At 66.3% G+C, this 107,818-nt stretch carries 125 protein-coding genes and 2 tRNA genes (2 of these 127 running past the window's edge); 42 read left to right on the forward strand and 85 right to left on the reverse strand.

All coding sequences use genetic code 11. The features are described from left to right. From AC1KVE_RS12695 to AC1KVE_RS12845, 31 genes are all read right to left on the reverse strand, one after another. A protein-coding gene (locus AC1KVE_RS12695) for a phage portal protein (protein ID WP_481092295.1) crosses the window boundary here: on the reverse strand, positions 1-1,293 show its 5' portion. Its footprint begins 144 nt before the window's first position; only the first 1,293 of its 1,437 coding nucleotides appear in the window; its start codon is at positions 1,291-1,293; its stop codon lies beyond the left edge, outside the window. Continuing rightward, positions 1,290-1,574, reverse strand: a complete 285-nt coding sequence (locus AC1KVE_RS12700; protein ID WP_481092294.1) for a hypothetical protein — start codon at positions 1,572-1,574, stop codon at positions 1,290-1,292. The genes AC1KVE_RS12695 and AC1KVE_RS12700 overlap by 4 nt, the downstream gene beginning before the upstream one ends. A 57-nt stretch (positions 1,575-1,631) precedes the next feature. Then, positions 1,632-3,032, reverse strand: coding sequence for a phage major capsid protein (locus AC1KVE_RS12705; RefSeq protein ID WP_126965807.1), 1,401 nt, complete (start codon positions 3,030-3,032; stop codon positions 1,632-1,634). A 111-nt stretch (positions 3,033-3,143) separates the two neighbouring features. After that, the gene (locus AC1KVE_RS12710; protein WP_126965806.1) at positions 3,144-3,716 is read right to left on the reverse strand and encodes an HK97 family phage prohead protease; all 573 of its coding nucleotides are present in this window, start codon (positions 3,714-3,716) and stop codon (positions 3,144-3,146) included. 2 nt (positions 3,717-3,718) lie between these two features. Further along, positions 3,719-5,410 carry a terminase large subunit gene (locus tag AC1KVE_RS12715; RefSeq protein WP_481092293.1) on the reverse strand — a complete coding sequence of 564 codons (1,692 nt, stop codon included), beginning with the start codon at positions 5,408-5,410 and terminating at the stop codon, positions 3,719-3,721. Between the two features lie 85 nt (positions 5,411-5,495). Beyond that, complete coding sequence (locus AC1KVE_RS12720) at positions 5,496-5,912, reverse strand: P27 family phage terminase small subunit (protein ID WP_184385321.1); 417 nt, start codon at positions 5,910-5,912, stop codon at positions 5,496-5,498. A gap of 189 nt (positions 5,913-6,101) precedes the next feature. Further along, entirely contained in the window at positions 6,102-6,449 is a 348-nt protein-coding gene (locus AC1KVE_RS12725; protein WP_481092292.1) for an HNH endonuclease, read from the reverse strand. Beyond that, the gene (locus AC1KVE_RS12730) at positions 6,449-6,775 is read right to left on the reverse strand and encodes a hypothetical protein (RefSeq protein ID WP_481092291.1); all 327 of its coding nucleotides are present in this window, start codon (positions 6,773-6,775) and stop codon (positions 6,449-6,451) included. Before AC1KVE_RS12730 ends, AC1KVE_RS12725 begins: the two co-directional genes overlap by 1 nt. Continuing rightward, positions 6,772-7,248, reverse strand: coding sequence for a lysis system spanin subunit (locus AC1KVE_RS12735; RefSeq protein WP_481092290.1), 477 nt, complete (start codon positions 7,246-7,248; stop codon positions 6,772-6,774). Before AC1KVE_RS12735 ends, AC1KVE_RS12730 begins: the two co-directional genes overlap by 4 nt. Positions 7,249-7,251: 3 nt before the next feature. Continuing rightward, a complete protein-coding gene (locus tag AC1KVE_RS12740) occupies positions 7,252-7,596 on the reverse strand; it encodes a Gp49 family protein (RefSeq protein ID WP_481092289.1) in 345 nt (114 codons plus the stop codon). Between the two features lies 1 nt (position 7,597). After that, complete coding sequence (locus AC1KVE_RS12745; RefSeq protein ID WP_481092288.1) at positions 7,598-7,726, reverse strand: hypothetical protein; 129 nt, start codon at positions 7,724-7,726, stop codon at positions 7,598-7,600. A 1-nt stretch (position 7,727) separates the two neighbouring features. Beyond that, a complete protein-coding gene (locus tag AC1KVE_RS12750; RefSeq protein WP_481092287.1) occupies positions 7,728-7,943 on the reverse strand; it encodes a hypothetical protein in 216 nt (71 codons plus the stop codon). Continuing rightward, on the reverse strand, positions 7,940-8,443 hold the full coding sequence (locus AC1KVE_RS12755; RefSeq protein ID WP_481092286.1) for a hypothetical protein: 504 nt from the start codon (positions 8,441-8,443) through the stop codon (positions 7,940-7,942). Before AC1KVE_RS12755 ends, AC1KVE_RS12750 begins: the two co-directional genes overlap by 4 nt. Next, positions 8,440-9,096: a glycoside hydrolase family 19 protein gene (locus AC1KVE_RS12760; protein WP_481092285.1), complete on the reverse strand. Its 657-nt coding sequence runs from the start codon at positions 9,094-9,096 to the stop codon at positions 8,440-8,442. Before AC1KVE_RS12760 ends, AC1KVE_RS12755 begins: the two co-directional genes overlap by 4 nt. A gap of 49 nt (positions 9,097-9,145) precedes the next feature. Next, positions 9,146-9,233 (reverse strand) — tRNA-Ser (locus AC1KVE_RS12765). Between the two features lie 235 nt (positions 9,234-9,468). After that, positions 9,469-9,843 (reverse strand): hypothetical protein, encoded by a 375-nt coding sequence (locus tag AC1KVE_RS12770; protein ID WP_481092284.1) that lies wholly within the window; start codon positions 9,841-9,843, stop codon positions 9,469-9,471. A 157-nt stretch (positions 9,844-10,000) separates the two neighbouring features. Then, on the reverse strand, positions 10,001-10,480 hold the full coding sequence (locus tag AC1KVE_RS12775) for a hypothetical protein (protein ID WP_481092283.1): 480 nt from the start codon (positions 10,478-10,480) through the stop codon (positions 10,001-10,003). Next, the gene (locus AC1KVE_RS12780) at positions 10,477-10,866 is read right to left on the reverse strand and encodes a hypothetical protein (protein ID WP_481092282.1); all 390 of its coding nucleotides are present in this window, start codon (positions 10,864-10,866) and stop codon (positions 10,477-10,479) included. The genes AC1KVE_RS12775 and AC1KVE_RS12780 overlap by 4 nt, the downstream gene beginning before the upstream one ends. Beyond that, positions 10,863-11,186 carry a nuclease domain-containing protein gene (locus AC1KVE_RS12785; RefSeq protein WP_184387097.1) on the reverse strand — a complete coding sequence of 108 codons (324 nt, stop codon included), beginning with the start codon at positions 11,184-11,186 and terminating at the stop codon, positions 10,863-10,865. Before AC1KVE_RS12785 ends, AC1KVE_RS12780 begins: the two co-directional genes overlap by 4 nt. Beyond that, a complete protein-coding gene (locus AC1KVE_RS12790) occupies positions 11,183-11,632 on the reverse strand; it encodes a hypothetical protein (protein WP_481092281.1) in 450 nt (149 codons plus the stop codon). Before AC1KVE_RS12790 ends, AC1KVE_RS12785 begins: the two co-directional genes overlap by 4 nt. A gap of 2 nt (positions 11,633-11,634) precedes the next feature. After that, the gene (locus AC1KVE_RS12795) at positions 11,635-11,814 is read right to left on the reverse strand and encodes a hypothetical protein (protein ID WP_104567163.1); all 180 of its coding nucleotides are present in this window, start codon (positions 11,812-11,814) and stop codon (positions 11,635-11,637) included. After that, positions 11,814-12,011, reverse strand: a complete 198-nt coding sequence (locus AC1KVE_RS12800) for a hypothetical protein (RefSeq protein WP_481092280.1) — start codon at positions 12,009-12,011, stop codon at positions 11,814-11,816. The genes AC1KVE_RS12795 and AC1KVE_RS12800 overlap by 1 nt, the downstream gene beginning before the upstream one ends. Beyond that, positions 12,008-12,229 carry a hypothetical protein gene (locus AC1KVE_RS12805; protein ID WP_481092279.1) on the reverse strand — a complete coding sequence of 74 codons (222 nt, stop codon included), beginning with the start codon at positions 12,227-12,229 and terminating at the stop codon, positions 12,008-12,010. Before AC1KVE_RS12805 ends, AC1KVE_RS12800 begins: the two co-directional genes overlap by 4 nt. A 7-nt stretch (positions 12,230-12,236) precedes the next feature. Next, on the reverse strand, positions 12,237-12,950 hold the full coding sequence (locus tag AC1KVE_RS12810; RefSeq protein WP_481092278.1) for a phage antirepressor KilAC domain-containing protein: 714 nt from the start codon (positions 12,948-12,950) through the stop codon (positions 12,237-12,239). Then, complete coding sequence (locus AC1KVE_RS12815; RefSeq protein ID WP_478204109.1) at positions 12,947-13,321, reverse strand: RusA family crossover junction endodeoxyribonuclease; 375 nt, start codon at positions 13,319-13,321, stop codon at positions 12,947-12,949. Before AC1KVE_RS12815 ends, AC1KVE_RS12810 begins: the two co-directional genes overlap by 4 nt. After that, positions 13,318-13,929 carry a hypothetical protein gene (locus AC1KVE_RS12820; RefSeq protein WP_481092277.1) on the reverse strand — a complete coding sequence of 204 codons (612 nt, stop codon included), beginning with the start codon at positions 13,927-13,929 and terminating at the stop codon, positions 13,318-13,320. Before AC1KVE_RS12820 ends, AC1KVE_RS12815 begins: the two co-directional genes overlap by 4 nt. Continuing rightward, positions 13,926-14,432, reverse strand: a complete 507-nt coding sequence (locus tag AC1KVE_RS12825) for a hypothetical protein (protein WP_440584230.1) — start codon at positions 14,430-14,432, stop codon at positions 13,926-13,928. The genes AC1KVE_RS12820 and AC1KVE_RS12825 overlap by 4 nt, the downstream gene beginning before the upstream one ends. Beyond that, positions 14,425-15,351, reverse strand: coding sequence for a helix-turn-helix domain-containing protein (locus tag AC1KVE_RS12830; protein ID WP_481092276.1), 927 nt, complete (start codon positions 15,349-15,351; stop codon positions 14,425-14,427). Before AC1KVE_RS12830 ends, AC1KVE_RS12825 begins: the two co-directional genes overlap by 8 nt. Beyond that, the gene (locus tag AC1KVE_RS12835; RefSeq protein ID WP_126962499.1) at positions 15,348-15,557 is read right to left on the reverse strand and encodes a hypothetical protein; all 210 of its coding nucleotides are present in this window, start codon (positions 15,555-15,557) and stop codon (positions 15,348-15,350) included. Before AC1KVE_RS12835 ends, AC1KVE_RS12830 begins: the two co-directional genes overlap by 4 nt. Before the next feature lie 89 nt (positions 15,558-15,646). Beyond that, a complete protein-coding gene (locus AC1KVE_RS12840) occupies positions 15,647-15,940 on the reverse strand; it encodes a hypothetical protein (protein WP_126962497.1) in 294 nt (97 codons plus the stop codon). Beyond that, positions 15,940-16,413, reverse strand: coding sequence for a phage regulatory CII family protein (locus AC1KVE_RS12845; RefSeq protein ID WP_481092275.1), 474 nt, complete (start codon positions 16,411-16,413; stop codon positions 15,940-15,942). Before AC1KVE_RS12845 ends, AC1KVE_RS12840 begins: the two co-directional genes overlap by 1 nt. A 175-nt stretch (positions 16,414-16,588) precedes the next feature. On the opposite strand from AC1KVE_RS12845, the gene AC1KVE_RS12850 reads away from it, so the two are divergent. Next, a complete protein-coding gene (locus AC1KVE_RS12850) occupies positions 16,589-16,921 on the forward strand; it encodes a hypothetical protein (protein ID WP_481092274.1) in 333 nt (110 codons plus the stop codon). A 92-nt stretch (positions 16,922-17,013) separates the two neighbouring features. Here the strand turns inward: AC1KVE_RS12850 and AC1KVE_RS12855 are convergent, their stop codons facing one another. After that, positions 17,014-17,457, reverse strand: a complete 444-nt coding sequence (locus tag AC1KVE_RS12855; RefSeq protein ID WP_481092273.1) for a hypothetical protein — start codon at positions 17,455-17,457, stop codon at positions 17,014-17,016. Positions 17,458-17,543: 86 nt separating this feature from the next. Between AC1KVE_RS12855 and AC1KVE_RS12860 the strand changes: the two genes are divergently transcribed. Further along, complete coding sequence (locus tag AC1KVE_RS12860) at positions 17,544-18,095, forward strand: helix-turn-helix domain-containing protein (protein ID WP_481093063.1); 552 nt, start codon at positions 17,544-17,546, stop codon at positions 18,093-18,095. A gap of 271 nt (positions 18,096-18,366) precedes the next feature. Here AC1KVE_RS12860 and AC1KVE_RS12865 read toward each other — a convergent pair whose 3' ends face one another. Next, entirely contained in the window at positions 18,367-18,858 is a 492-nt protein-coding gene (locus AC1KVE_RS12865; protein WP_481092271.1) for a hypothetical protein, read from the reverse strand. 193 nt (positions 18,859-19,051) lie between these two features. Between AC1KVE_RS12865 and AC1KVE_RS12870 the strand changes: the two genes are divergently transcribed. From AC1KVE_RS12870 to AC1KVE_RS12930, 13 genes are all read left to right on the forward strand, one after another. Then, on the forward strand, positions 19,052-19,537 hold the full coding sequence (locus AC1KVE_RS12870; RefSeq protein ID WP_481092270.1) for a hypothetical protein: 486 nt from the start codon (positions 19,052-19,054) through the stop codon (positions 19,535-19,537). After that, a complete protein-coding gene (locus AC1KVE_RS12875; RefSeq protein ID WP_481092269.1) occupies positions 19,534-19,836 on the forward strand; it encodes a hypothetical protein in 303 nt (100 codons plus the stop codon). Before AC1KVE_RS12870 ends, AC1KVE_RS12875 begins: the two co-directional genes overlap by 4 nt. After that, positions 19,833-20,345 (forward strand): hypothetical protein, encoded by a 513-nt coding sequence (locus AC1KVE_RS12880; RefSeq protein WP_481092268.1) that lies wholly within the window; start codon positions 19,833-19,835, stop codon positions 20,343-20,345. Before AC1KVE_RS12875 ends, AC1KVE_RS12880 begins: the two co-directional genes overlap by 4 nt. Continuing rightward, entirely contained in the window at positions 20,342-20,710 is a 369-nt protein-coding gene (locus AC1KVE_RS12885; RefSeq protein ID WP_481092267.1) for a hypothetical protein, read from the forward strand. The genes AC1KVE_RS12880 and AC1KVE_RS12885 overlap by 4 nt, the downstream gene beginning before the upstream one ends. 195 nt (positions 20,711-20,905) lie before the next feature. Further along, complete coding sequence (locus tag AC1KVE_RS12890; protein WP_481092266.1) at positions 20,906-22,864, forward strand: DNA cytosine methyltransferase; 1,959 nt, start codon at positions 20,906-20,908, stop codon at positions 22,862-22,864. Beyond that, entirely contained in the window at positions 22,861-23,079 is a 219-nt protein-coding gene (locus AC1KVE_RS12895; protein WP_481092265.1) for a DUF7220 family protein, read from the forward strand. The genes AC1KVE_RS12890 and AC1KVE_RS12895 overlap by 4 nt, the downstream gene beginning before the upstream one ends. Then, entirely contained in the window at positions 23,076-24,278 is a 1,203-nt protein-coding gene (locus tag AC1KVE_RS12900; RefSeq protein ID WP_481092264.1) for a DNA-methyltransferase, read from the forward strand. Before AC1KVE_RS12895 ends, AC1KVE_RS12900 begins: the two co-directional genes overlap by 4 nt. Next, positions 24,275-24,547 carry a hypothetical protein gene (locus tag AC1KVE_RS12905; RefSeq protein WP_481092263.1) on the forward strand — a complete coding sequence of 91 codons (273 nt, stop codon included), beginning with the start codon at positions 24,275-24,277 and terminating at the stop codon, positions 24,545-24,547. The genes AC1KVE_RS12900 and AC1KVE_RS12905 overlap by 4 nt, the downstream gene beginning before the upstream one ends. Before the next feature lie 2 nt (positions 24,548-24,549). Further along, positions 24,550-25,458: a recombination-associated protein RdgC gene (locus tag AC1KVE_RS12910; protein ID WP_481092262.1), complete on the forward strand. Its 909-nt coding sequence runs from the start codon at positions 24,550-24,552 to the stop codon at positions 25,456-25,458. Between the two features lie 3 nt (positions 25,459-25,461). Then, positions 25,462-26,529, forward strand: coding sequence for a hypothetical protein (locus tag AC1KVE_RS12915; protein WP_481092261.1), 1,068 nt, complete (start codon positions 25,462-25,464; stop codon positions 26,527-26,529). After that, entirely contained in the window at positions 26,526-27,167 is a 642-nt protein-coding gene (locus AC1KVE_RS12920; RefSeq protein WP_481093059.1) for a J domain-containing protein, read from the forward strand. The genes AC1KVE_RS12915 and AC1KVE_RS12920 overlap by 4 nt, the downstream gene beginning before the upstream one ends. Beyond that, complete coding sequence (locus tag AC1KVE_RS12925) at positions 27,160-27,516, forward strand: hypothetical protein (protein WP_481092259.1); 357 nt, start codon at positions 27,160-27,162, stop codon at positions 27,514-27,516. The genes AC1KVE_RS12920 and AC1KVE_RS12925 overlap by 8 nt, the downstream gene beginning before the upstream one ends. After that, complete coding sequence (locus AC1KVE_RS12930) at positions 27,509-27,733, forward strand: helix-turn-helix transcriptional regulator (RefSeq protein ID WP_115530211.1); 225 nt, start codon at positions 27,509-27,511, stop codon at positions 27,731-27,733. The genes AC1KVE_RS12925 and AC1KVE_RS12930 overlap by 8 nt, the downstream gene beginning before the upstream one ends. A gap of 44 nt (positions 27,734-27,777) precedes the next feature. Here AC1KVE_RS12930 and AC1KVE_RS12935 read toward each other — a convergent pair. The 15 genes from AC1KVE_RS12935 to rlmE form a co-directional block, all read right to left on the reverse strand. Beyond that, a tRNA-Ser gene (locus AC1KVE_RS12935) sits at positions 27,778-27,870 on the reverse strand. Positions 27,871-27,953: 83 nt separating this feature from the next. Continuing rightward, positions 27,954-28,166: a carbon storage regulator CsrA gene (csrA, locus tag AC1KVE_RS12940; protein ID WP_024939585.1), complete on the reverse strand. Its 213-nt coding sequence runs from the start codon at positions 28,164-28,166 to the stop codon at positions 27,954-27,956. 138 nt (positions 28,167-28,304) lie between these two features. Then, a complete protein-coding gene (alaS, locus tag AC1KVE_RS12945; protein WP_481092258.1) occupies positions 28,305-30,953 on the reverse strand; it encodes an alanine--tRNA ligase in 2,649 nt (882 codons plus the stop codon). 101 nt (positions 30,954-31,054) lie between these two features. Then, positions 31,055-31,543: a recombination regulator RecX gene (recX, locus tag AC1KVE_RS12950; RefSeq protein WP_046342362.1), complete on the reverse strand. Its 489-nt coding sequence runs from the start codon at positions 31,541-31,543 to the stop codon at positions 31,055-31,057. 275 nt (positions 31,544-31,818) lie between these two features. After that, the gene (gene recA, locus AC1KVE_RS12955; protein ID WP_016904265.1) at positions 31,819-32,853 is read right to left on the reverse strand and encodes a recombinase RecA; all 1,035 of its coding nucleotides are present in this window, start codon (positions 32,851-32,853) and stop codon (positions 31,819-31,821) included. Positions 32,854-33,025: 172 nt separating this feature from the next. Beyond that, positions 33,026-33,673 carry a transcriptional repressor LexA gene (gene lexA / locus AC1KVE_RS12960; protein ID WP_047128572.1) on the reverse strand — a complete coding sequence of 216 codons (648 nt, stop codon included), beginning with the start codon at positions 33,671-33,673 and terminating at the stop codon, positions 33,026-33,028. Between the two features lie 92 nt (positions 33,674-33,765). Continuing rightward, a complete protein-coding gene (ubiB, locus tag AC1KVE_RS12965; RefSeq protein ID WP_024939581.1) occupies positions 33,766-35,442 on the reverse strand; it encodes a 2-polyprenylphenol 6-hydroxylase in 1,677 nt (558 codons plus the stop codon). A gap of 370 nt (positions 35,443-35,812) precedes the next feature. Then, on the reverse strand, positions 35,813-36,061 hold the full coding sequence (locus tag AC1KVE_RS12970) for a hypothetical protein (RefSeq protein WP_481092257.1): 249 nt from the start codon (positions 36,059-36,061) through the stop codon (positions 35,813-35,815). Positions 36,062-36,199: 138 nt separating this feature from the next. Beyond that, positions 36,200-36,694, reverse strand: coding sequence for a CinA family protein (locus tag AC1KVE_RS12975; protein ID WP_039515969.1), 495 nt, complete (start codon positions 36,692-36,694; stop codon positions 36,200-36,202). A 336-nt stretch (positions 36,695-37,030) separates the two neighbouring features. After that, complete coding sequence (gene hflX / locus AC1KVE_RS12980) at positions 37,031-38,350, reverse strand: ribosome rescue GTPase HflX (RefSeq protein WP_024939578.1); 1,320 nt, start codon at positions 38,348-38,350, stop codon at positions 37,031-37,033. Between the two features lie 11 nt (positions 38,351-38,361). Next, positions 38,362-38,640 carry an RNA chaperone Hfq gene (hfq, locus tag AC1KVE_RS12985; RefSeq protein ID WP_005915027.1) on the reverse strand — a complete coding sequence of 93 codons (279 nt, stop codon included), beginning with the start codon at positions 38,638-38,640 and terminating at the stop codon, positions 38,362-38,364. Positions 38,641-38,717: 77 nt separating this feature from the next. Continuing rightward, positions 38,718-39,701 (reverse strand): tRNA (adenosine(37)-N6)-dimethylallyltransferase MiaA, encoded by a 984-nt coding sequence (gene miaA, locus AC1KVE_RS12990; RefSeq protein ID WP_024939577.1) that lies wholly within the window; start codon positions 39,699-39,701, stop codon positions 38,718-38,720. Further along, on the reverse strand, positions 39,701-40,603 hold the full coding sequence (gene folP / locus AC1KVE_RS12995; RefSeq protein WP_481092256.1) for a dihydropteroate synthase: 903 nt from the start codon (positions 40,601-40,603) through the stop codon (positions 39,701-39,703). Before folP ends, miaA begins: the two co-directional genes overlap by 1 nt. A 123-nt stretch (positions 40,604-40,726) precedes the next feature. Continuing rightward, positions 40,727-42,667 (reverse strand): ATP-dependent zinc metalloprotease FtsH, encoded by a 1,941-nt coding sequence (gene ftsH / locus AC1KVE_RS13000; RefSeq protein ID WP_024939575.1) that lies wholly within the window; start codon positions 42,665-42,667, stop codon positions 40,727-40,729. A 61-nt stretch (positions 42,668-42,728) separates the two neighbouring features. Beyond that, positions 42,729-43,361 (reverse strand): 23S rRNA (uridine(2552)-2'-O)-methyltransferase RlmE, encoded by a 633-nt coding sequence (gene rlmE / locus AC1KVE_RS13005; RefSeq protein ID WP_016904005.1) that lies wholly within the window; start codon positions 43,359-43,361, stop codon positions 42,729-42,731. A 65-nt stretch (positions 43,362-43,426) separates the two neighbouring features. Between rlmE and yhbY the strand changes: the two genes are divergently transcribed. Next, entirely contained in the window at positions 43,427-43,732 is a 306-nt protein-coding gene (gene yhbY, locus AC1KVE_RS13010; RefSeq protein WP_024939574.1) for a ribosome assembly RNA-binding protein YhbY, read from the forward strand. A 15-nt stretch (positions 43,733-43,747) separates the two neighbouring features. Continuing rightward, positions 43,748-44,128, forward strand: coding sequence for an Mth938-like domain-containing protein (locus AC1KVE_RS13015; protein WP_016904007.1), 381 nt, complete (start codon positions 43,748-43,750; stop codon positions 44,126-44,128). Between the two features lie 168 nt (positions 44,129-44,296). On the opposite strand, the gene AC1KVE_RS13020 is transcribed toward AC1KVE_RS13015, so the two are convergent. The 4 genes from AC1KVE_RS13020 to surE are packed head-to-tail and all read right to left on the reverse strand — an operon-like array spanning position 44,297 to position 47,156. Further along, complete coding sequence (locus AC1KVE_RS13020; RefSeq protein ID WP_166771215.1) at positions 44,297-45,073, reverse strand: peptidoglycan DD-metalloendopeptidase family protein; 777 nt, start codon at positions 45,071-45,073, stop codon at positions 44,297-44,299. Beyond that, positions 45,070-45,684 (reverse strand): YqaA family protein, encoded by a 615-nt coding sequence (locus AC1KVE_RS13025; protein WP_016904009.1) that lies wholly within the window; start codon positions 45,682-45,684, stop codon positions 45,070-45,072. Before AC1KVE_RS13025 ends, AC1KVE_RS13020 begins: the two co-directional genes overlap by 4 nt. Positions 45,685-45,702: 18 nt before the next feature. Continuing rightward, positions 45,703-46,380, reverse strand: coding sequence for a protein-L-isoaspartate(D-aspartate) O-methyltransferase (locus AC1KVE_RS13030; protein ID WP_481092255.1), 678 nt, complete (start codon positions 46,378-46,380; stop codon positions 45,703-45,705). Beyond that, a complete protein-coding gene (surE, locus tag AC1KVE_RS13035; RefSeq protein ID WP_054592807.1) occupies positions 46,377-47,156 on the reverse strand; it encodes a 5'/3'-nucleotidase SurE in 780 nt (259 codons plus the stop codon). The genes AC1KVE_RS13030 and surE overlap by 4 nt, the downstream gene beginning before the upstream one ends. A 99-nt stretch (positions 47,157-47,255) precedes the next feature. Between surE and AC1KVE_RS13040 the strand changes: the two genes are divergently transcribed. Further along, positions 47,256-47,795: a Smr/MutS family protein gene (locus tag AC1KVE_RS13040; protein ID WP_435014642.1), complete on the forward strand. Its 540-nt coding sequence runs from the start codon at positions 47,256-47,258 to the stop codon at positions 47,793-47,795. 136 nt (positions 47,796-47,931) lie between these two features. On the opposite strand, the gene truD is transcribed toward AC1KVE_RS13040, so the two are convergent. From truD to AC1KVE_RS13085, 9 genes are all read right to left on the reverse strand, one after another. Continuing rightward, a complete protein-coding gene (truD, locus tag AC1KVE_RS13045; RefSeq protein ID WP_481092254.1) occupies positions 47,932-49,041 on the reverse strand; it encodes a tRNA pseudouridine(13) synthase TruD in 1,110 nt (369 codons plus the stop codon). Between the two features lie 247 nt (positions 49,042-49,288). Next, complete coding sequence (gene ispF, locus AC1KVE_RS13050; protein WP_039515953.1) at positions 49,289-49,780, reverse strand: 2-C-methyl-D-erythritol 2,4-cyclodiphosphate synthase; 492 nt, start codon at positions 49,778-49,780, stop codon at positions 49,289-49,291. 15 nt (positions 49,781-49,795) lie between these two features. Beyond that, positions 49,796-50,596, reverse strand: coding sequence for a 2-C-methyl-D-erythritol 4-phosphate cytidylyltransferase (gene ispD / locus AC1KVE_RS13055; protein ID WP_481092253.1), 801 nt, complete (start codon positions 50,594-50,596; stop codon positions 49,796-49,798). After that, positions 50,593-50,949 (reverse strand): cell division protein FtsB, encoded by a 357-nt coding sequence (gene ftsB, locus AC1KVE_RS13060; protein ID WP_016904016.1) that lies wholly within the window; start codon positions 50,947-50,949, stop codon positions 50,593-50,595. Before ftsB ends, ispD begins: the two co-directional genes overlap by 4 nt. Positions 50,950-50,952: 3 nt before the next feature. Continuing rightward, the gene (eno, locus tag AC1KVE_RS13065; protein ID WP_481092252.1) at positions 50,953-52,245 is read right to left on the reverse strand and encodes a phosphopyruvate hydratase; all 1,293 of its coding nucleotides are present in this window, start codon (positions 52,243-52,245) and stop codon (positions 50,953-50,955) included. A 123-nt stretch (positions 52,246-52,368) separates the two neighbouring features. Next, positions 52,369-52,611 carry a hypothetical protein gene (locus AC1KVE_RS13070; RefSeq protein WP_024939566.1) on the reverse strand — a complete coding sequence of 81 codons (243 nt, stop codon included), beginning with the start codon at positions 52,609-52,611 and terminating at the stop codon, positions 52,369-52,371. 116 nt (positions 52,612-52,727) lie between these two features. Further along, a complete protein-coding gene (gene kdsA, locus AC1KVE_RS13075) occupies positions 52,728-53,558 on the reverse strand; it encodes a 3-deoxy-8-phosphooctulonate synthase (protein ID WP_006453321.1) in 831 nt (276 codons plus the stop codon). A 203-nt stretch (positions 53,559-53,761) separates the two neighbouring features. After that, complete coding sequence (locus tag AC1KVE_RS13080) at positions 53,762-55,426, reverse strand: CTP synthase (RefSeq protein WP_024939564.1); 1,665 nt, start codon at positions 55,424-55,426, stop codon at positions 53,762-53,764. A 176-nt stretch (positions 55,427-55,602) separates the two neighbouring features. Next, entirely contained in the window at positions 55,603-55,851 is a 249-nt protein-coding gene (locus AC1KVE_RS13085; RefSeq protein ID WP_024939563.1) for a hypothetical protein, read from the reverse strand. 162 nt (positions 55,852-56,013) lie between these two features. Here AC1KVE_RS13085 and parE point away from each other — a divergent pair, with 162 nt between their 5' ends. Together parE and AC1KVE_RS13095 are read left to right on the forward strand one after the other, a co-directional pair. Beyond that, entirely contained in the window at positions 56,014-57,903 is a 1,890-nt protein-coding gene (parE, locus tag AC1KVE_RS13090; RefSeq protein WP_046342354.1) for a DNA topoisomerase IV subunit B, read from the forward strand. A 302-nt stretch (positions 57,904-58,205) separates the two neighbouring features. Then, positions 58,206-59,708, forward strand: coding sequence for a S10 family peptidase (locus AC1KVE_RS13095; protein WP_184455715.1), 1,503 nt, complete (start codon positions 58,206-58,208; stop codon positions 59,706-59,708). Between the two features lie 260 nt (positions 59,709-59,968). Here AC1KVE_RS13095 and AC1KVE_RS13100 read toward each other — a convergent pair whose 3' ends face one another. The 3 genes from AC1KVE_RS13100 to AC1KVE_RS13110 form a co-directional block, all read right to left on the reverse strand. Then, positions 59,969-60,730, reverse strand: a complete 762-nt coding sequence (locus AC1KVE_RS13100; RefSeq protein ID WP_016902064.1) for a YdcF family protein — start codon at positions 60,728-60,730, stop codon at positions 59,969-59,971. 118 nt (positions 60,731-60,848) lie between these two features. Then, the gene (locus tag AC1KVE_RS13105; protein ID WP_024939559.1) at positions 60,849-61,976 is read right to left on the reverse strand and encodes an inorganic phosphate transporter; all 1,128 of its coding nucleotides are present in this window, start codon (positions 61,974-61,976) and stop codon (positions 60,849-60,851) included. Between the two features lie 9 nt (positions 61,977-61,985). Then, a complete protein-coding gene (locus tag AC1KVE_RS13110) occupies positions 61,986-62,612 on the reverse strand; it encodes a DUF47 domain-containing protein (protein WP_016902066.1) in 627 nt (208 codons plus the stop codon). A gap of 274 nt (positions 62,613-62,886) precedes the next feature. Here AC1KVE_RS13110 and AC1KVE_RS13115 point away from each other — a divergent pair, with 274 nt between their 5' ends. Both AC1KVE_RS13115 and AC1KVE_RS13120 read left to right on the forward strand, forming a co-directional pair. After that, complete coding sequence (locus AC1KVE_RS13115) at positions 62,887-64,227, forward strand: hemolysin family protein (RefSeq protein ID WP_016902067.1); 1,341 nt, start codon at positions 62,887-62,889, stop codon at positions 64,225-64,227. Next, positions 64,211-64,882, forward strand: a complete 672-nt coding sequence (locus tag AC1KVE_RS13120; RefSeq protein ID WP_184434267.1) for an exopolysaccharide biosynthesis protein — start codon at positions 64,211-64,213, stop codon at positions 64,880-64,882. Before AC1KVE_RS13115 ends, AC1KVE_RS13120 begins: the two co-directional genes overlap by 17 nt. A 60-nt stretch (positions 64,883-64,942) precedes the next feature. On the opposite strand, the gene AC1KVE_RS13125 is transcribed toward AC1KVE_RS13120, so the two are convergent. Then, positions 64,943-65,443 (reverse strand): pyridoxamine 5'-phosphate oxidase family protein, encoded by a 501-nt coding sequence (locus tag AC1KVE_RS13125; RefSeq protein WP_047128559.1) that lies wholly within the window; start codon positions 65,441-65,443, stop codon positions 64,943-64,945. Positions 65,444-65,503: 60 nt separating this feature from the next. Beyond that, positions 65,504-66,505, reverse strand: coding sequence for an LLM class flavin-dependent oxidoreductase (locus AC1KVE_RS13130; protein ID WP_039527837.1), 1,002 nt, complete (start codon positions 66,503-66,505; stop codon positions 65,504-65,506). A 367-nt stretch (positions 66,506-66,872) separates the two neighbouring features. On the opposite strand from AC1KVE_RS13130, the gene AC1KVE_RS13135 reads away from it, so the two are divergent. Next, positions 66,873-68,282 carry an MFS transporter gene (locus AC1KVE_RS13135; RefSeq protein ID WP_184455714.1) on the forward strand — a complete coding sequence of 470 codons (1,410 nt, stop codon included), beginning with the start codon at positions 66,873-66,875 and terminating at the stop codon, positions 68,280-68,282. Between the two features lie 32 nt (positions 68,283-68,314). Here AC1KVE_RS13135 and AC1KVE_RS13140 read toward each other — a convergent pair whose 3' ends face one another. Together AC1KVE_RS13140 and AC1KVE_RS13145 are read right to left on the reverse strand one after the other, a co-directional pair. Continuing rightward, the gene (locus tag AC1KVE_RS13140; protein ID WP_481092251.1) at positions 68,315-70,012 is read right to left on the reverse strand and encodes an ATP-binding cassette domain-containing protein; all 1,698 of its coding nucleotides are present in this window, start codon (positions 70,010-70,012) and stop codon (positions 68,315-68,317) included. A gap of 111 nt (positions 70,013-70,123) precedes the next feature. Continuing rightward, entirely contained in the window at positions 70,124-71,185 is a 1,062-nt protein-coding gene (locus tag AC1KVE_RS13145) for a phosphoenolpyruvate carboxykinase (ATP) (protein ID WP_184455710.1), read from the reverse strand. 156 nt (positions 71,186-71,341) lie between these two features. On the opposite strand from AC1KVE_RS13145, the gene AC1KVE_RS13150 reads away from it, so the two are divergent. Then, positions 71,342-72,895 carry a B12-binding domain-containing radical SAM protein gene (locus tag AC1KVE_RS13150; RefSeq protein WP_184455707.1) on the forward strand — a complete coding sequence of 518 codons (1,554 nt, stop codon included), beginning with the start codon at positions 71,342-71,344 and terminating at the stop codon, positions 72,893-72,895. Between the two features lie 60 nt (positions 72,896-72,955). Beyond that, positions 72,956-74,170, forward strand: coding sequence for a nucleotidyltransferase family protein (locus AC1KVE_RS13155; RefSeq protein ID WP_184455705.1), 1,215 nt, complete (start codon positions 72,956-72,958; stop codon positions 74,168-74,170). A gap of 287 nt (positions 74,171-74,457) precedes the next feature. On the opposite strand, the gene AC1KVE_RS13160 is transcribed toward AC1KVE_RS13155, so the two are convergent. From AC1KVE_RS13160 to AC1KVE_RS13225, 14 genes are all read right to left on the reverse strand, one after another. Further along, positions 74,458-75,570: a glycosyltransferase family 4 protein gene (locus AC1KVE_RS13160; RefSeq protein ID WP_184455703.1), complete on the reverse strand. Its 1,113-nt coding sequence runs from the start codon at positions 75,568-75,570 to the stop codon at positions 74,458-74,460. Continuing rightward, positions 75,567-76,694, reverse strand: coding sequence for a glycosyltransferase family 4 protein (locus tag AC1KVE_RS13165; RefSeq protein ID WP_481093060.1), 1,128 nt, complete (start codon positions 76,692-76,694; stop codon positions 75,567-75,569). Before AC1KVE_RS13165 ends, AC1KVE_RS13160 begins: the two co-directional genes overlap by 4 nt. A 136-nt stretch (positions 76,695-76,830) precedes the next feature. After that, positions 76,831-77,529, reverse strand: a complete 699-nt coding sequence (locus tag AC1KVE_RS13170; RefSeq protein WP_167704080.1) for a class I SAM-dependent methyltransferase — start codon at positions 77,527-77,529, stop codon at positions 76,831-76,833. Beyond that, positions 77,526-78,746, reverse strand: a complete 1,221-nt coding sequence (locus AC1KVE_RS13175) for an amidohydrolase family protein (RefSeq protein ID WP_184455699.1) — start codon at positions 78,744-78,746, stop codon at positions 77,526-77,528. The genes AC1KVE_RS13170 and AC1KVE_RS13175 overlap by 4 nt, the downstream gene beginning before the upstream one ends. 12 nt (positions 78,747-78,758) lie before the next feature. Beyond that, the gene (locus AC1KVE_RS13180; protein ID WP_184455697.1) at positions 78,759-79,601 is read right to left on the reverse strand and encodes a class I SAM-dependent methyltransferase; all 843 of its coding nucleotides are present in this window, start codon (positions 79,599-79,601) and stop codon (positions 78,759-78,761) included. 157 nt (positions 79,602-79,758) lie between these two features. Next, positions 79,759-80,610 carry a Wzz/FepE/Etk N-terminal domain-containing protein gene (locus AC1KVE_RS13185; protein WP_184455695.1) on the reverse strand — a complete coding sequence of 284 codons (852 nt, stop codon included), beginning with the start codon at positions 80,608-80,610 and terminating at the stop codon, positions 79,759-79,761. A 43-nt stretch (positions 80,611-80,653) separates the two neighbouring features. Continuing rightward, positions 80,654-81,787, reverse strand: a complete 1,134-nt coding sequence (locus tag AC1KVE_RS13190; protein ID WP_184455693.1) for a hypothetical protein — start codon at positions 81,785-81,787, stop codon at positions 80,654-80,656. After that, positions 81,784-82,734 (reverse strand): glycosyltransferase, encoded by a 951-nt coding sequence (locus AC1KVE_RS13195; RefSeq protein ID WP_184455691.1) that lies wholly within the window; start codon positions 82,732-82,734, stop codon positions 81,784-81,786. Before AC1KVE_RS13195 ends, AC1KVE_RS13190 begins: the two co-directional genes overlap by 4 nt. Next, positions 82,731-83,984 carry an O-antigen translocase gene (locus tag AC1KVE_RS13200; protein WP_024940354.1) on the reverse strand — a complete coding sequence of 418 codons (1,254 nt, stop codon included), beginning with the start codon at positions 83,982-83,984 and terminating at the stop codon, positions 82,731-82,733. The genes AC1KVE_RS13195 and AC1KVE_RS13200 overlap by 4 nt, the downstream gene beginning before the upstream one ends. After that, a complete protein-coding gene (locus tag AC1KVE_RS13205) occupies positions 83,981-85,093 on the reverse strand; it encodes a DegT/DnrJ/EryC1/StrS family aminotransferase (protein WP_184455689.1) in 1,113 nt (370 codons plus the stop codon). Before AC1KVE_RS13205 ends, AC1KVE_RS13200 begins: the two co-directional genes overlap by 4 nt. Further along, positions 85,093-86,004, reverse strand: coding sequence for a GNAT family N-acetyltransferase (locus AC1KVE_RS13210; protein ID WP_184456481.1), 912 nt, complete (start codon positions 86,002-86,004; stop codon positions 85,093-85,095). The genes AC1KVE_RS13205 and AC1KVE_RS13210 overlap by 1 nt, the downstream gene beginning before the upstream one ends. Before the next feature lie 7 nt (positions 86,005-86,011). Continuing rightward, a complete protein-coding gene (locus AC1KVE_RS13215) occupies positions 86,012-86,965 on the reverse strand; it encodes a hypothetical protein (protein ID WP_024940351.1) in 954 nt (317 codons plus the stop codon). A 2-nt stretch (positions 86,966-86,967) separates the two neighbouring features. Beyond that, on the reverse strand, positions 86,968-87,639 hold the full coding sequence (locus tag AC1KVE_RS13220) for an acetyltransferase (RefSeq protein ID WP_016902086.1): 672 nt from the start codon (positions 87,637-87,639) through the stop codon (positions 86,968-86,970). Beyond that, positions 87,636-88,073: a sugar 3,4-ketoisomerase gene (locus AC1KVE_RS13225; protein ID WP_016902088.1), complete on the reverse strand. Its 438-nt coding sequence runs from the start codon at positions 88,071-88,073 to the stop codon at positions 87,636-87,638. Before AC1KVE_RS13225 ends, AC1KVE_RS13220 begins: the two co-directional genes overlap by 4 nt. Positions 88,074-88,370: 297 nt before the next feature. On the opposite strand from AC1KVE_RS13225, the gene AC1KVE_RS13230 reads away from it, so the two are divergent. From AC1KVE_RS13230 to AC1KVE_RS13295, 14 genes are all read left to right on the forward strand, one after another. Beyond that, positions 88,371-88,985, forward strand: a complete 615-nt coding sequence (locus AC1KVE_RS13230) for a cytochrome b (RefSeq protein ID WP_024940350.1) — start codon at positions 88,371-88,373, stop codon at positions 88,983-88,985. A 71-nt stretch (positions 88,986-89,056) separates the two neighbouring features. After that, positions 89,057-90,409: a cytochrome C gene (locus AC1KVE_RS13235; protein ID WP_481092250.1), complete on the forward strand. Its 1,353-nt coding sequence runs from the start codon at positions 89,057-89,059 to the stop codon at positions 90,407-90,409. A gap of 24 nt (positions 90,410-90,433) precedes the next feature. Next, positions 90,434-90,823: a c-type cytochrome gene (locus AC1KVE_RS13240; RefSeq protein ID WP_016902092.1), complete on the forward strand. Its 390-nt coding sequence runs from the start codon at positions 90,434-90,436 to the stop codon at positions 90,821-90,823. Positions 90,824-91,130: 307 nt separating this feature from the next. Beyond that, on the forward strand, positions 91,131-91,865 hold the full coding sequence (locus AC1KVE_RS13245; RefSeq protein WP_102252261.1) for a TorF family putative porin: 735 nt from the start codon (positions 91,131-91,133) through the stop codon (positions 91,863-91,865). 63 nt (positions 91,866-91,928) lie between these two features. Further along, the gene (locus AC1KVE_RS13250; RefSeq protein ID WP_046342333.1) at positions 91,929-92,510 is read left to right on the forward strand and encodes a sigma-70 family RNA polymerase sigma factor; all 582 of its coding nucleotides are present in this window, start codon (positions 91,929-91,931) and stop codon (positions 92,508-92,510) included. Then, the gene (locus AC1KVE_RS13255; RefSeq protein ID WP_054592783.1) at positions 92,507-93,160 is read left to right on the forward strand and encodes a zf-HC2 domain-containing protein; all 654 of its coding nucleotides are present in this window, start codon (positions 92,507-92,509) and stop codon (positions 93,158-93,160) included. The genes AC1KVE_RS13250 and AC1KVE_RS13255 overlap by 4 nt, the downstream gene beginning before the upstream one ends. Continuing rightward, complete coding sequence (locus AC1KVE_RS13260) at positions 93,157-94,467, forward strand: S8 family serine peptidase (protein ID WP_481092249.1); 1,311 nt, start codon at positions 93,157-93,159, stop codon at positions 94,465-94,467. The genes AC1KVE_RS13255 and AC1KVE_RS13260 overlap by 4 nt, the downstream gene beginning before the upstream one ends. A 10-nt stretch (positions 94,468-94,477) precedes the next feature. Continuing rightward, a complete protein-coding gene (gene ccmC / locus AC1KVE_RS13265; RefSeq protein ID WP_184455688.1) occupies positions 94,478-95,236 on the forward strand; it encodes a heme ABC transporter permease CcmC in 759 nt (252 codons plus the stop codon). Further along, complete coding sequence (gene ccmD, locus AC1KVE_RS13270; RefSeq protein ID WP_184455686.1) at positions 95,233-95,442, forward strand: heme exporter protein CcmD; 210 nt, start codon at positions 95,233-95,235, stop codon at positions 95,440-95,442. Before ccmC ends, ccmD begins: the two co-directional genes overlap by 4 nt. Further along, positions 95,439-95,909: a cytochrome c maturation protein CcmE gene (gene ccmE / locus AC1KVE_RS13275; RefSeq protein WP_102252257.1), complete on the forward strand. Its 471-nt coding sequence runs from the start codon at positions 95,439-95,441 to the stop codon at positions 95,907-95,909. The genes ccmD and ccmE overlap by 4 nt, the downstream gene beginning before the upstream one ends. Before the next feature lie 62 nt (positions 95,910-95,971). Continuing rightward, a complete protein-coding gene (locus AC1KVE_RS13280; RefSeq protein WP_184455684.1) occupies positions 95,972-97,960 on the forward strand; it encodes a heme lyase CcmF/NrfE family subunit in 1,989 nt (662 codons plus the stop codon). Further along, positions 97,957-98,499, forward strand: coding sequence for a DsbE family thiol:disulfide interchange protein (locus AC1KVE_RS13285; protein WP_024940340.1), 543 nt, complete (start codon positions 97,957-97,959; stop codon positions 98,497-98,499). Before AC1KVE_RS13280 ends, AC1KVE_RS13285 begins: the two co-directional genes overlap by 4 nt. Further along, positions 98,499-98,981, forward strand: a complete 483-nt coding sequence (locus AC1KVE_RS13290; protein ID WP_184455682.1) for a cytochrome c-type biogenesis protein — start codon at positions 98,499-98,501, stop codon at positions 98,979-98,981. The genes AC1KVE_RS13285 and AC1KVE_RS13290 overlap by 1 nt, the downstream gene beginning before the upstream one ends. Further along, positions 98,975-99,679 carry a tetratricopeptide repeat protein gene (locus AC1KVE_RS13295; protein ID WP_184455680.1) on the forward strand — a complete coding sequence of 235 codons (705 nt, stop codon included), beginning with the start codon at positions 98,975-98,977 and terminating at the stop codon, positions 99,677-99,679. The genes AC1KVE_RS13290 and AC1KVE_RS13295 overlap by 7 nt, the downstream gene beginning before the upstream one ends. A gap of 96 nt (positions 99,680-99,775) precedes the next feature. On the opposite strand, the gene AC1KVE_RS13300 is transcribed toward AC1KVE_RS13295, so the two are convergent. Both AC1KVE_RS13300 and AC1KVE_RS13305 read right to left on the reverse strand, forming a co-directional pair. Further along, the gene (locus AC1KVE_RS13300; protein ID WP_228911019.1) at positions 99,776-101,848 is read right to left on the reverse strand and encodes a PAS domain-containing sensor histidine kinase; all 2,073 of its coding nucleotides are present in this window, start codon (positions 101,846-101,848) and stop codon (positions 99,776-99,778) included. Continuing rightward, entirely contained in the window at positions 101,835-103,349 is a 1,515-nt protein-coding gene (locus tag AC1KVE_RS13305; protein WP_024940164.1) for an ATPase domain-containing protein, read from the reverse strand. The genes AC1KVE_RS13300 and AC1KVE_RS13305 overlap by 14 nt, the downstream gene beginning before the upstream one ends. A 237-nt stretch (positions 103,350-103,586) precedes the next feature. On the opposite strand from AC1KVE_RS13305, the gene AC1KVE_RS13310 reads away from it, so the two are divergent. Next, the gene (locus AC1KVE_RS13310) at positions 103,587-103,931 is read left to right on the forward strand and encodes a response regulator (RefSeq protein WP_102252252.1); all 345 of its coding nucleotides are present in this window, start codon (positions 103,587-103,589) and stop codon (positions 103,929-103,931) included. A gap of 40 nt (positions 103,932-103,971) precedes the next feature. Here the strand turns inward: AC1KVE_RS13310 and AC1KVE_RS13315 are convergent, their stop codons facing one another. After that, the gene (locus AC1KVE_RS13315; RefSeq protein ID WP_481092248.1) at positions 103,972-106,830 is read right to left on the reverse strand and encodes a hybrid sensor histidine kinase/response regulator; all 2,859 of its coding nucleotides are present in this window, start codon (positions 106,828-106,830) and stop codon (positions 103,972-103,974) included. 429 nt (positions 106,831-107,259) lie between these two features. Here AC1KVE_RS13315 and AC1KVE_RS13320 point away from each other — a divergent pair, with 429 nt between their 5' ends. Both AC1KVE_RS13320 and AC1KVE_RS13325 read left to right on the forward strand, forming a co-directional pair. Then, positions 107,260-107,724 carry a MarR family winged helix-turn-helix transcriptional regulator gene (locus tag AC1KVE_RS13320; RefSeq protein ID WP_102252291.1) on the forward strand — a complete coding sequence of 155 codons (465 nt, stop codon included), beginning with the start codon at positions 107,260-107,262 and terminating at the stop codon, positions 107,722-107,724. A 37-nt stretch (positions 107,725-107,761) separates the two neighbouring features. After that, on the forward strand, positions 107,762-107,818 hold the 5' end (the start) of the coding sequence (locus AC1KVE_RS13325; protein ID WP_104552738.1) for an FAD-dependent monooxygenase. Its footprint extends 1,128 nt past the window's final position; 57 of the gene's 1,185 nt are visible here — the first part of the coding sequence; it begins with the start codon at positions 107,762-107,764; the stop codon falls past the right edge of the window.

Consider the following 107,818-nt stretch of genomic DNA (forward strand, 5'->3'; position numbering starts at 1 on the left):
TACTGGCGGCAGCTTGTTGTTGCGGATCTCAGAAATCGGGTAGTCCTGCTGCTGTTTGTAGATGGTGTCTCCACCATCGATTGGTGCCAGGTTGAAGACCTTCCGGGCTTCGTTGCTGGTCTTAATTTCGCCTTCCACCAGCTTGCTCTCGACCTCGGCCTGCTTGCCCACGTCCATACGCAGCAGGGGCTCCAGATCGAGCTCCACGCCGCGCGGCCGCTTGATGCCGAGGCCATCATCCAGCAGCGCCTCCATCGCCTCGATGTGAGCTTGCAGGGCGTCGGAGTAGTACAACTGGTTGAGGTCATCGACGGCCAACCCGGCAGGGATCGATCCAATGCCGATTTTGAACGGCGGAATGCCGAAGGGCTGGCACACCTGCTCGTCTGAGTAACGCATCTGCTCCACCAGCTGCGAGTCGGCAGCCTTGAAGGCGAACGGGGTGAATTTCATGTCCGCGCCGATGACCGCAACCTTGCCTGCGTTGGAGCCCTGGAAGCTGGTGTTCCAGTAATTTTTGACCTCAGTTGCATCGGTTTCGGACATGCCGGCCGGTGCCGTGAGGATGCCGCCGGGGTTGGCGCCATTGGAAAAGAACGTGGTCGAATCCTTGAGGATCTTGAGGTTCTTCACGGCCGCCCAATTCGCCGCGCAAAGAGGCGGAACGCCGATCAGCTGGTGGTGGAAGCAGTTCATCCTGTCATGGATGATTTCTGTCGCAGGAACGACAAGTTGGTCGCCCGGATAGCCTTCGGGAAGCAGGTTGTTCGATGACGAATAGTTCAGCTGGTAAAAGACGTCCCCTGACTCGGAAACCATAGGCTGGACCCTGGTTGGGTCGAGAACCCACAAGCGGTTAACCACACCGCGCTCGTCACGCCCCTTCAGCACATATGTGTTGCCTTGCACCAGCTTCGACAAGACCCACGTCTCACGGAACTGCTGCGCGGTCTGGTAAGCGTTAGGCTTTCGCAAGACAGGCCAATATGCTGTATTCGCAGCGTCCACCCGCCAAATTCCGTCGTCGCCTTCAAGCTTGAGCACGAACGGCAACTTGCCGATATCGCTGTTGATGCGATTGAAGCAGGCATAGAGCGTTGGATACGAAAGAACGGTGTCGTGCCGCTCCTCCATGTTCTTCTGCCAAGCCCCTGTGAATGGCTCCCGCACCAGCGGCTGCCATCCATTCCGCCCCGCGCCCGCGTCAACCGGCGCCAGCGACTTCAAATAGTCGGACCCGTACGTACGCAGACCGGCCTCGGTGGCCAGATCACGGGGCGAGAACACAGTCATTCGGAGGCGTCCTTTTCAGCCGCGGACGGAGTTTCCTTAGCCTTTGCTACCGCCTTTTTGGCGGACTTCTTGGCGACCTTGGGCACCGCCTTTGCTGCTGCCGCATCGCGCCTAGCCTGTGCTGCGGCGCGCTGCGCTTCGATCTCATGACTGTCCGGCTGTGCCGGCAGCTGTGCCTGCATATCACGGCGTAGATAGCCACCGTGGCGCTCCAGCAGCGGTGCCAGACGTGCGTCGACGTTCATCACGCGATTGCGCCTGATCATCTGGATCTTCGACATTTCAATGCTCCCGGGAAAAGAGACGGGGGCCGGGGCCCCCGTCAGAACCGTCGTGCGTTAAGCGCCGCCGCCAGCGTCCGGAACGACCGCGTTGGTCCAGTCAACACCGGTCAGGTAGGCAACCGCCTGCGGACGGCGCTTTTTCCAGTTGACGTAACGCTCGGCGCGAATCGCCAGCTGGTTCGTCTGGAACATGCTCTGGATCTGCGCAATCGTCGGCGTGGCAGTCGCATCGTCATCCATGATGATCGTGGCTTCGCGGCTGATATCGATCGTGACTACGCCGTCATCGGCCAGGTAGATCTCGCTGGTGAAGGCCAGAATGAACATGCCGGCGGGCACGTAGTTCGAGACGATCAGGGGCACGCCGTCGATGTCTCCACCGGTCATGCTGACGTTCGGGAACTCGCGCGCCATCAGCGGATTTCGCAGGCCGGCCAGCTGACGCGCAGTGGCGCTGTTGGTGATGTAAACCGCACTGCCCACCGGCAGGTTGGTCAAGTCAGCGGTTGCCCAGAGCGACTGGATGTCCGCGTAAACATCACCCGTGGCTTCGATCGGAGTGACGCCATTCGTGATAGAAGCGGGCGACAGCCCGGCACCAGTAGCTGCGGCCTTGTCGGGATCGACAAAGTCTTCATCCATGCGCTCGATCACCGCATCCGACAGATCATCGCGCACGAGGATCTGAATCGAAGGGTCGGCAAAGCGCGCCAGCTCTTCGGTAATCACCGAGATGCCAGCGATCTTGGCCCACTTCAGCTCGGCCGTGTCGTAACCCGACTTGGTGACCGGCTTGCGGAAACCTTCACCGACCCACTGGGCGCGGCCCTTCGCAGTCTTGCCCGGGATGCGGACGTTGAACGGGACGCGGCGCAAGCCCGGCACGTTGCCCTGGCCGAGCTGACCGATGATCGTGCGCGGACGCAGAAAGTCGACGAACTCGCTCGACAGGTTCTGGTACTGCACCAGGTTGCCGGCCCACGAGGGATCGGTGGTGTTGCCCGCGGCAACCGCAGCTTTCATGATCTCGTTCAGCCGCAAGTCGTCACGGAACACGTTGTCGGAGAAGGCCTTGGCGCTCGACACGTCGCCCTTGCCCGCATACATCGCCATGGCGAAACGGGCGAAGCCGATGCCCTGCTCTTCGTTCTTGCGGCTATGGATCAGGGCGGGGCCCTTGCCGGCTGCACGCTTCGGATCAGACGCCGAGCCGTTTTCCTGGACGATCTGCGCGGCCGGCACGGCCGACTTGGCCTGCACCGCCTGCAGCCGGGTCAGGCGATCGATGTCGCCATCCAGAGCCTTGATCTGGCCCTCGATGTCGTCGAATTCCTCCTGCTCGGCGGTGTTGAAGGAGCGGCTCTCCTCCATGGACTTCTGGGCGATATCGCCCAGCTTCTTCTGCAGGGCCTCGCGCGTCGCGCGCAGCTTTTCCAGCTGTTCCTGAATGGTCATTTTATTTCTCTCTCTGAGATAGGCGCAGCCTTACGGCCCGGCTTCCACACCGGGCGATGCCTGCAAAAAAGGAAGCGGGTTCCACCCCGCAGGGCTCAACAGCCCTTTGAATCAATGCAGCAGCTTCACCGCGCCGCCGGCCGGCCGTTCGACCGGCGTCGGTTCCCGCTGGATGAGCGGGACGCCATAGCTCGAAGAGCGCCGCGCGCCACCGGTATCCATCGCTTTGATGGTCTGGATCGTGGCGGCCGCGTTCGCCGGGATGGTCACCAGCGAAAGCTCGTAGATCTCCGTCTCCGTGAAGCGGACTCCGCCACCGTCCATGTAGCTGTATTCGAGCGCCCGGAAGCCGATGGACACACCGCGCACCAGTTTCTCTTTGACCGACTGCCATGCGAGGTCGCACATGTCTTTCAGAGCGCCCGGAGTCTCGATCTTGGCGACACTTGCCGAGAACGGGATGCCCTGCTTCGTCGGCTTGCCGAACTTGACGATGCCGACCGGGCTGTCATGGCGATGCTGCCAAAGCAGTGGAAGCTCTGCTGCGAACTTGGCACCCAACGGCTCAACGATGTCGCCATAACGGTCCGGCTCCGGGGTGGTGGCCCAGCCGGTGATGATGCGCTGGTCGTCGTCGTAGCTCTTGACTTCCAGCACGCTGTAGGCGCGTTCTTCGGTCTTCATTTTTATCCCAAAGTCATGAGGACGAGCTTCTTTGGCGCCTCCTCAGCTACGGGAATGCTGATCCCGACGGCCATCAGGAGCGCGGTCATGTCGTCAATTTTTTCCGCCGAACGCTTCTTGTCCGGCGCCATGTTCAAGTTCTGATCCGTGCGAGCCACCAGATTCGAAGCGCACCAGGTGAGCACTGGATCGCCGTCGTGCACCAGCTTTCCGCCGATGTAGGCACGTTCTAATTCCTGCATCGCTGGGTGATACGACTTGGTGCCCTGGATGAACTCAACCAGCGGTACCTCAGCGGTCACCAGCCGACTGACCATCTCAGTCGCGTTCCATCTATCGAAAGCGATGGACTGAACGTTGAAGCGCTCCACCACTTCCAGCACCGCGCGCTCGATGGCAGCGTAGTCGGTGACTTCGCCCTCTGTCTGTTCCATCAGCCCACCAGAAACCCAGCCGGCGTATGGCACCGTTCCGCGCTCCGTCCGCTGCGCTACTGCCGCAGCCGGAACCCACCGCCTCCCCCAGGTGATGATGCGATCATCCACTCGCCACACCAGCCGCAGGGACGTCAGATCTCGCGTACTCGCCAAGTCGAGCCCGCCCCAACACGGCACATCCCGCAGGGCCTCCAAGTCCACAACGCCAGCACACGCGTTCCACTTCGGCAGCGCCACCCAGCTGTTGGCCGAAGCCGCTGGCCGGTTGACGCGCTTGATCTCGAACTCGGCCAGCTTCGACGGCATCCGCTTGGCCTCCACCGCTTCCTTCCGGATGGCGGCCAGCAGGTGCGGATTGGAGTCGATGAGCGGATTCGCTTTGATCCACTTCGACTCGTCGAACGTGTCGTCGGCCTTGGCGCCTGTTGCCTTGTCCTCCTCGTCGATCGCAAAGAACAGCGCGAGGTAGTGGTCGGCCTCGTGGCCGAAGACGCCGGCCAGCAGCTGCTTCACGAACTGCCTGATCTCCGCCCAGGGCCCGGGGTTGGTGTAGCCCTCGGTGGTGGTGAAGAGCCAGAGCGGGTTTTGCCGCGCGCCCGCAGCCGACTGCAGCACGTTGAGCAGGTCCGGCGTCTTGTGCGCGTGGATCTCATCCAGACCGACATGCGACGGGTTGAGCCCGTCTTGCGTGCTGGCCTTCGCGTGGATTGGCTTGAAGCTCGCGCCGATCTCCATCCTCGTGATCGACTTCGCCCAGGTCTCCAGACCATAGGCCTCGCGCAGGTCGGGCGTCTTCTCCACCATCCGCTTGGCGACGTTGAAGATGATCGACGCCTGCGGGAAGGTCGTCGCCGCCGAGATGACCTGCGCGCCCTCCTCGTTCTCGCAGCACTGGCAGTACAGCAGGATCGCCGACGCCAGCGTCGATTTCGCATTCTTGCGCGCCACCGCGAACAGCGCGGACGTGAAGCGCCTGGATCCGTCAGGCTTTCGAAACCCGAACAGCTGCACGACGAAGAACACGTGCGACCGGTGCATCCGGATCTCTGGCGTCTCCCACTTGCCTTCGACGTGTGGCAGCAGCTCGATGAACCCGCATGCATGGCACGCATGTTCCGGCGAGAACCGGAAGGGTGCGCCGCGCTTCTTCGCGCGCGCCAAGTCATCGATAAATCGCTTCGCGGCCTGCCGGATCAACTTGCCAAACCGCAGCCCCTTTTTGTCGGCGATCGCTTCCTGCGCGTAGGCAATGGCCACGCCGACATAGTCGGAAGGATCCGGCTTACGGGCGCGCGGCGCGGCCCTGCCCTGCTTCTTCGCTGGCGCCTTCTTGGCAGCCGGCTTACTTGCTCGGCGCGGCGAGCGCGGCGAACTTGTTGCCGGGCTTCTTGCTGTCACCACCCGAACTCACCTTGCGCCTGCTGGCGGGAGTCATGCCGAACTCGGACATCAGCGCCTTGAACGCTGTGTCCTCGGCGGCCGTTATGTCCATCCCCGCCTTCTGCTTCATCACCATGCGTTGCCAGGCGTAGCAGAGTTGCTGGAGTGCGTAGAGGTCGACGACCTGCAGCACCTTCGCCGCGACCAACTGCGGGCCGAGATCACGCCACATGGCGGCGCCATCGGCGTTCAGATGCTGAGGCGCGTCGGGAAAATCGTCGATCAGGTCGAACTCGGGAACGTCCGGCACCTCGCGGTCCGGCCGGGCCGTCCCGGCGATCACCTTGAGGGCCGGAGCTGTCGGCTTCCGTCCTCTCATTTTTCAAATCCTAATTTTGACCGTGCGAAAATTTGGCTGAGCGGCCGGTGTCCGATCTGGTCGGGCCCAAGTTTTGACCCTCCCCCCCCTGGTGTAGCGCCGACCCGTTCAGGTTCTCGTTCATGAATCTCGTTCAGCCTTTTCGTTCAGGTTCAAGGTCGGGTTTTCGTTCAGTTTTGCGCCCGCTGTTCAGTTTCGTGGCATTCCCCGGCGGGGATGCGAACGATTCGCACCACGAGCCGCTTCGGTCTTCGTCTTGGCTATGTGGCACTCGACGCAGATGGCCTGCAGGTTGTCGTCTGCGCCCGTGCCGCCTTCCGCCTGGGGTACGACATGGTCGACCTCCTCGGCGGGCGTGAGGCGTCCAGCAGCGCTGCATGGGACGCACAGGTACTTGTCGCGCTTCATGATCGCGTCGCGCTTGCGCCGCCACGGCCGGCCACCGCGGCCCTGGCCGTAGTTCTCAGGCTGCGCCTGCGCCACGTGCACTGGTGCGATCTGCCGCAGCGGCTTGTGCCGCGAGGGGAAACCAGGCATCAGTCCAGGCTCATGGATTGGTCACGCTCGGCACCAGACAGCTCGCCGTCGAGGGTGCGGGTAGGCTCTTCGACCTCCTCCACATCATCGGCCAGTGCCTCGAGCAACGCGTCCAGCTTCTGCTCGATTCGATCCAGCTGTGCTGGATTGGTGGCCATGCGCACGCCCGGCGGCAGAACGACAGCCGTGGCCGGGCTATCCAGGCCACGCTGCAGGCTGTCTCGCAGATTCTCGTACTGCTGGAGTGGCAGATGCTGGTCGATTTCGAAAATCACCTTGCCATCAGGCAGGCCACCCAGTCGGGTGATTGTCATCCGCTCGCTCATCGCGCCACCTCGATGCGTTCGGCCAGCACTACGGCTTGGCAGGCACCGACGTGGTCGTCGGCATCTCGGCCGACTTGAACAACAGCTCCCGCAACCTCGCTTCGTAGTTGGGCGTGCGCATCACGTTCGATGGCGCCGGTGACGGAGCGGGACAGGAGGTCAGTGCTGCAGGTGGCGAGGTCGTTGCGCAGCTGGAGCACACCACTGCGCAGGTCAGCCACAACAGCATCAGGGACGGCCTTGGCCGCCTCACGGTCTTGCTCATGGGCATCTCCGATAGCGGCCATTGCATTGGCCTGGTTCTGCTCTGCCGCGCGTGCGGCCTGCTCAACTTGTAAGGCTTGCTTACCAGTTGCGGCGCCGGCCTTTGCCTCTACGGTTTCCGCACGGTCGCCGCGCCACGCCCAGCCGGCGCCGACCATGGCGGCCGACCACAGCAGCGCGGCGGCGATGGCGATCAGGATGCGGTTCATGGCTCAACCGGCCAGCTTGTCGCGCAGGCGGAAGCCTAGCAGCGGCCAGATCTTCGCGACTGCGTTCTGGCGCGCGATCTTGCGGCCGATATCGGGGTCGAAGTTCTCCGGGCTGGCGCAGGCCGACTCACCGGTGACGGTGAAGCCATTACGCAGCACCAGCACGCAGAAAGTCAGCAGACCAAGTTCCAGAGGTGCATTGATCGCAGCGATGCTGAAGCCGTATGCACCGTCCTTGGCGGTAAAGAAGTGCTCGCTGGCGATTGATGCCTCGATGTCGGCCGGCGTTACGCGTGGTGCGGTCAGGCCCTTGGCCTGGATTTCCTGCTCGATGCTCTTGTCGTCCATCTCAAACCCTCGTGTTGGTGTAGGTGATCCAAATCCAGGCAAGCACGGCCAGCAGCACGCCGCATAGTGCGGTGATCAGCCAGCCGGGAGGATCACGTGGCGGCAAGCCGCGGTCCCAGCGGTCGGTCATGTCAGTTGCCAGGGCCTCGGCCCTTGCTTGTGAAGTAGTACTGCCCGATCGAGCCCATCAGCAGAATCAGCGCGCCCAGCAGCATCTGGAATGCATCCCTGTTCTGGTCCGGGATTGCCTCGGTCGTCAGCAGGAACATGCTGGCCCCGAACAGCGCGAAGGTGATCAACGCCAGGCCGAAGCGGGCTGCGCCGGTGTTGCGGGAATTGAATGTCACGTGGGCAGGCTCGCCGCGCCCATCGCAAGGCGCATCACCAGCCGCGACACGGCGCGCTTATCGCGCTCGGTAGCGTCGCTGAAGAGCTCCCATCGGAACTCCTGGATCACCGAGCCGAACTCGAGCCAGTCGCCGCGGCGTGCCGCAGCCCACAGGTCCGTGGCGTCGCGCACCAGCTCGGCGCCGATGATGTCGGCGATCGCGATGATGTACGGCAGCGAGGGGCGCATCTCCGGATGCACGGCGAGCAGTTCGAAAAATCGTCCGCGCAAGGTCTCCTGCGCTTCCATCACGTCTTCGGTGAGCTCCATGGTGGCCACGCGTTCGCTCTGCTCGCGCGTTTCGATGGCCCGACCGTAGCCGAGCCGCATCACGTTGCGCGCGTCGCGGCGCGGGCGGGACGTGCGGCCCCAGCATTCCTGCAGTAGCACCACGGCCTCATCGAGCGACTGACGTTCGGCGGCCAGCAGGGTCGCGTCGTCGAGGTCCGGCACCATCATGCTCCGAGCGCCTTCAGCGCTTTGGCGTAACGCGCCCGGCGGTCAGCGGCACCGTTCTGCCCGCCGTTGACCCGCTCGGTGATGTCGTCGAACCGCCCGGCGTCGGCCAGCGGGTTGAGGTTGCGCGTATCCCAGAAGGCTGCGGCCGCCAACGCGCCCCATTTGGGCTGTTCCAGCGTCTCGGGCTGCTTCTCGAAGTCCGGCACGTCCCGCACGCCCTTGGCGCGCAGCGTGTCGCGCATGCCAGCGTAGTTGGCGCGGCCCGTGTTCTGGATCGGGCCACGGCCGCGGTAGCGGTAGCCATCGCCGCTCGCTTCGTCGCCGTTGCCCAGGCGGTTGGCGTATGCAGCGTTGCCCAGGCCGACCGAGTTGCGCGCCAGCTCCTTGGCCCGCGGCAGCAATGAGCGCCACCGGCTGTTCGGCTTTGCACGTTTGCACGCGTCGATCAGGTTTTCGAGGCTGTAGTTCAGTCCTTCCACCACGGCCGCCAGGCCAGCCGACTCGTGGCCAACTTGCGCCAGGAACGCGGCCATCCGCCGCGGCGTGCTGATGCCGTACAGGCGGCACGCCTCGCTGATCGGCTCGATCCAGCGCTCTGCAGTTCGGTCGCTGCAACCCACCGCCTGCTTCAGTTGTTGGGCGGTCAGCTGCATTCGATACTCCAGAAACGCAAAAGCCCCACCGGTTGGCAGGGCTTGGAATTGGCGGAAGCGGTTGGATTCGAACCAACGGGCCCTCTCGGACCTACGGCTTAGCAAGCCGCTGCCTTCGGCCTCTCGGCCACGCTTCCTATGTGGTTGAGCCGGCACAGCAGTTGCGTCGCTGGGGCGCCGCCGTCACGGAGCGCCCCACCTATGCGACTCCATCGGGAAGCCTCACGGCTGGCCGGTTGCCTGGATTCGCACCCACTGTGACTACCGACTCGAACCCTGAAACGACGAAGCCCCCGAGAGCTTTCGCTTCGGAGGCTTCTGTCACCAATGCGCTCAATTTACTTATTAACCCCTGGGTGTCAAGCATCTTTTTCATCCGTCCAATCGAAACTCGCGCCAGTGCTTTCCGCCGGCTCCGTCAGGCCAGTCCGCATGCGCGCCGGCAGCCTCCATCGCGCGGCGCATGGCGCCCTTGTCGGCCTCCTGATCCGTGCGCATGTGCAGCCACGATCCGTGCTGCCAGTACTTGCCGAGATCGGACGCCATGCCGGCAACGGCCGCATGTGCAGCGCGTTCGCTGCAGGTGGGCATGGTCCAGACCTTCGCGATGCGTGCCGGACATGCTTCCTGCACCTGCTTCAGCGTGGCTGCCAGGTCCACAGCCCGACCAAGACGGAACGCGCTCTTCCCGTCCGCCAGCGGCACCGCCGCCAGGTACACCCACCACCGTTTCAGCGAGCGCTTCATTTGGCAGCCCTGCTTGTACGACCCTGCCGCAGGTAACAACCGATCGCTACAAGCCACGCAGCATACTCTGGCCGTCCCGACACACCAACAGCAAACCCGATAGAAAAGGCCAGGTGCTCAGCCACCGCCAGTACCAGATAGACGCGCTCAGTCGTATTCATGGCTGATGCTCCGGCTTGGCGGCGAGCATGGCCTGTGCTTCACGCACGACTGTCAACTTTTTTTCAATTCGGGCAGGACGGAATTCAGTGCTGCGAACGTATTCCTCCACATCCTCAGCAAGGTCGCGCAGTGTTTCCACCGGCACCAGCACGAAACCAGCCGGCGCTTTCGGTGCAGCAAAAGCTGGAACAACCCGGTCGCGAGTCTTGTACATCGGTTCGCCGTTCGGCCCGCTCCGACCCGCAATCAGGTCGGCAAGCATGTACCAAGTGTCGCCGTTGGCGTGCGGATATGACCCGGAGACGATAAGTGCTGGCTGTTGGGATAGGGCGTCCGCAGCATCTTCAAGCGCAGTTGCCGCCAGCTCCAGCTCACGCAAGAGCCACGCCGGATGCTGCGTCTTCATCTGCGCGGTGTCTCGCATGATCTGCGCGCGCCGCCGCAACTCCCGCGCCGTCTGCTCGATGTCGTTCATGCACCCTCCGCAGCGTGCTTGGCCCTTGCTTCTTCGTAGTGCGCATTGCAGCAAGCGCCATGACCCATCCAAAGGATGTGCGACGGCCGGCCGCACGCGCACTGCGGCATGGGGTCCGCACGATTGGCATCCATCCATGCCTGGGCCTCTTTCCCATATGGCGCGTCCTCGTCAGGGATCAGACCCGGGCCCCACAGGCCATTGTGGATCCAGCTCATAGCTTCCTCAGCTCCCCGCCCGTGCTGCCATTCAATCCACGCTGCCTGATTGGCAGTGGTCTGGTCGTGGACAATCTTGCCCATCTGCTGCAGAACCTTGTCGATGGCGAGAATCTCGGCGCGCAGCTGCTCGCTGCTCATCCCCTTGATGCGTTCTTCGATGTTCATGCTGCCCCCTTGATGTCTAGGAATCCGTGTTGGTGCCACCAGCGCAGCGTGCGAGCCATTCCGCGTAGGGCGTAGAACAGCCAGTCCTCGCTGCCTCGCTTGAGGCCATGCGTAGTGCCGTTGGAGTCGAATGCGCGATGGCATGCGCCGCAGCCGAAGGTGGCGCACACGTCGTCGGGCTTCTGCGCGCCGCCCACTTCGCCAGCGATGCGGATGTGGCAGAGCATGCAGCCCTGGCCGTCGCACACCCCTGCGATGTTGAGCATGCAGCGCGCGTCGTGGTGGCCGGCGCTCTTGCGTAGTGCATTCGAGATGATCATGCGACCACCTGCAGCAGCGGGCGGACCATGTGCGGGCGCAGACGGCGGCCGACCAGTTCGAAGCCGGCGGCGCGCAGTGTCAGGTAGGCGCCCTGGCGCAGCGGCGCGTGCCCGGCGTTGGCGATCAGGTTGTTCGCCGTCTCCATGCGTTCGAAATTCTTGCGCCCGCGCCCGCAGTAGTAGCCGCGCAGCACGCAGGCCATGACCACGTCTTCCTTGGCGATGCCGCCGATGACGTCCTCCACGCGCTGGGCCCGGGCGTCCACCTCGAGCGGCTTGAACCCCACATTGGGCGGCGGCATCTCGCCGCGGTGCTCGATCAGCACCTGCAGCATGTTCTTGCTGGCCAGGCCCAGGTAGTCGAAGTCGCGGTGCAGCGCAAACTCGAAGCCCCACCATTCCAGGTCGGAGCGCGTCGCCTCGGTGAAGCTGTCGAACTCGGCCATGGTCAGGCTCTCCCTTGCACCGGCTCTGCGCTTCCATCCCGGCCCAGGCACCACACCTGGCCGTCGACGTGCACGTTTGCCCACCGGGCGCCCTGCAGCAGCAGCCAGTGCGTCGCGTCGTCCAGCGACTCGAACTCGTGGCGCGCGGCGCGCGGGTCGGCTGCGTTGGTGTTCGTGTCCATCAATTCCCCCTCTTCTCTGCTGCTGCCGCGATGCGTTCGAACTTGCGGGCCTGGTACTCGTTGGCCTGGATCGCCGCGCTTTTGCTCTTACGCTCGCGCTCGCCAATGGCCGGCTTGCTATGGATGCCGTCCAGCCGCGCACGGATCTGGTTGGCTTGGCTGCGCGCCCAGGCCGAGCGCTTGGCCGGCGCGGTCATGCCCGGCCGTTCCCGCCGCGGCCGAACGCGGTGCGCAGGCGCTGCGTCCAGACGTAGAGTGGCCAACACCAGCTCGCGCGGAACCGCGCGTTCTCGCTGCTGACATCGATCAGCTTCTGCAGGTTGCTGCCCAGGTTGGCGCGCAGCACGTCCTTCGTCGGCTGCTTCATGCGGCGCGGCTGCGGCGCGGGCTGGTTGGAGATCAGGTCTTCGCTCATCGGGGCCTCAGTGGTGCGTAATGGTGGAAAGCGCGGCCGGCGCGCTCAGCGCCTTGGCCAGGTTGGTGAGGCCCTTCGCGGTGACGCGCACCTGCGTGCGCACCCACTCGCTGCCGTCCGGCTTGGCGCCGGTGGTGAGCTTGTGTTCCAGGCAGCCGCTGTGCAGCCGGCCGGCGTAGGCCAGCCAGGTCGAAGCCAGCGGGTGGCGATAGATCCACCGCTTCTGCTCGAGCAGGGCCAGGAACTTCCGCTCAGGGATCTGCATGGTCTTGGCCGCCTCGCGCAGGTTGAGCGAGCCGTCGGCGATGGCGATCCGATCCAGGGCCTCGGCTTTCGGCGTCAGCTCCTCGACGCGGCCCGCATAACTGGCCAGAAGCCCGCGTAGCGCGGCCGGATTCGACAGCAGCGCCAGAGGATCGGCCGGCGCTGCGACGCGGCGCTCCAGCTCTTGCCAGCGGTCGACCAGGCGCGCGGTGAATTCCGGCGACAGCTGTGCCACCACCACGATGCTGTCGCGCTTGCCCTGCTCGCCGGCGAATTGATAGGCGGTGCCGGTGTTGGTCGCAGAGCGAATTTCCACCGTTGGTGGAGATTCGATTACCCCCGACTCGGCCAAGCGCTCAATGGTCCTCTTCACGCTGTCGTGTCTGGAATTCACCAGCTCGGCAATTTCACGGCTGGTGATGGCCGGCGCGTCGCCGGCAATGGTGAGTTGGCTCATGGGTGCACGTCCTGGCTCGCGCCGGTGATGATGAAAACCACCTCGCCGCCCTTGCGCGGCTCTGCGCGCACCAGCGGGTGGGAGATGAAACGCTGGTCGTCGATGCCCAACACCTGGGCCAGGCCGTCGCGGTACGCCTTGCAGCGGCCGAGCATGTTGTCGTCGTCCGGCATCTGCTTCGTCGGTGGGTAGAAGTCGATCCACAGGTGCAGACGGCCCGCCGGCAACTGCATGCCCTTCCAGCCGGCCTGGAAGGCGGTGAGCACGGCGCGCTGCCGGGCGCTCTTGGTCGCCTTGGCTTTGCGCGACCAGTGCACGCGCGCGTTCGGCGAAAGATCCTTGCTCGGCCACGGGAGCGTCAGGGCGATCAAGCGCGGCACCGATCGGGGATGTACTGCTCGACACCAGGCAGACGGGTTACCTGCCCGCCGGCACGGATCCAGTCGTCGACGGTCTGCACCGGCGGTCGAGCGGCAACTGGCCGGCCGAGCACGGACGCGCGGATCGGGATCACCGTGTAGCCCTTCGGCGATCGCACCGGCTTCGTCTTGGCCGCGAGCCGGGCCTGCTGCTTGGCCTCTCTTGCCGCTTGGCGAACGGCCAGCCGCTCCGCCTTCTCCCGCGCCAGCCTTTCCGCGCGTGCCGCCTTCTGCAGCGCCTCGTCCTGGCGCCGCTCCGCCATCGTGCGGCCGCCGTTATCGAGGTGCCGCTGGCGCATGTAGGCGCGGTGCTTCTCGGCCCGGGACAGGCTCTCGCCCTCGTGCGGCGGCGGATCGCACACGAATGCGTATGCCGGGCGCGGGCCGTTGCCGACGCGCTTGAGGTAACCGCCGTCGGCGTTGTCCTTGATGGCGCTGTAGTACGGCCGGCGATTCTCGGCACCCTGGGCGATGCCCATGCCGTCCAAGATCACCCGCGGCGAATGCGCGCCCGGGTTGGCCTTGAGCCATTCGCGAACGCGGGCGGGATAGGCCTTCATGCCTGCACCGCCGTTGCGTCGCCAAGTTCTGCGGCAGCGCGCTCCAGCGCCGCGCGTGCTGCGTCGCGGTCGACCACTTCGGGCGCCTTCGCCGGCGGCGGCAGCGCCGTGGTTGCAGGCTCCGGTACCTCACCGCCGCGCATGACGTGCTCGCGCGCCAGCTCGTATGCCTCGCGCACCATGCGATCGGCATCGCTGGCGCTGGCGCCGCGGTAGCGATAGCCGTCCAGCTTCAGGCCCACCAGCACGGTGAAGCCGCTGCGGTCACCACCGCCGCGCATCTCGTTCGACACCTGTGCCAGGCTCGGCACGCCGAGACAGCGCGCGCGGAACTCGGGCAGCGTGGGCGGCCACGGGTCCGCTGCGGCGATGCACGCCGTCAGGCCTGCGCCGAGCTGCTGCGCCGTGACGCCGGCCAAGCCCTTCGCCCAGGTGCTGCCGGCGCCGGTTGACGGGTCTGCGCCGAAGCCGCTGGTCCACCGCGTGCCGTAGATCTCAGCCATGCGCGTCCACACCGTGGCAATCGCTGTGATCGAAATCGGCGACGGCGTGGCCGGCGGCGTCACGCTGGATGGCTTCACGGGCAAAACGTTGGGTGCGCTCGGCAGCGCTTTCGCGAGGGATTGCATGGGCGGATGCTCCGGAGGTGATGGTGTTGGCGCCCGTGGCGCGCTGACGGCGTGCCGCAGCGATCAGGTAGGCGGCGGGCTTGTCCGGGTAGACGTCGGACAGCTCGAGCAGGTGCTGGGCGGTGACGCCCTCGCCTGCTGCGGCGATCAGGTCGGGGTTCTGGCTGGTGATGCGAAGGCCGGGGCGGTTCAGCGTCAGGGCGCCGCGGTTCAACGCTGCTGCGATGGAACCTGCCTGTGTTCCACACACACCGTGCGCAGCGTCGGCGCCAGTGGTGTGTGGTGTATTGGTTCCCTGATGGTTATATGACGGTTCCGTGTCCCGTTTTTGGGACTGTTTCGGCGGAAAAACGGGACTGTTTGCAGGGAAAAACGGGACTGTTACCTCTTCGAAAGAGTCCCAATTTCGGGCCTGTTCCTCGCCAAAATGTTCCACGGAATAACGGTCCCGTTTTTGGGACTGTTCGATTTGATGTTCCACGGCCGGGTAAGAAGCCGGGGCATCGCCCTGCTGAGCAGCAGCACTCGGTGGATTGAGGCGGTAGACGATCACCTGGTTGGTGGTGCCGCGGCGATGGCCGGTGTCGCGAATGAGGCCGGCCGCCACCAGGCGCGCCATGTTCGTCAGCACGGTCTTGCGGTCCTGCCCTGTTGCCTCGGCCAGGTATGCGACGGACGGGTAAGCCTCCCAGTTGTCGCCGCCGGCGCAGTTGGCCAGCACCACCAGAACGAACTTGGCGGACGACTTGTCCACGGGCTGCTTCAGCGCCCAGGTGATGGCCTCGACGCTCATAGGCTAACCACCACACCGCCGAGCGCATGGCCCACGCGATGGTCGGCCAGCTGACGATCCTGCTCGCGCAGCGATTCTCCGCGCACGCGGCCGAGCGCCTCGTCGATCATTGACGAAGCAACCGCGTCACTCACATGCGCTGCAGCTGCAATCTCGGCCGCGTTGCAGCCTTGCTTCAACAAATCCCACACCTGGCGTCGCGACATGTTCCGAACCGGCTCTGGATGGCGGTGCGCAGCTTGCACAACCGCCCTTCCTGCACGTACGTCCGCCTGCTGGGGATAACCTGTGGACTTCATTCCCCACCGCCCTGAGCTGCTGCCTGCGCCGCTTCTTTCTCCGCTTCCTCGGCGACCGCTTCCCAATGGGCGACTCGCTTGTCGAGATCCTTGATGCGTGCGGTAAGCAGAGCGCGCAGGGACGGGTTCGTGGTTGCCCGGCGTGTGAAACCCGCGGTTTCCCTCATGAGCTGCGTGGAGTCGGCCATTGAGCGGGCACGCGCTGCCTTGTCCAGCGGTTCTGCTTTCAGACCGTCCGGTGTCGCCTGCAGCGACTTCAGCACCAGCGGATGCTTCGATCCCCAGGACATCAGTGCGCTCCCGCTACCGCTGCGGCGCGGGCATGCTGCGCAACTTCTGCCAGCATCGCCTGGGCATCGCCGCACGCTGCTGCAATCTCTGCCGCCTCGTTTGCGGTGATGCGGCCGTCAGCGATCGACTCGCCGATGATCTGGGCCAGCTTGCCCTTCGCCGACGACGCCAGCAGCAGCGCGGAAAGCATGTTGCCGCCGGTGGGCGTCTCGGTGCGCGTCAGCGTGTAGCCGTGCTCGGCAGCCAGCGCGTGCAGGATGCGGTCGTCACCGGTCACGCCCATGATCTGGCTCGCCTCGGCCAAGGTCAGGTGGTGCGTTGTGGTGTTCGGATTGACCTTGCTGCGCAGCACCGCGTCAGACATGGCGCGCTCGCGGCCATCGTCCTTCGTGGTGATCAAGCGCGTGGCAAGTGCAACGCTACCGCCCGGGTAGGAGTGAACGGTGTGGTATGCAGCGTCGGTGATGTTCATCGGGTTTCTGCCTGAACGTGGTTTCGAGTGACGGCGGCCGGCAACATCACGGCCATGGAGAACAACTGCTCTGGAACAGCACCGGCCTCAGCCGGAACGCATCAAAATGGCGTCGCCCTCAGCGCGGTACGCTGGTGCCCCCACGGCTCCAACGACTGCCCGCAAGGAGGGCGACATGGACGAAACGCAGGCGCTGCGCGCGGAACTGAAAGACCTGCGCGAGATGGTCGATATCCTCATGGGCCGCTTAAACGGCTTGCACCAGGTGGTCGCGCAGTTCGCGCTCGACAGGGAAAATCCGACCGAGGTGCTCATGCAGAACCTCGCCGCTGCAACAGAACGCTCAGCAGCAGACATGCTGCAATCACAGCTATCGGACGCAACGAGGGACGAGCACCTGCGCGTCTGTCGGGAGATTGTGGTTTTCCTGAACAACGCGCGGCTGGAACTGCAGAAGAACTCGGGGCTGCAGACACCACTCGAAAGCGGTCTGCCTGGAATGAGGTAGGCGCAAGCAACTTCACCCCGGTGCAAACGCCGTTGGTGTACGCCAGAGTCACGTGCGCTGGATTCGCGCTGTCGGTATGGAGGCTGACCATCTCAGGCCACCTCCACGGGAACGATTCGCTCTGCGTCCAGATCGGACGGAGCCTTTGGTTCCTCGGTCGGCTGCGTGGCGACCAGCGCCAGGACGGTGGGCAGCGCAGGCAGTTGCTCGTCCTCGCCCCACGCCTCGACCTGATCGCGCGGAAGCTTCAGCAGCACTGCCAGTCCGGCGTCGTTCAAAAGGCCGAGCTTTTCGCGCAGCTCGCGCTTGGTGATCTCCGCGGCAGCTGCAGGCGTGACACGGAATACCGCAGGACCGAAGACCTCGGTCCGCGTCACTCTTGTAAACGGAGGAATCCCCCGATACTTCCAGTTCTGGACTCGTTGGGTGCCGCGCGGCATCTGAAAACCAAGCGCACGCGCAACGGCAGCGGGGCCGCCGAGCTGATCGATCAACTCGGCATCTTCGTGAAGTTCAACGGCAGTGTGAGCGTTCATGGCTCCGACTCTACACGTTACGTGTATGTCGTTCAACACAATTCGTGTAGGACATGAACTACACGCCGCGTGTAACTTCCCAACCCATGGAACTAGGGTCACGGCTCAAGGCTGCCCGCAAGGCGGCTGGTTACTCCCAAAGCAAGCTAGCTGAGCTATGCGGCTGGGATGCCCCGTCGCGCCTAGCCAACTACGAGCAGGGGACCCGCGAGCCTACGCTTGCTGATCTTCGGCTGATTGCAAGCAAGATCAATCACCCCGAATACAGCTTCCCCTGGATCGCCTTAGGTGACGAGGCTCAACCCCAGTCTCAGGTTGAGCGACTGTCAGCACTCACCATCCTCTCAGCCGCCCGGCTCGCTTCGCAGTCATTGCAGGATCCACATCCTTTGGACCCTGCTGATCCAGACGATGCAGAGCTACTGGCTGCCGCGATTGACGCGGTGCTATCAGGCGGGCTTGGCGATAGCACAGAGGGCGAGTCGTTGCGATTCGCGCGCAGAGGCACTGCAGCAGGAGGGACTGATGAAGGGAATAGATCCGATCGAACGGATGGCCGAACTCATAGCACTAAGAGCGAAGCGAAAGCTGGGCGTTCCGGCTCGTCTACGAGTGGTGGGCGGAGAAAGTCAGCCTAGCCAGCTGCCAGAGACCCCTAGGCCTTCAGTCCAGAACGGAATGGATGACATCACTCGAGAGTCATATTTCCGTTTGATTCGAAGCTATAAAAGAAGTTGGGGCGCCCCGATGCAGCTTTTAGTTGAACAAGCTTGCGTCGGCGTCGGGAATCTTGAGCAATTATCCGACGCTGATCTGGTCAAGCTCATGAAAGACATGCACAAGGGACTAGACTGCATCCGCGACGACGTGTCATTCGAGGATGCCGGACTGATACGGAAGTGGATATAGTTAGCCCGCCCAAGGCCTAGACTGTGTTTGGCTGTAGAGGCTTTTTATACCAACAACATCCTCGGCCGAAACTTCATATTCGTCGTTGCAGATTTTATATTCCACTTTGCTGCCAGCAGCGATTTTGGAAAATTGCTCTTCTGTTAGCGGTTGATAAATCTGTTCAACAACTCCGCCTCGGACCGCTTTGCCGTTGTGAAGTGCTGGCTCAGTCGAAAGTGGAACGCCATCAACCAGCCAATGAACAGAATGGCATTGCAAATATTTCCACTCCTTGAATGAAAACATTATTGCAAGGCTTCGGCTGACGACGCCTTTGTCTTCCTTCACAGCGGCGGCAATAAAAGGCTTGGCGAGAGAAAGCTGGCCCTCATACTTGACTACTCGAACGCCTGTAAAGCGATCGGTGGAGTCCTTCAGTTGCTGAGCGATCGCCGTATTTAACGCAAACAGAAATAACGCAGCAAACGTCAACGCAACTTGTTTTTGCACGGTAGCCGCCCAGTGGTCTGTGTTGGATCAAGCCTACTTGCCTTAACTATTTTTTGCCAAATCAATAAGCTGAACAAGGAAAGAGTTGTTCACAATAATCTACACAAAACGTGTTGCTGATCTACACATATCGTGTAGGATTGCTCCGTCGCCCCAGTAACACGGCATTCCGCCGCGGGGCACGGAGACTCAGATGCGCGCCGTCACCGCTCGCCTCACCTGCCTGGCCCTCGCCGCCGCACTGGCCGCAGGCTGCGCCGTCACCGGCCAGCCCGCTGCAGAGCCCACCACCGCCACCGGTGAGAGCATCCCCGAACAGCTGTCGATCACCTCGCCGCGCTTCTGCGCCGCGCTGGCCGTCTACGAGCTGGCCACCGTCGACGACTGGAGCCTGCGCGCCGGCATCGCCCGCGCCGCCCTCAACGGCTTCGCCACCGCCGGCCATGTGCCGGACTGCGCCGAGGGTGTCGCCGCCGTCCTGATCCGCGACGAGTTCAGCGCCCGCCGCTGGCAGAACGCGCTCGACGCCGTGGACGCGGTCGACTCCGGCGACTACGCCCTGCCCGACTCCTGCGCCCGCGCCAACGCGGTGATGCCGGCCGATGCCGCTGCCTTCCCAGCCACCGCGCGCGCGCAGTGCGTCATGCATGGCCTGGCATTCGTTGAGGTGCAGCCGTGAGCGCGCCTGTCGAAGTGCTGGCAGCTATCGACGGATGCCTGGCCGGAACGCGTGAGGCTCTTCCCAGCATTCCCAAGAAGCATCGGGAGGAGTGCACGATGTTCATAGCCGAAATGGAACAAGCGCGCACAGCAGTCGCCGAGCTTTTCGAGAAAGGCCGCCAGCTCTCCGCCCACCTTGAGCACGCCATCGCGATCGCCAACGTCGGCAGCCCAGACACCGTGCACGTCCGTCACCCAATCCGCGTGGCGCTCGACCAGTTCGATGAGGCGCTGCGCGCCGCCGGCGGTGCCGCATGAGCTTCTACAAGACGAACGCTCCAGCAGTGCTGGCCGCATGGCACGAAGAAAGGCATGCCCGGGCGCAGCTGCAAGCCGAAATCGATGCATTCGCCGCGCGCTTCGGCGGTGAAGGCCTCATGTACGCCGAACCGGCCCGACTCGCCGGCATCAAGTTCACTCCGGCAAAGCCGCGCGATCTGTGGCGCGCACCGGATAGCAACGGACTGCAAATGCCTCGCAGCGCCCCGTTGAAGGGAGCGTCGCAGGAAACGAAGGCAGAACTGAAAGCCCTGACCGCTGAGTGGGCCTCGCACCTACCGAGCCGAAATATCGACAGCACGGCCGTTTACCGCGCCCTCGGGTTCAACAGCAGCATGGATTTCTTCATCGAAGGGCTGACGTTGTTCGTTCATGGCGGGTTTCTGTACGCCAGCACCCGCAAAGCCATGCCGTCGATGGTCGAGATCCTGGGCAGCGAATACGACGCAGCAGACACCGCCCACAGGGCGGCTGGCGGTGGCAAATGAGCCGCCAGTCCTACCGCCACACGGTGAAGGGCTTCCACAACGACGTGCAGCTCGCATGGTGCGATCGCTCCCGCAGCTGGCTGTTGCAGGTTCTGGTGCGCGGCGTGCCGGTGGCCTCGATCGTCGCAGGCCGCGTGCCGGGCATCGAGTTCGCCTCGCCTGAGCCTGACGTCGCCAAGGGCCACCACATCTACGTGCGCGGCGCCTTCATCGACCTGCCGGAAGACAGCTGGCGCGAGCTGAAGTGCTGGTACGAAGCGATCGCCGACGCCGTCGCGCCGGTGCCGCCCGTCGAAGACCTGCCCCGAAACCTGCCGCCCATCGCGCCGCCGCTGGCGCCCTACGCGCAGCGCGCGCACGCATGAGCACCAAGCAGACACCCGAACAGCGCGGCGCTGGCACGCGCCAAGAAGCCCGGTGCGCACCCGTGGCGCATCTGGCAAGGCACCGCGCACCAGGAACGCGCGGTCGCGCGCCGCACCGAAACCATCGTCCCCTACACCTCCAGGTTGATCACGAAGTGAGCGCACTCCACACCACCGCACAGGACGCACGCACCCATGGCTGACGGTTCGTTCGCTTTCAACTTCCCCCCTCCGCAGGTCTCGTGCCTGCGCCCGGGCGAGATCGTGGTGGACCTGTTCGCCGGCGGCGGCGGCGCCAGCGAGGCGCTGAAGCAGGCGCTGGGCATGGACCCGGCACTGGCCTACAACCACGACGAGTGGGCAATCGGCATGCACGCGGCTAACCATCCGCTGACCATCCACCACCGTGAGGACATCTGGCACGCCGACCCGCGGCGCGACGTCGCCGGCCGGCCAATCGGCTGGTTCCATGCCTCGCCGGACTGCACGCACTTCAGCCAGGCCAAGGGCGGCCAGCCGCGCAGCCACAAGACGCGGGCGCTCTCATGGGTCGCGCTGAAGTGGATCGGTCAGCTGCTACGTGCCGACTTGCGAGACGGCACGGACACCGCGCCGCGCATCCTGTCGCTGGAAAACGTGTGGCAGATCCTGACCTGGGGTCCTCTGGTGGCCAAGCGCTGCAAGGTGACCGGCCGCGTCCTGAAGATGGACGGCACGGTGGCGGCACGTGGCGAGCGCGTGCCGGTGGCGAATCAGCAGTTGGTGCCGGACAAGCGCCATAGTGGCCGCACCTGGCGTCAGTTCGTGGCTGCGCTGGAGTCGAAGGGCTACCGCGTCGAGTGGCGCAAGCTGACCGCCAGCGACTACGGCGCCGGCACCAGCCGCGAGCGACTGTTCCTGCTCGCGCGCCGCGATGGCGAGCCGATCGTGTGGCCGGCGCCGACGCACGGCACCGCACTGGGCCAGCAGCCGCGCGTGCGCGCCGCCGATTGCCTGGACTTCTCCCTGCCCTGCCCGTCGATCTTCACCCGCAGGCGGCCGCTCGCTGACGCCACGCTGCGCCGCATCGCCAAGGGTGTCATGCGCCACGTGCTGCAGTCGGCCGATCCTTTCATCGTGCCAGCCACGCACCAGGGCTCGGACCGGGTCAATGACGTGCAGGCGCCGCTGCCGACGATCACCGCCGCGAACCGCGGCGAGCTAATGCTGGTTGCACCGGAGCTGGCGCCGTTCATCACCGAGCACTCGAACGCCAGCAACCAGCGCACCATGCGCGCCGACGAACCGCTGCGCACGATCTGCGCCGGGGTGAAGGGCGGCCAGTTCTCGGCAGTGGCGCCGATCCTCGCAGGTGTCGGCGGCCGCGCCGGCCAGTCCGAGCCGCGCTCAGGTGCCGAACCGCTCTACACGATGACCACCAAGGCGGACACCGCGCTTGTGGCACCGGTGCTGGTGCAGACCGGCTACGGCGAACGCCAGGGGCAGGCACCACGCGCCCTAGACCTTCAGCAGCCGCTCGGCACTGTCGTTGCCGGCGGCGTAAAGCACGCGGCCGCATGCGCATTCCTCGAGCAGGCGAACGGCGGCTTCTACGAAGGCGGCGGCCGTGATGCACGCGACCCGATGAGCACCATCACCGCGACCGGCAGCCAGCAGCAGCTCGCGACCGCGCACGTGGTGACGCTGCGCAACAACACCCACGGGCAGGCAGCAGACGAGCCGCTGGGCACCGTGTGCGCCAGCACCGTGCACCACGGGATGATCGAGTGCACGCTGAGCGCCGAGCAGCAGGCCGGTGCGCTGCAGGTCGCCGCGTTCCTGGTGAAGTACTACGGCACCGGCATTGGCGTGGATCTGCGCGAGCCGCTGGATACCGCGACGACACGCGATCGCATGGCACTGGTCACGGTGGTGATCCAGGGCACGCCCTACGTCATCGTCGACATCGGCCTGCGCATGCTCAAGCCGCACGAGCTGTTCCGCGCGCAGGGCTTCCCCGCCACCTACCGGATCACGCACACCGCCGACGGGCGCGCCATCAGCACAAGCGCCGCGGTGCGCATGTGCGGCAACTCGGTCAGCCCGCCGCCGCTGGTCGCGCTGGCGCGAGCGAACCTCGACACGAAGCCGCTGCCTTTGCAGGTGGCCGCATGAGCCAGTCAAAGCTCCAGTCGTTCCTCGAGGCCAACGTCAGCACCGCGATCGGCTTTGCCATCTCGTGGGCCGTCACGCCTCCCTTCCTGGCCGCGTTCGGCTATTCGGTCGGCGCCGGCAAGGCCTTCGGGATCACCGCCGCCTATACGGTCATCTCAATCGTGCGCGGCTACCTGGTTCGCCGCGCGTTCAACCGCATGGAGGCACGCCGATGATCCACGTTGGCGACTGCCTCAGCATCCTGCCCACCCTGGCCGATGCCTCGGTCGACGCGATCGTCACTGACCCGCCCTACGGCCTGTCCTTCATGGGCAAGCGCTGGGACTACGACGTGCCCAGCACGGCCATATGGGCCGAGTGCCTGCGCGTCCTCAAGCCCGGCGGCCACCTACTGGCCTTTGCCGGCACCCGCACGCAGCACCGCATGGCCGTGCGCATTGAGGACGCAGGCTTCGAGATCCGCGACATGATCGCTTGGGTCTACGGCTCAGGATTCCCGAAGTCGCACAACGGCGAATGGGGCGGTACTGCACTGAAGCCGGCATTGGAGCCGATCACCATGGCGCGTAAGCCGCTGGTGGGCACCGTGGCAGCCAATGTCGCGATGCACGGCACCGGCGGCCTGAACATCGACGGATGCCGCATAGAGACGCTCGAGCACTTGGGTGGCGGAGCCTATGCGGTGAACGGCGGGCGCTCCGTGTCCCAAAGTCTCAGCCCCACCGGCATGAATCGGCAAGGTGCCACCGCGGGAGAGTTCCTACAGCCAGCCGGCCGCTGGCCTGCCAATCTGATCCACGACGGCAGCGCCGAAGTGCTGGCGGCGTTTCCGGATGCACCTGGGCAGATGGCAGATGCCAGCACACAGAGCGATCAACGGAAGACCCAGAACGTCTATGGCTCCATGCGGCGAGGCCGCGGTGACGAAGCGAGCGCTGACAGCGAGAACGCTGGTGCGGTCGGGTTCAAAATGCGCCCCGGCGCGCGGCGCGCGGACAGCGGGAGCGCGGCGCGCTTCTTCTACTGTGCCAAGGCGTCGCGCGCCGATCGGAATGATGGCCTGTACCTCGGCCACACCGCTGCCGTGCACGCCGAGGCAACCATGCGCGACTGCCAGAGCGCCGATTGGGCAGCAGGCAATGGCAACCATCACCCGACGGTGAAGCCCACTGACCTGATGCGCTACCTGTGCCGCCTGGTCACGCCGGCCGGCGGCACCGTGCTCGACCCCTTCACGGGCAGCGGCAGCACCGGCAAGGCAGCAGCGCTCGAGGGCTTCGCCTTCGTCGGTATCGAAATGGACCCGGCCTATGCCGCGATCGCGGAGGCACGCATCGCCGCCGCCATCGAAGCCGCTACACGTGACGCGGCGCTGCCGACGCAGATCGGCCTGCCGCTGGGAGACGTCGCATGACCATCGCCCTCCTCGGCCGCGGCCTCGACGCCATCGTGCAGCACGACCTCGCCGGCATGGCGCCGGACATCACCCCCGCTGCGCGCCTCCAGCGCTTCGAGAACGCCCGCCAGCTGCGCCGCAGCACGCAGTCGCCGGAAGCCCGCGAGATCGAACAGCTCCGCGAGCAGTTCGGCCGCCACTACCAGACCGCCTGGCGCAACGGCCAGCGCCCAGACCTCTCACAGCTGCCGCAGCAGTTCGCGGCGTTCCACACCGACACGGAGTGACCATGTTCTTTCGCAACCTCACCATGTTCCGCTTCCCCGCCTCCCTCGACCTGTCCGCCGTCGAGGAGCTGCTGCCGCAGTGCGCCCTCAAGCCTGTCGGCCCGCTGGAGATGGCCTCCCGCGGCTTCGTCTCGCCCTTCGGCCGCGAGGAGACCGAGCAGCTGTCACACCGGATCGGCGACTTCCTGTGGCTGGCCGTCGGCGGCCAGGACAAGATGCTGCCCGGCGCCGTCATCAACGACGCGCTCGAGCAGAAGTGCGCCGACATCGAGAAGAAGGAAGGCCGGCGCCCGGGCGGCAAAGCACGCAAGCGCCTCAAGGACGACATCATCCACGAGCTGCTGCCCAAGGCCTTCGTGCGAAACTCGCGCACTGACGTGATCCTCGACCTGGCACACGGCCTGGCCATCGTCGACACATCCAGCCGCAAGGTCGGCGAAAGCGTGGTGTCGGAGATCCGCGGAATGCTCGGCAGCTTCACGGCTCTGCCCCTCAACGCCGAGGTCGCGCCGCGCGCAGTGCTCACCGGCTGGATTGCCGGCGAGCCGCTGCCGGCATCGCTGAGCATTGGCGAGGAGGCCGAGTTGCGCGACCCGATCGAGGGCGGCGCCATCGTGAAGTGCCAGCACCAGGAGCTGCGCGGCGACGAGATCGAGAAGCACCTGGAAGCCGGCAAGCAGGTCACCAAGCTGGCGCTGGTGCTGGATGACAACCAGTCGTTCGTCCTGGGCGAGGATCTGGTGGTGCGCAAGTTCAAGCTGCTGGACGGCGCCATGGATCAACTGGACGCCGCAGAGGGCGATGGCCCGCGCGCCGAGCTGGATGCGCGCTTCGCGTTGCAGTCGGCTGAGATGCGCCGCCTGTTCCTGGTGCTCGAACAGGCGCTGCGCCTGTCGAAGGTGGAGGGCTGACCGATGAACGAAGCATTCGGAAATTCCGAACAGTTGGCACAGCCCGATGCGGCGGGCGGGCTGAACGAACAATCCGGCAATTCCGGACAGTTGCAGGCCGATGCGATGCGGGCTGAGTTTGAGGCGTGGGCAGCATCTCGGTTCTATAGCACTATCCGACACGCGCGCGATCTTGATCGTTACATGGTCGAGGAAGTTAATTGCATGTGGCGCGGGTGGCAATCATGCGCCATCGCCGCCCGCCAGCCGGTGGGGCAGGAGCCGTTCGCCTGGGCAACGCATCACGACGAACCGATGCTGTACCCGACTTTTGCAGAAGCCGCTGCTTACTGTGATGACGACGAACCGCCTATCCCGCTCTACACCGCCCCGCCCGCGCCTGCTGCTGTGCCGGCCCCTGACGTCTTGAGGACCATTGCTCAACTCAATCGCATGCGCATTGTGCTGCGCAATGCCAAGGCATACGTCGAGAACTTCACCTGCAAGTCGGCGCTGCCGCCCATACAGCAGAAGATGATCGGACAGATTGACGAGGTCATCGGCGCGCTCGCTCACGCCTGGCCTGCGGCGGCGGCGCTTGATGGGCCGCTGGCTGGAAAATACGGTCCCGTCCTGCGCCCCTTCGTCGCCATGATGGAGCGTGAGCTCCACGCCAACGCAGGCAAAGGCGACAGGCCAGGCTGGCTGAGCATGGACAGCAGCACCGCGCTGCTGGAGATTTACCACCACATGGGCAAGCTGCAGCAGGCGACGAAGAACGCCGACGAACCTGGCATTGTCGAGTACGCCGCCGACGTGGCCAACATGGCGATGATGCTGGTCGACGTGTGTGGGCTGCTGCCGGTCGATGATGCCACCCACCCCCAGCCGGCAGCGGCGTGTGTGGACCTAGTGCAATTCCGGCATCCGGTAGTGGCGTGGATTTATGCACTATCAGCCCAAGCCAAACAACAGGAGCGCGATGGTCACGCGGAAGCCTACAACCGCTCCATCATTCTGATCGAAAGGGGAAAGGTGTTGCTGGCCCTGATCGACCAGCAGGCCAAGCCGGCAGGCGAGGTGCAGCCGTGACCATACCCGCATCGCCTTTGTCCTGGCCGGCAGGCTGGAAGCGCACACCCGGTGGCCAGCGCGATAAGGCCCGGTTCGGCAAGGCCTCCCGCGCCCGCCCCGGCGGCAGCTGGGAGCATGGTCGGGAGTTGACCATCGCCGAGGGCGTCGAACGCGTGCGCCGCGAACTGCAGCGCATGGGCATCGACGACGCCGACCTGGTCATCAGCACCAACCTCGAGCTGCGACTCGACGGCCTGCCGCGGTCGAGCCAGCGAGAGCCGGCCGATCCTGGCGTCGCGGTTTACTGGCTGGACCGCTACGACAGGACGCAGCCACCCAAGTGCATGGCCATCGACCGCTACGACCGCGTGGCCGACAACCTGGCCGCGGTGGCCGCGACGCTTGATGCTATGCGCGCGATCGAGCGCCACGGAGGCGCGGCCATCCTTGAGCGGGCATTTGCAGGCTTCACCGCCCTGCCCGCACCCGTGGCGCCGTCCTGGCGCGAGATCCTGGACCCGTCCGACCCCGAGGGCAGCTACCGCCGGCTGCGCTCCCAGCACCACCCGGACCGCGCTGGCGGTGACGCTACCGAGTTCCAGCGCGTGCAGCGCGCATGGGACGCCTACCAGCAGGAGCGCGGCGGCAATGGCTGACGGCGACCGCTCCCTGCCCCGGCAGCCACGCAACAACGGGCTGGCTGTGGGCGGCCGGCCCATCCGCGTGCCGGTCGGCAAGGCCACAGTGCGCCAGTTGCTGAAGCGCCACCTCCTCGAGGAGGGCAAGCGCATCCAGGATCTGGCCGGGCCGTGGCAATGCTGCGTGCAGAACGTCTACGACCGACTGTCGCGCGGGCGCGTGCTGGCGCCGGGCCATATCGATGCCGCGATCGCGTTCCTGAGCCTGGACGAATTCGACGCAGCCGAGCTGCGCCTGCTGGGCGCGCGCGAGGCCGGCTGGAACATCGACACGAAGTATCTGCTGAAGGAGACACCCGATGCCTGACACCGAGACAGAGCTGCGCCTATTACCGATCAAGGACGTGCGCGCCAAGGTGGGCCTTAGCCCGGCGACGATCTACCGCCAGATGCAGGCCGGCAAGTTCCCCAAGCCGCACAAGGTGTGCTCGCGGTCGCTATGGCTGTCCACACAGCTGGACGCCTGGATCATCGAACAGACCGGATCGCAGAGTGTGGGGCAGAACATGGGGCACGCCGGCTGAGAAACGAAAAAAGCCCCGTTTTACGGGGGCTTTCTTCTTGACATTGGCGGAGCGAGAGGGATTCGAACCCTCGATAGAGCTTTTGACCCTATACTCCCTTAGCAGGGGAGCCCCTTCAGCCGCTCGGGCATCGCTCCAGTTTTTGCGTCCTGCCGCGGTGTCCGTTGCAGGCCGCGAAGAATACCGGGTAAGAGGGGCTAACGTAAACCCTTTATGACGATCAATTCGAAGAATCGTCGCCTTGATGCGCACCGGAAGCGACCGGCTCATCCCCACGCTGGATCCGCTGATAGATTTCCTCGCGGTGTACGGCAACATCTTTCGGTGCGGTGATGCCGATACGCACCTGATTGCCCTTGACGCCGAGTACGGTCACAGTGACCGAGTCGCCGATCATCAAGGTTTCGCCTACCCGGCGAGTGAGGATCAACATTTTGCAAATCTCCTGGAACCGGTGGGTTTCCCACCAGCATCGGCGGCCGACTGACGAGGCGCGCCCTAGGTAAAGGGAATAGACCGGAAATGGTAGCGGGACACCCTGCCAAGCAGCAAGGCATACCAGGACAAGTGTTCAGCCCAAGTGTTGCTTGACCCAGGAGGGCACGCCTTCCAGCGCGGTCGCAAGGGCGGGACCATCCTCGCCACCACCCTGGGCGAGATCCGGACGACCACCGCCCTTGCCTCCGATCTGACTGGCGATATGCCCGAGGAGTTCCCCCGCCTTCACCTTGCCAGTTGGGCTGCCGTTCACGCCGGCAACGAGCGCAACCTTGCCGGCAGCCGCGCTTGCCAACACGATGACCGAATCGCCCAACTGCTGCTTGAGGCGATCCATCGCATCGCGCAACGCCTTGGCATCGAAGCCCTCCAGACGCACGGCGACCACCTTGACGCCCGCCACATCGACCGCGCTGGAACCCAGGTCTGCAGTTGCGCCGGAGGCCAGCTTGGCCTTGAGCGACTCCAGCTCACGCTCGAGCCGCTTCTGCCGTTCGGTGAGCGCGCGAACCTTGTCGACCACCTCGGTGGCATTACCGCCGAGCAGGCTGGCCGCCTCAAGCAGACGTCGTTCCTCATCGGCGACATGGTCCAGCGCGCCCTGCCCGGTCACTGCCTCGATGCGACGCACACCCGAGGACACACCGCCCTCGGAGGTGATCTTGAACAAGCCGATGTCGCCGGTGCGGGTGACATGGGTGCCGCCGCAGAGCTCGGTGGAATAACCGCCCATCTTCAGCACGCGCACGTTCTCGCCGTACTTTTCGCCGAACAGCGCCATCGCGCCGAAATCCAGCGCCTCCTGCATGGCCATGTTGTGCACTTCCACGCTGTGGTTGGTGCGCACCTCGGCGTTGACCTTGCGTTCGATCACGGCGAGCTCTTCGGGTGTGATCGGCTGGAAGTGCGAGAAGTCGAACCGCAAGCGGTCCGGTGCAACCAGCGAGCCCTTCTGCTGCACGTGGGTGCCCAGCACCTCGCGCAGGGCCGCATGCAGCAGATGCGTGGCCGAGTGGTTGAGGATGGTCTTGCCGCGACGCTGCACGTCGATGCCGCCTGCCAGCACATCGCCCAATGCCAGCGCACCCTCGGTGATGCGCCCGACATGGCCATGGAACTGGCCGGCAAACTTCTGGGTGTCAGTGATCTCGATGGAGACATCGCTACCGCTCAGCTGGCCGCTATCGCCGACTTGACCACCGGACTCGGCATAGAACGGCGTGCGGTCGGTGAACACGATGACCTCGTCGCCGGCTTCCGCGCGTTCAACTGGACGGCCCTGCTTGAGCAACGCCACGACCTTGAGTGCATCGGCATCGTAGGCCTCGTAGCCCAGAAACACCGTCGGCGACATGGTGGCGACCAGATCGGCCGGCAATGCGACGCCGCCACCGAACTTGCCGGCGGCACGCGCGGTCTCGCGCTGACGCTCCATGGCGAACTCGAAGCCCTCCATGTCCACGCGCAAGCCGCGCTCGCGTGCGATGTCGGAGGTCAGATCGACCGGGAACCCGTAGGTATCGAAAAGGCGGAACGCATCGGCGCCGGGAATCACTTCCTGCGCGCGCGCGGCAACGTCGTCGAAGATCTTCATGCCGGCGTCCAGCGTCTCGGCAAAGCGCTCTTCCTCGGCCAACAACGCGCGCGCCACGGTCTCCCGCGCGACCACCAGTTCGGGATAGGCCTCGCCCATCAGCTCGACCAGGGTCGGCACCATCTTGCTGAAGAACGGCTGGCGTACCCCCAGCATCCAGCCGTGGCGCAGCGCACGCCGGATGATCCGACGCAGCACATAGCCACGGCCTTCGTTGGACGGCAGCACACCGTCGACGATCAGGAACGAACAGGCGCGGATGTGGTCGGCGATCACCCGCAGCGACTTGTTCTCCAGATCGGTGACGCCGGTCAGCGCGCTGGCCTTGCCGATCAAGGCCTGGAACAGATCGATCTCGTAGTTGGTATGCACGTGCTGCAGGATCGCAGCCAGGCGCTCCAGGCCCATGCCGGTATCCACGCACGGGGCCGGCAACGGCACCAGGGTGCCGTCGGGCTGGCGGTCGAACTGCATGAACACCAGGTTCCAGATCTCGATGAAGCGGTCGCCATCCTCGTCCGGGGAGCCCGGGGGGCCTCCGGCGATGTGGTCGCCGTGGTCGAAGAAGATCTCGGTGCACGGGCCGCACGGGCCGGTATCGGCCATCTGCCAGAAGTTGTCCGACGCGTACGGCGCACCCTTGTTGTCGCCGATGCGCACGATGCGGCTTTCCGGAATGCCGATCATGTCGCGCCACAGCGCGAAGGCTTCTTCGTCGGTGTGATAGACGGTGACCAGCAGCCGCTCGGCCGGCAGCTTCCAGACCTGGGTCAGCAGCTCCCAGGCCCAGCTGATGGCGTCCTTCTTGAAGTAGTCGCCGAACGACCAGTTCCCCAGCATCTCGAAGAAGGTGTGATGGCGCGCGGTGTAGCCCACCGAATCCAGATCGTTGTGCTTGCCGCCGGCACGCAGGCAGCGCTGCACGTCGGCCGCGCGGACGTAGCTGCGCTTCTCCGCGCCGAGGAAGACGTCCTTGAACTGGACCATGCCGGAGTTGGTGAACAGCAAGGTCGGGTCGTTGCCCGGCACCAGCGGCGCGGATGGCACGATGGTGTGGCCCTTCCTCTCGAAGAACGCGAGGAAGTCACTACGGATCTGGGAAGTGCTGAATTTGGCAGGTGCGTTCATGTGCTGGCATTGGGCGGGCGGCAGTCCCGGTCACCCAATGAGATGTGGGCGCAGATGAGCGGAACAACCTGAAACCACGAAGGGTAGCAGGCCTGACGCCCTCAGTCCTCAAGGTCGAAGCGCGTGGCGCTACGAATGCTGTTGCCATCGAAACCACGCCGGGCCAGCAGATCGGCGGCCTTGCGCCGCTGCGGCAGATCGGTGGGGCCCTGGTCGCCAAAGCGACGCCGGATCAGATCGCGCGCGTTTTCGGTCCAGTCGCCCTCAAATGTCGCCATTGCGGCGCTGATGGCATCGCTGTCCAGACCATGGGTTCCCAACTCTGCGCGGATATGCAGTGGGCCGTAGCCCGAGCCTGCACGAGTGCGCACGACCGAGGCCGCAAAACGGGTGTCGTCCTGCCACCCCTCGTCAGCCAGGCGCTCCACGGCCGCCTGTGCAGCGTCCGGCTCGATACCGCGGGCCAGCAGCTTGCGGTTCAATTCCTTGCGCGAATGCTCACGCCGCACCAGCAATCCCAGTGCGCGTTGTACTGGCGTCTGCTCCTTAAAGCGGCGTCCCCGCTTTGGCGCGGGCTGTTGCTCGTCCATCGTGGGTGTCCCGAGTACCAAAACCACACAGCATCAATGCGCCGTCCGTGGCGCCTGCCCTCCTGGCCTTCAATAGATCTACCGCGGGAAGCGACGGCACTGACTCCGCCGTCCCCGCGATAGAAAACCTGCCACAGCCGTCAGTGCTGCCGTTCTGCCATCAGGCGGACGCGGCCGGTAGGCAAAACCGGGGTGGCCCCACGCGGACGTCACGGTTCGCACTGCTGCCGAGACACCTGCCTGATGACGGCTGGGCTCGCACTGCCTGGCTGCTGTTATTCCTTCTCGACGTCGTCGCCGGCTTCGCGTGGCGCTTCGGCCGGCTGGAACTTCTCACGCAGCTCGGCTTCCAGCCGCACTGCAACCTGCGGGTTGTCGCGCAGATAGCCACGCGCGTTGTCCTTGCCCTGCCCGATGCGTTCTTCGCCGTAGCTGTACCAGGCGCCGGCCTTCTCGACCAGCTTGGCTTCTACGCCCATGTCGATCAGCTCACCCTCGCGGCTGATGCCTTCGCCGTAGAGGATTTCGGTCACGACCTGCTTGAACGGAGGCGCCAGCTTGTTCTTGACCACCTTGATCTTGGTCTGGTTGCCGATGATTTCGTCGCCCTTCTTGATCGCGCCGATGCGACGGATGTCCAGACGGACCGATGCGTAGAACTTCAGCGCATTGCCGCCGGTGGTCACTTCCGGGCTCTGGCCCGGCATCATTACGCCGATCTTGTGGCGCAGCTGGTTGATGAAGACCACCAGCGTGTTGGAACGCTTGATATTGCCGGTCAGCTTGCGCAGCGCCTGGCTCATCAGGCGGGCCTGCAGGCCCGGCAGCTGGTCACCCATTTCGCCTTCGATTTCCGCCTTCGGAGTCAGCGCGGCGACCGAGTCGACCACCACGATGTCCACCGAACCGGAACGCACCAGCATGTCGGCGATTTCCAGCGCCTGTTCGCCGGTGTCCGGCTGCGACAGCAGCAGGTCGTCGACATTGACGCCCAGCTTGGCGGCGTAGATCGGGTCCAGCGCATGCTCGGCGTCGATGAAGGCAGCGGTGCCTCCCTTCTTCTGGCATTCGGCAATCGCCTGCAGGGTCAGGGTGGTCTTGCCCGACGATTCCGGACCATAGATCTCCACCACGCGGCCCTTGGGCAGGCCGCCGATCCCCAGTGCGATGTCCAACATCAGCGAGCCGGTCGGAATGACTTCGACGGCCTCGATCACACGGTCGCCCATGCGCATCACCGAGCCCTTTCCGAATTGCTTCTCGATCTGGCTCAGTGCGGCGGAAAGGGCGCGCTTCTTGTTCTCATCCATCTGGGTGATCCTTGTCAGTGATTTCGGTGTAGGGCTAATGTAACGGCGGTGTATCGCACAGGCTGAGACTGGCTGCGACACACTCAGATTAGGGAGGTGGCCATGGCGATGGCAGCGGGAAATCCTGCGGCACCGGCTCGGGATAACGCCAGTGGGGCCATCGGCGCAGTACTCAACGATTCGGCCTCAACAGCCCGCAGTACAGGCCCTCGATCGCGAAATCCTGATCTGGCAACACTTCGATCGGCGCGTAGTCCGGGTTGCGCGGCAGCAGGCGGATGCGGTCCTTGCCGATCTTCAACAGCTTGACCGTGATCTCCTCATCGATGCGCGCCACCACGATCTGCCCCGAGCGCGCGTCGCGGGTGCGGTGCACCCCGATCAGGTCGCCGTTGAAGATGCCTTCGTCGCGCATCGAGTCGCCCTGCACCTTGAGCAGATAGTCCGGCGACGGCGAGAAGAACACCCGGTCCAGCACCACGAAGTCGTCCGAGCCGATATCCGCGCCGATCGGCAGGCCTGCCGCCACGCGCCCCAGCACCGGCAGGCGCAGCACATCATCGCGCACCGGCTCGTTTGCAGCGGCAGGCGGGGTGCGCGGCTGGGCGCCCTGCCCGGCCAGGCGAATGCCGCGGGCCTGGCCGGGGACGCGACGGATCGCACCGGCCTGCTCCAATGCCTCCAGATGGTATTGCGCGCCGCGCACACCCTTGAAGCCGAAGGCGCGCGCGATCTCGGTCTGCGAGGGCGGTACACCGTCGGCATCGATGCGCTCGGCGATCAAGGCCAGGATTGCTTGCTGGGTATCGGTCAGGTCCATGGTTAGTAGTATTACTACTAACTGACGCCTGCGCAATAGCCGCGTCGTGCCCCATGCGCAGTCCGGCAATCGGGGGTCAGCATGTGCCGCGTCTAGCGGCGGCTGCGCCAGATGGAGAACAGGATCCAGACGCCGCAGATGGCTGCGCCGATGAAACCGCCGACGCCCAACGCGAGCAGCCAGCGGCTGGCACTGCCACCGACACTGTTCATGACGATCGACGAGCCGATCACCAGCGCGGCAGTCACGATCCCCATGGTGAGCCGGTTGGCCGCGCGATCGACCTGCTCGCCAAACTCGCGCAATGCACGCGTCTCGATCTGCAGTTGCAGCTTGCCGCGCCGTGCGGCCTGCAGCAGCCGTTTGAGATCGCGTGGCAGATCGCCGATCAGGTCGATTGCGCCGGTCACGGTGCGACGGCTGCGCCGCAGCATTGCGCTGGGTGCATAACGCTGCAGCACCACGCGTTCGAGATACGGGCGCGCCTCGGTGGCCATGTCGAAATCCGGATCGAGCTGGCGGCCCATGCCTTCGAGCGTGAGAAACGCCTTGATCATCAACGCCAGATCCGACGGCAGGGTCAGCCCGTGATCGCGCAAGATCGAGGTGACATCGCCCAGCATCGCGCCGATGCGCAGCTCCTTCAGCGGCACCCCGCGGTACTCGTCGACGAAGGCACCGATATCCTGCTGCAGCCGCGACTCATCGATCTCCAGGCTGGTACCGGCCCATTCCAGCAGTACGTCGATGACCGCTTCGGCGTCGTAGCTGACCATGCCATGCAGCAGTTGCGCGACCTGGAAGCGGCGCTGCTCGGAAACGCGCCCGACCATGCCGAAATCGATGACGGCGATGCGCCCGTCGCGCAGATAAAAAATGTTGCCCGGATGCGGGTCGGCGTGGAAACAGCCATCCTGCAGCACCATCTTCAGCACGATCCCGGCGCCGGTGCGTGCGAGCGCCTTGCGGTCCAGGCCGGCCGCATCCACGGCGACCAGGTCCCGCCCCGGGATGCCGTCGATGAATTCCTGCACGTTGAGCGATTCGCAGGTCCACTGCCAATAGACAGACGGCACCACCACCTGGGGGTCGTTGACGAAATTGGCTGCGATGCGCTCGGCATTGCGGCACTCGGCGGCGAAATCGAGTTCACGCCGCAGGGAGACGGTGAACTGCTGCACCACCTCGGCGGGGCGATAGCGCTTGAGATCGGGGGCACGCGTTTCCACGATTTCCGCCAGGCGTGCCAACAGGCGCAGATCCGCATCGATGACATCGCCAATGCCGGGGCGGCGGATCTTCAATACCACCGGCGTGCCATCGGCCAGCCAGGCGCGATGCGTCTGCGCCAGCGATGCCGCAGCCAGAGGCTGCTCGTCCAGGCGTGCGAACACGCTTTCCGGCTCCGCGCCCAGGGCTGCGACCAGTTGCGGGCGGATCTGTTCGAACGGCAGCGCAGGCACCGCGTTCTGCAGCTCACTCAGCTCCTCGATCCACTCCGGCGGCAGCAGGTCCACACGCGTGGCCAGCACCTGCCCCAGCTTGACGAAGGTCGGCCCGAGTTCCTCGAGCGCGCGCCGCACCCGCGTCGCGGCGGACATGCGCAGGCGGCCCTCGGCGTTATGCCAGTGCAGCAGCTTGCCGGCACGTTCGAGCACGTCGGCAAGCCCGATGCGCCGCACCACATCGCCGAATCCGTAACGGATCAGCACCGCGGCGATTTCCTGCAGCCGCCCCAGGTCCCGAACGGTGCCGAGCGCTTCCCACATCAGCACACCGCCTGCGATCGCGCTGCGGCAACAGGACAAATGGCGTTAACGTGCATCGCTGCATGTGTGCCGTCGCTGCGCGCACCCATTGAGGATGCACGACCACGCGCAACCGCCAGGGCGGCATGATCGCTTGCGCACACGATGGCGCACCGAGCGGCCGCCTCCGGCATCGGTTGCCTGCCGGATGCGCGCAGGCCATCGGGCAACACCGGGACATCGCCAGCAGATCGGCACGGTACGGACAAAAACAACGCATGAGCAAACAGCGGAAGCATCGGCATGCGGGTTGAAGACGGGACCTTGTTTGTAGCCGATCTGCACCAGCCTGTCGCGTCATGGACGTTTGCCGGCTTAGCCGAGGTTGCGCCTACGCTTGCATCCTGGTGGCTTGGCAAAGGCGTGCCCAGGTCTTCGAGCCTTCATCCCGTAACCGCAAGGTCACCCCATACGTGCGCGGCGCGCCCAGACAATCACGACTGCCGGGCAGCAGCGGATCGCGGCCATACGCGATATCTGTGTAGCTGAGCCCGCCCTGCCGCATCAGGCCTGGGATGACGCCCTGCCGCAGCAGTTCGGTATCGATGCCGCGCGACACCACGCTGGGAATGGCACCCACCAGGAGCTGGTTGCGAGGAAATGACTGCGCTGAAAGTCGCTGAAGTCCTGGTAGAACAGCGCGGCATTGAGCAGACGGTTGTCACCTAGCCAGCTGGCCCTGGCGCCGAGCTCGTAGCGGTCGACGGATTCGCCGGAATTAGAGCAGTGCGCTCAAGCCCTGCAGCGCGGCAACCACGGTCTGACGCCGCACTGCATCGCGATCACCAGCGAACTGGAACAACTGCGCAGTGGCATAGCCGCCGCGCCGCTTCCAGCCGATCCATACCGTGCCGACCGGCTTGTCCTCACTGCCGCCACCCGGGCCGGCGATGCCGGTCACCGCCACCGCGATGCTCGCACCGGAATTGACCAGCGCGCCCGACACCATTTCGATCACCGTTTCGCGGCTGACCGCACCATGCACTTCCAGCGTCTGCGGCCGCACGCCCAGCAAGGCCTGCTTGGCCTCGTAGCTGTAGGCGGCCATGCCGCAATCGAACCAGTGCGAGGACCCCGCCACATCGGTGACCGCCTTGGCGATCCAGCCACCGGTGCAGCTCTCGGCAGTGACCAGGCGCTCGCGCGCGGCAAGCAGCTGCTGACCGAGGCGTTCGGCCAGCTGCTGCAGTTCGGAATCGGCGGACATGGACATGGGCACGGCGCATGAAGAAGCAACCGACGTTTTAGCCGAATTCGCCGCGCCTGTCTGCGCTGGCGCCCAATCCGCGCCAGCGACGACGTGGCCGAGGTTCAGTGGCGGTGTGCAGCCGATGGCAACGGGCATCGGCTGCGCTGGTAACCGGATCGCAAGGATATCGGCGGCTGGCGGACATTCTCACGCCTGCACGACTGCTGCAGACACGCATTCGGTCGCGCCAGCAACAGAACCCACCGTCACCCAGCGCGATCGCCACACCGCCGGCAGATATCGGCCTGCCCCGACAACGGCAATCTGCACGGCTGGCACAAGCCGACCGTGCAGCGTCGCTCACGACTCCCAGTCTTCGCGACGATCGGGCAGCATCGCCCGCAGTGGCGCACCGTCGTCGCCGGCAGCCAGGCGCTCGGCCTCGACCATCGGCAGGTCGACCTCCAGCAACCAGCCGTCCTCGTCGGACTGCTCGCCGCGCACCACTTCCAGTTGGTGCAACTTCGAGCGCAGACGGCCGGCCGACGGCGGCAACCGCAGTTGCCCGGTCACATGGCGCAGGTCCAGTCGCTGCCCGAGCGCATGCTGCAATTCCTGCAGCCCGCGTCCGTCGCGCGCGGAGACCCACACCCGCTCGCGCCGCGCCTGGTCGGGAATGCCGTCCTGCGCATCGTGACGCACCTGCGCCCCTTCGATCTTGTCGATCTTGTTGAATACCAGCAGCTGCGGCAGATCGCCCGCACCTACCGCATGCAACACCTCATCGACCTGCTGGATGCGTTCCTCGCGCAGCGGGTCGGCCGCATCGACGATATGCAACAGCAGATCGGCGTCGCGCGCCTCGGACAAGGTCGAACGGAATGCGGCGACCAGTTGGTGCGGCAGGTCGCGCACGAAGCCGACCGTGTCGGCCAGGATCGCACTGCCGCCCGGCAGCGCGATGCGGCGCACGGTGGGATCGAGCGTGGCGAACAACTGGTCGGCCACGTAGGCCTCCGCACCGGTCAAGGCGTTGAACAGCGTGGATTTGCCGGCATTGGTGTAACCGACCAACGCAATCCGCGGCAGTTCGCTGCGCATGCGCGCACGCCGCATCTGGGTGCGCTGCACCTCGACCTTTTCCAACCGCTGCTGCAACTGCTCCACCCGCTTCTGCAGCAGGCGACGGTCGGTTTCCAGCTGGGTTTCGCCAGGGCCGCGCAGGCCGATCGAGCCGCCGCGCTGACGTTCCAGGTGGGTCCAGCCGCGTACCAGCCGGGTGGCCATATGCCGCAACTGCGCCAGCTCCACCTGCAGCTTGCCCTCGTGGCTGCGTGCCCGTTGCGCGAAGATGTCCAGGATCAGGCCGGTGCGGTCGATCACGCGCCGCTCCAGATAGCGCTCCAGATTGCGCTCCTGGCCGGGCGACAAGGTGTGATTGACCAACACCAGATCCGCACCGGTGGCCTCGGCGGCGGCCTTGATCTCTTCCAGCTTGCCGCTGCCGATCAAGGTCGACGGGTTCGGTTTGTCGATGCGCGCAGTGAGCGTGGCCGCCACCGTGGCGCCCGCCGACTTGGCAAGGTCGGCGAACTCCTCCAGCACATCCTCTTCGGCAGGCCCACCGGAGTGGGTCTGAATCAACAACGCGTGTTCACCCTTGCGTGAGCGATCAAACACGCACTACTCCATTACTGCTCGACGTCGTCATCTTCCGCCTGGTTGCCTTCATTGGATTGCACATACCCACCACCCGGTCCCACGCGCACATTGCGCGCCGGCACGACCGTGGAGATGGCGTGCTTGTAGACCATCTGACTCACGGTATTGCGCAGCAGGACCACGAACTGGTCGAACGACTCGATCGTGCCCTGCAGCTTGATGCCGTTGACCAGATACACAGAAACCGGCACCCGCTCGCGCCGCAGCGCGTTGAGGAATGGGTCCTGTAAAGATTGCCCCTTAGCCATCGAAAACTCCTCTTCATTATTGTTCTTATAGTCCCGGTCGACACCTGCCATCCCCAGCCGGCCCCGGAAACGGGATGTTACACGCCTGAAGCCTGCCGTACAGCGGGACGTTGACCGAGGAAGCCGACAAGTGCACTTTCCAATCGTTGGCGGTCATGCTCCGGGTCGAACCAGCGCGCGTCGAGCTCGCCACGCAGCCAGGTGAGCTGCCGCTTGGCCAGTTGACGGGTGGCCTGCACCGCCTTGTCGCGAAAGTCGGCCAGGCGACCGGCCCCATCCAGGTACTCCCAAGCCTGGCGATACCCCACCGCGCGCACTGCGGGCAGATCCAGCGGCGCGGAGACTGCACGCAGTTGCGGCAGTGCCCGCAGACGTTCCACCTCGGCCAGGAAGTCCTGTGCCAGCATCGTGTCCAGGCGCTGCTCGATGCGTGCATGCAGCACCGCGCGCTCGCGCGGCGCCAGCACCACCTTCAGCACCCGCACCGGCAAACGGGGACCCGAAGGCAGCGCCTGCCAGTAGCTGATCGGCCTGCCGCTGATGCGGTAGACCTCCAGGGCGCGCTGGATCCGCTGCGGATCGGTGGTGTGGATGCGCGCCGCCGCGACCGGGTCGACGTCCGCCAGTTGTGCGTGCATCCGCGCCCAGCCAAGTTCCCCGGCTTCGGCTGCGATTGCCGCGCGCACCGCCGGATCGGCCTCGGGCAACTGCGACAGCCCTTCCAGCAAGGCGCGGAAGTACAGCCCGGTGCCGCCGGCCAGAATCGGCAGCTTGCCGCGCGCCACGATCTGCTCGATCGCCTGCCGCGCATCGCTGGCAAATTCCGCCGCCGAATAGATCTGCCAGGGCTCGCGCAGATCGATCAAGTGATGCGGCACTGCCGCCCGCATCGCCGCATCCGGCTTGGCCGCGCCGATGTCCAGGCCGCGATACACCAGCGCCGAATCGACACTGACGATCTCGCCGTTCCAGCGCTGCGCGGCGTCCAGTGCCAGCGCGGTCTTGCCGCTGGCGGTCGGCCCCATCAGCGCAATCGCCAGCGGGCGGCGGTCGGCCGGCATCAGTCCTCGTCCGGCCAGCGAATGCTCGGTGCCGCAGGCGCGCTCACGCGCGGCAGCGGAATCGCCGTCATCGCGCTCCACACCTTCAGGGCATCCACGGTGGCGGCCACATCATGCACCCGCAGCAACATCGCGCCGTGTTGGGCGGCGATCAGATGCGCGGCGACCGAGCCGTATACGCGCTCTGCGGCGAGCTGGTGCCCGGTCAACTCACCGATGCTGCGCTTGCGCGAGAGCCCCGCGAGCACCGGCAGACCGAACTCCTGCAGGCGCTGCAACTGCGCCAGCACGGTCAGATTGTGCGTGGTGGCCTTGTCGAAGCCGAACCCCGGGTCGAGGATCAAGCGGCGCTTGTCGATCCCGGCCATTTCGGCCGCGAAGATGCGCTCGGCCAGGAAGCGATGCACCTCGGCCACCACGTCGTCATAGTGCGGCGCGTCCTGCATCGCATGCGGCGCGCTGCGTGCATGCATCAACACCACCGGCACCCGCAATTCGGCTGCCGCATCCAGCGCCCCCGGCGAGCGCAGCGCATGCACGTCGTTGATCATGCCGGCGCCGGCCGCGACCGCCGCGCGCATCACCTCCGGCTTGTAAGTATCCACGCTGATCGGGACAGTGGTCTGCTGCGCCAATGCCTGGATCACCGGGACCACGCGCTGCAGCTCTTCCTCCAGCGATACCGGCGTGGCACCGGGGCGGGTGGATTCGCCACCGATATCCAGCACCGCAGCGCCCTGCTCGACCAGCCTCAAACCATGCGCGATGGCGGCGTCGCAGCTGGCGTGCTGGCCGCCGTCGGAAAACGAATCCGGCGTGACATTGACGATTCCCATCACCTGCGGCGCATCCAGTCGCAGCGCGCGACCGGCGCAATCCAGCTTGAGGGCAGTATCGAACATCGGTGGTGTCTCCTTGGATGGTTGCGATCAGCGCCGCCGGGGCGAGGCGTCGCTACAACGCATCAAGGCCGGGAATCGCTTCCCGGCCTTGATGGATGCTGCTGCAGCTGACCGATGCGTCGGTTACAGCTGCTCGGCCGGCCCGGCGATCGGCGGCAACGGACGCGGGCTGCCCTTGTCGTTGTTGTTGCCACCGTCCTTGTCGGACTTGCCCCAACCCGCCGGCGGCGGCGGCTCGCGGCCTTCCATGATGGCGTCGATCTGCGGCACGTCGATGGTCTCGTACTGCAGCAGCAGCTGCGACATCGCGTGCAGCTTGTCCAGGTTCTCGGTGAGGATGGCCTTGGTCTTGCTGTAAGCCTTATCCAGAATCGAGCGCACTACTTCGTCGATCTTGCGCGCGGTCTCGTCGGACACGTTCTTGTGCTGGGTGACCGAGCGCCCCAGGAACACCTCGTCCTCCTCCTCGCCGTAGGCCACCGGGCCGAGCTCGTCGGACAGGCCCCACTTGGTCACCATGTTGCGTGCCATCTTGGTCGCACGCTCGATGTCGTTGGACGCGCCGGTGGTGACCTTGTCGCCACCAAAGATCAGTTCTTCGGCAACGCGGCCGCCGTACAGCGAGCACAGCTGCGACTCGATCGCCACGCGATTCATCGAGTAGCGGTCGCCCTCGGGCAGGTACATGGTCACGCCCAGCGCACGACCACGCGGAATGATGGTGACCTTGTAGACCGGGTCATGCTCGGGCACCAGACGGCCGACGATGGCATGGCCTGCCTCGTGGTACGCGGTGAGCGTCTTCTCGTCCTCGCTCATGGCCATCGAGCGGCGCTCGGCACCCATCAGGATCTTGTCGCGGGCACGATCGAAGTGGTCCATGCGGACTTCCTTCTCGCTGCCGCGTGCGGCAAACAACGCCGCCTCGTTGCACAGGTTGGCCAGGTCGGCACCGGAGAAGCCCGGCGTACCGCGTGCGATGACCATCGGCACCACGTCGTCGGCCAGCGGCAGCTTGCGCATGTGCACACGCAGGATCTGCTCGCGCCCCTTGACGTCCGGCAGGCCGACCACGACCTGGCGGTCGAAACGGCCCGGACGCAGCAGCGCCGGATCCAGCACGTCGGGACGGTTGGTCGCCGCGATGACAATCACGCCTTCGCCGCCTTCGAAACCGTCCATCTCAACCAGCAACTGGTTCAGGGTCTGCTCGCGCTCGTCATGCCCGCCGCCGAGACCGGCGCCGCGATGACGGCCCACCGCATCGATTTCGTCGATGAAGATGATGCACGGCGCATGCTTCTTGGCCTGCTCGAACATGTCGCGCACGCGGCTGGCACCCACGCCGACAAACATTTCCACGAAGTCCGAGCCCGAGATGCTGAAGAACGGCACCTTGGCCTCGCCGGCGATCGCCTTGGCGAGCAGCGTCTTACCGGTACCGGGCGGGCCGACCATCAACACGCCGCGCGGGATCTTGCCGCCCAGCTTGGTGAACTTGGTCGGGTCGCGCAGGAAGTCGACCAGCTCGCCGACTTCTTCCTTGGCCTCGTCGCAGCCGGCGACGTCGGCAAAGGTGATCTTGACCTGGTCCTCGCCCTGCAGCTTGGCGCGCGACTTGCCGAAGCTCATTGCGCCCTTGGCGCCACCGCCACCGCCCTGCATCTGGCGCATGATGAACAGCCAGAAGCCGATGATCAGGATGACCGGCAGGAAATTGAGCACCAACGACCAGAAGCCGGGCCCGGTGGAGGGCTTCTGGCGGGTCATTTCGATGTTCTTGCTATACAGCACGTCGACCAGCTTGTCGTCGCGCGGACCGTAGACGGTGGCTTCGCTGCCGTCGGTGCGCTTGAAGCGGATCGCGTTGACCGCCAGGTTGGTCTCGTCGGTGTAGTCCACCGACTTCACGCGGCCCGAGTCCACTTCCTTCAGGAACTGGGTGTAGGTGATCGAGTCGGGGCCGACACCGCCCGCCATCCGCGGCGAGAAGCTCTGGAAGACGACCATCAGCACAACCGCGACGACCACCCACAGCAGCAGATTCTTGGTCAAGTCGTTCATCCTCATTGGCTCCGGTGCCCTCTACTCTTCAAATTCTTGAAACACGGTGGTCATTGGCAGCTTACTTGATCTGGGCACGCTTGCCCTGACCGAGCGCATAAACTTCCGGGGAGCGCTTGCGCGAGGCCGCCGGCTTGCGAATCGTCACCTTGTCATAGCGGCGGCGAAGCTCACGAATGTAATCGTCGGACCCGACACCCTGGAACAGCTTGATCAGGAACGCCCCGCCCGGTTTGAGGTGGGTGTCGGCAAATTCCATCGCCAGTTCCGCCAGGTGCATCATCCGCGGTTGGTCGACCGCATCCATGCCACTCTTATTGGGGGCCATATCGGACAGCACAAGGTCCACCGGCACATCGCCCAGCATCGCCTCGAATTCCGATAGGACGGTTTGCTCCCTGAAGTCGCCGTGAAGGAACTCCACGCCGGCCAGCGGCGGCATCTCCAGGATATCCAGCGCCACCACCCGGCCGCTGTCGCCCATGGACTTGCGTACCTGTTGCGACCAACCGCCTGGCGCCGCGCCCAGGTCGACCACCACCATGCCCGGCTTGAGCAGGCGGTCGCGCTGGAGCAGCTCTTCCAGCTTGTAGGCCGCACGCGAGCGCATGCCTTCGGCCTGCGCCTTCTTGACGAACGGATCGGCGAAGTGTTCCTTGAGCCAGCGCTGGCTGCTTTTACTACGGGAAGGCATCGGCAAAGGGGTCTGAACGGGTCGCCATGATACCCTGAACACCCTTTGCTGCCCTTTGATCCTGCATGTCCATTGTTCTCACCTCCGCCCAGAACCGTTTCCTGCGCGGCCAGGCCCACGATCTCAAGGCACTGCTGCAAACCGGCGGCAAAGGGGTCACGCCGGCATTTCTGGCCGAACTCGAGGAAGTGCTCGAGCGCCACGAACTGATCAAGGTGAAGGTGACATCGGAGGATCGCGAGGCCCGTGACGCCATGATTGCCGAACTGACCGAGCAGACCGGCAGCGCGCTGGTGCAGCGGATCGGCCATGTCGCCATCCTGTACCGCCCCAGCAAGGAAAAGCGTCAGATCGTGCTGCCGCGCGGCTGACCCGACGAGTTCGACATGCCCTTAAGCCAGGAACACCCCGACTACACCTATGCGCTGCGCGCGGCCGATGGCCGCCACGCCAAGGTGAACGATCAGATTCTGCAGCGCAGCTTCATCCTGATGCCCGACGAGCTGGTGGAAGGCTGGCCGGTCTCCGGCCTGGAACAGCTCCAGGTCGCGCATATGGACGCGGTGCTGGCGCTCGCCCCGGCGGTGATCCTGCTCGGCACCGGCGAGCGACAGCAGTTCCCGAAGACGGACGTGCTGGCAGCCTGCCTGACCCGCGGCATCGGCCTGGAAGCGATGACCAATGCGGCTGCGGCACGCACCTACAACGTGCTGGCCAGCGAAGGCCGCCGGGTGGCACTGGCGATGATTCTTGAAGGCCGGGATTAGGGAGTCGGGATTGGGGATTTGCAACTGCGGGCTGGAGCAGGTGTCGCTCTCATGCCAACAGCAGGAGCGACACCCCGAGCAATCTTCAGGCCGCTAGAACGCATCTTCCACGCGGCAGCATCAGCCCAGCGCCGTTGCCGTTGCGAATCCCAAATCCCGAATCCCGAATCACTTCTTAGGCAGATACAGCAACGGATCCACCGGCTTGCCGTTGTAGCGGATCTCGAAGTGCAGCATGTCGCGGGCCGCGCCGCTGCGGCCCATCTCGGCGATCTGCTGGCCTGCCTTGACGCTCTGGCCTTCGTTGAGCAGGCGCTTGCGGTTGTGCCCGTAGGCGGACAGCCACTGGTCGTTGTGCTTGATGATGATCAGCTCGCCGTAGCCGACCAGGCCGGCGCCGGAGTACACCACCACACCGTCGGCCGCGGCACGCACCGCCTGCCCGCTGGCACCGGCGATGTCCACGCCCTGCTTGGTGGTCTCGCCGCTGACGAAGGTGCCGACCACCACGCCGTCGGCTGGCCAGCGCCACGGAAATCCGCTGCTGACCGGTGCTGCGATCGGGGCACTCGGGCGCGGCGGAACCACCGTACCGGCGCTGGAGCTGCTGCCGCCCGGCCTACTGGCTCCGGGCGGATAGAGCTTGAGGGTCTGGCCGGGATAGATGGTGTTCGGCGAGGACAGGCCATTCCAGGCCGCCAGATCCGGCGCGGTGATATTGGTGCGGCGCGAGATGGCGTATAGCGTGTCGCCGCGCTGCACGGTGACGGTCGCGCCCGGGCGCGGCACCGACGGACGCGGCGCTGTGGACGGACGCGCGGACGCCGAACCACCGCCGGCTCCGGGCGAGCGCACCACCGTGGCGCTGCTGCAGGCGCCCAGCCCGACGGCGACTGCGAGCAGGACTGCTGTCTTACGTACCGAGTTCATCTGCAACTTACTCATCCGTTGGTTGTCTTCCACACCAGCCAGCCCGCGCCCACCGCCAGGACGGCCATGGCCACCCAGCCCAGCGGCTCGATCCAGCGATGCAACGCGGCCTCGGCACGCGCCCCACCCAGCCGGATCGCGCCGGCCACCAGATACACGCGCTTGCCGCGCCCCACCAGCATGCTGGCAATGAAGGGCAGGATCGGCACGCCGACCACGCCCGAGGCCCAGGTAAAGATCTTCAACGGGATCGGGGTGAAGCCCACCAGCACCAGCGCCCAGAAGGCCTTCCACGGCGAATCGGCGACCAGCGTGCGCAACGTCTCGATCTGCGCCTGGATCTTGGCGCTCCAGCCCAGCCATTCGATCAGCGGCTGCAAGGCGGCGAAGGCGAAATGGCCCAGCAGATAACCGACCAGCGCGCCGCAGACCGAGCCGATCAGGCTCAAGGTGGCGAACCACAGGGCGCGCCTGGGTTCGGCCAGCGACATCGGCGCCAGCATCACCTCCGGCGGTACCGGGAAGATGAAGCCCTCTACGAAACTGAGGCCGGTTAGCAGCGCCGGAGCGCGGCGATTGCGCGACCAGCGAATGGCCACGTCGTACAACGGCCCGAAGATCTTCATCGAAAAACTCTCATGGATTCAATCCAGCATGCCCGACAACAGCGGGACGAACGTGACCGGCGCCAGAACCTGCTGCTCGATCGCGCCGTCGGCAGTGCGCGTGAGTTGCACCAGTGACTGCGACGAGGCGCCACCGACCGGCGCGACCAGCCGCCCGCCGACCGCCAGCTGATCGACCAGCGCGTCGACCAGCGCCGGGGCGGCGGCGGTGACCACGATGGCATCGTAGGGGCCATGTTCGGGCCAGCCGATGCGGCCGTCGTCGTGCTTGCTGCGCACGTTCATGCCCAGATGGCGGAAGCGCTTGCGCGCCTGCCGCAGCAGGTCGCCGATGCGCTCGACGGTGTACACCTCCAGCCCCAGCGCGGCGAGAATCGCGCCCTGGTAGCCGGAGCCGGTGCCCACTTCGAGCACTTTGGTCGGGCCAACCTGCAGCACCGCCTCGGTCATGCGTGCGACCACCCAGGGCTGCGAGATGGTCTGGCCGTGGCCGATCGGCAAGGCCGTGTCTTCGTAGGCACGCGAGGCCAGCGCTTCGTCGATGAACAGATGGCGCGGCACGGTGCGCACCGCATTGAGCGTGGCCTCGTCCTGGATGCCAGCCTCGCGCAGGCGCTCGACCAGCCGGTCGCGCACGCGTTGCGAGGTCATGCCGATCCCGACCGATTCCGGTTGTAGCCGCAGCCTCGGCGTCATGCCGGCGTATCCAGCGCGGCGGTCAGGCCGCCCACCCAGCCGGCCACCGTCTCCAGCGCCTGATAGCGGGTCAGGTCGACATGGATCGGGGTGATCGAGATATGCCCGGTGCGCACGGCATGGAAGTCGGTGCCGGCGCCAGCGTCCTGCTCCGGCCCGGCCGGGCCGATCCAGTACACGGTGCGGCCGCGCGGGTCGCGCTGCGGCACGCAGGGCTCGGACCGGTGGCGGTTGCCCAGCCGGGTGACCTCGAAACCGAGCACCTCCGACCAGGCCAGGTCCGGCACGTTGACGTTGAGGATGGTATCGGCGGGCAACGGGTCGGCCTTCAGCCGCGCCACGATCTCCACCGCGGCGCGCGCGGCGGTTTCGTAGTGATGCGCCTCGTGATTGTGCGTCACCAGCGAGACCGCCACCGCCGGCAGGCCGAGGAAGCGGCCTTCCATCGCGGCGGACACGGTGCCCGAATAGATCACGTCGTCGCCGAGATTGGCCGAGTTGTTGATGCCGGAGACCACGATGTCCGGGTCGTAATCGAGCATGCCGGTCAGCGCCAGATGCACGCAGTCGGTCGGCGTGCCGGCAACCGCGCAGGTCTGCGCGTCGATGCGGCGGGTGCGGATCGGCACATCCAGCGTCAGCGAGTTGCTGGCGCCGGAACGGTCGCGGTCGGGCGCGACCACCATCACTTCATGACCGGCATGGCGCAGCGCCTCGGCCAAAATCTGGATGCCGGGGGCGTCGACACCGTCGTCGTTGCTAACCAGTACGCGCATGGGACTCCTCGGAAAACCGGGTCATGATACCGGATGCGTCCGCGCCCTTCGCGCTTGATCTTCGCTTGCGCCTGAGGTTGGGCAGGTTAGGCTGTGAGCATGTCGCATCCTGAAGACGAAGACGACGGCGCGCTGTTCCGCGCAGCGATCGGCGCGGTCAAGCCGATTCGTGAAGTCGCCCCACCGGCCAATGCCAAGCCGCGCCCCAAGCCGCGCGCACGCATGGCCGAGCGCGACGATGCGGAAGCGCACACCGAATTCGCGCGTCTGCTGCGCGACAGTGCGCCGCTGGAGGCGGGCGATACCGCCAGCTACCGGCGCGAGAATCTTCCCACCCGATTGTTTCAGCGACTCAAGCGCGGTCAGTTCTCGATCCAGGACGAACTGGACCTGCATGGCGCTACCGCCGCGCAGGCCGAAGCCCTGCTGCGGCAGTTCCTGCTGGAAGCGCATGCGCACGACCATGGCTGCGTGCGCATCATCCACGGCAAGGGGCTGCAGTCGGACAACGGCGCGCCGGTGTTGAAAAACCTGATGGATCGCCTGCTGCGTCAGCGCAACGACGTGTTGGCGTTTCACTCCGCGCCGGCCACGCAAGGTGGCACCGGAGCATTGCTGGTGTTGCTGGCGCGGCGTTAGCGCCGATTGGGCGATGGGTCGCCGATGTAGGCATGCGCTTGCGCAAAGGACGCGTTGATGGGCAGGCCTGTCGCGGCCAGGTCCGCTCCTACGGCGGTGACGTGATTGCCGGGCGGCCAACGACAACCGAGCAGGCCTAGGCGTCGGAACGCAGGCCGGCGTTGAGACGGCCGGCGTCGCTGACCTCGCCCAGCTCCCACAGCACCGCGGTGGCGTAGCAGCCCGGCGGCAGTGCGAATGAGATCTGCAGGCTATCCGCATCCAGCCAGCGATACGCCAGCTGTTGCGGACGCAAGCGCAGTGCGCGGCGCTCCTGCTTCAAGCCCGCGGCCTCCAGGCCTTGTCGCAGCACCTCCGATTGCGGGTCCGACAACGCGCCCTGCTCCACCGCCGCGGCCTGCGCGGTCGAACGCAGCTCACCGGCGCCCCACAACGGCCCGCTGGGATGGATATCGAAGCGCGCCAGACGCTCTGCCAGTACATCGGTGAACGGTTCGGGGCCGAACACGCTGCGCGAGCCATCCAGCATCCACGCCTCGCCATCCAGCGCGGTGTCCCAGCTGCCCTGCTCCACGCGCGCGGTGAGCACCCGATTGAACAACGCCGAGCGCGCCGCCGACAGCAGCATCGAGCGTTGGTCGTTGCGCAGCCGCCGCCGGGATGCCGGCGCCGCCGACAAGGTGCCGTCGGCATTGGACACATAACCGAACATCGCCAGTGCGGAGGCCACATTGCCACCATCGCGGCCGAAACGCTGTTCGCCAAACCAGTTCGGGATACCACGCGCGGCGATCGCCTGCAGGCGCTGTTCGATCGCCGCGTGCTCGCCCTGCACCTGGCGCAACGTCAACACGAAACGATTGCCCAGCAGTGCGCCGCGTTGCAGCTTGCGGTTGTGCCAGGTGCTGGCGATGACCTGCATCTCATCGTCGTCGAGCGCGGCGAGCTCCGGCGCGATGCGCTTGGGCAGATGCACGCTGAAGCGCTGCGTGGTCACCGCATGGCGGTCCTTCAGCCCGGCGTAGCTGACGCCCATCTCGGCGATTCCGGCCCACTGCGCGAGTTTCTTTGCGATATAGGCGGTGTTCTGCCCACGCTTGCGGATGGTGAGCAACAGGTGCTCGCCCTCGCCGGTTGGCTCGAAGGCAGGCAGCTCATCGACCTGAAAATCTTCGGGCGTGCTGCGCATTGCCGCGCCGAGGACCGCAGCGCCATGCGCACGCGGCAGAACAGAGGTGTCGCTCATGCTGTGATTTACCTTCGCGCCGACAGGTCGTGCGCTATGTGCCGAATGTCTCGGCGCGGTGGTGTCGCGGTGCGACGCCAAGACGAGCCCGGCGCAGGTAACCGCGATCTGGAGCAGCTGGAACAGCTGGCCGGCAGTGGCCGGATGCGTGGACGGCAGGCTCAGCACTGCAGGGTATGCGGGATGATCGCCATGCCCGGCACCGTCCATGCCACCGACGGTGCGCGCAGGCGTTTGGCAGTCGCGGTCAGCCGGCGATCTTGCCGAGCAACACCGCAGCTTGGGCGGCGATGCCCTCGCTGCGGCCGGTGAAGCCGAGTTTTTCGCTGGTGGTGGCCTTGACGCTGACCGCATCGAGTTCGATCGCCAGCAGGCCGGCAATACGCTCGCGCATCGCCAGCGCATGCGGGCCGATCTTGGGACGCTCACAGATCACGGTGACATCGGCATTGCCGACCCGCCAGCCACGCTCGCGCAGCAAGTGATCGCAATGCTGCAGGAACTGCGCGCTGTCGGCGTCCTTCCAGCGCGCGTCGGACGGCGGGAAGTGCTGACCGATATCGCCCAGCGCCAGCGCGCCCAGCATCGCATCGCATAGCGCATGCAACACCACGTCGCCATCGCTGTGCGCGAGCACGCCGTGGCTGTGCGCGACGCGCACGCCGCCCAGCATCACGTGGTCGCCCGCACCGAACGCGTGCACGTCGTAGCCCTGACCGATTCGAAAATTGAAAGACATGGTAATCCGTGGTGATTAGGGAGCGTCGGCGTCGTGGTGCGCACCAGCGGACAGCGCATCGGTGTGGCCAACGACCGCCCCGGCGCGCGGGTCGGTTGCAGGCGACTGGGCATCCACTGCAACACCTCGGCGCGCCAGTTCGAATTCGAAGCGCGCCAGATCCGTTGGCGTGGTCACCTTGAAGTTGTCTTCGGCACCTTCCACCAGCAACGGGCGCAATCCCAGCCGCTCCATCGCCATCGCCTCGTCGGTCACGTCCACCCCGGCCGCCGACGCCTCGGTGAGGCCGCGGATCAGTTGATGGCGACGGAACAGCTGCGGGGTCAGCGCGCGCCACAGCCGCTCGCGTGGCTCGGTGGCATCGATGCCGCCATCGTCGCCGGCCCGCTTGAGCGTGTCGCGCACCGGCGCAGCCAGGATCGCGCCGACCGGATCGCCGCGACCGATTTCCAGCAGACGCTCCAGATCGGCCAGCGCCAGATTGGGCCGCGCGGCATCGTGCACCAGCACAAAGTCATCGGCACGCACGCTCTCCGGCAAGGCCAGCAATCCGACCAGTACCGATGCCGCACGTGTCCCGCCGCCGACGCAGGTCAGCACCGGCTTGCCCTGCACCGAGGTCCAGCCCGGCCAATCCGCATCGTCGGGCGCGATGGCCACCACGATGCCGGCCACCACCGGATGCGCGGCAAGCGCCGCCAGCGTATAGGCCATCAGCGGTTGCCCGGCAGCGGACAGATATTGTTTGGGGGTCTGCCCACCGAAGCGCGTGCCGCGCCCGGCGGCCGGCACGATCGCCCAGATCGAACCGGTCATGGCTGTTCCGCCGGAGCGTCAGGCTCGACGGGCGCAGCGGACGGCGCGGCCACTGCGGGCGGCAGCGGCGGTGCATCCTCGACCACGCGATAGAACGTCTCGCCCGGTTTGATCATGCCCAGCTCGCTGCGCGCGCGCTCTTCGATTGCCGCCTCGCCGTCCTTCAAATCCTTCACCTCTGCTGCCAACGCCTGGTTGCGTTGGCGCAGACCTTCGTTGTCCTGTGTCTGATGCGCGACCTGGGCTTCCAGCATCATCACTTCGCCGGAATTCCCAGGCCCGAACCAGAAGCGGTACTGCAGCCAAGCCAGCAGCACCGCCAGCACCAGCAGTAGCCAGCGCCAGTTGCGCACGGCTTAGCGCTTGAGCGAAACGAACGCGTCGCGGCCGGCGTAACGCGCGCCGGAGCCCAGCGCCTGCTCGATGCGCAGCAACTGGTTGTACTTGGCGACGCGGTCGCTGCGGCACAGCGAGCCGGTCTTGATCTGCGTGGCGGTGGTGGCCACGGCGATGTCGGCGATGGTGGTGTCTTCGGTTTCGCCCGAGCGGTGCGAGACGATCGAGGCATAGTTGGCCGCATTCGCCATCGCAATGGCTTCCAGCGTCTCGGTCAGCGTGCCGATCTGATTGACCTTGATCAGGATCGCGTTGGCGGTGCCCGAGTCGATGCCCTGCTTGAAGATCTTCGGGTTGGTGACGAACAGATCGTCGCCCACCAGCTGCACCTTCTTGCCGACGCGGTCGGTGAGCAGCTTCCAGCCGGCCCAGTCGTCCTCGGCCAGGCCGTCTTCGATGCTGATGATCGGGTACTGCGCGACCCAGTCGGCCAGGAAGTCGACGAACTGTTCGCTGGTCAGGCGCTTGTTTTCGCCAACCAGGTTGTACTTGCCGTTGTCGTAGAACTCGCTGGAGGCCACGTCCAGGCCCAGCAGCACGTCTTCGCCGGCGGTGTAGCCGGCCTTGCCGATCGCCTCGAGGATGGTGTCCAGCGCTTCGACGTTGCTGCGGAAGTCCGGTGCAAAGCCGCCTTCGTCGCCCACCGCCGTGCTCAGGCCGTGGCCCTTGAGCACCGACTTGAGCGCGTGGAAGATTTCGGTGCCGGCACGCAGCGCTTCGGAGAACGAGCTGCAGCCGACCGGCAGCACCATGAACTCCTGGAAGTCGACGTTGTTGTCGGCATGCGCGCCGCCGTTGATGATGTTCATCATCGGCACCGGCAGTGCCACGTCGGACTCGGTGATGGTGGACAGGTACTGCCACAGCGGCTGCTTGCGCGAGGCGGCCACCGCATGCGCGGCGGCCAAAGAAACCCCCAGCAGCGCGTTCGCGCCCAGGCGGCCCTTGTTCTCGGTGCCGTCCAGGTCGATCAGGCGACGGTCCAGACCCTGCTGGTCGGCCGCGTCAAAGCCCTTGAGCGTCTCGGCGATGGTGCCGTTGACGTTCTGCACCGCGTGCAGCACGCCCTTGCCCAGGTAGCGGGTCTTGTCGCCATCGCGCAGTTCCACCGCTTCCTTGGTGCCGGTCGAGGCGCCCGAGGGCACGGCAGCGCGGCCGAACGAGCCGTCGTCCAGCGTGACTTCGGCCTCCAGCGTGGGATTGCCGCGGGAGTCGAGGATTTCGCGGGCGAGGATCTTGGCGATAGTGGTCATAGGTCGATCGGTTACCAGTAAGGGGGAAGTACACCGGAAACAAGCTGCGGGATTATCGCCGCACACCGGCACATTGCCAAATCGCGTGAAGCTGCCGCACGCAACAGGCCGGCACACATGCCGCTAGGCCATCAAGCCCAGCAGCGGTAGCCCAGACAGCAGCAGCAAGACCGACAGCAACACCAACGCAAAGATCGCTGCGCCGGATTGGCGAGCCAGCCGCAACGCCAGCGGACCGGCGATCAGGCAACTTGTGATCGCGACTGCGGCCAGCAGCAGCGTGACCAGCATTGGCACCCGCGTGGCCTGCATGGCATGGTCGCCGTCACCCGGCATGCCGATGCTGGCAGCGACCAGAAACACCATTGCGGCCATGCACGCCCACGCGGCGATCGATGCGACCAGCGCGATCCAGCCCCAGGGCCAGTGGCGCCACTGCCGACGCTGGCGCTGCGACGCGGCCAGCGCCCAGGGATCGGAACTCATGCGAAGCGCGCGAATCCGTGCTTCTTGGTGACGGCATCCAGCTCCATCAGGGTCTCGAGCAGCTCTTCCATGCGGTCCAGCGGCCAGGCGTTGGGGCCATCCGACAAGGCCTTGGACGGGTCCGGATGGGTTTCGGCAAACAGGCCGGAAATGCCCACCGCCACCGCCGCGCGCGCCAGCACCGGCACGAACTCGCGCTGGCCGCCGGAACTGCTGCCCTGCCCGCCCGGCAACTGCACCGAATGGGTGGCATCGAACACCACCGGGCAGCCGGTGTCGCGCATCACGCTCAGCGAGCGCATGTCGCTGACCAGATTGTTGTAGCCGAACGAGGCGCCACGCTCGCAGACCATGATCTGCTCGTTGCCGGTCGACTTGGCCTTGTCGACCACCGGCTTCATGTCCCACGGCGCCAGGAACTGGCCCTTCTTGATGTTGACCGGCTTGCCGGCGGCGCAGACGTTCTTGATGAAATCGGTCTGGCGCACCAGGAAGGCCGGGGTCTGCAGCACGTCGACGACGGCGGCGACCTCGTTCATCGGGGTGTATTCGTGCACGTCGGTCAGCACCGGCACGCCGATCTGCTGCTTTACCGCAGCCAGCACCTTCAGGCCCTCTTCCAGGCCCGGGCCGCGAAAGCTGGTGCCGGAGGTGCGGTTGGCCTTGTCGAAGCTCGACTTGAAGATGAAGTTGATCCCCAGCTTGCCGGTGATTTCCTTCAGCTTGCCGGCCACGTCCAGCTGCAGCTGCATCGACTCGATCACGCAGGGGCCGGCGATCAGAAACAACGGCTGATCCAGGCCAACGTCAAAGTCACACAGTTTCATCAGGTCACCTATTGATTAAAGCCCCTCTCCCGTCGGGAGAGGGGTTGGTGTGCGGGTACGGTTGCGAAGCGCTGCTGAAGTGCGATGGTTTGCCCTGGCTGACGCGTGGCGACGCGTTCGTCATGGCTGCCATCTTCCGGTGCGTTGCGACGCCCCTCATCCGGCGCTGCGCGCCGGCTTCTCCCGACGGGAGAAGGAGTGGCTCAGGCACGCGCTTCCTTCAGCAGTTTTCCGCCCGCCTTCTTCTCGCGCGCGGCGCGCACGAAGCCGATGAACAGCGGATGCCCGTCGCGCGGGGTGGACAGGAATTCCGGATGCGCCTGGCAGGCCAGGAACCACGGGTGCGCATCGCGCGGCAGCTCCACCATCTCTACCAGCGTGTCGTCCATCGACTTGCCGGAGATTACCAGGCCGGCGTCTTCCAGCTGGGTGCGGTAGCGGTTGTTGAACTCGTAGCGGTGGCGGTGACGCTCGGCGACCACATCCTTGCCGTACACCTCGCGCGCCAGCGTGCCCGGCTTGAGCCGCTGCTCCTGCAGACCCAGCCGCATGGTACCGCCCAGGTCGGACTTCTCGTCGCGCTTTTCCACTTCGCCGGTGGCGGTGCGCCATTCGGTGATCAGGCCGATCACCGGGTGTGGCGACTGGCGGTCGTTCTCGGTGCTGTTGGCTGCGTCCAGATCGGCCACGTGGCGGGCATAGTCCACCACCGCCGCCTGCATGCCGTAGCAGATGCCGAAGTACGGCACTTTGTGCTCGCGCGCATATTTGGAGGTGAGCACCTTGCCTTCGAAACCACGGTCGCCGAAGCCGCCCGGCACCAGGATGCCGTCGATATCCTGCAGCGCAGCCATGTCGCTGCCTTCCAGATCCTGCGCTTCCAGCCACTTCAGGTTGACCTTGGTGCGCTGGCGCAGACCGCCGTGACGCAGCGCTTCGGCCACCGACTTGTAGGCGTCCTGGTGGTCGACGTACTTGCCGACCACCGCAATGGTGACCTCGTCCAGCGGGTGCTTGACCGCATCCACCACCGCAGCCCATTCGGACAGGTCGGGCGCAGCCACCTTGTCGCGCAGCTTGAACTGATCGATGACCAGTTCGTCCAGGCCCTGGCGACGCAGCTCCAGCGGCATGCCGTACAGCACGTCGATATCCGGGCAGCTGATCACCGCGCGCTCGGAGACGTTGGTGAACAACGCGATCTTGCGGCGCTCCGAATCCGGCACCGCCTGCTCGGAACGGCACAGCAGTACGTCCGGCTGGATGCCGATCGAGCGCAGCTCCTTGACCGAATGCTGGGTCGGCTTGGTCTTCAACTCACCGGCAGCGGCGATGTACGGCACCAGGGTGAGGTGCATGAACATGGCCTTTTCGGCACCACGCTCGGTGCGCACCTGGCGGATTGCTTCCAGGAACGGCAGCGACTCGATATCGCCGACGGTGCCGCCGATCTCGATCAGCGCCACGTCGAACCCGGCGGTGGCCTCGTCGATGCAACGGCGGATCTCGTCGGTGATGTGCGGGATCACCTGCACGGTGGCGCCCAGGTAATCGCCGCGACGCTCCTTGCGGATCACGTTCTCGTAGATCCGGCCGGTGGTGACCGAGTTCTTGCGCGACAGCCGCGTGCGCACGTAGCGCTCGTAGTGACCCAGATCCAGATCGGTCTCGGCGCCGTCGTCGGTGACGTAGACCTCGCCATGCTGGAACGGGCTCATCGTGCCCGGGTCCACATTGATGTACGGGTCCAGCTTCATCATCGTGACCTTCAGGCCACGCGCTTCCAGAATGGAGGCAAGCGAAGCGGCGGCAATGCCCTTGCCTAGCGAGGACACTACGCCGCCGGTAACAAAAATCAGGGGGGTCATGGGGCTTGAAGCCTCCCGGAAAGCCATAGTTTAGCGGGTGACGGGCGAATGCCCAAGGGTTGCGTGACGATCATGTCGTCACAGCGGCGAAAAACGCGCTGCGCCTGGCGCCCAAATGCAGACGCCCCGACCAAGGCCGGGGCGTCCGTGTGGCGTTGTGCCGTCGCGCGATGGAATCAGCGCGCCGGCTTTTCTTCTTCCTCTTCCTCGCGCGTGGCGGCGTCGGCCTTGGGCTTGTGTGCCGCGGCGGCGGCGCGGCGCTCGGCCTTGCGCTCGGCTTCGGTCTTGGCCTTGGCGTCGTCGGCCTTCTGCGCGCTGGCACCGGCGCCCTGCCCGGTCTGCTGGGGAGCGGCCTGGGCCATGGCAGGAAGCGCGGCCACTGCGGCAGCACCGAGGGTGAGCATCAGGATGTGCTTGAACTTCATGGTGTCCTCCGGGTTCGGTGACATCCCCAGGTGGGGACGTTTGGTTCCGAATCCAACGCCAGGGTATCCAGCCGCACCCCGCCCTGCACTGAACGCCTGTCGCGTGCAAAAAATCGGCCCAACCCCCACACTTGCGCGTCGTTTCACGTGCCAACGAGATGCATGAACACCCGTTATAACGCCGCCGATATTGAAGTGCTGTCGGGCCTGGACCCGGTCAAACGCCGCCCTGGCATGTATACCGACACTGCGCGCCCGAACCATCTGGCGCAGGAAGTGATCGACAACTCGGTCGACGAGGCGCTGGCCGGTCACGCCAGGCAGGTCGAAGTGACCCTGTACAAGGACGGCAGCTGCGAGGTGTCCGACGACGGCCGCGGCATGCCGGTGGACATGCACCCGGAAGAAAAGATTCCCGGTGTCGAGCTGATCCTGACCCGGCTGCATGCCGGCGGCAAGTTCAGCAACCGCAACTACACCTTCTCCGGCGGCCTGCATGGCGTGGGCGTCAGCGTGGTCAATGCGCTGTCGACCAAGGTCGAGCTGTTCATCAAGCGCGAAGGCAGCGAGCACCGCATGGAGTTCCGCGACGGCCACGCCGCCTCCAAGCTGGAAGTGGTCGGCACCGTTGGCAAGAAGAATACCGGTACGCGGCTGCGCTTCTGGGCCGACCCGAAGTATTTCGACACGCCCAAGTTCAACGTGCGTGCGCTGCGCCATCTGCTGCGCGCCAAGGCCGTGCTGTGCCCCGGCCTGACCGTCAAGCTCCACGACGAGGCCACCGGCGAGCAGGACAGCTGGTACTTCGAGAACGGCCTGCGCGACTATCTCAAGGGCGAGATGGCCGCGCACGAGATGCTGCCGGCCGACCTGTTCGTGGGCAGCCTGAAGAAGGACACCGAGATCGTCGACTGGGCCGCGGCCTGGGTACCGGAAGGCGAGCTGGTGCAGGAAAGCTATGTCAACCTGATCCCGACCGCGCAGCACGGCACCCACGTCAACGGCCTGCGTTCGGGCCTGACCGATGCGTTGCGCGAGTTCTGCGACTTCCGCAACCTGCTGCCGCGTGGGGTCAAGCTGGCGCCGGAAGACGTATGGGACCGGGTCACCTTCGTGCTCAGCCTGAAGATGACCGACCCGCAGTTCTCCGGGCAGACCAAGGAGCGGCTGTCCTCGCGCCAGGCCGCCGGCTTCATCGAAGGCGCCGCGCACGATGCCTTCAGCCTGTATCTGAATCAGAACGTGGAGATCGGCGAGAAGATCGCGCAGATCGCCATCGACCGCGCCAGTGCGCGCCTGAAGACCGAAAAGCAGATCGTCCGCAAGAAGGTCACCCAGGGTCCGGCCCTGCCCGGCAAGCTGGCCGACTGCATCAGCCAGGATCTGTCGCGCACCGAACTGTTCCTGGTCGAGGGCGACTCGGCCGGCGGCTCGGCCAAGCAGGCCCGCGACAAGGACTTCCAGGCGATCCTGCCGCTGCGCGGCAAGATCCTCAACACCTGGGAAGTGGCATCGGGCAGCGTGCTGGCCTCCGAGGAAGTGCACAACCTGGCGATCGCGATCGGCTGCGACCCGGGCAAGGACGACATCACCGGGCTGCGTTACGGCAAGGTAGTGATCCTGGCCGATGCGGACTCCGACGGCCTGCATATCGCGACCTTGCTGACCGCGCTGTTCCTGCAGCATTTCCCCGCGCTGGTCGCGGCCGGCCACGTGTTCGTGGCGATGCCGCCGCTGTTCCGCGTGGACGTGGGCAAGCAGGTGTTCTACGCGCTGGACGAAGAGGAAAAGACCACGCTGCTGGACAAGATCGCGCGCGAGAAGCTCAAGGGCCAGGTCAGCGTCACCCGCTTCAAGGGCCTGGGCGAGATGAATCCGCAACAGCTGCGCGAATCGACCATCCACCCGGATACGCGTCGCCTGGTGCAGCTGACCATCGACGATGGCGAACAGACCCGCTCGCTGATGGACATGCTGCTGGCGAAAAAGCGCGCCGGCGATCGCAAGCAGTGGCTGGAGACCAAGGGCGATCTGGCGTCGCTGGAGGTTTGAGTTCGCTGAAATTCTGAAAACACCAAGCAGCGAAAGCCCCCCCAGCGGGGCGAGAAGGCACTGCTTGCGCAGGTCTCTTCGAGCGCCCGCGCTGCCAGCCCGGGCCGGGGGTGCGAAGCGGAAGTTGGGGTGAGGGTGAAGCCGATCCCCACCCTTCGGCTCAGACGGCCACCTGCAGTGGCACATGCTGCTTCTAGCCAGGCAGGCCACGTCGGCCAACGCGACACACATGCCTTTGTGCACATCCATCCGACGCCATCGGCGGCCTAGCATCCTCGCTCCCTGCCGAATCTCCGATGCTCATGCCCTGCTTCCTCCGTGCCAGCCTGCTGGCCTGCGTCCTGCTCAGCGGAACCGCGCTGGCCGACGCGCCCGACAAGAACGCTGCAAAAACCGACACCAAATCCGATGCCGCGGCCGCCAAACCCGTGCCACTGCCGGCCGATGCCAGCGTGCGGCAAAGCACCCGCGTGGGTGGGCGCACGCTGAGTTACACCGCAACCGTCGGCACGCTGCCGGTGCGCGATGCGCAGGGCAAGACCACCGGCGAGGTGGTGTTCACCGCCTACACCGTCGATGGCAAGGACCGCCCGGTGACCTTCGCGCTGAATGGCGGCCCCGGTGCGTCGTCGGTGTATCTGAACATGGGCGCGATCGGACCCAAGGTGGTCGGTTTCGGCGCCGAAGGCGACAGCGCCTCCGCACCGGCGGCGCTGCGCGATAACCCCGGCACCTGGCTGGACTTCACCGACCTGGTGTTCATCGACCCGGTCGGCACCGGCTTCAGCCGCGCCCTGATCGGCGACGATGAAGCCAAGAAGCAGTTCTACAACCCGCAGGCCGACGTGGAATATCTCTCGCGTGTGGTCTACGACTGGCTGCTGAAGAACCGCCGCCTGCAGGCACGCAAGTACCTGGTCGGCGAAAGTTATGGCGGCTTCCGCGGCCCGCGCATCACCCAGTACCTGCAGACCCGGCTGGGCGTGGCGATGAACGGCGTGGTGCTGGTGTCGCCGTATCTCAATCCCACCCTGGACGACAACAGCGATGTGTCGCCGCTGGCCTGGATGATGACGCTGCCCTCGATCGCCGCCGCACACCTGGAACGCCAGGGCCAGCTAAGCGACACGGCGATGCGCCAGGTGATCGATTACACCCGCGGCGACTACGCGGTGGCGCTGATGAAAGGCCGCACCGACCCGCAGGCGACCGAGGCGATGCTGCAGCAGGTCACCCGCATGACCGGGCTGGACGCAACCTATGTGCGCCGCTCCGGCGGGCGCCTGGAAACCCAGGCCTATCTGCGCGAGGTGTTCCGCGACAAGGGCGAGCTGGGCAGCCGCTACGACTCCAACGTGACCGCGTTCGACCCCTTCCCCAACGATCCCGAGCAGCGCGCCAACGACCCGCTGCTGGACAGCATCATCGCGCCGACCACCACCGCGATGGTGGACTTCGTCACCCGCGTGGTCGGCTGGAAGGTCGATGCGCGTTATCAGGCGCTCAATTACGACGTCAACAAGCTATGGGACTGGAACGACGAACTGCGCAAGGGCGCGGTCACCCAGCTGCGCCAGTCGGTGGCGATCGACCCCAAGCTGCGCGTATTGATCGCGCATGGCTGGAACGATCTCTCCTGCCCGTTCATGGGCTCGGTGCTGACGGTGGACCAGATGCCGACGATGGGCAGCGACCCCAAGCGCGTACAGGTGCGCGAATATCCTGGCGGCCACATGTTCTACAACCGCGCCGACAGCCAGGCCGCATTCCGCAACGACGTCAGGACGATGTACGAAACCCGCTGAGCACCACCATCGCCGGCCGCAAACGCGGCAGGCGATGCATTACGCCAGCGGCAACTAAACGCGCAACCAGCCACGCTGCCACCAAGCAGCGCAATCCCCCTCCCGACCGCCGCGCACACGCCTTACCCCCATCAATCCAGAGTGGCAATCGCCTTCGGACGCTAATCAGCCGCACATATCAGGAAGCGCACCAGCTGCTACGAATCCCGAATCCCGAATCACCATTCCCGATTCCCGATTCCCGATTCCCGATTCCCGATTCACAACGCCCCAGCCCGAACAGCCTCCACATTCCACCCCAGCCACTCGTAAACCCGATAGCGCGCAATGCCCAGGTACTCGTGCAAGGCGACATCGGCCACGGTGAAGTTGTAGCTCTGCGGCAACCACGCCCACGACGCGGTCAACCAGTCCGAGCGCACTGGCGTGGCGTCGATGCCGAAGTGGCGGAAGTACAGCTCGGCACGCCGCAGATGCGTGGCCGAGGACACCAGCACGACCCGCTCGGGGCGGTACTGGCGCAGCAATGGCTGGCTGAACTGCGCGTTCTGCCAGGTGTTCATGCTGGACGGCTCCATGATCAGGTCGGCCTGGTCGATGCCCAGCCCGATCAGCACCTTTCGATACACCACCGCCTCGGACAGGCCCAGCCCGCGCGCGTCGCCGCCACTGATCTCGATCTTGCAGTCGCCGCCATGCGCACGGCACTGCCGGTACAGCCGCGCCGACTCGACGATGCGGCCGTAGGCGAACATGTTGGCCTCGGCGGTGGCGTCGGGGCCATCCGGCCGCACCGTGCCCGCGCCCAGCAGCACGATCATGTTGCGCGCGCGCCAGTCGTTGAAATCGTTGACGCCGGTCTGCTGCAGCCCGTGCAGCATCCAGCTCGCCAACGGGCCGCAGCCCACCAGCAGCAGCAACGCCAATGTGGCCGCTGCCAGCGCACGCGCACTGCGCAGCCAGCGCCGGCGGCCGATCAGCCAGGACAGCAAGAACAGCACGCACACCAGCGCAAGCATCATCGGCGCGTTTCCTCAGGCAGGACGCGTTGGCACATCAGGGTCGAACGGGGGGGCCTGCAGGGCACGCCGCGGGTGGCGCGCATGCTCGCCCACCGAGGTGACCACAGCACGACATTGCTCAGGTCCAGCCGAACCATTCGAAGCAGCGCAGGATCAGATACGCCACCCCGCCGGCGGCCGGGATGGTCAGGATCCAGGCCCAGACGATGCGCTCGATCACGCCCAGCCGCAGCGAGCGCGGGTTCTTGGCAAAGCCCACACCCATGATCGCGGTGGAAATGCTGTGCGTGGTCGACACCGGCATGCCGAAGTGCGCGGCCACGGTCAGCACGGTGGCCGAGCTGGTTTCTGCGGCAAAGCCGTGGATGGGATGCAGCTTGACCATCTTGTGGCCGAGCGTCTTGATGATCTTCCAGCCGCCCGAGGCGGTGCCGGCGGCCATCACCACCGCACAGGTCAGTACGATCCACATCGGAATGCCGGCGCCCGCGGCCAGGCCGGTGCCCGGATGCAGGAACGACAGCCAGCTCGGCAGATCGTCCAGCGCACCGGCCGACTGCGCGCCGATCAGGGTCATCGCGATGATGCCCATGGTCTTCTGCGCGTCGTTGTGGCCGTGGGCATAGCCCATGTAGGCGGCCGAGGCGATCTGCGCCTTGCCGAAGAACGCATTGACCCAGCGCGGACGCGCCAGCCGCCCGATCGGCCCGCCCAGCCGGGCCATGCCGGCGATGATCGCCCACAGCAGCAGCATCACCACGATACCGAGCAGGAAGCCGGCGATCGGCGAGGTGATCATCGGCACGAACACCTTCCACAACAGGCCCTTGTTCTTGGCCCAGTTGCCGATGTTTTCCGACCAGATCAAGGCGTTCCAGTTGTTGTGCGCGGCGGCCAGGCCGGCGCCGCACAGCCCGCCGATCAAGGCGTGCGAGGACGACGACGGCAGGCCCTTCCACCAGGTGATCAGGTTCCAGATGATGCCGCCCAGCAGCGCGCACAGGATCACCTGCGGGGTGACCTCGACCACCTCGGTGTTGAGCAGGCCGGAGGCGATCGTCAATGCCACTGCGGTGCCGGTGAGCGCGCCAATCAGGTTCATGCCGGCGGCCAGCATCACCGCCCAGCCCGGCGACAGCACCTTGGTGGCGACCACGGTGGCGATGGAGTTGGCGGTGTCGTGGAAGCCGTTGATGAACTCGAACACCAACGCCGCCAGGATCACCACCAGAACTAGGGTAAGCACGCGGCGACCTCAGCTGTTCTTCAATACGATCTGGTACACCACCACCCCTGCCTCGCGGCAACGGTCGATGGCCTTTTCCAGAATCTCGAAGAATTCCTTGAGCAGGAACATCTGCAGCGTGTCCAGGCGGCCGGAATAGATGTCGCGGTACAGCTCGAGCATCAGCCGGTCGGCTTCGTTTTCCAGCATGCGCAGCTTGTCGTTGAGCGCGGTCATGCGATCGATGTTCATCTGCGGCAGGTCGGCCACCATCTCCACCACCACCGCGGCGGCCTGTTCCAGCATCGCCGCGCGCGGGGCGAAGTCGATGTGCTCCAGATGCTTGGTGGCCAGCGAGTAGCGGTCGGCGAACTTCTCGACCTGCTTGGGAATCTTGTACAGGGCCGAGCCCAGCGCTTCGATGTCCTCGCGCTCGATCGGGGTCATGAAGCTGTCCACCAGCGCCTGGCCGATCTTGTCCGAGGCGGCGCGTTCGCGCAGGCGGGCCAGCTTGAAGGCGTCCAGCGCGGGTTGGCGGTCGGACGTGCGCATCATGGCGTGCAAGGCCTTGGTGCTGTCGTAGGCGGCCTGCGCCGCTTCGTTCAGAAGCGCATAGAACTGCTTGCCGGAGCCGAAGATGGTCTGCAACGAGAACATGGGTGGAAAACTTCCTGCCGTCGAGGGAGAGACGGACGCCAAGCGCGAATTATGACCGTTCCATGACCTGTCTGGGTATCTCGGCGGCGCAGGCGGCCTTCACATCGGCATTTCCCGGCTCGAACCACCCTGTGGTTTGCTAACATGCTCCCGCGCCCTCGGGTGCACCCTATGGAAGACGACCCTATATTCCCCCGTTGCCGCCCCGCCCCCGTGCGCGCCGGCCAACCCAGTGCTCGCCCGCCCTCCCCTTCACTGACCGGGGAAGACGCCCGTGGTTGAGTTTCTGATCGTCATCGCGCTGATCCTGTTGAACGGCTTCTTCGCGATGTCGGAAATGTCCCTGATGACCTCGCGCAAGAGCCGGCTGAAGCAGATGGCCGGCTCCAGCAAGCGCGCCGCCCGTGCCCTGGCGCTGGCCGAAAGCCCGGAAAACTTCCTGTCCACGGTGCAGATCGGCATCACCCTGATCGGCATCCTGACCGGCGTGTTCGGTGGCGAGGCGATCGGCGAGGCCATCAGCAGCTGGCTGCAGGGGCTGTTCCCGGCGCTGTCGGCCTCGTTCGAGCTGGTCGGCAAGCCGCGCCCGTATTCGGTGGTAATCGGCAGCACGCTGGCGGTGGCCCTGATCACCTTCCTGACGCTGATCTTCGGCGAACTGGTGCCCAAGCGGCTGGCGCTGCGCAACTCCGAGGACATCGCCGGGGTGGTCGCGGTGCCGATGGCGTGGCTGGCAAAGATCGCCGCGCCCGGCGTGTGGGTGCTGGCGCGCTCGACCCGGCTGGTGCTGCGCATGCTCGGCATGGGCAAGGACGAATCGGCATCGGTGACCGAAGAGGAGATCCGCATGCTGGTAGCCGAAAGCCACGAGGCCGGCGTGATCGATGCGCACGAACGCGACATGATGAACCGCGTGATGCGGCTGGGCGACCGCACCGCTGACAGCCTGATGACGCCGCGCAACCGCATCGCCTGGCTGGATGCCAACGCCGAGCCGGAACGCAATCTGTTGGTGATGCGCGAGCACGAATTCTCGCGTTACCCGGTCTACCGTGGCAGCGACCAGGACATCGCCGGCGTGCTGGAGGTCAAGTCGCTGGTCACGCGCATGGACGGACACGGCGCGCAGCTGTTCCAGGCGCTGCGCGACACCTTGTTCGTGTCCGAATCTACGCATGCGATGAAGCTGCTGGAGATCTTCCGCGAAGAACAGCAGTCGATGGCGCTGGTGGTGGACGAATACGGTGAAATCCGCGGGCTGGTGACCATCAGCGACCTGATGGGCGCGGTGGTCGGCCGCCTGCAGGCGGTGGAAAACACCGACGAGGATGCGCTGGTGGTCACGCGCGCCGACGGCTCGCTGCTGATCGACGGCTCGCTGCCGGTGGAGGAACTGCGCGAAGTGCTGGGCGCCGAACTGCCGGAGGCCGACGAGGGCGACTACCACACGCTCGCCGGCCTGTGCATTTACTACTTCGGGCGCATTCCGCAGGCGGGCGAATTCTTCGATTGGGCCGGCTGGCGCATCGAGATCGTCGATCTGGATGGCGCACGCGTCGACAAGCTGCTGCTGAGCCGCGTCAGCGACGAGGGCAGCGATGACATCGTCGGATAACCGCGTACCGCCATCGGATGGAGCGGACGGCGCGCAGATGCGCTATCGCAACGAAGGCATCCGTAGCCTGCTGGCGGCCTTCAGCGAGGGCGATCCGGAGCATGTGCTGCGGGTGCGCGAGATCCTGGCCGATCTGCAGCAGAGCGCATTCGGGGTGTTCCTGTTCCTGGCGATCCTGCCGTCGTTCATTCCGATTCCCGGCCTGGCCGGCGGCATCAGTGGCCCGCTGACGGTATTGATCGGGCTGCAGATGATGTGCTGCCTGCGCAAGCCGTGGGTGCCGCGTTTCATCGGCGATCGCGGGCCGCGCCGCAGTACCAGCCAGCGTTTCGTCGCACGGCTTGCGCCGACGTTGCAGCGCCTGGACCGGCTGCTCAAGCCGCGCCTGCACGGCATGCTGGACCGGATGCCTGCGCAGATGGTCACCGGCGTGCTGCTGGTGCTGGTCGGCATCCTGCTGACGCTGCCGATTCCGTTCACCAACTACATCTTCGGGCTGATCCTGCTGCTGTTTGCACTGGCCCTGCTCGAGCGCGACGGCGCATTGCTGCTGGTGGGCTGGGCCGCTGCGCTGATCTCGGTGGCGGTGTTCGGCGTCACCTCGGACCAGTTGCTGGACCTGATCCGCAGTTGGTGGCCGGCCGCCTGGCGCTGAGCGCGCGACGGCCGGCGCACCTGGAGCGCAGTTACTTCAGCCGGCGCACCTGGAGCGCAGTTACTTCAGATCGACCACGCGGTTGTCCGACAGGCTGCCGGTATCGTCGGTCACGGCCGTCATCACGAAGTACAGCGCCTTGCCGAGCAATCCGCTCGGGCCATCCCAGTATTCGGCCGACTCGGCGCGCACATGGATCAGGCGCAGGTTCGGGTCGTCCTTGCCGCCGGGGAAGAACACCTTCATCGCCGGTGACCACAGCTGCTCGATTTTGGCGCGGTCATCGACCACGCGTGCGGTACCGGCGACCGAGACGTAGCTGTTCTTCGAGGTCGAGGCATAGGCCACGTTGACGCGCGGATCGGCGGCGATTTCAGCCACCTTCGGGCTGTCGGCGGCGGTGGCGAACCACAGGTCGCCATCGAATTCGACTTCCTGCGTCCCCAACGGCCGGCTCACCAACTTGCCATCGGCCGACACGGTCGTGAACATCGCGATGTCCACGCCGCGGATCAATTCCGCCAACTGCTTGATGCTCTCGCTGCGTTCCTGAAATTGCATGCTGGTGTTCCCAATGGAGGTGCATGCATCTGAGCGGATCGCCGCGCAAAGCGACGTGAATCACGCAGGAGTCACGTCCAGCTCGCGGCAGGCCATGGCGGCGATTTCGAACGAACGCAAACGCGCGGCATGGTCGTAGATGTTGGCGGTGAACAGCAGTTCGTCCGGGGTGTGGCGCTCGATGAACTCGGCCACGCCCCGCGCGATCTGCTCGGCATCGCCCAGCACCGTGCATGCCAACGCACGCTCCACGCCGGCACGCTCGTGCGGCTGCCAGAAGCTGTCGATATCGTCGATCGGCGCGGGAATCTTGCCCGGCTTGCCGCGACGCAGGTTGACGAAGCTCTGCTGCTGGGTGGTGAACAGGCGGCGTGCCTGCGCTTCGGTCTCCGCAGCCACCACATTCAAGGCCAGCATCACGTGCGGCTTGGCCAACTGCGCGGACGGACGGAACTCGCGGCGGTAGATCGCGACCGCCTCGTCCATCGCGTCAGGCGCGAAATGCGAGGCGAACGCAAACGACAAGCCCATCGCCGCAGCCAGCCGCGCACTGAATAGGCTGGAACCCAGCAGCCACACCGGCACGTCGAGACCGCCCCCCGGCACTGCCTGCACCAGTTGCCCCGGCACCACCGGCGCGAAGTAGCGCAGCAGCTCGGCCACGTCCTGCGGGAAATGGTCGGCGCTGTCGAAATAGCGGCGCAGGGCGCGCGCGGTCGGCTGGTCGGTGCCGGGCGCGCGGCCCAGGCCCAGGTCGATGCGCTGCGGATACAGCGAGGCCAGCGTGCCGAACTGTTCGGCCACCTGCAGCGGCGCATGGTTGGGCAGCATGATGCCGCCGGCGCCGACGCGGATGGTCTTGGTGCCACCGGCGACATGGCCGATCAGCACCGCGGTGGCGGCGCTGGCGATGCCCGGCATGTTGTGGTGCTCGGCCAGCCAGTAACGCTGGTAGCCCCAGCGCTCGGCGTGCTGGGCCAGATCGAGCATGTTGGCGAAGGCGTGGGTGGTGTCGCTGCCTTCGCAGACCGGCGCCAGGTCGAGCACGGAAATGGGCGTCATCGGATGACTCCGGGGAATGAATGATGTGCAAGAGATGGGGCTGGCCAGGCGGCTTTGCCACCTGCCCAGGTGGCGCTGGGGGGATTACAGCATTCCAGTGGTCAAACAACGGGAGGATCTGCAGCTGGCCACTCCCCCGCTCCGTGCCCAGGCCCGCGCCTTGTTGCACAGGCGCTGCAACGCAGGCGCGGCAATGGCGTGCAAGCCATGCATGCGCCCCGGAGAGCGGGCCTTCGGGCCATGCGCGATGGCTGTTGATGTCTGGCGCTCGCCGGATCGCCTGCGAATGCAGTTGCCTGACCGCGAAGCACGGGCGCCGCGTGACAGGGCTGCTGGCTATGATGGACACCGCACTGGCAGCGCCTGCATGACGATGGCTTCGACCGCTCCGCTTGACCCCGCTTCCGCCACCCTGCACATCGCCGCGCGGATCGACCGGCTGCCGGCCAGCGCCACGCTGTGGCGGCTGATCGGCCTGCTCGCGCTGGGTGGATTTTTCGAGTTGTACGACCTGTTCCAGACCGCCTACATCAGCCCCGGGCTGATCCGCGACGGCATCTTTGCCAGCGCTGCCGATGGCGCGTTCGGCATGTCCGACCAGGCCGCGTTCGCGGCGGCGACATTTCTGGGCCTGTTCGTCGGCGCCGCCCTGTTGAGTCCGTTCGCCGACCGCCTCGGGCGCCGTCCGGTGTTCACCTTCGCCCTGATCTGGTACACCGCCGCGACCGTGGCGATGGGCCTGCAGCACACCGCCACCGGGGTCATCGTGCTGCGCTTGGTGGTGGGGATCGGCCTGGGCATCGAGCTGGTCACCATCGACACCTATCTGTCCGAGCTGGTGCCGCGGCATATGCGCAGTGCCGCGTTCGCGTTTGCGTTCTTCGTGCAGTTTCTGGCGGTGCCTGCGGTAGCGCTGACTGCCTGGCTGCTGGTGCCGCATGCACCGCTGGGGGTGAGCGGCTGGCGCTGGGTGGTGCTGCTGAGCGGGGTGTTTGCGCTGGCGATCTGGTGGTTGCGTAGCCGGTTGCCGGAATCGGCCCGCTGGCTGGCGGCGCAGGGACGCCATGCCGAAGCCGATGCGGTCTTGACCCAGCTCGAAACGCGCTGCGTGCGCGATCTGGGCGCGCCCCTGGCCGCACCGCAGCCGCTTGCCCCCTCGCCGGCCGGCGACATGCAGACCGCGGCGCTGTGGCGTGCGCCGTATCGCGGGCGCATCGGCATGCTGGTGGTATTCCATATCTTTCAGGCGATCGGCTTCTTCGGCTTCGGCAACTGGTTGCCGGCACTGATCTCGGCGCAAGGCACCGGCGTGACCAAGAGCCTGGCCTATTCCTTTGCGATTTCGCTGGCCTACCCGCTGGCGCCGCTGCTGTTGCTGCGCTTTGCGCAGCGCTGGGACAACAAATGGCAGATCACCGCATCGGCCCTGGGCGCGGTGCTGTTCGGCGTGCTGTTTTCGCTGCAGCATCAGGCGCTCGGCATGGTGCTGTGCGGGGCGATGATTGCGTTCTGCAATGCCTGGATGAGCTTTGCCTATCACGGCTATCAGGCCGAGCTGTTCCCCACCGGCTTGCGCGCGCGCGCAGTAGGCTTTTGCTATTCCTTCAGCCGTCTTTCCACGGCGGTGAGCAGCGTGCTGATCGGTTGGCTGCTCGCCCAGGTCGGCAGCCAGGGCGTGCTGGCCTTTATCGTGATCAGCATGTCGATCGTGGCCAGCGTGATTGCGCTATTGGGCCCGCGCACGCGCAATCGGGCGCTGGAAGAGATTGCCGGCTGATCGCGGCGCCGACGCGGCCACGCCATCTGCCATCACGCGTCTGAGCTAGCAACCGCATCGGCGTGGGCAGCGGTCTGCGCAGCCACTGCGGTGCCCAAGGCAACCGTGCGATCGGCCACTGCGGCCAGGCTGGTGCGATGCGAGACCACCACCAGCACGGTCTGCGGCAGGCGTTGCCGCAGCATGCACAACACCTGCTGTTCGGCCTCGGCATCCAGTGCGCTAGTGGCCTCGTCCAGTACCGCCAGGGTCGGCTTGCGCAACAGCACCTGCGCCAGCAGCAGGCGCTGCGCTTCGCCACCGGACAGGCGCCCATCCGGGCCGTTGATCGGGGTGTCCAGGCCTTGCCCGGCGCGCTGCAGACGCGCGCCCAGGCCGACGTCGGTCAATACCTGCCACATGCGTGCATCGCTGGTGCCGGGCAATGCCCAGTCCAGACAGGCGCGGACCGTGCGCTGCCACGGCCGCGCCCCCTGGCCGAGGTAGGCGCCATGCCGCACCAGGGCGCGATACGCGGCAAAATCCAGCCGGCGCCCGGCCATGTGCGCGGTGAACTGTGCAGGCGGGGTCTGACCCGAGAGCACGTCCATCAGACTGCTCTTGCCGATGCCGGAGGGACCGACGACCAAGGTCAGCTCGCCGGGCAGCAACAGCAGCGGATCGAGAGCGAGCCTGGGCAACGGCGGTGCCAGGCCGATGTGTTCGAGATGCAGGGCGGCCGGCAACGGTTGTGCCGGTGCGGCCGACGCCGGCGGACGCGTTGTGCCCAGCGCGACATGGCGCCGCCACAGCTGCAACGCCGGCCACGCCGAGCGCAGTTGCTGCACGCTCTGCCGGGTGCTGACCAGATACGGCAGCAGGCGCCCGAGCAGCAGGCTGACGGTGATCAACGCAGCGCGATCCGCGCCCTGCCACAGGTTGGCCAGCACCAGGATTCCGGCGATCACAGCCACTGCGGTGGCTTCGAGCATCAGCCGGCTGCCCGCCACCAGCGCCTGCTGCTGCGCATAGCCCTGCCCCAGCCGTGCGGAAATGCGCTCGTAATGGCGGGTTTCCAGTGCTTCGCGCTGGAACGAACGCACATGCCGCAGGCGACGCGGGAAATCTTCGCTCAGCCAGAACAGCTGCGTCATGTCGGCCACGTAATCGCGGCTGATGCGCGCCTGGGTGCCGCTGCTGGAGATGCGCAAGCCCAGCCACGCCAGTGCCAGCAGCAGCGGCGTCGCCATCAGCAACGCGGGGGCGATCATGACCGCGATGCAGATGCTCACCAAAGCTGTCATGCCGGCCACCAGCAGCTGCAAGGCGGCACTGAAGCCCTGGGTGGCGATCTCGATGTTGTAGGTCAGCACATTGGCGATTTCCGCCGAGCTGGCACCGGACAGCGCCGGCAGCGGCGCATCGATCAACGCCGCATGCACGCGCTGCCGCAGCCCGATCGCATAGCGGCTGGTCAGCCGTGCGGCCAGCCGTGCGCCATGCCAGCGCAGTGCGGCAAACACCAGACTGACACCGGCAAACAGCGTCACCTGCATCGCCAGACCATCTGGTAACGCCAGCGCGTAGCCGGCCAGGCGGACGGCATGACCAGGCTGCACCAGTGGCACCAGGCTGACCGCGACCAGGCTGCCGGCCAGTGCGGCCAGCAGCGACAAGCCCACGTACAGCACGATGGTCGACACATCCGCCGGCACCAGCGTGTCGACGAAATCGCGCCACAGCGCGCGCATGGGCTTGCGATCTGCAGCCGCGCGTATCTCAGTCACGCCTGACCCTCACTGTGGGATACGGCATGGCGTCGGCTTGAAAGAGGACGCGCGGCTGCCGCGTTGCCGGCGCGCTCACCGCAACACCTGCAGCAGCGCATCCAGCGCGGCCTGCGGATGCGCTCCGCGGCGCAGGGTGAACATGCCGATGCGCTGTACCTGTTGGACAAAGCGCTGCCAGCCCGGTTGCCCGGCCGCATACGGCTGATCATTTGCCAGGCAAGCGGCGATGCGTTCGGCGGGCATTGCCAGCAACAGCTGTGCGGGATCGCTCGCCGGCATTGCCGACAGCATCACCACCGCACACAGCTGCAAGGGCGCGTGTGCCAGTTGCGCACGGCCGTGGCGGATGTCGATCTCGAACTTTTCCACACCGCTGCGGCGACGGATGGTTGGCGAGGCGCTGATCCACGCGCGGGTGTCCGCATCGACCAGGCTCAGCGCGTCGGCGCGCAGATGCAGAAAGTTGGCAACGCCGGTGGTGAGCAGACTCTCCGGCGCCACGAACACACCGTCTTCGGCGATGAAATCCAGGCCATGCAGCAGGCTGTGCAGCGCCAGGGTCGATTTGCCGGCGCCACTGGCGCCGAGCAACAGCACACAGCGTCCCTGCCGGCCCACGCAGGCGCCATGCAACGGCACCAGGCCCATGCCGCGCGCCGCCAGCAGGAACACCGAAAATTCGATCAGCTCATAACGCACGTGATAGGCGTGGGCGAGCATGTCGTCGGAAACCACCAGCATGGCGCGGCGCGCGGGCACCGACAACATCAGGTAATTGCAGGCATCCATGACGCCACACAGCAAGCCGCCGCTGGCATGGGTGCGCACCGGTGGCGGCTGTGCGCTCGAAGACGCGTGACCACGCGCCACCAGATCCAGCGTGATATGGAATTCCGGCGCACCCGGCAGGCGATGCGCGGGCAGGCCCGCGTAGGCCAGGTCCACCAATGCCAGCAGCGCTTCGCTGTCGCTTTCGAAGTGGAACAGTGCGCCGAGGATCTGCCGGCGCACGCACTGCCGACGCGGCCGATGTTCGCCGAACGGATCTGCTGCCACTGCCGCCGCATCCGGCGCGCCAGTGCCTGCGTAATCGCCCACCGGCATCAATTGCGCCAACGCAGCCGACTGCGGCATGCCCTTCCACCCATTGCATCGATCAGCCGGTGTGTGCCGAACGGCAACAGAAAGGTTGCCGCATCCGCATCGGCACGCGTGCCCAATACACACCAACGACAGCATGCCGATCGGCGCAACCAAAGCCACCTGCATCCGCACCTACTGCCGAGCCGAATGCCGGTGCCTGCGCACGCCGCCGCTGCGCGCACCTGGCGACAGAACGAGAGCCTTGTGCAGATGCTAAAGATCCAGGTCAGTCATTCGTATTTCCTGCGTTACGACCCCAAGCAATGGGAGCGCGGCAAGCCGTATCCACCGCTGGCAACGCTGCAGGTCGCGGCATTGCTGCGCGAGCGTGGCCATGCACTGAGCCTGTTCGACGCGATGCTGGCCGACGACGTGCAGGACTACACCGGCGCCTTGCACGCTGCGCAGCCGGACCTGGTGGTGTTCTACGAAGACAACTTCAACTTCCTCACCAAGATGTGCCTGAGCCGCATGCGCGAGGCGGCCTGTCAGATGATTGCGCAAGCGCGCGCGGCCGGCTGCCGCGTGCTGGTCGCCGGCTCCGATGCATCCGACAACCCAGATGTGTTTCTGGCTGCCGGCGCGCACGCGGTATTGATCGGCGAAGGCATCGCACCACTGCTCGAACTGGTGGCGCGCGTCGAAGAAGATCCCATCATCGATACAGACGCCTGGCTCGCGGGCGTTGCACGTATCGCCGTCAGCTCATCTGCTGCAGCACACGTGCATCGTGGCGCACAACCGCCGGACGCGCGCCTGAGCGGCCTGCCGGCCTGGGACCTGGTCGACATGCCGCGCTATCAGCGGTTCTGGCGGCAACGGCACGGCTATTTCAGCCTCAACATGGCCGCCTCGCGCGGTTGTCCGTTCCGCTGCAACTGGTGCGCCAAACCGATCTGGGGCAACCACTACAAGCGCCGCGATGCGGACGACGTGGCTGCCGAAATGATCCATCTCAAGCGCAGCTTCCAGCCCGATCACCTCTGGATGGCCGATGACATCTTCGGCTTCCATATCGATTGGGTGGAAACCTTTGCGCAGCGCCTGAGCGACGCCGATGGCGCGATCCCGTTCACCATCCAGACCCGTGCCGACCTGGCCAGCGAGCGTATGGCTGCTGCGCTGGCACGCGCCGGCTGCGCCGAGGCCTGGCTGGGTGCCGAAAGCGGCAGCCAGCGCATCCTGGACAAAATGACCAAGGGCACCGAGGTTGGCGAGGTGATCGCCGCACGCCGGCGCCTGGGTGCGCACGGGATCCGCGTGGGCTTCTTCATTCAACTCGGCTACCTGGGCGAAGAACTCGAAGACATCCTGGCCACGCGCGCACTGGTGACGCAGGCCAACCCGGACATCATCGGCGTCAGCGTGTCCTATCCGCTGCCCGGCACCAAGTTCTACGAAGAAGTGAAAAACCAGCTGGGCGGCAAGACCCATTGGCAGGACAGCGACGACCTGGCGATGATGTTCCATGGCGCGTACGACTCGGAGTTCTACCGCAGCGTGCGCGATCTGCTGCATATGCAGGTGGACCTGCAACAGGCGCGCGCCACGCTGGGCGCCGATGCGTTTGCACAGGCCTCGGACACGCTGGAAGCGCGCTGGTCCGCCTTGATCGCCAGCGAACGGCAACATCGCACAGAGCCGCTTGCCGGCGCTGCCGAACGCCAACCGCGCCAGTTGGCCAGCGTGCTGGTCGGCTGACGCGCAACCCGCCGACCTCGCTTCCCGACCTCACGTTGCCTTTCTCGGAATCTCCGCCGCATGCAGCCTTCCCTTCGCACCATCAAGCACGGCCTGCAGACGGCCACCGAACGGCTGGCCCGGGAATTGGCGCAGCCCGGCGAGGCGGTGCCGCAGTGGGACCGGCTGCAATGGCAGCTGGCCGCGGCCGCGGCGGCCGCGCATGGGGTGTCGCCGCTGCTGCAACGCCGCTCGCTGTGGCAGGACGCCGACTGGACCGCGTTCCTGCACGAGCAACGCCGCCATGTCGAAGACCGCCATCGGCGCATCGCGCTGCTGCTGACGCGCATCGACGCGGCAGCGCGTGCGGCGGGCATCGCTCTGGTCGGTCTCAAGGGCACCGCCTTGCATCGGCTCGGCGTCTATCTGCCCGGCGATCGCCCGATGGCCGATATCGATCTGCTGGTGGCGCCGGAGGATGCGCCTGCGGCGGCGGCCCTGTTGTGCGAGCTGGGTTACGTGGCCTCCTTCGAACAATGGAAGCACCAGGTGTTCAAGCCGCTGCAGGGCGAGGCGGTTGCGGGACTGGGCGAGCATCGCGATGCGCCGATCAATCTCGAGCTGCATACCCGCATCCAGGAACGCCTGCCGCTGAATAGCGTGGACATCACCGCGCGCATCCTGCCGGAGCGTGCGCAGCCGGGATTGAATCCCTATCCGTCGGTCGGCGCGCTGATGTGCCATCTGCTGCTGCATGCGGCCGGCGGCATCTGCCAGCGCAGCATCCGCCTGATGCATCTGCATGACCTGGCATTGCTGGCCACGCGCATGGGCCCGCGCGACTGGGAACAGTTGTGGGACGACCCGGCCATGGCGCCGTGGTGGGCGTTGCCGCCGCTGCTGCTGTTGCAACGCTATTACCGCAGCGTGGTGCCGCCGGCAGTGATGGCGCGGCTGCAGGCCGATTGCCCGCGCCTGCTGCGTATGCGTGCGGCCCGCCAGACCCTGACCACCGCCTCGTGTTCCAACCTGTGGTTGTCGGCCCTGCCCGGCATCGAATGGTCACGCTCGCTGGGCGAAGCGCGCCAGTACCTGCGCAACCGGGTGGTGCCGTCGGCCGAGAGCCGCAAGGAACGTGCGGATATGCTGCAGACCCAGTTGTGGCTTCAGGACCAGCCATGGGTGCGGCAGACCCAGCTGCGCCGGGTGATGACGCGCCTGACCCGGCCGGTGCCGCGCACCGACATGCTGTATGTGGTGTGTGCAGCGCTGGACGGCTATCTGCAACCAGTCTGAGCGCGGCTGACAACGCTGCTGCACTCACTGCCGCGCCGGCGCGGCCGATGCCCGGAGGCGGCAGGTATCTACCGCCCAGTCGGATTCCGGGCGCGCCGGCCGCATCCATCCATCGGCCGATCGCGACGTCTTGTTGGTGATTCCAGGACTGCAGCAGGCGTGCACAGGCTGCCGCTTTTCAGCCGATCGCCCTTGCGAGGATGTCACCAGGTTCGGCCTGGCAGCCTCGTTGCTGCACCGCGCGTATTGCATGGCGGCCGATGCAGGCTGCGTCCTTGCAGGCGCAGTCAGCGCAGCGGCCGCGCCTCGCACAGTTGCCGATACAGCTGCTCGAACAGCCGCGTGGTCAACGCCGCGTCCTCGCGTACCGCACGGCATTGCGCTGCCCAGGCCAGGCGCAGGCGCAACTCGTCGTCGGCCAGGACCTGGCGGACGGCTTCTGCCAGTCCGGCCCAGTCGCCCGGCGGTACCGCGAGCGCGCACACCGGTGCCCACTCGACCAGATGCCCGACTGCGGTACCGACGGTAGGCACGCCGGCGACCGCCGCTTCCAGCAGCACCAGCGGGCCGGCTTCGTGCAAGGACGACAGCACCAGCAGGTCGGCCGTCTGCATGATCGGGCGCAACTCGCGCTGGGTCTTGAAACCAAGAAAACGCACCTGCCCGCCCAGGTCCAGCTGGTGCACCAGGCGCTGCATGGCACCATCCAGCGTATCGACGCCGACCATGTCCAGGGTAAAGGCGACACCGGCGCGTTTCAGCGCCGCCATTGCCTGCAGCAAGGTGGTCTGGTCCTTGACCGGATTGAGGCTGGCCACATGCAGCAAGCGGGCGATGCCGCCGCTGCGTGCACGTGGCGCCGCCGGTGGCCAGGCCCGCAGATCCACGCCCAGCGGCACCCGCTGCGCGTGGATGCCGAGCGCCGTCAGCGACTCCAGGATGGGCACGCTGGCCGCGGTGACGCGGTCGGCCAGGCGCAGGATCACCGCTTCGCGTAAACGCCCGCGCCAACGCTGCCGGCCGCCGTAGCCGATGCCATGCAATGCGACCAGTTCGCCACCGGCGATATGCACCACGCTGGGACGGCGCAACAGCCTTGCCGCGGCGACCGCGATCAGGCTGCAATAGCCGGAAAAGATTGCCTGGATCACATCGAAGGGGGCACGCCGGTGTTCGCTGGCGATGGCGGCGATCGCGCGCGTGCGGGTGCGCCTGGCGCCGATGTTGTGCACGGTGGCGCCGCGCAATGCCCAGGTACCGGGCAGCGGCTCCTGGTGCAGCACGAACACATGCACCTGGTGATGGCGCGCCAGCCATTCGATCAGGGTGAGGAACACCGGGATCACGCGGACCTCGCCGCTGCGGTCCACGCCGCCCGGGACCACCAGGGCCAGTTTCATGCGGCCCGCCCTGGCGCGGCCAGCAACCGGGTGTACGCATGCTTCCAGCGTTGCCCCACCGCGGCAAACGACAGCCGTGCATCGAAATGCGCGCGCACCTGTGCGCGGTCGGGGCGTTGCCGGAAGAGCCGCAACAGCAGTTCCGCCAGGGCCGAGGCATCGCCCACCGGCCACAACGCACCGACTGCGCCGCCATCGCTGAGCGCACGGAAGGCTGGGATATCGGTCAAGAGCGGCAAGGTGCCGCAGGCATAGGCTTCCACAGCCGCGTAACCGCAGCTCTCCGCATGGCTGGCGGAGACGAACAGATCGCAGGCACGCAACAGCGTTTCCACGCGCGCATGCGGCACCTTGCCCAGTAGCTGCACGCAGCGCGCCAGCGACGGATCGGCGCGCAGGCGTTGCTGCACCTGCTCCAGCAACGGCGCCTGGTCGAACACGCACCACAGCCGCAGGCCCGGCAACACGCGTGCGGCCAGGGCGACGGCATCGAGCACGCACAGCGGATCCTTGGCCGCGCTCAGATGCCCGACCCACAACACGCAGGGGTCGCCATGCAGGCGGGTGTGCTCGCGTGCCTGCAGGCGATCGCCCGGCGAGAAGCGGCTGCTCGATTCGGGAATCGCAAACAGCTGCGTCCTGGCCTTGAACAGGCGCGCCTGTGCGAACGGCTGCGCCATGTCTAGCGAGGTGAACGCGATCCCGGCGGCGGCAGCGTAGCGACGCCGCCACACACTCCGGGCCCACCAGCGCGGCGGGCGGTTGGCGTGATCCTGCAGCAGGATCGGCGTATGCGGCAGCAGGCGGGCGAGACGGCGTGCATCGCCGGCAAATTCCAGACCGTGGACATGGACCACATCGGCGTCGATCTCGCGCAGCATCGCCGCAAGCAGCGCTGCGCGCTGTGCACTGCCGCGCGCACCCAGCTCGACGAAACGGTAGTCCACGCCCTGGCGGGTGAGCCGCAGGTTCAGTGCAGAGGCCTGGACCACCGCCACGCGCACCCCGGCGCTGGCGACGGCCTCGGCGATATCGGCCAGCGATGGCCATTGCGCGAACACCTGCTCCGCCGTCAGGCCGGCCGGCGTCGGCACCAGGTTGAGTTGTGCCACCCGCAAGCTCATCACAGCGACCGCGCCCGGATTGCACGGCCTGCAAGCGCGATCGGGCCACGTGCCGCGCACCGCGCGGCGCGCAAACGGCAAGGCTTGCCCGCGGCCGAGGTGCTGCAGGCATACGCCAGCATGACCGCCACGGCGCTCACGCGATGCGCCGCAGCCGCAACACCAGCGCAACCGGCACCTGCAGCGCGGCCTGATCGAACCGTGCACCGGGCGCGATGTCGGCCGGGTCCAGCATCGGCTCGGCCACCGCTTCGATTTCCATCCCTAGCGCCGCACAGGCCGCATGCCAATGGCTGTAGAGATGTTGCGTGTGCCGCACCGCGTACTGCCGGCCATCGGCCTTGAAGTCGCGCCGCCAGCCCAGCGCATGGCCGATCGGATGCACATCGCTGCACAGCACGATGCCGCCGACGCGGGTGACCCGATGCAGTTCTTCCAGCGCCGGCCATAGCCGCTGCAGATGGCCGACCACCAGGCCGCAGACGCTGAGATCGGCCACTGCATCGTCCAGTGGCAGTTGCTCCAGGCTGCCCTGTTGCAGGTGCATGCGCGCCGCTGGCCAGTGCTGCGACAGCTCGGTGTGCGCACGCTGCAGCATCTGCGGCGACAGATCCACGCCGGTGACCTGCAGCGCGCCGCGCCGCAAGGCATGCAGCATGTAGCGGCCACTGCCGCAGCCGGCGTCCAGCACGTGCTGGCCCTGCAACACGCTCGGCATCAGCGCGAGCATGGCGCGCTCCTCGGCCAGCATCACCGGATTGTGCGCATGCGGCGGATACGCCTGCGCCCACAGCGCATACGCCGCCGCCGGCTCCAGCGTCGGCACTGCGCTCACGACAGCGCACCGCTGGCGGCCATGGCCACGCCGGGCCGGTGCGCAGCCTGCGCCACGCGCTGCAGGCCCGGTTCCAGTGCCAGCACCGCCGGATCGGCCAGCGTGGCATCGAGCAGCTTGGGTCGGCCATCCAGCAGTACCGGCACGGTCTGGACACCTGCAGCGTCGAACCAGTCGGCAAAATCCGGGTCGGCGATGCGCGGGACGCCATCGCGTATCACCGCACGCAGGTCGCTGCGTGCGCAGCCCACCACGCTGTCGGCCGGGTCGCCACCGCGGTCGCGCACGATCACCAGATCGGCCGCCGCCCCCGGCGCCAGGCGTCCACGCGTGGCCATGCGCAGGATGCGCGCCGACTGATGGGTGACCAGGCCGAGCAATAGATCCGCGGCCAAGCCGCTGCTGGCGGCAATGCGCAGTTCTTCCAGCAGATCGCGCGAACCGCTGACGCGCGAATCGTTGCCCAACGCGAGCCGGCCCGCCATGCACAGGCGCCAGGGGTCGAGCGTGCGACCCAGCAGCGCAAGATTGCTCGACGGGCACCACACCACCGCCGCGCCGCGTGCGATCACCCGCTCGATATCGCACTCGCCCATGCCCACGCCGTGGATCAGCACGCTGTTGGAGGCCAGGCAACCAAGCCGATCCAGTTCCTCCAGCTCGGCGGCCGCCGCCGCGTCGGTGCCTTCGGCCAGGTGGATCATCCAGGGATGCTCGGGCGAGGTGGCGGCAAAGCTGCCCTGCACCGGTGGGCCATAGCCGGTCCATCCCAGTGCATAACTCCAGCCGAACTCGCGCAGCAGGCCAACCGGAAAGCTGGCCTCGTCCAGGGTGGCGTGCCACGGGTCGTGCTGCGCCACGCAGGTGACGCCGGCCAGCAGATTCTTCAATCCACCGTGACGCAGACGCACCGCCTTGGGCACACGCAGGGCCGCGGCCACCTCGGGATGCTGGAAATGCGCCTGGAATGCCTCGATCCACGCATAGCTGTTGGGAAACGCCGCGCCCTGCGGCAGCGGCGGCACGCAGTTGACCTGCAGATGATCGTGCGCATTGATCAGGCCGGGCGCCAGCACATGCCCCTGCAGGTCCAGGCGCAGGCTGCGCGTGCCGAGCGTGCCGCCGAAGCGCCCTGCGAGGATGGTCAGCGGCGCACGCGAGGGGCCGGCCAGGGTGATCGAGCGCGCGCCCTGCAGACAGACATCGGCCATGGACATCGGCGTCTCCACTCAGCGCTTGCGCATCACGATCAGGAAGTGGTCGCCCATGTCGCGCAGCAACGGCAGGCCGCCCAGCCGGTCGTCGCACTGACCCAGGCGCGCGGACAGGCGCGGATGCCGTTCGCAAAAATCCACCAGGTACGGCGGCGGCAGGAACAGGCTCAACGCGCGATAGCGGTCCAGGACGAAGTGCTTGGCGAAGGCGCGGTAGAACTCGCGCGGCAGGTGGTACCAGGTCCAGATGGTGTGGCCGTTCATGCCCACCGCGGTGACCCCGCGCGCGGCGCGCACCGCGGCGCGCTTGAACCGCCCGCGCACGCTGTAATGGCCGATTTCCCAGGGGCAGATGCGCCCGATCACCGAGAAAACCAGGCAGCCATCGGCGCGCAGCAGACGCGCGCATTCGGCCGCCACCGCCGGCAGATCCGGCGCGCAGTTGAGCGGGCCGAAGTTGGAATACATGCCGTCGAAGCTGCCCTGCAGCTGGTCGAGCTGCTGGATGCCGACATGGGCCGCGCTCAGGCGCTCTTGCAGGCCTTGCGTGGCCGCGCGATGGCGGGTGCGCTCGACCATCGCCGGCGACCAGTCGGTGGCCAGCACGTGGTAACCGCGGCGTGCGAATTCGCCGGCATCCAGGCCGGTACCGCAGCCCAGGTCCACCAGGTGCGAGCCCACCGGCAGTTCGGCCGCGACCGTGTCCCACAAGGTGGTGCGCATGCGCTGGATCAGCGCGTTGTTGCCGCGTGGGCCGTCGTAGTCGGGCGCAACGCTGTCGAACGCGCGTTGCGTCTCCAGCAAGCGCTCAGGGGCCACCGTGCCACCGCGCGCCGCATGCTCATTGACCATCGACATGCGCAGCCTCCCACACCGATCCAGCTGTTCTCACGACACTCTCCAGGCGCGACACCGCCAACGCGGCACCGCTTGATTGACCGGTGAGTGCCGTGCGCCGGCGGTTTGGTTGCAGCGTGGGCAGCCTTGCGTAGCGTGCCGCACGGCGCTGCGCAGATCAGCCGGCAGCGCGCGGTGCGGCAACCCTGCGGCGCCGCCATGCATTGCGCAACACCGCCGCCAGCACCGCCAGGCCCGCCCCGCCGAGCAGGCCGGCGGCCCAGGCGGTGACGGCATTGGGAAACGCCTGTTGCTCGGGCACGTACAACGGCCATGCCAGCGAGGTCTGATAGGTGTAGCGCGTGGTCAGCCGGGCAATCAGATCGTCGCGTTCGCTCTTCAATGCGCGCACGGTGGTGTTGCTGTCGGTCAACAGCACGCCTGCCAGAACCTGGGCCGGCGTGGCCGCGGCGGCGCCCTGCCCGGCCTGCACCTGCTGCTGCAACCGATCGCGGTTGCGGATTGCCGCGCGCAGATCGTCGGTGAGGCCTTGCAGGCGTGTACGCGCCAGTGCGAGCGCCACGGCGTTGGTGTCGCCGTGCAGGCCCTGCAAGGCGGTCACCGTCGCCATCGCCAGCTTGCGCGCCTGCGCCGACGATTCGGCCCGGATGGTCACCCCGATCAGATTGGCATACGGGTCCGGGTCCGGCTTGAGGCTGCCGCGGTACAGCTGCGCAGCGCGGCTTTTCAGCGGCACGCCGGCCTGGCGCAGCACCGCATCCTGGAACAGCCGCGTCTTCATGCGGTCGATCACGCGCTGGAACGGTTCGACCTTGGGGTCGCGCCCGGCCGGCGTGGGGCCGATCTCGCCGACCTGGATCCAGGCGGTGGCTTCCCACTGCGGCCTGGCCAGGCGGGTGAAGGCCAAGGTCAGTGCTAGCACCACCAGCAGTGCGGCCAGCGCCCAGCGCCATTCGCGGCGCAGGATGCGCCACAGGTCGATCAGATAGATATCGTCGTGTTGAGTCATGGTGCACCGGCTCTGGAACAGGGTGAAGCGGAGCGGCCGCGCATTACGCAGCAGCGGTGGGTACGGCATTGCGGGTAGGCAACAGCACCGTGCAGGCATGCAACACCAGGCACAGCGCGATGAAGCCGAAATTGGTCCAGGTGAAGGCCTGCGGCGCAAATGGCGACACCAGGCAGGCATAGGCGATGCGCAGGAAGATCAGCACATGGAAGATCGACAGCGAGCGGTTGAGCAGGCGCATGCTCCACACCAGCCCTGCATACAACGCCAGCAGCGCCAGCAACGCACCCGGCGCCCCCCAGGCCATCAGGAACGGAAAGAATTCGGTCCCCACATTGATGTTGGGCGCATCCAGCGGAATGCTGGTGCCGGCAGTGGCGATCGAGCCACTGAACGGCACCAGCTGATTGACCAGGAAGCTGGCGTTGACATAGCCCTTGGCCAGGATCGCGCCGAAGTTGTACGGCCCGGCGCTGATGTACAGCAGCAACCACTGCACGCCCTGCGGCATGGCGCGATACAAGGCACTGAACGGCAGGGCCACGGTAGCCAGCGAGCCGGAACGCAGTGCGCCGAGGATGGAAAACACCCCGCCACCGGCCAGCACCAGCAGGCCGATGGTCTTCCACGGCAGGCGACGTGCCGGATCGCGGCGCAACAGCATCACCAGCACGAACGAAAACAACCCGGCAAAGATCCGGTTGCGGTCGATCACCACGATCGGAAACACGAATCCCAGCGTCAGCATCGCCGCGCGCAGCCCGCGATGGCGCACGCACAGCAACGCGATCGGCGGCAGGATCCAGCACATGTTGGAGATGTGCCGCACATGCGCGCGCAGCGGGCTCAAGGTCGCATACGAGGACGGATCGCTGAACAGCGGAATTGGAAACAGCGCCACATCCACGATGCAGAACAGCGTCACCACTGCCGCCAGCGTCATCACCAGGAAGGCATCACGGGTGCCGGCGTAACGGTAGGCGCGAAAGCGCTCCACCGCAGGCAACTGCACGCGCAGCACGGCGTCCAGCACGCAGGTCGCGGCGGCGGCGGCGGCCAGCAGCGCGATGCCGTCCGCATAGTCGCCGGGCAAGCTGTAGGTCAGCAGCGTCAGCGCGCAACTGAGCAGCATCGGCAGTGCCAGATAGGTCGCCGGCCGGCGTAGCAGCATGCTCATGCCGGTTTCACCGTGCTGCGCGCCGACCTGGGCCGCCACCTGGCCGGCAGCGACATCCAGGCATAGGCGAGCAGATGCCCGATCACCCGGTGCGGCCGGCGCTGCAGGAACGCCACCTTTGCGGCGATGTAGTGCGACTGCGCGTGCAGCAAGCTGCGCTCGGGCGCATCGAACAATTCCGCACAGCGCCGTGCTACCTGACGCGACTCGCTCAGGTTGGCGATGCGCGCGCGCACGTCAACGGTCTTGCTGAGGTTGTGGCCATGCAACCGGTACGCGCACACCGGCACGTCGACAAAGCCCAGCGCATCACGCGCGGCCAGACGCAGGAAGAAATCCCAGTCTTCGATCCGCAGCGACTCGTCCCAGCCGGCGCGCGCATCGAAGGCACTGCGGCGCAGCAGCGCCACCGCGCCGCCGACCGCCCACTGCTGGATCACCGCGCGGCGGATGCCGGATGCAGAGCGGTACAGGTCCACATCCACCCGATGCAGGTCGCGCATGGCGCTGCCGTGCAGCAGCTGCCCATGCTGGTCGACCACACAGGCATCGCCGATCACCGCCAGTTTCTGCGGATGCGCACGCAGGTAGCGCACCTGTGCATCCAGCCCGCCGGCCAGCAGATAATCATCGCTTGCGCCCAGCCGCAGGTACTCGCCGCGCGCACGCAGCGCCAGCTCGTTGAGTGTGGCCGCCACCCCGCGATTGGCGCGCTGTACGAACTGCACCGGCAGCCGGTGGCCATGGCTGGCGATCCACTGCGCAATCTTCTCGCCGGTCGCATCGCTGGAACCATCGTCGATGATGACCAGTTCCTTGCACGGGTACGGGTCCTCCAGCACGCTGTCCAGACAGCGTTGCACGAAGCGTTCGTGGTTGAAGGCCGGGATCAGCACCGAGACCAGCGGCCAGCGTGCACGCCCGAGGGGTTGGGTGGAATCGCTCATGCCGGCTGCACCAGATAGCGCCGCACCACCACGATGTTGAACAGCAGATACAGCACGTAGTTGGCGAGGAAGGCATACATCGCACCGATCAGCCCCCATTGCGCGGTGAACAGATACACCAGCGCCAGATAGCTGGCGGCAAACACGCATTCGGAGATCACGAACAGCCGCGTCATCGCCTTGGCCAGCATCACGTACGACAGCACGAAGGCGGCGATCTTGATCACATCGCCCAGCAGCTGCGGGGCATACAGCGGGGAGGCCTGGGCAAACCGGGCGTCGAACAGCAGCCAGGTCAGCCAATCGCGACACAGGTAGACGCCCAGCGCCATCAAGACCACCGCCGGCAGCACATGGCGATACGCGGCACGCAGCTCGCGCCCGAGCGCTGCGCGCTCCTGCAGCGATGCCAGCTTGGGCAGGTAATACACGTTGATCGCGGTCGTGAAGAACAGCAGATACGCATCCGACACCCGGCCCACCGCCTGCCAGTAACCCACCTGCTGCCAGCCGAACTGCAGCGCCAGATGGTCGCGCACTAGCATGGCCACCAGCTGCGGCACCAGCGTGGAGGTCAGCGTCATCACCGAGAACGCCGCCAGCCTGCGCGTCATCTGCGCATCGAAGCGCATGCGCAACATCTCGCGTCGAAAATAACCGCTGCGCCGCAGCGCCGGCACGCCGGCCAGCAGCCACAGCACCTGCCCCAGCACCAGTGCCAGCAAGGCGCCCTGCAGCTGTGCCCGGCTGGACAGCCATGCCACCAGTGCCGTGCTCAGCACCGCACCGCTGACCTGCACGAATGCCAGGCGGCGCACATCCATGAAGCCGTTGATCACCGCCAGGACGTAGTTGACCAGTGCGATGCCCAGCTGCGCCACCGCCGCCACGCAGATCAGCGGCCGGTATGCCGCATCGCCAAGCAGGCGCTCGGCGATGGCGCCACTGAACAGCAACGCTAGCACCGCCATCACGCAGGCCGCGCAGAACGCGTACCACAGCGCCGCGCTGAGCAGACGTGCCAGCGCAGCCGCGTCGTCGCGGTACTCGGCCACGTACTTGACGATGCCGGCACTGATGCCGCCGCCCGCCAGCACCGCCAGCACCGACATCAGATTGAGGAACTGGCCCAGCCGGCCGACCCCTTGCGGGCCGGCGTAGACCGCCACCAGCTTCACCACCACCAGCGCAGCCAGCAGCTTGGCCAGCGTCGCAACGCCGGTGTAGGCGCTGCTGCGCACGACATTCATGCGGGAGCGCCAAACGACTGGCATGCGGCAATCACGCGCGCAATTGACGCATCGTCCAGCGCCGGCCCCATCGGCAGGCTCAGCACCTCGCGGTGCAGCCGCTCGCTCACCGGCAGGCAGGCATCGCCCAAGGTGGTGTAGGCCGGCTGCCGATGCGGCGGCACCGGGTAATGGATCTGGGTATGGATGCCCGAGCGCAGCAGATGCGCCTGCAAAGCATCGCGCTGGGCGCTGCGCACCACGAACAGATGCCAGACGTGCTGCGCTTCGGCCACCACCGTCGGCAAGGTGATCAGGGGGTTGTCGATGCCGTGCAGGTAGCGCTGCGCCACCGCGCGGCGGCGGGCGATCTCATCGTCCAGATAGCCCAGCTTGACCCGCAGGAACGCCGCCTGCATCTCGTCCAGCCGTGAATTCACGCCCTGGCAGAGGTGGTGATACTTCACCTGCGAACCGTAGTTGCGCAGCGCACGGATGCGCTCGGCCAGGCGCGCATCCGAGGTCACCACTGCGCCGCCGTCGCCGAGTGCGCCCAGGTTCTTGGTCGGGAAAAAACTGAACGCGGCCGCATCGCCAAAGGCGCCGGCACGTCGCCCGTGCGCACTGGCGCCATGTGCCTGCGCGGCATCTTCGATCAGCAGCAGCCCGTAGCGACGCGCCAGTGTCTGTAGTGCCGCCACATCCACCAACTGCCCGTACAGATGCACCGCCATGATGGCGCGCGTGCGCGGGCCGATCGCCTTCTCCACACTGGCCGGGTCGATGTTGAAGGTTGCAGGGTCCGGCTCCACCGGCACCAGCACCAGGTGGTTCTGACTGATCGCAAGAAAGGTGGCGATGAAGGTATTGGCGGGCACGATGATTTCGTCGCCCTCGCGCAACACGCCCAGCTCGCGATAGCCGCGCAGGATCAGCGACAACGCATCCAGCCCGTTACCCACACCCACCGTCTGCGCGGCGCCGCAGTAGCTGGCGAATTCCTCCTCGAAGGCGGACAGCTCCTGCCCAAGCACATACCAGCCGGCATCGATCACCCGCGCCGCAGCCACCTTCAGCTCCTCCGCATATCGCGCATTGACCGCGCGCAAATCCAAGAACGGCACATCCATTACAGCATCCACCGATAAAAATCCTGTACCACGGCGCGTGCGCCGAAACGTTCCTTTTGTTCGACCAGACCGTCGTTGAGCACCTGGCCGGCCTGCTCGGTCGAGATACCGAAGCTGAAGTAATGGCGCTGCGCATACACCTGGGTGATCAGCTCGGCCAGCAGCAGGCTCAGTGCATCCAGCTGGCGACCGCGCGCGGACACCGCCAGATACTGGGTGTGCACGCTGCGGCCGAAATCCAGCACCAGCGCTGCCGCCAACAGCTCCCCTTCGGCTCGCGCCTCATGCAGCACGATCTGCTGCGGAAACCGGTGTTGCAGCAATTGCAGCTCGTCCAGCCGATGGGTCGGCGCCACGTGGTGGCGCTGCAACACCTCGGTCAGCAGGGCATGAAATTCATCGAGTCGGGTGCTGGCCTGGATCTGCATACCGGCCTTGCGCGCCTTGCCCAGCGAGCGTCGACGTTCGGCGCTGAACGCAAATGGCTCGCGCAACGCGATCGCCGAGGACAGATCGCGCCGGTACAGCTGCGCGCCCACGCGATACAGGGCATACAGGTCTTCTTCGGCCGGATATGCGTGAAAGATATGCGGCACCGGCTTGTACACAAGCTCGCGCACCCCACGCACGCGATAGTGCGCGGCGATCTGTTCGAACACCTGCAAGGTCGCACCCGCGCGCAGGGCCGTGGACGACAGCAGGCCCGCATAGGTCAGGCCGGCGTGGCTGCTGACACAGTCGCCCTCCACATTCGCCGGCAGCACCGCCACCACCTCGCCACCGCGTTCGATCAGCAACGATGCGTCCACGAAGCGGTCGGCGTGATAGTCCATGTAGCCGCGCCGATGCAACACATTGCCATTGCGCGAGGACGCCACCAGGGCATCCCAGGCAGGCGCATCGCCGGGCAGATACGGCCTAACCGAAAACATGGCGCCCCTGCAGGTCCGGCGGCAACGCTGCATCGGCCAGGCCGAAGCCGGCCTGGCCCATCGCATTGCCGTTGTAGAACATCAACACCCGATCATGCTGCTGGATCAAGGCCGGGTAACAGAGTGTTTGCGCATCCCAGCCCTGCTCGGACAGCTGCAGCCCCAGCTGGCTGTCATCGCGCTGCCACTGCACACCGTCGCGACTGAATGCGAAACCCGGGAAATAACCGCCGTGCGTATCGCCGCGGGTGAAATACATCAGATAGCGATCACCCAGGCGGTACACGCGCGGACGGCCGATACGGTATTCATCGCCCTGCGGACGCAGGCACACCACATCGTCGACAGGGATATGGTGCAGATCGTCGGTCTCCGCATAGCGGATGTGGTAGCGCGGATACGGCTGGCCGCCGATGCTTTCCCAATCGTCGCCCACCGCGTACCACAGCCGCCACCGCCCATCCTCGAAACGAGCCGAGTGCACCGCGGCAATCGTGCTGCGCCCGGGCGCGCGATCCAGCAGCGGGGTGTCCTGCACGCGCTGGAAACGCTCGCCGCCGTCGCGGGACAGCGCAAGCCCGGTGAAGGCCAGGAACTTGGCCTTGGCCACACGCTGGAAGCCGACATAGAACATGTACAGCCCCTCCGGCCCGGCCACCACATCGCCGAGAATCATGCCGTTGTCGTCGAAACAGCCAGCGCGGCCGATGTCCAGCACCGGCTGCCGGCTGACACCGACGATCTGCGTCGGTGCGTCGGCGCGTACGTCCACATAGCCGATCCGGCTTACGCCCTGCGCATCGCGAAAGCCCGCATAGACACGCAGCACCTGCGCAGACAGCCGGTAGGGCGTCGGCGTCAGCGCGGCGTGCTGCATCCAGCCGCCCACACCATCGCGTGCGACGTCGAACACCAGGCCGCGCTTGGTCCAGGCAAACATGCTCACAGCTCCACGTCGAAGCTGGATCTGCCGGCCACCGCGCGCGCCGGCGAGCCGACGTAGACACGCTCGGCATCGGTATGCCGGGTCACCAGCGCACCGGCGCCGATGATGTTGTCGGCGGCGATGCGTACCTTGTCGCTGAGCGTGGCGTTGACACCGATGAAGCTGCCGCGCCCGATCTCGCAATAGCCGGAAATCACCGCGTGCGAGGCGATGAAGACATTGTCCTGCACCACGGTGCGGTGGCCGATATGGTTGCCGCTCCACAGGATGCAGTTGTCGCCGATCCGGGTGAATGGCTGGATCACGTTGCCTTCGAACAGGAAACAGTTGGCGCCGATCTGCGCATTGCGCCAGACGAACGCACGCGAGCTGACATAGCTGGCGCAGCGATAGCCACGCCGCAGCATGTCCTGGAAAAAGCGCGTCCGCAGGCGATTGAGCTGCGTGGCCGGGATGGCGACGAAGACCTCGTACTGTTCGGGCGGATAGCGCTGCTCGAGCTCTTCGTAGGCCACCACCGGCAACTCGGCCAGCGTGGGCCGCAACAGGAAGTCGCGCTCCACGCTGAAGGCCACCACCGTGTAGTCGCTGTCGTGCTGAAAATACTCGCAGGCGATCTGCGCAAATTCGCCTGCGCCCACGATCACCAGGGGCTTGTGCACGCTCATGCTTCCAGCCTGCGTGCATCCAGACCGCTGCCAGCGCGCACTTCGCTGAGGAACTGGTCGTAATCGAGAATGTAGTCGGCGGGATCGTAGAACTGGTCGGCCAGCACCATCAGCACGCAGTCGGGGCTGAAGCGATGCAGGTCGCGCCACACCATGCGGCCGAGCAGCAGGCCCTGCGATGGATCGTCCAGCACTACTTCCTGCTGGCCGTGGCCGTCGCCCTGATCCAGCAGGATCGTCACCGAGCCATGCAAGGCCACCGCCAGCTGGTTGAGCCGACGGTGTGCATGCTGTCCACGATGGACGCCGTTGCGGGTGCCGAACAGGTAATACACACGACGTATCTCGAACGGGACATTGCGCTGCTGCTCCAACGAGATGAGCAGCCCGCGATCGTCGCCGTGGGTATGCAACTGGATGCGTTCGATAGCCATGATCGGAAGGGCGTAACCGCTGACTGCACGTAGTGCGACATGCCTGAGTGCGCCGGCATGCGCGAAAGGTTGCGCGGCGTCACGGCGCTGCGAACCCAGGTGCGCGCAAGCGCAGTCGCTGCCGCCAACACCGTGCCCAGGCACGTCATCACTGCACGGCGATGCAACCTTTCAGCGGCCGCGCCGCACATATCGGTGCACGTTCACGTGGCCGCAGTTCGGCCGGCGTGGGGAGCCAGGCCTGGCAGCGCACCGCGTACTGCCGGATCCAACGACACCAGCGCAGGACACCGATCGATGAGTTCATCCCCCCACGCGCCCGATGCGGTTGCAGCCGACAGTGCCACGGCGCTGCCGGAGCAGGCCGCACTGCCGGCGCGCGTCATTCCGCTGCCCAGACCGGTGCGCGTATTGCATTGGCTGACGGTGTTCTGCCTGGCCATGGCGGCCGCGCTGATCCTGCTGCGCGCCGAGCTGGAAGGACGCGCCCTGCGGCAGTGGCTGATGGAAGGCCATCGCCACTTCGGTTTGATGGTGCTGCTGCTGTTCGTCCTGCGGGTGGGCCTGCGCATCCGCCTGCGCGCGTTGCCGCCCGGCCCGCCATCGCCGCTGCCGATGCGGCTGGCTGCAGGCGCCACCCACCTCGCGCTGTACGGCTTGATGGTCGCCCTGCCGCTGATCGGCTGGTCGTTGAGCAATGCCTACGCCAAACCGGTCTATCTGTTCGGACTGACGCTGCCGAACCTGGTTGCGCCGGACGAAGACCTGGCCGACACCCTAAGCACCTGGCACTTGAATGCCGCCTGGGTGTTGCTGGCCTTGGTGATCGCGCATATCGGCGCCGCCCTCTGGCATCACCTGGTGTTGCGCGATGGCCTGCTGCACCGCGTGCTGCCGGGAACACGCCGATGAGCTCCGCCGTGTTGCCCGCTGTCCCCTGCTCCCGCAGCGCCGCCCCCCGTACCGTCGAACAAGGACTTTCCATGCCTACACCCCAGCCCGCTCCGCGTCGCACCACTGCCACGCGCACCGCTTCCCTGACCTCCTTGTTGTGCGTGTCCGGCCCGTTGCTGCTGCTGGCCAGCACCCAGGCGCAGGCGATTCCCTCCTTTGCACGCCAGACCGGTTCGTCGTGCGCGGACTGCCATGTCGGCTCCTACGGTCCGTCGCTGACGCCATACGGCATGCGCTTCAAGCTCGGCGGCTTCACCGATACCGACGGCAACGGCACCAAGATCCCGGCCTCCGGCCAGGTCACCTGGACCCGGCGCAATCCCAGCCGCGGCGACAGCAGCGCACGCATCAACGAAGCGGACCTGTATCTGGCCGGACGGGTCAACGACCACGTCGGCGGTTACTCCAAGATCCGCTCCAACAACGGCGGCAACGACACCTTCAACACCCAGCTCGACGATGTGGATCTGCGCTTTGTCAGCAAGCCGTTCCAGCTGGCCGGCAAGGACGCGATGGTCGGGGTCAGCATCAACAACAATCCCGGCGTGTCCGACCCGATCCAGGTGCTGCCCAATGCATCGACGTTGAGCCCGGTGTCCAATGCCGGCTCGGCCAGCATGCTCAGTTCGTCCTCGCTCTCCAACCGCGTGATCGGCGCCACCGTGTACGGCCTGTTCGACCGCAACTGGTACGGCGAAGTCGGCAGCTACAGCGCGCTGTCCGCCGACGCGCAGGACCACCTGGGCTGGAACCCCAATGGCGACCCGGGCAAGCTCAGCGACACCGGCTATGCGCGCTTTGCCTATATGAAGGACATGAAGCGGCAGTTCTTCTCGGCCGGCCTGACTGCCATGACCACGCGCCGCCAGCGGCTGCGCAGCGGCGGCCCCAGCGATGACCTCACCGACCTGGGCTACGACCTGACCTATCAGTTCCTCGGCACCCGCGAGCACGTGCTGTCGCTGGCCTACGTCAACATCTACGAGCGCCGCAAATACGGTAGCCCGCTGCTGCCAACCGACCCGAGCATGTCCCCGCGCGATCGCGGCAGCGTGCGCGACCAGAACATCAGCATGAACTACGCGTTCAAGCAGACCTACGGCGTGCTGGCGGCGCATCTGATCAACAGCGGCTCGTTCGATGTGGCGCGCTATCAGCCCTACGGCATCCCCGACACCACCGCCAATCTGATCCTGCTGTACTGGACCCCGTTCGGCAAGGAAGGCACCTACACCACCAATGCCAACGTGCGGTTCGCGGCCACCTGGTTCCGCTTCGACAAGTTCAACGGCAGCACCAGCAATGTGTTCGGTGGCGGCATTCCGATCACCAACCCGCGCGATCTCGACAGTTTCGCGCTGTCGGTCAATGTCTCGTTCTGATCCCCCGCACGCGTAAGGACCCCCATGAAGTCATTCCACCAGACCCTGTTGTGCGCCCCGCTGGCCGGCCTGCTGCTGGCCGGCGCCCTGCTTGCCCCACCTGCGCACGCGGCCGACGGCAAAGGCGTTTTCATGACCGAATGCGCCGAATGCCACAGCGCCGCCCAGGGCAAGAACAAGAAGGGCCCGTCGATGTTCGGCGTGGCCGGGCGCCCGGCCGCCAGCCTGGCCGACTACAGCAATTACTCCGATGCGCTCAAGGCCAGCAAGTGGCAGTGGACGCCTGCCCAGCTCAAGACCTATCTGTCGCAGTCCTCCTCCAAGGCCTTGCCGGGCACCAAGATGAAGTACGAAGGCCTGGAAGATCAAAAGGAACTCGACGCGCTGATCGCCTACCTCAACACCCTGCACTGATCGCCACCGGCGCGCTGCCGGTGGGCATCCGGGAGCGCGATCGCCGGCGCATACCGGCACGGGTGCGCGTTGCCTGTGCCGGTTCCTTCGCGTATACGGACGGAACAACCGCCGTCGCAGCGGTCTCGTCTTGCGTGATGGGTCACTATCGCGCCCCTGTTCCATGTAGACGCTTACCCCATTGCCGAATGCCTTGACTGCCAGGCCCTACCCGCTCCGGACGCGACGCAGCTGCGCCTGCGACGGGCAGCCGTGGCTTGCGAGCGGCCACGGGGCGGGCCGGCGACGCTGCCACACGCCCCGGGGCATGCCGCACTGCCGGCACGCGCAGTCCGCACACCGACGCGCCGCGTTGCGCCACTGCCTGCTGCTGGCCCTGGTGTTGGGCCCGGGCAATGCCATCGCCGGCACGGTCGGCGGCGCGGTGGCGCTGACCTCGCAGTTGATCGACCGCGGCATCTCGATCGCGCCCAACAAGGCCACCCTGCAGACCGCCGGCTACTGGCTGCCCGCACCGGGCTGGTCGATGTCGGCGTCGGTCGCGCTGCAATCGCCCTCGCTGAGCAGGCCGGTGGCGGTGACCGCCCAGGCCGCACGCGCCTGGATGCTGGGCGACCGCTGGCAGATGCAGGCCAGCGCGCTGTATTACGGCTACCCGACCAATCAGGCCACGCGCACCTTCGACCGCCAGGAAGCCAGCCTGGCCTGGTCCTATCGCGACGTGCTGACCTTCTCGGTGTCGACCTTCAATTTCCCGCGTGCCGACCAGTCGCCGTGGAATGTCGCCATCGACGTCACCGCCAATGTCCCGCTGCGCGACGACCTCAGCCTGACAGTCGGCGCCGGCTCGTCACGTTTCCCGGCGATGGCCTACGGCGCCGCGCGGTCCGGCCGCTATCAGTATGGGCAATTCGGCCTGCGCTGGAGTCGGGAGCGATGGACGCTGAAGCTGGAACGCATCGTCACCAGCGACAACACCCCACGCCTGCAGGGCGGCCCCGGCGAAACGCCCTGGCTGAGTACCGCGTCGGTCACCTTCTGATCCCCACGCAACCTTTTGCCCGCCCGCGGGCACTGACATGCGTCCTAAGCCGTGCCTGCCTCGATGAATGATTCCGACACCCTGGGTGATGCCACCGATCGCATGCTGCTGCGCCGCATGGCGGCGGGCGATCGCGCCGCGTTGTCCACCATGTACACCAGCTATCACGGCCGGCTGTGCCGCTTCCTGTCGCGCCTGACCCGGCGCCCGGACATCATCGAAGAAGCCATCAACGACTGTTTCTGGATCGCCTGGCAGAAGGCCGGCGACTTCCGCGGCGATTCGCAGGTTTCGACCTGGATCATGGGCATCGCCTATCGCTGCGGCCTCAAATGCCTGCGCCAGCACGACGGCGAGGCCATCGACGATACAGCGGTGGTGGAAGACCACGCCCCCAGCGCCGACGACAACGACGACCGCGAGCTGCGCGACTGGCTCGACAAGGGCATGGAACGGCTGTCGCCGGATCAGCGCCTGGTGATCGAACTGGTCTACGGCATCGGCCACAAGCTGGAAGAAGTCGCCGAAATCATGCAGTGCCCGGTAGGCACCATCAAGGCCCGGCTGTTCCATGCGCGGGTCAAATTACGCAATGTGCTGCCCGGTCTGGCCGGCGGCGCCCCCTATACGGAGACCATGCAATGAAGACGTTTTTCATCGCGCCTGGCAAGGAATGCTCGCACGCCTGGGAACTGATGCCCGCGGTCCTGCTCGACAGCGCCACCGAGGAAGAGAACACCTGGCTGATCGCGCACGTGGCCAAGTGCGCCTCGTGCAGTGCCGAGTTCGCCCAGCAGAACCGCCTGCGCCAGGCGCTGGCGCTGCCGTCGGCGGTGAAGCTGGACGCCAACGCCGGCCTGCAGCGCCTGCTCGGTCGCCTGGATGCGCCGGAGCAGGCCAGCGCGCCCGCGCCGCCGGCAGCGCGCCGCTCCGGTAGCTGGACCGTGCGCGCCCTGGCGGCCGCAGCGCTGGTGCAGGCGATCGGCCTGGGCGTCATGGGCGTCAGGCTGGCCACGCCTGCGCCCTCGCACGACTACCGCACGCTCAGCAGCGCCACCGCCCAGCCGGTGCCGCAAGGCGCCATCCGGGTGGTGCCGGACGCCAAGATGACCGTGGCCGACTGGGACCGCCTGCTGCATGCACAGCAGTTGCAGGTGATCGGCGGGCCCAACGAGATGGGCGCCTACACCGTGGTGCCGGCCCAGCCGCAACCGCCGGCCCAGCCGCAGCAGACCGTGCAACAGCTGCGCGCCAACCCGGGCATCCGCATGGCCGAGATCGTGTCCGCACCATGAAGCGCCTGCTCGCCATCGGCATCATCGCCGCCTGCATCGGCCTTGGCCCGCAGGCCGCCGCGCAGGAGCCGGCGCAGGCCGCCGCCAGCGCCAGCACGCCACCAGCGGCCGATGCGCATACGCCCGACAGCAGCAGCGACATCCTGCTGGCGGTGGCCAACCCGCTCAGCGCGCCGCCGGCCCGCGCCGGGTCCAGCCTGATCGGCTACGCCTCCAGTTATTACGGCGCCGGTCAGAAGGCCGCCGTGCGCATGGAAGCACTCAAGCAGCGCTACAAGCTGCGCGAAGTCTCCGGCTGGCCGATCACCTCGCTGGGCCTGTATTGCGCCGTGCTGCAGCCGCCGCCGGGCGTGTCGCGCGACGAACTGGTCAGCGCGCTGGCCGACGACGACGGCGTGGAGCTGGTGCAACCGGTGCAGGATTTCTCGGTGTTTTCCGCCGACGCATCGGAAAAGACCACCGCGCTGTCCGGCTACAACGACCCCTATGTGGATCTGCAGCGCGGCTTCATCGCCACCGATGCGGCCAGCGCGCAGACCGTCACCCAGGGCCGCGGCGTGGTGGTGGCGGTGGTCGACACCGGCGTGGACACCACGCATGCCGACCTGAAGGCGCGCATCCGCGACGTGCACGACCTGGTCGACGATTCGCCGGTGATGACCAGCAGCGACTCGCACGGCACCGAGGTGGCCGGCATCATCGCCGCCGGCAGCAACAACCATCAAGGCATCGTCGGCATGGCGCCCAAGGCCATGCTGAGCATCTACAAGGCCTGCTGGTATGCGCCCACGGTCGGCGCCACCGCACGCTGCAACACCTTCACCCTGGCCAAGGCGCTGGCGGCGATCAACAACAGCTCCGCGCGCGTGATCAACCTGAGCCTGGGCGGCCCGGCCGACCCGCTGCTGAGCAAGATGCTGCAGCACCTGGTGCAGCAGGGCCGCATCGTGGTCGCCGCGATGCCGCCCAACGGCCGGCTGGACGGTTTTCCCAACGATGTGCCGGGCGTGCTGGTGGTACGCAGCAGCAGCCCCACCGCGGCCATGCCCGGCGTGCTCAGCGCCCCCGGCAAGGACATCCTGACCACCCAGCCGAACGGCCGCTACGACTTCACCTCCGGCTCGTCGATGGCCACCGCGCATGTCAGCGGCGTGGTCGCGCTGCTGTTGTCGCTGTCGCCGTCGCTGGACGCCACCGCATTGCGCGAGCTGATGCAGCGCACCAGCAAGCTCTCCGACGGCCAGTTGCAGGTCAACGCCGGTGCCGCCGTGCAGGCGCTGGCGCCTCCCGCCAGACATTCCAACTGACGACACCGGCATGGCCAAGTGGATTCCCTTGTGGCTGCACAGACTCAGCTCGCCGCCGACCTTCTATCGCGTGGCCGGACGCGTGCGTCCGTGGGCCTTGGGCCTGGCGCTGTTGCTTGGTGCGGTGGCCGCCTACGGTGGGCTGGTGCTGGTGCCGCCGGATTACCAGCAGCACGATGCCTACCGCATCATCTTCATCCACGTGCCCAGCGCCTGGATGAGCCTGTTCATCTACGCGGCGATGGGCGTATCCGCGTTCATCGCACTGGTCTGGCGGATCAAGCTGGCCGAGGTGGTGACCATGGCCTCGGCGCCAATCGGCGCGGCCTTCACCTTCATCACCTTGTGCACCGGCTCGCTGTGGGGCAAGCCGATGTGGGGCACCTGGTGGACCTGGGATGCGCGGCTGACCTCCGAGTTGCTGCTGCTGTTCCTGTATCTGGGCGTGCTCGGCCTGTACCACGCGGTGGAGGACCGCCGCCAGGCGATGCGTGCGGCCGGCTTGCTGGCATTGGTGGGCCTGGTGAATCTGCCGATCGTGCATTACTCGGTGGTGTGGTGGAACACGTTGCACCAGGGCTCCACCGTGCGCCTGCTCGGCCCCTCCACGATGAGCGCGGACATGCTGTGGCCGCTGCTGACGATGACGCTGGCGACCAAGTGTTACTACGTGGCCAGCCTGTTCGGCCGCGTGCGCGTGGACCTGCTCGCCCTGGAAAGCGGCAAGGACTGGGCGCGCCGCATCGTGTTCACGGAGCGCACCGCATGACGGCCCTGCTGGCGATGGGCGGTTACGGGCAATACGTGTGGACCGCGTACGCGATGTTCGTGCTGGTGCTGCTGGCCGACCTGGCATCGCCATGGTTGCGTCGTCGCCGCCTGCCGCGCGAGCTGCGCGGCCAGCTGCAACGGCAAACGCCGCGGCGCACGCGCGAGTTGTCGGCAACAGCGCCGCTGGAGCGTGACGCCTCATGAACGCCACCCGCAAGCAACGCCTGTGGCTGGTGATCGGCGCACTCGCCGCTGCGGCATTGGCGGTCACGCTGATCGTGCTCGCGCTGCAGCGGAACATGAGCTACCTGTTCACGCCCAGCCAGGTGCATGCCGGCGAGGCGGCCAGCTACCGGCAATTCCGCCTCGGCGGCATGGTCAAGGCCGGCTCGATCCAGCGCGCCAGCGACAGCCTCACCGTCCACTTCACCGTGATCGACAAGCACGCAGCGACGCAGGTCGAGTACACCGGCATTCTTCCGGACCTGTTCCGCGACAACCAGTCGGTGATCGCCAACGGGCGCATGCAGGGCGGGCGCTTCGTCGCCAACGAAGTGCTGGCCAAGCACGACGAAACCTATATGCCGAAGGAACTGAAGGACGCGATGGCCGAAGGCCATGTCGGCAAGCCGATTCCCGCCGCCGCGGTGCCGCTGTCTGCGCCACGCTGATGCGGCGCGCAGGCTGTTCTTTCCCTCGATGATCTTTATTCGCTGCACGATGCGATTCGCCCATGACGCCTGAACTCGGCCAGATCGCCCTGATCCTGGCGTTACTGCTTTCGCTTGCCCAGGGCGTACTGCCGCTGATCGGTGCCTGGCGCGGCAATGGCGCGTTGATGGGCATTGCGCGGCCGGCCGCGGTCGGTCAGGCGCTGTTCGTGTGGATGGCGTTCGGCCTGCTCGCCTGGTCGCTGCTGTCGCTGGATTTTTCGGTGCGCTATGTCGCCGACAACGCCAACATCGCCCTGCCCTGGTACTACCGCTTTGCCGCGGTGTGGGGCGCGCACGAAGGCTCGTTGCTGCTGTGGATCGGGATCCTGTCGACCTGGACGCTGGTGCTGGCCGCCTTCAGCCGGCATCTGCCGCAGCATTTTGCCGCGCGCGTGCTGGCGGTGCTGGGGCTGGTGTCGGTGGGCTTTCTGGCCTTCATCCTGCTGACCTCCAATCCGTTCGCGCGACTGTCGCCGATTCCGCTGGATGGCAACGAACTCAATCCGGTGCTGCAGGACCCGGGCATGACCTTCCACCCGCCGGTGCTGTACACCGGCTACGTCGGCTTCTCGGTGGCGTTCGCGTTTGCGGTGGCGGCCTTGCTGGGTGGCGAACTGGAACAGGCCTGGGTGCGCTGGGCGCGACCGTGGACCAATGTGGCCTGGGCCTGCCTCACCGCCGGTATCGTCGCCGGCAGCTGGTGGGCGTACGCGGAACTGGGCTGGGGCGGCTGGTGGTTCTGGGACCCGGTGGAAAACGCCAGCTTCATGCCGTGGCTGGTCGGCACTGCGCTGATCCACACCCAGGCGATCACCGAAAAACGCGGCAGCCTGCGCGCCTGGACCATCCTGCTGTCGATCCTGGCGTTCTCACTGTCGTTGCTGGGCACCTTCCTGGTGCGCTCGGGCGTGCTGACCTCGGTGCATGCGTTCGCCGCCGATCCGCGCCGCGGCCTGTACATCCTGATCTTCCTGATCGCCGTGGTCGGCGGCTCGTTGCTGCTGTATGCGCTGCGCGCGCCCCGGATCGCCAGCGGCAAACCGTTCGCCGCCGCCTCGCGCGAGACCGCCATCCTGATCGGCAATCTGCTGCTCACCGTGGCGGCGGCGATGGTGTTGCTGGGCACCTTGTTTCCGCTGGTGGCCGATGCCTTCGGCCTGGGCAAGGTGTCGGTGGGGCCGCCCTACTTCGGCTTGCTGTTCCCGCTGCTGATGTTGCCGGTGATGCTGTTGCTGCCGTTCGGCCCGTACCTGCGCTGGGGCAAGGCCGAGGCGGCGCCGTTGCAGGCACTGGGCACGCGCGCCGGCATCGCCGCAGTCGCCTGTGCGCTGGTCGGCAGCCTGTTTGCCGAGGGCCAGCCCCGGGCGATCGCCGGGATCGGCGTTGCCGCATGGGTGGCGGCCGGCACCGCGCTGTACATGTACAAGCGCTGGCGCGAGATGCCGCGCGGCCGGCGGTTTCCGGCGGAAATGGCCGGCATGCTGCTCGCGCACGCGGGCGTGGCGGTGTTCGTGGCCGGCGTGCTGGTGTCGGAAAGCCTGTCGGTCGAACGCGACGTGCGGCTGTCGCCCGGGCAGACCGCCGAGATCGCCGGTTACGCCTTCCGCTTCGACGGCGTGCAACTGATCGACGGGCCGAACTGGAAGGCCGAACAAGGCAGCGTGCAGGTCAGCCGCGATGGCCAGTTGGTCGCGCAACTGCATCCGCAAAAACGCCTGTACAGCAGCGAGCGCATCCAGACCGAATCGGCGATCGACCCCGGTATCACCCGCGATCTGTATGTCGCCCTCGGCGAGCCGCTGGACGATCAACACATCGAATACGACTGGACGCTGCGGCTGTACTACAAACCCTTCATCCGCTGGATCTGGGCCGGCGGCCTGCTGATGATGCTGGGCGGCTTCGTCAGCGCCTGTGCCCGCCGGTTCCGTGCGCCGGCGCTCGCCACGACGGCGGCCACGGCACCGGCACACGGCACCAGTGTCACTGCGCAGGAATCGCACGCATGAACCGTCTGCTGCCCTTGCTGGGTTTTCTGTTGCTGGCGGCGCTGTTCGGCTTCGGCATTTACTGGACGATGCAGCACAACCCGCGCGATGTGCCCTCGCCGTTGATCGGCAAGCCGGCACCGGCGTTCTCGCTGCCGCGGCTGGATCGGCCCGAGCAACGCGTCAGCCGCGATCAGCTGCTGGGCAAGCCTTACGTCCTCAACGTGTTCGGCAGCTGGTGCGCCGAATGCGTGCACGAACATCCGGTGCTGATGGCGCAGGCCAGCCGGCTCGGGGTGGCGTTGATCGGCTATAACTACAAGGACGCGCAAGCCGACGCCACGGCCTGGCTTGCGCAGTACGGCAATCCGTATGCGTTGGTGATTGCCGACGAAGCCGGCCAGACCGCGATCGATTTCGGTGTCTACGGTGCGCCGGAGAGTTTCCTGATCGATGCGCAAGGCGTGATCCGCTACAAGCACATCGGCGTGCTCACGCCTGCGGTCATCCACGACGAGCTGCTGCCCGCCATCGCCGCACTGCCCCAGGGCACGCGGTGATGGCGGCGCGCTGGGTTTGGCGCTGGTACTGGCGCATGCAGGGCCGGCAACTGCGTGTGCTGCTGGTGCTGCTGCTGGGCGTGCTGCTTGCACCGCCGCTGGCGGCGCAGGCGGTGGACCCGCTGCCGTTCAAGAACCGCAGCGACGAAGCGCGTTATCAGCGTCTGACCGCGCAGTTGCGCTGCCTGGTGTGCCAGAACGAGAACCTGGCCGACTCCAATGCCGAGCTTGCGCGCGATCTGCGCCACCAGGTGTTCGCGCAGTTGCAGGCCGGCAGGAGCGATGCGCAGATCAAGCAGTACATGGTCGATCGCTATTCGGACTTCGTGCTGTACGACCCGCCGGTCAAGCGCGGCACCTGGCTGCTGTGGTTCGGTCCGTTGCTGCTGCTGGGTGCCGGTGCGGGCGTGGTGATCCACACCGTGCGCAAACGTGCGCGCGCCGGCACGCCGGTGGCGCCGCAACCGGAGGAAGAATGGTGATGACCGGTTTCTATATCGCAAGCGCCGCGCTGGTGGTCGTCGCCTTGCTGTTGTTGCTGGTGCCGTTGCTGCGTCAGCCAACGCGCATGGGCAATGCACGCTACAGCCTGCCGATTGTGCTGGTGCTCGGCTTGCCGATCGCCACGGCCGGCTTGTATCGGCTGGTCGGCGCGCCGGATGCGATCGCACGGCGTGTGCATGCGACAGCGCAACCGACAGACGCGCCTGCCGTCGCCGCGGGTGAGCAAGCCCGGGCCGCAGAGGCCAACGCCGACGCTGCGCAGGAGCAGGCGCTGGAGTCGTGGATGCAGCAAGCCAGGACCCACGAGCAGGACAACCGCCCCGCCGATGCGCGTGAGGCCTATGCGCAAGCGCTCAAAATCGCGCCGGATCTCAGCGCCGCCATCGTCGGCTGGGTGGCCGCGGACATGGCCACGCGCAGCGATTTCGCCATCGACGCCGACTCACGCAGCCGCCTGCAACAGGTGGTCGCACGCGAGCCGGACCATCAGCGCGGCCTGTGGCTGCTGGGCATCAGCGACTTTCAGCAGCAGGACTACCGCGCTGCCAGCGAGCACTGGCGGCATTTGCATGGCTTGCTCGACGCCGGCTCGCCGATGCAGAAGGCGGTGGCCGACAAGATCGCCGTGGCCGAATCGCTGGCCAGCGCGCGGCAATCCGGGCGCGCAGCGCCCTGAAGCCAACCTCAGGCTGCATCCCTCATCAAAGACGCCCCGGTGCCAGCCGATGGCAGCATCGTCGTGGTATCAGGCGCGATTGACCGCGCAACGCCATCAGGCCGACGGCCCCAACACCTCGTGCAGCTTTCCGCTGAACTCGCCCAGCGTAAACGGCTTGGCGATCATGCTCATGCCGTCGGCAAGAAACTCGCCGCGATCGCGCGCGGTTTCCGCATAGCCGGTCATGAAGATCACCGGTAGATCCCGCCGCGACTGCCGCGCGATCTCCGCCAACTGGCGCCCGTTGAGCCCGGGCAGGCCCACATCGGTCACCAGCAGATCGATGCGCCGTTGCGAAGCCAGGATCGGCAGCGCCGCATCGGCGTCGGCCACCACATCGGCCTCATAGCCCAACTCGTTGAGCAGTTCGGTGACCAGCAGCCGCACCTGTTCGTCGTCTTCCACCACCAACACCTGCTGGCCGCGCCCGGCCACCACGGCACCGGCTTGCGGTTGCGGCGACAGCGCCTGCGGATGGAGACCGGCAGGCAGATACAGGCTCACCGTGGTGCCCTTGCCCAGCTCGGACTCCACCCACACCTGTCCGTTGGACTGCTGCATGAAGCCGTAGATCATCGACATGCCCAGGCCGGTGCCCTGCCCGATCGGCTTGGTGGTGTAGAACGGTTCGAACACGCGCTCCAGCACATCGGCCGGCATGCCGGCGCCGCTGTCGGTCACCGACACCACCACGTAATTGCCCGGCGCCAGCGTCACCCCGCGCCCCAGTTCCAGCGGCTGCGCTTGGACCTGCAACTGCCGGGTGGCGATGCGCAACTGCCCGCCGTCGGGCATGGCGTCGCGGGCATTGATTGCCAGGTTGAGCAGCGCGCTTTCCAGCTGGTTCTCGTCGACATACGCCTGCGGCAGGTCGGCCTGCAGATCGGTTTCCAGATGCACCGATTCGCCCAGCGTGCGCGCCAGCAATTCCTGCAGCGATACCACCAGGTCGTTCAGATGCAGATGCCGCGCTTCCAGCGATTGCCGGCGCGAGAACGCCAGCAGCCGTTGCGTCAGTGCGGCCGCGCGCAGGGCCGAGGCCGACGCCACATCCAGAAAGCGGCCCAGCCCTTCGGTGCGACCCTGGTCGATGCGCAGGCGCGCCAGATCCAGCGCCGACAGGATGCCGGTCAGCATGTTGTTGAAGTCGTGTGCGATGCCGCCGGTGAGCTGGCCCACCGCCTCCATCTTCTGCGCCTGGCGCAATGCCGCTTCGCTGGACTCGCGTGCCAGCATCTGCTGCTGCAGCTCGGCGGTGCGTTCGGCCACCTTGACCTCGAGCAGGCTGGCCTGCTGCTGGATCGATTCCAGCGCCAGCGCGCGCGCGGTGATGTCAGTGGCAAACACATGAAAGCCGTCCACCTGGCCGTCCGCATCCAGGCGCGGCATGTAGCGGATCTCCGCATCGCGCCGGCGTCCGTCGGCGTGCGGCCAACTGGCCTCCACCGTCAACGCCTGCCCGGCCAGTGCGGCCTCGATCCAGGCGCGGCGCTGCTGCACCATCGCCGGCCCCACCACATCCACCATGGACCGCCCGATCACCTCGGCAGGGGGGATGCCGATCCAGTCTTCATACGAGCGGTTGGCGAAGCGGTACACCAGATCCTTGTCGATGAAGGCAATCAGCACCGGTAGTGCGTCGGTGACGCGGCGCAATTCGGCCTCGCTCGACATCAGGGCAGTCCTGCTTTCGGCCAACTGCGCCATCTGGTCGCGAATCACGAACTGCTTCTGGCGCGAGCGCAACGCAGTGGAGATCGCGCTCAACAACGACGACGAGCTCAGCGGCCGTTCCAGCTCGATGACGTTGGTCACTTCCGCCGGCAGCGTGGCCTGGCGCCCGTTGTGGCTGCCACGCGGCGCACGCAACAGCACGAACGGAATATCCGACCAGGCGGCCTGGCTCTGCAGGGCATGCGAGAACTGACGCAGATCTCCGCCCACCGCTTCCTCGGTCAACACCACCACGCCGGAGGCATCGAGCAGGTCGTCCGCCAGCGCAGCCAGCGATCCGTACACCCGGCGCGTCAGTCCGCGCTGACCGACGATGCCGGCAATGCTCTCCGCATCGCGGCCGAACGGCGCGATGATGTGGACGATGGACCCATCCGGGTCACAGGTAGTCAAGTGGACGATCCAGCAACGGCGTGTCGTCCCCAACGAAATGCGGAGTACCGGTCAGCACGCCGTGGAATTTCTCCAGCGGCTCGCTCAGATGGATACCGCCCGTCCCGATGCGCAACTCGCGGATCGAATCCTCATGCGCGCCACTGCGGTTCTTGATCACCGACACGGCCTTGCGGATGCGCCCCTGCGCCTCGAAGAAGCGGAACAGGATGACGGTGTCGGCCATGTAGGAGATATTGAGGTTGCCGGTGGACATCGTGCCGACCAGGCCGTGCTGCGGATTGACCAGGAACGTGGTCACACCGCTCTGGTTGAGGTAGGACAGCAGTTCGTGCATCTGCAGCATCAGCTGCTTTTCCTGCGGCATCGAGGTGAGATAGCCGTTGAGGCTGTCGATCACCAGCACGCGGCAGTTGCGCTGTTCCACACTGGCGCGCACCGCCCAGGCGAACTCGCCCGGGGTCAGCTCGGCCGGATCCATCTGATGCAGTTCCAGCAGGCCCGCGTCCAGATACTTGCGCAGATCCATGCCCAGGCTCTCGGCCCGCGTCAGCAAGGTGCCGGTGCGCTCGTCGAACTCCAGGATGCAGCAATGCTCGCCGCGCTCGCAGGCGGCGGTCACATACTGCAGCGCGATATTGGTCTTGCCCGAACCGGCAGGCCCGGTCAACAGGGTGCTGGTGCCGCGCAGCGGCCCCCCGTGCAGCAGCGCATCGACACGCGCCACGCCACTGGACACCGCATCGCCGATGAACGGCACATGGTGATCGGAGGCGATCAGCCGCGGAAAGATCCGCATGCCGCCGGTGGTGATGGTGATGTCGTGGTAGCCGGCGATGAAATCCACGCCACGCAACTTCTGCACCTGCATGCGCCGCCGCGCCGCGCCGAAATCCAGCGTCATGCGTTCCAGCGAAATCACCCCATGGCACAGGCTATGCAGATGCGCATCGCGTTCGCCGTTCTCGCCGGTGAGGTCATCGACCAGGAACACGGTGATGTTGCGCGGCGCAAAGAACTGCTTGAGCGCCAACACCTGACGCCGGTAGCGCAGCGAATCCTGCGCCAGCAGGCGCAACTCGGACAACGAGTCGAACACCACACGCGTCGGCTTGACCCGGTCCACCTCGGCCTGGATCAGCTTGATGGTGCCGTCCAGCTCCATTTCCCACGGATGCAGGATGGACTGCTGGCGTCCATCGCCCAGAAACGCTTCGGCCGATGCCAGCTCGAAGATATGCAGCGCCTCCAGCGACCAGTTGTGCGAGGCGGCCACTTCGTTGAGCTCGTCGATGGTTTCCGACAAGGTCACGTACAGGCAGCTCTCGCCCTTGGCAGCGCCATCGAGCAGGAACTGCAGCGATGCGGTGGTCTTGCCCGAGCCCGGCTGGCCCTCCAGCAGGTACAGGCGATTGGGCGGCAGGCCGCCGCGCAGGATGGTGTCAAGCCCCGTCGTACCAGTCGTAATGCGGTTTGCGATCATCGGCTTCAGATTTCCCATAGGCTTAAATTTATCACGGGCGCATCACTGCCCGCTGCGCACCACTGAATCGATCAGCTTGCTTGGCGCGAGCTGAGCCCCCGCGATATCGGTAGCGTGCTGTGACCTGCGCCGCGCTTTATGACAGTTCCGACACGTTCGTCACGCGCGTGGGCCTAGCGTTGCACCTGAAGTGCATCGCATGGTTGCGATCGCTCGAGGACTGCGGTGAACCACGCATCATGTAACGCCCGTATCTTGCTGGTCGAAGACGACGATGCCATTCGTGCGATGACCGCAGATATCCTGGGTGACGAGGGCTACCAGGTCATCGTGTCGCCAGACGCCGAGCAGGCGCTGGAGCAGCTCAACCAGGCGCGTCCGTTCGATCTGCTGCTGTCCGATATCTGCCTGCCCGGTATGAACGGGCGCGACCTCGCCGACAATGCGCGCCGTCTGTATCCCGCCCTGCCCATCGTGTTCATGACCGGCTATGCCGGGTCCATCGCCAAGCGTGCGGATTTTCTCGATACCGGCATGCGTCTGTTGACCAAGCCGTTTTCGTTGCGCGACCTGCTGGGCATCGTGCAGACCGCGCTGTAAGCAACCCCGACCGAATCATCGCCAAGCCTGCACGCAGGCCTCAGTGCGATTTGCGTTCCAGCAACTGCGCCACGCGACGTTCCAGGTCCACGGCCAGAAACGGCTTGGTCAGCACCTCCATGCCGTCCTCCAGTTGCCCGGCGCCCACCGCCGCGGTTGCCGCGTAGCCGGTGACGAACAGCACCGGCAGCGTCGGCCGCGACTGCCGCCCCGCGTCGGCGACCTGACGTCCGTTCAATCCACCGGTCAGGCCGACGTCGGTCACCAGCAGATCGATCGTCTCCTGCGAGCGCAGGCGCTCCACTGCGGCGCTGCCTTCGGCGGTCTCGATGACGCGGTAGCCCGCTTCGCTCAGCACTTCGGACATCAGCACGCGGATCGCGGTTTCGTCTTCCACCAGCAGCACCGTGCAGCTTGGCGCGGTGGAACGCAGCGGTTGCTCGGTCGCCGGCACTGCCTCGTCCTGCGCCAGCACGCCATCGAAGCGCGGCAGGTACAGCGCCATGGTGGTGCCGATGCCCACCTCCGAATCGATGCGCACGTGGCCGCCGGACTGGCGGGTGAATCCGTAGATCATCGACAAGCCCAGACCGGTGCCCTGCCCGATCGGCTTGGTGGTGAAGAACGGCTCGAACACCTTGGACATCACATCGGCGCTCATGCCGGTGCCGGTGTCCCGCACGCTCAGGCACACGTACTCGCCGATCGGCAGGTCCAGCTGCTGGGCGGCGCCGGCGTCCAGCACCCGGTTGGCGACGGCGATGGTGAGCTCGCCACCATCGGGCATCGCGTCGCGCGCGTTGATGCACAGGTTCAATAGCGCGTTTTCCAGCTGCGGCGCATCCACCAGCACCTTCCACGGGTCGGCTGCAGGGCGCAGCTGCAAGGCGATCGAAGGCCCCAGCGTACGCGCAATGATGTCGTGCATGCCCTGCACCAGTGCCTGCACCTCCAGCGCGGTGGGCGCCAGGGTCTGCCGGCGCGAAAACGCCAGCAGCCGCTGGGTCAGTGCGGTGGCGCGCGCGGCGCTGGATTGCGCCATTTCCACGTAGCGCTCCAGGCGGTCGTACTTGCCTTGTTCGATGCGCGTCTGCAACAGCTCCAGACCGACGCTGATCGCCGTCAGCAGATTGTTGAAGTCGTGCGCCAGCCCGCCGGTCAGCTGGCCGACCGCCTCCATCTTCTGGCTCTGGCGCAGCTTTTCCTCGGCCAGCAGCAGCGCCGCGCTGCGTTCGCGCACGCGCTCTTCCAGCGTTTCGGTCAGCTGGCGCAGCTGCTGCTCGGCCAGCCGCTTGTCGGTGATGTCGGCCGCGGTGCCGAACCACTCCACGATCTGCTCGCCCTCGTCCAGCAAGGGGATCGCGCGCATCAGGGTCCAACCCACCCGCTGATCGGCATCCAGCACGCGGTATTCCACATCCAGCCCGGTCTTGTTGACGATCGAATGCGCAATGGCTTCGGCCAGCCGCGCGCGATCGTCCGGGTGCACCATCTCCTGCTGCCAGTTCAGGCTTGCCGAGAGCGCATCGCTCAGCGCCCCCTCGCCAACCAGCTGGCGAAGCTCGCGCCAGTCGGCGCTGGCCGAGAAGATCGACTGCGAGGACGCGCGCACCAGCGCATCCAGCCGGCGCTCGCTCTCGCGCAGGGCTTCGCTGGCCAGCCGCTCGGCGGTGCGGTCGCGCAGCACCTTGACAAAGCCGATCGCCGCACCGGTTTCGTCGCGCAGCACCATCAGCGACCCGTTCGCCCAGAAACGCTGGCCGGACTTGCGCACATGCCAGCGCTCGTCCATGCCGCTGCCGCTTTCCAGCGCCGCCGCCGCCTCGATCAGGATCTGCCGGCGCTCCACATCTTCCGGGGTGAAGGTGCGCTCCAGGGTCTGGCCCAGCATCTCGGCCTCGCTCCAGCCCAGAATGCGCTGCGCGCCTTCGTTCCAGGACGTGACCAGGCCGTGCAGGTCGGTGGCGATGATCGCGTAGTCCATCACGCTGTCCAGGATCTGCCGGTTGCGCACTTCCGCCTCGCGCACCGCGCGTTCCAGGCCGATGCGGTCGGTGATGTCCAGGCCCTGCACGAAGATGCCGGAGACGGTGCCATCGGCACCGGCGATCGGCTGGTAGACCAGATCCAGCAGGCGTCGCTCCACCGGGCCGCCCGGCGCGGCCTGCACATTATAGGCCAGCGCATTCGCCGCGTAGGCGCGCCCGGACTGATACACCTCGTCCAGGCGATGCAGATGCCCCTGCTCGACCAGATCCGGCAGGGCCTCGGCCAGCGGCTTGCCGATCACGTCGCGGTGCCCGATCAAGCGCGAATAGCACGGGTTGGCGAACTCCACCCGATGCTGCGGACCGCTCAGAAACGCCATGAACATCGGCGCCTGCTCGAACAACCGGATCAGCCGCTCGTGCTCATCGGCAAGCCGGTTTTGCGCCACCTTGCGGTCGGTGACTTCGTTGGTGACGCAGAACGCGCCGCCCACACGCCCATCGTCCAGATAGATCGGCGAGAACGAGAATGTCCACCAGGTGTCTTCCGGCGTGCCGTAGCGGTTCATGCCGATCGGCACTTCCTCGAAGCGCGAGGCGCGCCCTGCGAACGCGGCCTCGATCGGCGCACGTACCGCCTCCCAGGCATCGGCCCACAATTCCCGCAGCGGCGCACCCAGCGCATGCGGCTGCCGCGGCCCAAGGATCGGCGTATAGGCATCGTTGTAGAAAAAGGTCAGCGCATCGCCCCACACCACATACATGCTTTCCGGCGAGCTGAGCATCAGGCTGACCGCATTGCGCAGCGGCGACGGCCACTGCGTGGTCGGCCCCAGCGGGGTTGCGGCCCAGTCGTAGGCGCGCACGGCCTGCGCCATGGCGCTGTCGCCATACGGAAACGGCGCGCTCATGCGGCGCCCGATCGTGCTGCCGTCCAGCGGCAGTCGTCCTGCGTGCGATGCGCAACGCGGTGCGCGGCCGGCTTACCAATCACCCAAACAAGCATCTTTGACGAACCATTGAAGAAGAACCAGGATCAAACGCCGCGCAGCGCCGGCTGGCAGGAACGGAACGGGCCGAGATGCCGGCCGCACCTGCCAGCCGCACCTGCCAGCGCCATCCGGCGTTGCCGGTGGCGCCCTGCAAGGCGTGCAGCGCCCGCCTACGTTACAACACTCAGGTGACGATGCCTGCCGACTGCGCGCCGGCCCCACCATGGCGTGTTGCCGCGGCAGCCGGCATGGATGCCGCGCCGCGCCGCGGCGCGCCGGCGATGCCCGGCGGTGCGCGTGCCCGGATAAAATCGCGAAATGGCCCAACGGCGTGGCACGATGACGCAAATGCAGGATCGCGATGCACTCATTCACCCGCTGGCTGCGGTGGCCCCGGGGTATCTGGCCAACCATGCTGCACGGGTCTTCAACCGTCTGGTGGATGCGCAACTGCGCCCGCATGGGATGTCGCTGGCACTGCTCGGGCCGATCATGCTGCTGTCCTGGAAAGGGCCGATGCTGCAACGCGACCTGGTGATCGACTCGGCGGTGAAGCAGCCGGCAATGGTGGCCCTGCTGGACAAGCTGGAGGGCCTGCAGCTGATCGAGCGCGCCCCGGCGCCGCAGGACCGCCGCGCCGCAGTGGTCTCGCTCACGCCGCGCGGGCGCAAGATCGCCGAGATCGGCGGCAAGATACTGATCGATCTCAATGCCGATGCGCTGAAGGACTTCTCCCCCGAGGAGGCGCAGCAGACTGTCGCGTTCATGCAGCGCCTGATCGCCAACCTGGAGCAGCGCGACCAGGACATGTAATATCACTCCTGATATTTCTTCTTTCGGGTGATCTGTCATGCCGCGTCGCATCCTCATCACCGGCGCAAGCGTCGCCGGCAACACCGTGGCCTGG

The sequence above is a fragment of the Xanthomonas sp. NCPPB 2864 genome, from assembly GCF_056675615.1.

Bases quoted from the DNA above. Each gene is read 5' to 3' on its own strand.
- AC1KVE_RS12885 (WP_481092267.1), top strand. From the start codon at position 20,342: ATGAGCCGCCAGTCCTACCGCCACACGGTGAAGGGCTTCCACAACGAC.
- AC1KVE_RS13225 (WP_016902088.1), bottom strand. From the start codon at position 88,073: ATGGCTATCGAACGCATCCAGTTGCATACCCACGGCGACGATCGCGGG.
- AC1KVE_RS13140 (WP_481092251.1), bottom strand. From the start codon at position 70,012: ATGCGCGCGCTGTGGCGCGATTTCGTCGACACGCTGGTGCCGGCGGAT.
- AC1KVE_RS13165 (WP_481093060.1), bottom strand. From the start codon at position 76,694: ATGAGCTTGCGGGTGGCACAACTCAACCTGGTGCCGACGCCGGCCGGC.
- AC1KVE_RS12705 (WP_126965807.1), bottom strand. From the start codon at position 3,032: ATGACCATTCAGGAACAGCTGGAAAAGCTGCGCGCGACGCGCGAGGCC.
- ccmE (WP_102252257.1), top strand. From the start codon at position 95,439: ATGAACGCCACCCGCAAGCAACGCCTGTGGCTGGTGATCGGCGCACTC.
- AC1KVE_RS13250 (WP_046342333.1), top strand. From the start codon at position 91,929: ATGAATGATTCCGACACCCTGGGTGATGCCACCGATCGCATGCTGCTG.
- AC1KVE_RS12720 (WP_184385321.1), bottom strand. From the start codon at position 5,912: ATGAGAGGACGGAAGCCGACAGCTCCGGCCCTCAAGGTGATCGCCGGG.
- alaS (WP_481092258.1), bottom strand. From the start codon at position 30,953: ATGAACGCACCTGCCAAATTCAGCACTTCCCAGATCCGTAGTGACTTC.
- folP (WP_481092256.1), bottom strand. From the start codon at position 40,603: ATGTTCGATACTGCCCTCAAGCTGGATTGCGCCGGTCGCGCGCTGCGA.
- AC1KVE_RS13235 (WP_481092250.1), top strand. From the start codon at position 89,057: ATGCCTACACCCCAGCCCGCTCCGCGTCGCACCACTGCCACGCGCACC.
- AC1KVE_RS12735 (WP_481092290.1), bottom strand. From the start codon at position 7,248: ATGAACCGCATCCTGATCGCCATCGCCGCCGCGCTGCTGTGGTCGGCC.
- AC1KVE_RS13095 (WP_184455715.1), top strand. From the start codon at position 58,206: ATGCCCTGCTTCCTCCGTGCCAGCCTGCTGGCCTGCGTCCTGCTCAGC.
- AC1KVE_RS13215 (WP_024940351.1), bottom strand. From the start codon at position 86,965: ATGTTTGCCTGGACCAAGCGCGGCCTGGTGTTCGACGTCGCACGCGAT.
- AC1KVE_RS12925 (WP_481092259.1), top strand. From the start codon at position 27,160: ATGGCTGACGGCGACCGCTCCCTGCCCCGGCAGCCACGCAACAACGGG.
- AC1KVE_RS13015 (WP_016904007.1), top strand. From the start codon at position 43,748: ATGCCCTTAAGCCAGGAACACCCCGACTACACCTATGCGCTGCGCGCG.
- AC1KVE_RS13220 (WP_016902086.1), bottom strand. From the start codon at position 87,639: ATGAGCGTGCACAAGCCCCTGGTGATCGTGGGCGCAGGCGAATTTGCG.
- ubiB (WP_024939581.1), bottom strand. From the start codon at position 35,442: ATGTGGGAAGCGCTCGGCACCGTTCGGGACCTGGGGCGGCTGCAGGAA.
- kdsA (WP_006453321.1), bottom strand. From the start codon at position 53,558: ATGAAACTGTGTGACTTTGACGTTGGCCTGGATCAGCCGTTGTTTCTG.
- AC1KVE_RS13175 (WP_184455699.1), bottom strand. From the start codon at position 78,746: ATGTCCATGGCCGATGTCTGTCTGCAGGGCGCGCGCTCGATCACCCTG.
- AC1KVE_RS12870 (WP_481092270.1), top strand. From the start codon at position 19,052: ATGCGCGCCGTCACCGCTCGCCTCACCTGCCTGGCCCTCGCCGCCGCA.
- AC1KVE_RS12860 (WP_481093063.1), top strand. From the start codon at position 17,544: ATGGAACTAGGGTCACGGCTCAAGGCTGCCCGCAAGGCGGCTGGTTAC.
- ccmD (WP_184455686.1), top strand. From the start codon at position 95,233: ATGACGGCCCTGCTGGCGATGGGCGGTTACGGGCAATACGTGTGGACC.
- AC1KVE_RS12810 (WP_481092278.1), bottom strand. From the start codon at position 12,950: ATGAGCCAACTCACCATTGCCGGCGACGCGCCGGCCATCACCAGCCGT.
- lexA (WP_047128572.1), bottom strand. From the start codon at position 33,673: ATGGACCTGACCGATACCCAGCAAGCAATCCTGGCCTTGATCGCCGAG.
- AC1KVE_RS13315 (WP_481092248.1), bottom strand. From the start codon at position 106,830: ATGAGCGCGCCGTTTCCGTATGGCGACAGCGCCATGGCGCAGGCCGTG.
- yhbY (WP_024939574.1), top strand. From the start codon at position 43,427: ATGTCCATTGTTCTCACCTCCGCCCAGAACCGTTTCCTGCGCGGCCAG.
- AC1KVE_RS13205 (WP_184455689.1), bottom strand. From the start codon at position 85,093: ATGGATGTGCCGTTCTTGGATTTGCGCGCGGTCAATGCGCGATATGCG.
- AC1KVE_RS13085 (WP_024939563.1), bottom strand. From the start codon at position 55,851: ATGAAGTTCAAGCACATCCTGATGCTCACCCTCGGTGCTGCCGCAGTG.
- AC1KVE_RS12700 (WP_481092294.1), bottom strand. From the start codon at position 1,574: ATGTCGAAGATCCAGATGATCAGGCGCAATCGCGTGATGAACGTCGAC.
- AC1KVE_RS13280 (WP_184455684.1), top strand. From the start codon at position 95,972: ATGACGCCTGAACTCGGCCAGATCGCCCTGATCCTGGCGTTACTGCTT.
- truD (WP_481092254.1), bottom strand. From the start codon at position 49,041: ATGAGCGACACCTCTGTTCTGCCGCGTGCGCATGGCGCTGCGGTCCTC.
- AC1KVE_RS12855 (WP_481092273.1), bottom strand. From the start codon at position 17,457: ATGAACGCTCACACTGCCGTTGAACTTCACGAAGATGCCGAGTTGATC.
- AC1KVE_RS13030 (WP_481092255.1), bottom strand. From the start codon at position 46,380: ATGACGCCGAGGCTGCGGCTACAACCGGAATCGGTCGGGATCGGCATG.
- AC1KVE_RS12880 (WP_481092268.1), top strand. From the start codon at position 19,833: ATGAGCTTCTACAAGACGAACGCTCCAGCAGTGCTGGCCGCATGGCAC.
- surE (WP_054592807.1), bottom strand. From the start codon at position 47,156: ATGCGCGTACTGGTTAGCAACGACGACGGTGTCGACGCCCCCGGCATC.
- AC1KVE_RS13150 (WP_184455707.1), top strand. From the start codon at position 71,342: ATGCCGGTGCCTGCGCACGCCGCCGCTGCGCGCACCTGGCGACAGAAC.
- AC1KVE_RS13025 (WP_016904009.1), bottom strand. From the start codon at position 45,684: ATGAAGATCTTCGGGCCGTTGTACGACGTGGCCATTCGCTGGTCGCGC.
- AC1KVE_RS13040 (WP_435014642.1), top strand. From the start codon at position 47,256: ATGTCGCATCCTGAAGACGAAGACGACGGCGCGCTGTTCCGCGCAGCG.
- AC1KVE_RS13185 (WP_184455695.1), bottom strand. From the start codon at position 80,610: ATGACTCAACACGACGATATCTATCTGATCGACCTGTGGCGCATCCTG.
- csrA (WP_024939585.1), bottom strand. From the start codon at position 28,166: ATGTTGATCCTCACTCGCCGGGTAGGCGAAACCTTGATGATCGGCGAC.
- AC1KVE_RS13240 (WP_016902092.1), top strand. From the start codon at position 90,434: ATGAAGTCATTCCACCAGACCCTGTTGTGCGCCCCGCTGGCCGGCCTG.
- AC1KVE_RS13145 (WP_184455710.1), bottom strand. From the start codon at position 71,185: ATGCCGCAGTCGGCTGCGTTGGCGCAATTGATGCCGGTGGGCGATTAC.
- AC1KVE_RS13190 (WP_184455693.1), bottom strand. From the start codon at position 81,787: ATGAGCATGCTGCTACGCCGGCCGGCGACCTATCTGGCACTGCCGATG.
- rlmE (WP_016904005.1), bottom strand. From the start codon at position 43,361: ATGCCTTCCCGTAGTAAAAGCAGCCAGCGCTGGCTCAAGGAACACTTC.
- AC1KVE_RS12730 (WP_481092291.1), bottom strand. From the start codon at position 6,775: ATGAGCGAGCGGATGACAATCACCCGACTGGGTGGCCTGCCTGATGGC.
- AC1KVE_RS12840 (WP_126962497.1), bottom strand. From the start codon at position 15,940: ATGTCCTGGGGATCGAAGCATCCGCTGGTGCTGAAGTCGCTGCAGGCG.
- AC1KVE_RS13200 (WP_024940354.1), bottom strand. From the start codon at position 83,984: ATGAATGTCGTGCGCAGCAGCGCCTACACCGGCGTTGCGACGCTGGCC.
- AC1KVE_RS12900 (WP_481092264.1), top strand. From the start codon at position 23,076: ATGATCCACGTTGGCGACTGCCTCAGCATCCTGCCCACCCTGGCCGAT.
- AC1KVE_RS12800 (WP_481092280.1), bottom strand. From the start codon at position 12,011: ATGACCGCGCCGGCCAAGCGCTCGGCCTGGGCGCGCAGCCAAGCCAAC.
- AC1KVE_RS13285 (WP_024940340.1), top strand. From the start codon at position 97,957: ATGAACCGTCTGCTGCCCTTGCTGGGTTTTCTGTTGCTGGCGGCGCTG.
- AC1KVE_RS12905 (WP_481092263.1), top strand. From the start codon at position 24,275: ATGACCATCGCCCTCCTCGGCCGCGGCCTCGACGCCATCGTGCAGCAC.
- ispF (WP_039515953.1), bottom strand. From the start codon at position 49,780: ATGTCTTTCAATTTTCGAATCGGTCAGGGCTACGACGTGCACGCGTTC.
- AC1KVE_RS12975 (WP_039515969.1), bottom strand. From the start codon at position 36,694: ATGTCCATGTCCGCCGATTCCGAACTGCAGCAGCTGGCCGAACGCCTC.
- parE (WP_046342354.1), top strand. From the start codon at position 56,014: ATGAACACCCGTTATAACGCCGCCGATATTGAAGTGCTGTCGGGCCTG.
- AC1KVE_RS13100 (WP_016902064.1), bottom strand. From the start codon at position 60,730: ATGATGCTTGCGCTGGTGTGCGTGCTGTTCTTGCTGTCCTGGCTGATC.
- AC1KVE_RS12795 (WP_104567163.1), bottom strand. From the start codon at position 11,814: ATGGACACGAACACCAACGCAGCCGACCCGCGCGCCGCGCGCCACGAG.
- AC1KVE_RS12835 (WP_126962499.1), bottom strand. From the start codon at position 15,557: ATGTCGCGACGCCAGGTGTGGGATTTGTTGAAGCAAGGCTGCAACGCG.
- AC1KVE_RS12785 (WP_184387097.1), bottom strand. From the start codon at position 11,186: ATGATCATCTCGAATGCACTACGCAAGAGCGCCGGCCACCACGACGCG.
- recX (WP_046342362.1), bottom strand. From the start codon at position 31,543: ATGGACGAGCAACAGCCCGCGCCAAAGCGGGGACGCCGCTTTAAGGAG.
- AC1KVE_RS13295 (WP_184455680.1), top strand. From the start codon at position 98,975: ATGGTGATGACCGGTTTCTATATCGCAAGCGCCGCGCTGGTGGTCGTC.
- AC1KVE_RS13070 (WP_024939566.1), bottom strand. From the start codon at position 52,611: ATGGTGTTTCTGGTCGCTGCCAGCATCGGCATGCCGGGTGACGGCGAC.
- AC1KVE_RS12825 (WP_440584230.1), bottom strand. From the start codon at position 14,432: ATGGCTGAGATCTACGGCACGCGGTGGACCAGCGGCTTCGGCGCAGAC.
- AC1KVE_RS12755 (WP_481092286.1), bottom strand. From the start codon at position 8,443: ATGATGGTGCCGGACCTCGACGACGCGACCCTGCTGGCCGCCGAACGT.
- miaA (WP_024939577.1), bottom strand. From the start codon at position 39,701: ATGCCGGCCGACCGCCGCCCGCTGGCGATTGCGCTGATGGGGCCGACC.
- AC1KVE_RS12820 (WP_481092277.1), bottom strand. From the start codon at position 13,929: ATGAAGGCCTATCCCGCCCGCGTTCGCGAATGGCTCAAGGCCAACCCG.
- AC1KVE_RS12770 (WP_481092284.1), bottom strand. From the start codon at position 9,843: ATGAAGCGCTCGCTGAAACGGTGGTGGGTGTACCTGGCGGCGGTGCCG.
- AC1KVE_RS13080 (WP_024939564.1), bottom strand. From the start codon at position 55,426: ATGACCCCCCTGATTTTTGTTACCGGCGGCGTAGTGTCCTCGCTAGGC.
- recA (WP_016904265.1), bottom strand. From the start codon at position 32,853: ATGGATGAGAACAAGAAGCGCGCCCTTTCCGCCGCACTGAGCCAGATC.
- ispD (WP_481092253.1), bottom strand. From the start codon at position 50,596: ATGACCGGTTCGATCTGGGCGATCGTGCCGGCCGCCGGGCGCGGCACG.
- AC1KVE_RS12930 (WP_115530211.1), top strand. From the start codon at position 27,509: ATGCCTGACACCGAGACAGAGCTGCGCCTATTACCGATCAAGGACGTG.
- AC1KVE_RS13120 (WP_184434267.1), top strand. From the start codon at position 64,211: ATGACATCGTCGGATAACCGCGTACCGCCATCGGATGGAGCGGACGGC.
- AC1KVE_RS12775 (WP_481092283.1), bottom strand. From the start codon at position 10,480: ATGAACGACATCGAGCAGACGGCGCGGGAGTTGCGGCGGCGCGCGCAG.
- eno (WP_481092252.1), bottom strand. From the start codon at position 52,245: ATGACCACTATCGCCAAGATCCTCGCCCGCGAAATCCTCGACTCCCGC.
- ccmC (WP_184455688.1), top strand. From the start codon at position 94,478: ATGGCCAAGTGGATTCCCTTGTGGCTGCACAGACTCAGCTCGCCGCCG.
- AC1KVE_RS12845 (WP_481092275.1), bottom strand. From the start codon at position 16,413: ATGAACATCACCGACGCTGCATACCACACCGTTCACTCCTACCCGGGC.
- AC1KVE_RS13180 (WP_184455697.1), bottom strand. From the start codon at position 79,601: ATGTCGATGGTCAATGAGCATGCGGCGCGCGGTGGCACGGTGGCCCCT.
- AC1KVE_RS13110 (WP_016902066.1), bottom strand. From the start codon at position 62,612: ATGTTCTCGTTGCAGACCATCTTCGGCTCCGGCAAGCAGTTCTATGCG.
- AC1KVE_RS13195 (WP_184455691.1), bottom strand. From the start codon at position 82,734: ATGAGCGATTCCACCCAACCCCTCGGGCGTGCACGCTGGCCGCTGGTC.
- AC1KVE_RS12790 (WP_481092281.1), bottom strand. From the start codon at position 11,632: ATGGCCGAGTTCGACAGCTTCACCGAGGCGACGCGCTCCGACCTGGAA.
- AC1KVE_RS12915 (WP_481092261.1), top strand. From the start codon at position 25,462: ATGAACGAAGCATTCGGAAATTCCGAACAGTTGGCACAGCCCGATGCG.
- AC1KVE_RS12890 (WP_481092266.1), top strand. From the start codon at position 20,906: ATGGCTGACGGTTCGTTCGCTTTCAACTTCCCCCCTCCGCAGGTCTCG.
- AC1KVE_RS13155 (WP_184455705.1), top strand. From the start codon at position 72,956: ATGCAGCCTTCCCTTCGCACCATCAAGCACGGCCTGCAGACGGCCACC.
- AC1KVE_RS12830 (WP_481092276.1), bottom strand. From the start codon at position 15,351: ATGAGCGTCGAGGCCATCACCTGGGCGCTGAAGCAGCCCGTGGACAAG.
- AC1KVE_RS13290 (WP_184455682.1), top strand. From the start codon at position 98,499: ATGGCGGCGCGCTGGGTTTGGCGCTGGTACTGGCGCATGCAGGGCCGG.
- AC1KVE_RS13320 (WP_102252291.1), top strand. From the start codon at position 107,260: ATGCAGGATCGCGATGCACTCATTCACCCGCTGGCTGCGGTGGCCCCG.
- AC1KVE_RS12805 (WP_481092279.1), bottom strand. From the start codon at position 12,229: ATGAGCGAAGACCTGATCTCCAACCAGCCCGCGCCGCAGCCGCGCCGC.
- AC1KVE_RS12745 (WP_481092288.1), bottom strand. From the start codon at position 7,726: ATGACCGACCGCTGGGACCGCGGCTTGCCGCCACGTGATCCTCCCGGC.
- hfq (WP_005915027.1), bottom strand. From the start codon at position 38,640: ATGGCTAAGGGGCAATCTTTACAGGACCCATTCCTCAACGCGCTGCGG.
- AC1KVE_RS12760 (WP_481092285.1), bottom strand. From the start codon at position 9,096: ATGCAGCTGACCGCCCAACAACTGAAGCAGGCGGTGGGTTGCAGCGAC.
- AC1KVE_RS12780 (WP_481092282.1), bottom strand. From the start codon at position 10,866: ATGAACATCGAAGAACGCATCAAGGGGATGAGCAGCGAGCAGCTGCGC.
- AC1KVE_RS13130 (WP_039527837.1), bottom strand. From the start codon at position 66,505: ATGACGCCCATTTCCGTGCTCGACCTGGCGCCGGTCTGCGAAGGCAGC.
- AC1KVE_RS13260 (WP_481092249.1), top strand. From the start codon at position 93,157: ATGAAGCGCCTGCTCGCCATCGGCATCATCGCCGCCTGCATCGGCCTT.
- AC1KVE_RS13305 (WP_024940164.1), bottom strand. From the start codon at position 103,349: ATGGGAAATCTGAAGCCGATGATCGCAAACCGCATTACGACTGGTACG.
- AC1KVE_RS13020 (WP_166771215.1), bottom strand. From the start codon at position 45,073: ATGAGTAAGTTGCAGATGAACTCGGTACGTAAGACAGCAGTCCTGCTC.
- AC1KVE_RS12710 (WP_126965806.1), bottom strand. From the start codon at position 3,716: ATGAAGACCGAAGAACGCGCCTACAGCGTGCTGGAAGTCAAGAGCTAC.
- AC1KVE_RS13125 (WP_047128559.1), bottom strand. From the start codon at position 65,443: ATGCAATTTCAGGAACGCAGCGAGAGCATCAAGCAGTTGGCGGAATTG.
- AC1KVE_RS12740 (WP_481092289.1), bottom strand. From the start codon at position 7,596: ATGGACGACAAGAGCATCGAGCAGGAAATCCAGGCCAAGGGCCTGACC.
- AC1KVE_RS13135 (WP_184455714.1), top strand. From the start codon at position 66,873: ATGACGATGGCTTCGACCGCTCCGCTTGACCCCGCTTCCGCCACCCTG.
- AC1KVE_RS13160 (WP_184455703.1), bottom strand. From the start codon at position 75,570: ATGAAACTGGCCCTGGTGGTCCCGGGCGGCGTGGACCGCAGCGGCGAG.
- AC1KVE_RS12850 (WP_481092274.1), top strand. From the start codon at position 16,589: ATGGACGAAACGCAGGCGCTGCGCGCGGAACTGAAAGACCTGCGCGAG.
- ftsH (WP_024939575.1), bottom strand. From the start codon at position 42,667: ATGAACGACTTGACCAAGAATCTGCTGCTGTGGGTGGTCGTCGCGGTT.
- AC1KVE_RS12725 (WP_481092292.1), bottom strand. From the start codon at position 6,449: ATGCCTGGTTTCCCCTCGCGGCACAAGCCGCTGCGGCAGATCGCACCA.
- AC1KVE_RS13255 (WP_054592783.1), top strand. From the start codon at position 92,507: ATGAAGACGTTTTTCATCGCGCCTGGCAAGGAATGCTCGCACGCCTGG.
- AC1KVE_RS13245 (WP_102252261.1), top strand. From the start codon at position 91,131: ATGCCGCACTGCCGGCACGCGCAGTCCGCACACCGACGCGCCGCGTTG.
- AC1KVE_RS13230 (WP_024940350.1), top strand. From the start codon at position 88,371: ATGAGTTCATCCCCCCACGCGCCCGATGCGGTTGCAGCCGACAGTGCC.
- AC1KVE_RS12910 (WP_481092262.1), top strand. From the start codon at position 24,550: ATGTTCTTTCGCAACCTCACCATGTTCCGCTTCCCCGCCTCCCTCGAC.
- AC1KVE_RS12895 (WP_481092265.1), top strand. From the start codon at position 22,861: ATGAGCCAGTCAAAGCTCCAGTCGTTCCTCGAGGCCAACGTCAGCACC.